The sequence below is a fragment of the Gilliamella sp. App6-5 genome, from assembly GCF_001690525.1.
Classification (GTDB): Bacteria; Pseudomonadota; Gammaproteobacteria; order Enterobacterales; family Orbaceae; genus Gilliamella; species Gilliamella apicola_H.
The window spans coordinates 1-89,030 of the sequence record NZ_LZGT01000104.1 but is presented as its reverse complement, the minus strand read 5'-3'; the positions used below and the strand labels follow the sequence as shown (position 1 = coordinate 89,030).

The window sequence follows — 89,030 nt, the reverse complement described above, 5'->3', positions numbered from 1 at the left end:
CAAATGTTTTAATCGCATCAGAAAGCTCGGCTATAAATGGAATCATAAACGGGTGTATCGGGTGTATTGTGAATTAAAGCTTAATCTCAGGGTAAAGCGTAAACAGCGCATTCCTCCACGAAACCCAGAAAGGTTATTAGTCCCCAATAAACAAGGTGAATGTTGGTCAATGGATTTTATGAGTGACAGTAGTCGTAATCAGCGTCGCTTTAGGACGTTCAATGTCATCGATGACTTTAATCGTGAGGCGCTAGGCATTGATATTGCAGTAAGCTTACCGGCAGGGAGAATTACCCGTTACTTAGATAAACTGGCTGAATATCATGGCTATCCATTAAAAATACGGGTCGATAATGGGCCAGAATTTACAGGAAAAACCTTTATAAACTGGGCTAAATCCCATGATATAGCCATTGATTATATCCAGCCCGGTAGCCCTTATCAAAATGGCTATATTGAACGATTTAATCGTACCTATCGTACTGAAGTACTCGATTTATATCTTTTTAATAATCTAGAACAAGCAAGAAAGGTAACCGAAGAATGGCTAACAGTGTATAACACCGAAAGACCGCATGAGGCATTAAATAACATGACACCGATTGAGTATAAAACATTAAAACAGGCAGCTTAATTTTCTACGTAAGTTGTGTACTAAGTTTGGGGTATTTACACCAAGTGCTGACAACTTGGGCAAGTTAGCAAGTCAAACATGAATATTTGATGTGGCTATGTTTGTCAGGAAAAAAATCAAAGTAGGTGCATAAAGACCTAACCGCATCAAAAAGCCTTTAATCAAAACATACAACTCCAAAATTACCCCACAAACAATTGATTCCATTAAAAACATCAAGTGAAAAGTTTAATAAAATCAATTTTCTATCTTGGAAATTTTACAGATAAAAATACACCTATATTTTACAACACTCAAAAGTCAATACAGTCATTAATCTGGCGTCAGAATGTGACAGCAACGGAGATAGGTTAGCACGTCAAACAGGGATGTTTGGCTTAAATGTTATCACCGATATTAATCATTCCCCAAATCTCAAAATGACCGAAACATAACACCATATTTTAATTATAAAATTAACTTACCTATAAAACCGAATCGTTTTCATCTTTATATTTCTTTACAAAAAAGCCCGCCAAAAAACTAGCCAACTCTTTTTTAAATGGTTATACTTTAACCGCTATAGAAAAAGCTTATTAAATAAGCGAACAATTATAAAAATACAAATAAAACAATATATTAATTGACAGGTGAACCATAATGCATTATCATTTTAGACACCAGACACCAGCAAACCTATGTCTTAAATTTATCAAATAACTCTATCCGACGAGTTTTTACACAAAACTTATTTATATCTTCGAAATTATCGCTCAAATCACCTAAATCACCTAAATCACCTAAATCACCTAAATCACCTAAATCACCTTTGCTAGTATTAGCACTGTTATTATTGTCATCTTCATCGAATTTACAGGCATTGAATGGTAAAATAGCTCGAGCGGATAATCGTAGTGATGCGATAATTTTACCTCCAACGGTAGTTGCAGTTATTGATTATGTAAGGCCGGCTGTATCTTTGGGTAACGACGAATATGCAGGCCCAGCTGACATATGGAATCCTAGTAAAGGATTCTTAGTTCAATCAATCAATCCTGAATCATACAACCTCAATTTCCCAACTACAGGTGCGCATAATTTATATTTTGATTTACTCATAACTGGAGATGTAGAACAATTGATATGGGAACCAGTCACGCATGAGGGAATCACTGCGACAGTGACAAATGTTGTAGTTCGTGAATGGTGGATTCCTGATGAGGATAAGAGACAAGTTGTAGCACGTGTTAGGCTAACAGGTCCAGAGGCAAGCAATCAATGGTACAATTCTAATCCTAGTCGAATAGCTAAGCCAAGGTTACCGCAGACGTTTGAGTTAGTGGGTAGAGATATATATGGCGGTGAGGTAGTAAAATATGGATTTGTATTAAGGCAGTGGTTCGTCAATCGTGGTAATCAAGCGAAAGCTTATAGTGACCAGTTAGCATGGTGTAATAGTTTGGGTTATCGAATGCCACGGGTAAGAGATTTAACCAATTCAAACTATAATGATTTAGGTGCAACACTTGTTAATCATTACAAGCGTCACATAGGCGCTGGCTTTTTCACGGAGTGGGGCAACATTTTCTACTACCCTGGTACGGGCTTCATCACCTCCTACTACTGGACGAGCGGCGCTACAGGTAGCTACCAGTTCCCTGTCGGCTCGTACAGCGGCGGCGTCCGCAGCGACAGTGCCAGCGTCTCCCGCTATGGCCTTTGCACCGCACCTTAGCTTTTAGCGTTTATTTCTTAATCCTTAGGTCGCGGGGGCACTTCTGGTGCAAATAGAAGTAATCTAACAAAGAACCCAGCCCCCGCTCAGTTGGACGCTGAGCAGGTATGACTGCGTTAATGACTGAAAGCCAAAAAAACACTCCCGACCGACTACGCATAGGCATGATTGGCATTAAAAGGGTAAGTTTTAAAGGTATTTTGTTCGGTAAGGTTTCGGATGTTGACTCTAGCGTTATTTATTTTCCCAAAGGTTAAAACGTCCGAAACTTAACCGTATCCCCATAGTCTTTACTTAAATACAAAATCCCCAAAAACGGACTATAAGCATTTAATTTCATTAAAAAACAACCAATAAAAATTTAATAAAATCAATTGAATATCTAAACTGTTTTATAGAAAAACATTCCAATTTTTCACAACACTTAAAGGTGAATATAGTCATAAATCTAGCATTAGAATGAGCCCAGAGTTGGTAAAGGGTTGTTGCAAAAATAGTTGATTAGCGTATTGATTTTGTTTGTGTTTTTATAAAAACAATTAATTTATAATTAGTTATTACCCTAAACAATTATTTATTATAATAAAACTTGACAAAGCATGAGCAACTGTTGATAATAGCGCCGTTTTTTTAACCTGAATTTTTTATTATAGCGAGGTGGCAAAATGCCTGTAGTTAACACTTTATCTTAATGCCGACTTGGTATCTTCTATCATATTGTTTTTTGCTTAGTATTATCTAAGCCCCTTCGTCACAATTCAATCTATAGATTTTTGCCTTGTCGGTTTTCCCTTATTTTTTTGGAGAAAACATTATGACAATGGAATCTTATATTCAAAATTTAGAATTAATTAAATATCCACGAACACCGCACCTAGAAAGCTCACGCCTACAGGTTGGCGATAGTGAACATGGACAATGTCCTTATAAGCAATTAGCTGGTCAATATATCGTTATTGAAGAAAAACTTGACGGTGCAAACTGTGCTATTAGTTTTTCAGCTAGTGGTGAACTGTTGCTTCAATCTCGAGGACATTACTTAATAGGTGGTTCACGAGAACGCCAATTCAACCTTTTAAAACATTGGGCTTGCGTGCATGAATATTGGTTACTTGAGCGTTTAGAAGATCGCTATATCCTTTATGGTGAATGGTTACACAAAAAACATGCTATTTTTTATGATGCTTTACCACACTATTTTTGTGAATTTGATATTTGGGATAGACAACAAAACTGTTTTTTATCTACCCTAAAGCGACATCAATTATTAGCTGGTGGTCCTGTTTTATCGGTGCCTGTGTTATTTGCAGGGATTGCACCTTCTAAATTGAGCGATTTATTGGCGTTAGTCAAACCATCTTTGGCTAAAACCGCTAATTGGCGTACTTGCTTTGAACAAATAGTGATGCGTGAAAAGCTTGATTTAAGCAAGGCTTGGCAACAATGTGATAACTCTGACTTGATGGAAGGGTTATATCTTAAAATCGAATCGGAAGAACAAACCATTGATCGCTTAAAATGGGTTCGACAGGATTTTGTTCAGGCGATTTTAGATGCAGGGCAACACCATAGTGAACAGCCTTTTATTCCAAACCAATTAGCTCAAGATGTTGAGTTATATACACCTCAATTAACGGTGAATTGGAATCATGGATGCCTAAAAGGAGATAGTAAATGATGAATTATCAAGCATTAAAACAACAGATAGCAAGTACGCTAGCGACCGATGACTTTAGCTCATGGCTAACGGGTATTCCTGAGTTGAACAGTTTAATCATCACGCCACAAGATCCGTTGCATCATGGTGAGGGTAATGTTTGGGTTCATACGCAAATGGTTGTGCGCGCATTATTAGCACAAGACGAGTTTGTCAAGGCGACAGAAGATGAGCAGTTCGTATTATTTATGACAGCTTTATTACATGATATTGCGAAGCCAGAAACCACCGTCATTGATGAATATACAGGTAAAATCACGCAACCAAGGCATTCCCAAAAAGGCGAAGTTCGTAGTCGTATATTATTATGGCGAATGGGTGTGCCATTTGATTTGCGGGAGCAAATTTGCCGAATTATTCGTGTACATCAAGTGCCTTTTTTTGCTTTAAGTGATGGGGGAAGAAATAAATCACCCGAATATTTAATTCACCGCTTATCGTGGCAACTGCCTATTTGGATGTTATGTTTGCAAGCTAAAGCCGATATGGAAGGTCGTATCTGTGCTGATAAACGCCGAGCGCTTGATGAAGTTGAACTCTTTAGACAATTGGCACTTGAAGAGGGGTGTTTATATCACCCTCGCCAATTTGTTGATGATTATACTCGGGTTCAATATTTTCGAGGTAGTAATGTATTACCGGATTATGCGTTATATCCCCAAGAAGGATCTAAGGTGATTATGCTAGCTGGCTTACCAGCATCAGGTAAAAATAGTTGGGTAAATAAACATTATCCAACATGGCCGATTGCTTCTTATGATGATGCTAGGGCTGAATTAAAGTTAAAGCATGGTGAAAATGAAGGCTTGGTCATACAGTTTGTATTAGCAAAAGTTAAACAGTGGTTAAGAACCAAGCAATCTTTTATTTGGAATGCAACACACTTATCGCAGGAGATGCGCCAAAAAGCACTCGATTTGCTTTATGCTTATCATGCGAATGTGGAAATTGTTTATCTTGAGCAACCCGAAAAGGAGTTGTATCGTCGTAATTCAGCACGCGATACAACTTTGCCAAATAAAACGATTCAGCGATTATTAAACAAATGGGAAGTTCCACTACCGACTGAAGCCCATAAGGTGAGCTATTTAATCAATCAATAATTGTTAGTCATCTTTGGTAATATTAAATTGGGGCTTGATATCAAAGCCCCTGATTTATCGAATAGTTATATTAACTATTTAATTCAGCTTATTTTTATGGCTTTTTGATATCCATAAAGGTGATTTTTTATTGGCTTATCTTATTTATTATATTGAGACAAAAACCAAGTGATCGCAATTAAATCGGCCGAACCACCAGGGCTTAAATTGCGTTTTATTAATTCGGTGTCAAGTTGATATAGATTGTGCCGACCATCGAGATGAGTAATGCCACCTTGCTTAATTAGTTTTTTCGCTTGTTCTTGCACAAAAGCCAAGCCATCAAGTCCGCCTCGTGAAACCAGATTAGTATCTTGATTAAAAGCAAGTAAATATAACATCGCCTGTAATAAGCAACTTTCTTCATCATAGCCATTGTTTTGCATTTCTTGATAGATAGGCAGTGAAATATTTCGAACTGTTGCATAACCTGATTCTGCTTCGCCACGTGCGCCAGATAAGTGATGACGTTTAAATAGCTTTTCGCCTATCGAATTAGCTTGGTTATTTTGCTGTAGTTCGCTTTGAACTATGCCTTGGCAAATAGCTGAAACTTGGTCACAGATGTTTTGTGCATAGGTGGGTAAGCCGAGTTGTTCTAATCGTCCAATTGCACCCAATAGCAATCCAAAAGCAAATATGCCGCCTTTATGGGTATTAACTTGATTGGTAGCTTGTAACATGGCTTGTTCACACTCAATACCAATCGGTCTAATCCCCATTAAAAATAGTTTGTTGTCATGTAAAGCGGATGTTTTGCCATATTGATAAAAACGTTCAAACCAGTTGCTAATGGCACTGATGCTGTGGACAAAGGTTTGAAATTCCATGTCACGGTGGGCGCCACTGTTATTCATGTCAACTAAGCCCGGCTTAGGTGATAGGCAAATTTCTTTAATTAATGCTTGGGTTGCTAATTGTGCTGGTAAGCATCGATTGGAGTCATTATTGAGTTTTAGTTCTAATAATGCTATTTGCTGATAATAATCGTTCATTATTATTTGTTACCTATTGGGGATGATAGTTATTCTGTTGTGTGCTGTATGGCGTAATAAACCAATCCATTGCTTTAAATGGCTTGGTTTATTATAAGGATTAATAATCACTATGCGTTGATACCGCAAGTACTTCCCGATTACCGTTGTGACTTGGACCGCTAATAATGCCTTCTACTTCCATTTGTTCCACAATGCGGGCAGCTCGGTTATAGCCAATTCTAAATTTGCGTTGTACGCTAGAAATTGACGCTCTTCGTGTTTCAACAACAAAAGCGACAACTTGATCAAATAATGGATCGAGCTCTTCACCTAACATATCTGCGTTACCGTTTTCACTTTCGTCGGTTGCTACAGTGACATTTTCGATATATTTTGGTGTGCCACGCGCTTTCCAATCTTGTACAACGGCGTGCACTTCTTCATCACGGACAAAAGCACCGTGAACGCGAATTGGAATGGAACTATTAGGGGCTAAATAAAGCATATCCCCCATACCAAGTAGTGATTCAGCGCCCATTTGATCTAAAATGGTACGCGAGTCAATTTTACTTGATACTGTAAAGGCAATGCGTGTTGGAATATTCGCTTTGATTAAGCCAGTAATGACATCAACCGATGGGCGCTGTGTCGCTAATACCAAGTGAATACCAGCCGCCCGTGCTTTTTGAGCAAGCCGTGCGATTAACTCTTCTACTTTTTTACCAACCGCCATAATAAGATCGGCAAACTCATCAACCATAACCACAATATATGGTAATTTTTCTAATGTCGGCATGTTAAGATCCATGCTGTCTGTTGGTTTCCAAAGCGGGTCGGGAATTGGTCTGCCCATTTGTTCTGCCAGTTTGATTTTTTCGTTATAACCGGCAATATTACGGACACCTAACGCCGACATGAGTCGATAGCGTCGTTCCATTTCGTTAACACACCAATTAAGTGCATTGGCGGCATCTTTCATATCGGTTACCACTTGGGTTAATAAATGGGGTATCCCTTCATAAATAGATAGCTCAAGCATTTTCGGGTCGATCATAATAAACCTGACATCTTCAGGTTGCGATTTATACAAAATACTTAAAATCATTGCATTAACGCCGACTGATTTACCTGAGCCCGTCGTACCAGCAACTAATAGATGTGGCATCTTTGCCAAATCAGCAACCACTGATTGCCCAGCGATATCTTTCCCTAAGACTATCGTCAGCGGTGATTGTGCATCTTTAAACTGTGGACTATCTAAGACTTCCCTAAAATAAACCGTTTGGCGATTTTTATTGGGTAATTCAATGCCAACATAAGGCTTACCTGGAATGACTTCGACCACACGAACCGATGGCATGGATAGTGAGCGAGCTAAATCACGGTCTAGCGTTGAAATTCGAGCGGCTTTAATACCCGGTGCTAGTTCAATTTCAAACCGAGTAATCACCGGCCCTGGCAAATAATCAACCACTTTAGCTTTAACTCGGTAATCTGATAGACTCTTTTCAATTAGTTCAGCCATGGCGTTTAAAGCGGCATGATCAACTTCGATTCGAGCTGTCGGTGGTGCAGTTAATAAGTTTAGCGACGGCAAAGGTGTAGTTGGTTTAGGTAATGGTTTATCATGACGTCGCAATAATGGATGAATTAAGCTTTCTTCATCGCTTTCATTGGAATAATCTTGAATATCTTCAATGCGATCTTCTTCAGGATAGATATCGTCAATGACCGGGTTTGCTTTTTTTAGCGCTTCGGTATCAATATATTCCAGTTGTTTTGCGTCTACTTTTACTTCTGCGTCAGTTTCTGTATCTGCGATGTTTGCTATGTCAGCAATATTTGATTGCTCAGCAATCACCTCTGGTTCTTGGATAAATGGCTGCTTAGATTTAATTATTTCAATTTTTTCAACGTCTATAGCTGGTTCAAAGGGTGTTTGTTCATGGGTGAGTTTAATTTCAGGCTCGTTATGTACCAAAGTAAACAGGGGTTTACTTGGGGCATCAGAAATAGTGTATTTATCTGGTTCTTCAAATGATAATTTTTCTGCTGATTTTTGCGTTTGTATTACCTGTTTTATTTGCTCCATTGATGAAGACAATGCTTGTTCTTGATCTGGTGTGGCTTTGTCTGCATTTATGTTTTGAATAATCGATTCAAGGCGAGATAAAATTTCGTCTGGATTGAGTTCATTTCTTGGAGGATTGTCAATTGTTTGCGAGGTTATGGTTGACGATGGTAATTTAGCATCTTCACGCGATGGCCCGATTAATTCAGCGGTAGTTTTGATTGAAATTTCTTCATTGTCAGTCGATACGGTAGTATTTGATGAGTGCTCTTGAGATGTTTCATTGCTTGGGATAGCGGTTGATGTTTGAATGATATGGGAATTATCATCTTTGGTATCAAAAGGTATGGTAAATTGAGGCTCTTTTGTTTCCTCATTGGACGGCGCTATTGGTTTTTCTTGCTTTGAGTCAAGTTGTTCAAGTTTATTTGTGATGCGAGGTTTAATTAACCACCTAATAGGTAACAGTAAAATCATGACAAAAGCACCTAATTTTTCAATTAGATTGAGCCATGATAATCCAGTTAATAATGTGACACAGGCTAAGCAAGTTGCAAGAAGAATCAATGATAAAGCAAAACTATTTATAATAGGTAAAAGGCTTTCGATGACTATCGCACCTAAATAACCGCCTGCTTCAAATTGTTCAGAATCAGCAATATTTAAAGTAAAAAATCCAGTCGCACTAAATATAAATGCTAAAATCCCAATAATCCGAAATGAAAGACTAAAGTAGTTAATAGGATCATTTGCATGTTTATAAAAATAAACGATTAACTGTAAACAGATAAAAACGGCAATGAGAGGTAAGCTATAAGCAATAAAACCTAAAAATTGAAAAAGAATATCGCTGGCATATGCGCCAATATAACCACCAAAATTACTAATAGGAGAGTGCCAAGCAGTACGAGACCAACCGGGATCAGACGGATCGTAACTAAACTGTGATAAAAATAAACAAACAGATAAACCGATTATTATAAGTAGAATAAATTGCTTAATAATCTGTTTTCTTGTAATTTTGGGCTTTTTCAAACAAGTACCTAAAAACTATTACTAATAAAATTGCTGGCATTTTATCATAAATTGTGCCTGCTCACAGAGGCAATACCATCGAAAACACAATTTATTGTTGGGTTATTCTGCTATGGGAAATAGGGTTGAATTAAATCTGATGCCATTTTGTACATATCGTTGCGCATTAGTAATATTGGCTGTAATTTCAGCTTTGGTTAACTTGCGAATAATTTTGGCAGGCGTACCCATAATTAAACAACCTTCTTCATAGGGTATGGTGTGTGTTACTAGTGAGTTAGCAGCAACAAGGCAATTTTTTGCAATTTTGGCATTGTTTAATAAGGTACTTCCCATACCAATTAATACATTATCTTCAATTGTGCAGCTATGTAGGATAACATTATGCCCAATAGTGACATTTTCACCGATAATGCAGGGAATATCAGTTTCAATATGAATGGTTGTGTTATCTTGTACATTGCTATTTTTCCCAATATGTATGGAGGCAATATCACCACGTAAAACAGCATTAAACCAAATAGAAACACCTTCTTGTAAAACGACATCACCAATGATATCGGCAGATTTTGCAATAAAACAATTTGGATGAATTTGTGGATGTAAATTCCCTAGTTGATAAATCATAATTGTTACCTTTTGTGGTTTTTAACACTCAAAAATAAGCTAATAGAAAGAAAATTGCATAACACCATAGAGCTAATCATGAGCCATTCGGTTGTATTGTCGACCGTTATAGTTGCCGCAGTATGTGATGATACTAATATTGATAATAATATACCCATTGTTCCTGCAATTGCGAATCGAATTGTACCAGCAAGCGAGGAAGCTGTGCCGGCAATATGTGGGTAAAAATCTAAAACGACGGCCATACTATTGCCACCAATGATTGACATACAGCCAATATAACCAGCAACACAAGCAACAAGATAGGCAAATCCCAAATTAAATAGTGTAACGAGCAGCAGTCCTATCGCCATAATAAATTGGAGTAAAAGACCCAACTGCATCATTTTAATAGCACCAACATGTTTAACAAAACGGCTATTTAATGTATTCATCAGAACCATCACTATGATATTGAACGCAAAGTAGTAACCAAAGTTAATTGATGCCACACCATGCAGATTCATATAAACGAAAGGCCCTAAGCTTAAAAATGAAAACAATCCCGCACTAGAAAACGCACCTATCATCATATAAGTTAACACTTGCCTATGGCGAAATAGGGTAATGAAATTACTTAATATACGCATTAAACTGAATTTATTACGTTTTGTTTTGGCTAGTGTTTCGGGAATAAAGGTGACGACTAGACCAAAGCAAGTCAAAGCAATTAGGCTGATAGTGTAGAAATTAGCTTGCCAATTAAACCAATATAAAATAAATCCACCAATAATCGGAGCTAGTAATGGTGCAACATTGGATATCAGCATCACAAACGACATCATTTTAGAAAACTCGTCACGATCATGATAAATATCTTTCATTAATGCATTAATGACTATTGCTGTAGCTGCCGCCGCAATACCATGAAAAAAGCGAGCTGTAATTAATTGATTAATATTGTTGGCAATACCACAGCTTAACGCCGCAACTATAAAAATAATTAGCCCAAAAATGAGAACATTACGACGCCCATAACTATCTGTGAGTGGTCCAAATAAAAGTTGTCCAACAGAAAATCCTAATAAATAGCAACTAATTGTTAACTGTACCGTGCCATCGGTTACATTAAAGTCGCGTGCAATCGTTGGCATACCGGGTAAATACATATCTATAGATAGAGGCATTAGCATAGCGAGTAATCCAAGAATAAAAATCAGTGCTTTTTTAGAAATTTTAAGATTAACTAAAGTATTTTGGGGTGGCACGTGGTACTTCCTTCAAAATTTATTCAAAATGCGCATAATAATATACGCGGCAATAAATGCCGCCAAATTATTTAAAAACATTCAACTGGTTAAAAGGAATATTTTTGTTAAAAGTTATGCAAATTCGTGTGTCAATTAAACGAGTCGATTTCATCTTGTGTAAGTGGTCGATATTCCCCTTCAGGTATATCAAGGTTTACTTTGCCTATCTGTTTACGATGCAACGCAACAACATGATTATTGACTGCAGCAAACATGCGTTTAACTTGATGATATCGCCCTTCACTAATGGTTAATTCAGCGTGAAAATCATCGATAATATGTAATTTAGCGGGTTTAGTGAGTGATTTCTCACTTTTTAATTGAATGCCATTGTTAAATATATCAATCAGTTCAATGCCTAATGGTTGTTCAACCGTGACGGCATAGACTTTTTCACAATGATGTTTAGGTGATGTAATTCGGTGTGACCATTTACCATCATCAGTCAGCAATACCAGCCCTGTCGTATCGAGATCAAGCCGGCCTGCTGCATGCAATTTTTCAGGCATCGGTTCATCAATAAAATAAAGAATAGTGGGATGATCGGGATCATCGGTTGAACAAACATAGCCTTGAGGCTTATTGAGCATAAAATAGCGTTGGTTGGTCACTTGTTCGATTTGATAACCATCATACTGAACAATCTGTTTTGGCGATAATTGATAAGCGCCTGATTTTATAATCTCACCATCAACAGTCACTTTTTTCGCTTTGAGTTCTTTGGTGACAATTGTACGACTGGCGCCTAAGTGATGAGCAAGAAATTTATCTAATCGCATAATTTAAAACGTGTTCCTGTATTACTTTAAAGGTGTATATATATCAAAACGGTGATTTTTAGTTTTTATTTCAGCCGTCGGTTTTTGATTAGCTAAAAATGGCGCATAATCTGGTCTTTTGACCACAACCCGTTTTTGGGCTAATTTTCTTGCTGGCTCTAATAAGCCATCTGCATCATTATCACTACCAACCAGTTGTTGAAAAATGCGCATCTCTTTTTTGACAAGTGCACTTTTTTGACGATGTGGAAACATGGGATCGAGATAAATCACATCAGGTTTTTCAGGGTAAGTACTTAATCCCTCAATGCTTGAATGATAAATTAAACGTAAATGCTGCTCAAGCCAACTACCAATATGGGGATCTTGATAGGCACGCTGTAAACCATCTTCTAATAATGCAGCAACGACAGGGTGCCGCTCAAACATAGTGACATGACAACCGATAGATGCTAAAACAAAGGCATCTCGACCAAGCCCAGCTGTGGTATCAACAACGGTAGGTAAATACTCACCTTTTACCCCGACTGCTTTAGCAATTGCTTCACCACGACCACCACCAAATTGACGACGGTGAGCCATTGCTCCTGAAACGAAATTAACACATATCGAACCTAATTTTGTTTCGTCAGTCTTTTGTAACTCAAGTTGATTGTTTTGGGTAGCCAGAGTGAACGGTAAATCGGCATGTGCCGATAACCACTGCTCAGCTAATAATTTTAGCTGAGCTAAGTTAGGACTAGTGGATACCATAATGACGAAGTAATGCTTCAAGTTGAGGTTCGCGGCCTCGGAAATTTTTAAATAGTGTCATTGGTTCATCACTACCGCCTTGCGACAAGATGTTATCAAGAAAGGCATTCCCCGTTTTGGCGTTGAAGATGCCTTCTTCTTCAAAACGTGAAAATGCATCAGCCGATAATACTTCTGCCCATAAATAGCTGTAATAACCTGCAGCATAACCACCAGCAAAAATATGACTAAATGCATGTGGGAATCGACCCCATTCAACAGTAGGCACAACAGCGACTTGCTTTCTTACTTCGGCTAATGTATTTAAAATATCTGGATCTTTTTGTGTATGTAATTTAAAGTCAAAAAGGCCAAATTCCAATTGGCGTAAAATAAATAGCGCGGCTTGATAGTTTTTAGCATCTAGCATCTTTTCTAACATTTCTGCTGGTAGGGGTTCGCCTGTTTGATAATGTCCTGATATAAATGCAAGCGCTTCAGGTTGCCAACACCAGTTTTCTAGGAATTGACTAGGTAATTCAACGGCATCCCAAGGTACACCATTAATACCTGCGACAGATGAAGTATCAATTTCGGTTAACATGTGGTGCAAACCATGACCAAACTCATGAAATAGGGTGGTGACTTCATCGTGCGTAAATAGCGCTGGTTTGTCGCCAACCGGGCGATTAAAGTTACAGGTTAAATAGGCAACTGGTTTTTGTACATGTCCGTCAGCAAAACGCATACGACCAATACAATCATCCATCCAAGCGCCACCACGCTTGTGCTCGCGCGCATATAAATCAAGATAGAAGCTACCTTTTAATTCGCCGTTAGCGGCAAACAGATCATAAAATTTTACTTCAGGATCCCAAACTTCAACGCCTTGTCGTTCCTTGGCTGTAATACCAAAGATGCGGTGTACTACCTCAAATAAACCACTAATTACTTTTTGCTGTGGAAAATAAGGTCGCAACTCTTCATCGTTAATGGTGTACAAGTACTGTTTTTGTTTTTCACTATAATAAGCCACATCCCATGGCTTGATATCACTAGCACCAAAAAACTCATAAGCATAACGTTTAAGTTCAGCAAGCTCTTTTTCACCTTGAGGTTTAGCTTTAGTTGCTAAATTGGTTAAAAATTCGATGACTTGCGAGGTGGATTGTGCCATTTTTGTTGCAAGTGATTTATCTGCATAGGTATTGAAGCCCAGTAATTGTGCAAGCTCATTACGTAGTGTTAAGATTTGTTTGATGATCTCTGTATTATCCCACTTACCAGCATGGGGTCCTTGATCTGATGCACGAGTAGTATAGGCTTGATAAAGTTCAAATCGTAAATCACGATTATCACAATAAGTCATAACAGGAAGATAACTTGGTATATCTAAGGTTAGTAACCAACCCTCTTTATCTTTTAATTTAGCCTGTTCTTTGGCGGCAGCAAGCGCACTTTCAGGCATCCCAGAGAGTTCTTTGATATCGGTAATTAGTTTTGACCAACCCATGGTCGCATCAAGTACATTATTGCTATATTTTGAGGATAATTCTGATAATTTTGCAACAATTTCACCGTAGCGTTTTTGTTTATCATCAGGTAAACCAATTCCGGATAATTCAAAATCACGTAATGCATTATTAATAACTTTTTTCTGTGCTTTGCTTAACGTAGCGTATTGTTCGCTTTCTTTGAGCTGTTTATAGGCTTGGTATAAGGGTTTATGTTGTCCAACCCATGTGCTGTATTCAGATAATAATGGCAGACAAGCTTCATAAGCTTCACGTAATTCTGGGCTATTTTTAACTGAATTAAGATGGCTAACTGGCGACCAAGCTCGGCCAAATTTTTCGTCCATTTCATCAATTGGTTGGATTAAGTTATCCCAAGTATATTGGCTATTTTGCTTTAATACTGTTTCAATTGTATTTCTGCAGTTTTTTAAGGTCTCTTGTATAGCAGGCAAAACATGCTCGGGCTTAATTTGTGAAAAGAGGGGTAATGGTGCATCTGTTAATAATGGGTTAGTCATGTAGCGATACCTTTATACACATGGGTTGTCTATTGATAGAACATAATATGGTGGCAAATTCAGTTAATTCAAGAGAATGTCATGCTTGGGAAGCATTATAATCCCATCAATTTGCGTTCACGCTGCCACTCTGAGGGAGTATAAGTTTTTATAGAAAGAGCATGGATACGGTTGTCATGGATGAATTCTGCCAAAGGGGCATAAATGGCTTGTTGTTTTTTTACGCGACTTAAATCGGCAAATAATTCACTGACAGCAATCACTTGAAAATGGCTACCATCGTCGGTCAAGACATGTACATCATCAAGCTCAAGCGAACTTTTTAATTTATCTATAATTTCTTGTTTATTCATTATTCATACTCATTTTTAATATAAATTATGGGTGTTATGTTTTGTTAAAAAGTTTCAGGTAACTATGCGTTTTAGTATAAAACCTAACTTTTTAAACATTGATCACTGGTTGTAGATCGTACAAGGTAATTAATGTTTGTAACTGAGGATTAATACCCTTGAGCTTTACATCATATTGATTGCAAAAATAAATTAAAGTCGCAAGCCCTACAGAATCAACTCGAGTAAGTTGCCCTACATCAATGTATTTGACACTGTTTAAAATGGTGTTTTGTGTTGACCATAAATCGTTTAAAGAGTGAACATCAAGTTCACCCTGTAAACACAATACATCTTGTTGTTTTTCTGATTTGATTCGCGACATTATCGACTAACCTTTTTGTTTAGCATTTGGATCAATATTACGGTTTGAAAGATCAGTTAATTGTTTAGTTAATGCATCAATACCGTCTTGACGTAAAATCGTTGACCACTCATTTTGTTTTGTGGTGATCATGCTTACACCTTCAGCAACTAAATCATAAGCTTTCCATTCGCCAGTGACAGAGTTTTTACGCCATTGAAAATCAATACGCAATGGTTGTTGATTTTTATCTGGTTGATTTAATAAAACACGAATAGAAATAAGTGTTTTGCCAGTTAAATCTTTAGGCGACTCAACTTGATAAGTTTGTCCATTATACATAGATAAAGCTTGAGCAAAAGCTTGTACCAGATAGTTTTCAAAAGCCGCAAAATAAGCTGTGCGTTGTGCTTCTGTTGCGCTTTTATAATAATTACCTAAAATGAGTGCGCCAGCATATTTGACTTGTACATAAGGTAATAAATCCGATTTTACAATCTCTTTGAGTTTGTTAGGGTTTGATTTTAATGCTGCGGATTGTGCATTCATAGTGCTAAAAATTTTATCAGCAGCAACTTGCATCTCTTTATAGGGATCATTTTCGGCAAATGCAGCAGCACTAAATATTAAAGCTATTACTAAAAAAACAGCCTGTTTGAATTTGATTAACATAGTAACTCCTTACTTTTCGTTTATGTCTTGCGTATCTTGTTTTTTATCTTTATCTGATGAACTGCCTACGCTATAAAGAAATTGACCAATTAAATCCTCTATAACCATGGCTGGTTTGGTATTGTTTACCACAAAACCATCTTGAAAATAAGCTGGTTTATTATCTTTTTTCTGTGCTGCATGTGTTGTATCATCAGCTTCTAATGCATCAAGCTCAAATTCAGTATTTTGATCTAATCCAAAATTAATATCTATGAATTGTTCACCTAATAATCCTGAAGTTTTAATTGAAAGCGAGCTTGAGCTTGGAATTTTATCATATTGTGCATCTATATCCATTGTTACATAAGGCTTGTACTCATCGTCATTTGACGCATTTAGTGAAATATTACTGACGCGACCAATAACTACCCCACCAATTTTGATAGGAGAACGTGCTTTTAGTCCACCGATGTTATCAAATACCGCATAAACTCGATAGGAATGATGGCTAGCAAATGATGTTGGATCGGTTACTCTAAAACATAAAAATAGCACTGAAAAAATGACCAGCACCATAAATAATCCTACTGTAATTTCGATTTTACGACTCATGTTTAATAACCTCAATGACTAAACATTAATGCGGTTAAAATAAAATCTAACCCCAAAATAACTAATGATGAATAGACAACAGTATTAGTTGTTGCCCGGCTAATTCCTTCTGATGTTGGCACACAATCATAACCATTAAAAAGTGCAATCCAAGTGCTGGCGATGGCAAAGGCAAAGCTTTTGACAAAACAGTTACCTAAATCATGCCACCAATCCACATTACTTTGAATAGATGACCAAAAAAAGCCAGCATCAATACCTTTCCAATCAACGCCAACAAGTGCACCACCTAAAATGCCAACTGTGACAAAAATTGCAGTTAAAAATGGCATACTAAAAAATCCAGCCCAAAAACGCGGAGCGATAATACGCCGTAATGGATCAATTGCCATCATTTCCATACTTGATAACTGTTCAGTTGCTTTCATTAAGCCGATTTCGGCTGTTAAAGCAGAGCCTGCACGCCCAGCAAATAGTAAACCTGCGACAACAGGCCCTAATTCGCGAAGTAGGGCTAGCGCAACCATCATTCCTAAACTTGCTTCGGCTCCAAAAGTAGTCAGAATAAAATAACCTTGCAGAGCCAGAACCATGCCTATAAAAAGACCAGAAACAATAATAATGGTCAGTGATTGTACTCCAACAAAATAAAATTGCTTAATGAGTAATGGAAATTGTTTATTAAATTGTGGTTTACCAATTAATGCTCCAAAAAGCATAACACCAGAACGACCAATCATCGCAATGAAATTGATAAACCATTGCCCCAATTTTGCTAGTAAATTCAACATTATTTTATACCTCTGCTTAGGTCTAATTTGTAATCATCAGCAGGATAATGAAAAGGTACAGGTCCATCAGCCAATCCGTCAAGGAACTGTTTAACGCGTAAATCGTCATTATCACGTAATTGCTGTGAAGTGCCGCCTGCAATAATATGCTGTTCAGCTACAATATAAGCATAATCTGCAATACTGAGTACTTCATTGACATCATGGCTGACAACAATGCAGGTTAAACCTAATGATTGGTTAATTTCAGATATCAGTTTAACAATAACACCCATCGAGATAGGATCTTGCCCAGCAAAAGGTTCATCAAACATAATTAAATCGGGATCAAGCGCAATGGCCCTAGCTAAAGCGGCTCGTCTTGCCATACCGCCAGATAGTTCGGATGGCATCATTTGAGCCGCGCCGCGTAACCCAACCGCTTGTAATTTCATTAACACTAAATTGTGTAATATAGGTTCAGGTAGGTGATGGTGTTCACGTAATGGATAGGCTACATTGTCAAATACCGTTAGATCAGTAAATAAGGCACCAGATTGAAATAACATGCTCATGCGTTTACGTACTTCATACAATCTTGAACGTGACATGCTGGGCACATCTTCACCATCAAATAAAATTTTCCCTGATTGTGGTTTCAATTGTCCACCAATTAGGCGTAATAAGGTGGTTTTACCAATGCCAGATGGTCCCATAATTGCCGTGACTTTTCCTTTTGGGACATTCAGACTCATATTTTTATAAATAGGCCTTGTTCCACGATAAAAAGACATATCATGGATTTCAACCAAATTCTGTGGTAATGCCTCTTCCACCATTATTTCCTATACTACTAAAATTATAATTGTGGCTATTTTACTTGATATTTGTGAATAAAGGAATCAATTAAACGCATTACCAATTTGTGAATAGTTTGTAAATAAATAATTTTTATACTTTAGATATTATATGAAAACACATAATCAAAATGGTTATTGGATTATGCCTTAAGAATAAATAATAAAAAATACAGCCCGTTTGATAACGGGGGCGTTTTAATATCTTGCCATTTGTTTGTCAACCGTTAGTGCCCAAGCATCAATCCCGCCCGTAAGGTTATATAGGAAGTTGGGATCAAAGCCGTTTTCTACTAAATAATAAGCAACGTTTAGGCTTCGCCTGCCATGATGACAATAAATAACTATATCGATCTCATCTGGGATTTTATCTAAATATAGCGGGATCATATTCATTGGAATATGCGTTGCGTTATTGATAACACAAATGGCTACTTCATTGGATTCTCGTACATCAAGCAGAAATAGATTTTCTTGCTGCTTTAATTTTTGTACAAGTTCGACTGGGGTGATTTCCTTTATTGTCATTATGTAAAACTCATTAGAATAATTGTCAAAAAGTTTCAGGTAGGTATGTGTTTCAGTATAAAATTTCAATTTTAAATTGATTAATATATCCTGCAATCATATTGCAGGATATATTTTTACCACTTATACCGCTAATGCCTTACTAATTTTTTCAAATAAATCTTTAGATAAATTTTCAATTTTTAGTAATGCTTCAAGTGCTTTTCGCATTTGTTGTTGACGTTTTTCGTCATAACGTTTTAATCGAATAAGCGGATCGATAAGCCTTGCTGCAACTTGCGGATTTTTTTGGTTTAACTCAGTAAGAATCTCAACTAAGAATTGATAACCACTGCCATCTTCAGCATGAAATGCCACAGGGTTATTATTGACAAAGGCGCCAATTAATGCACGAATCCGATTTGGGTTACTGAGTGTAAATGACCGGTGAGTTAATAATTTTTTCACGGTAGCAAGAACATTCTTTTCTGGGCTTGTTGCGTTCAATGCTAACCATTTGTCCATAACAAGTCCATCTTGATGCCATTTATTATCAAAGTCAGCTAATAAGTCAGTTCGACAATCCAGTTCAGCTTTTACCGCTACATTTAAGGCCGCTAAACAATCGGTCATATTATTGGCTTGATGGTATTGTTGGCCAACTAATGTATTGGCGCGCAAACTATCATCGGCATATGCTAATAAAGTTAAACAACAGTTTTTAAGTGACCGTTTAGCTATATCATTATGTTCAATTTGATATTGTGATGTTTTATTGTGGTGATAAACGGTTAATAATTCATCATAGAGTTCGTTTGCAAAATGAGTTAATAAAAATAGACGCACTTGATAAATTGCGATTGGATCAACCACAGTAAATAAATTCGCCAACTCGTTTTCAGACGGTAAGGTCAAGATTTGCGCAATAAGGAAAGGATCAGTATTTTCTGATAACAATACCGCTCTAAAACCATCTAATACTGAATCAGGTAGCATTAATTTCTGATTTTCCTGATAATTTTTTACATTTAAGCGAACATATTTTGCTAATAACATTTGAGCTGCATCGTAACGGCTAAATGTGTTAGTCGCGTGTTGCATTAAGAAAATAAGATCATTATCTTGATAATCATAAGTTAACTTAACAGGCGCTGAAAAATCACGTAATAATGAAATGATCGGTTTTTGAGTGACATTATCAAAGATAAATTGTTGTTTGTTTTGTGTTAAATTTAAAACATGGTGAATAGTTTTGCCTTGGTATTGCAGTGGAATTATTTCACCATTATGTTGATATAACTCGATATCAAGTGGGATATGCAAAGCTTGTTTTTGTGCTTGATCTTGAGTTGCTGGCGTATATTGTTCTACCGTTAAAGTATATTGTTGATTTTTTTCGTTGTAATTATCGGTAACGACAAGTTCAGGCGTACCTGATTGACTATACCATAATTTAAACTGAGTTAAATCGATACCTGAGGCATCTTGCATGGCGGCAACAAAATCATCGCACGTTGCAGCACTACCATCATGGCGTTTAAAGTAAAGTTTCATCCCTGCTTGGAATTTATCTTCACCTAACAAGGTGTGCATCATACGAATAACTTCAGCCCCTTTTTCGTATACGGTTACTGTATAAAAGTTATTCATTTCAATGACTTGTTCTGGACGAATAGGATGAGACATTGGGCTAGCATCTTCGGCAAACTGAACAGTACGCAAGAGTTTGACATCTTCAATACGTTTTACTGCACGTGCTCCCATATCGGCGCTAAATTCCTGATCTCGAAATACTGTTAATCCTTCTTTTAAACTGAGTTGGAACCAGTCACGGCAGGTAACTCTATTACCTGTCCAGTTGTGAAAATATTCATGACCAATTACACCTTCAATACCGAGATAGTCATCATCTGTTGCTGTTTGTGGTTTGGCAAGCACATATTTTGAGTTAAAGATATTCAAACCTTTATTTTCCATTGCTCCCATATTGAAAAAATCGACTGCAACGATCATAAAAATATCTAAATCATATTCAAGTCCAAAACGAGTTTCGTCCCAACGCATGGCATTTTTTAAGCTAGTCATTGCCCAGTGCGAACGATCTAAATTACCTTTATCAACATAAATTTCTAAATCAACTTTGCGTTTGGATTGCGTAATAAACTGATCTTTTAAAATATCAAAATCACCAGCAACTAAGGCAAATAAGTAAGCAGGTTTAGGGAACGGGTCTTGCCATTGTACCCAATGACGTCCATCAGCGAGTTCGCCTTGCGCTATGCGATTACCATTCGAAAGTAGGTAAGGATAACTTTGTTTATTCGCGGTAATGCGTGTTGAAAAGCGTGCAAGCACATCGGGTCTGTCAAGATAATAGGTGATATGACGAAATCCTTCTGCTTCACATTGAGTACAAAGCGCTTCGCCTGATACATATAATCCTTCAAGTGCTGTATTATCAATTGGTTTGATTTCGTTAACAATCGTTAAAGTAAATTCTGCAGGAACGCCTTGAATGATTAATCCTGTTTTCGTGATTTGATAATCATGCCATGGTTGCTCGTCGATATTAACGGAAATCAATTTAAGATCTTCACCATCTAAAATTAGATCGTTCGCTTGCTTATTTTTTTGAACGATGCGGCTACGAGCTGTTACAGTTGTTATTTCGGGTGCTAAATCAAAATCAAGATCAATGTCGGTAATGGTAAAATCAGGTGCTTTATAATCAAGACGGTTTTTTGCAATAGGTTGCGATTCAGGTGTTTTTGTATTCATGTTGTTATAACCTTTTTGGTTTGGACTCAATTTATATGTTGTGCTAGCGAATATTATAGCTGATTAAAAACAATCTTATTACATAATTAATCTATATCTTCATTATTATTCTGCTATAATCTTCGGAATTTTCTTTAAAGTAATAGCACTAAAATTACATGTTACCAGCGATAATTACATCAATATTAGATACTGATGCTTATAAGCTGCATATGCAGCAGGCCGTATTTCATCACTATCCTGAAGCAACTGTAGTTGCACAGTTTCGTTGTCGTAGTGATGATCTACTCGGGCAATATGCTGATCAAATAATGCATCAAGTGAAATTAATGGAATCATTAGCGCTGTCTGATGATGAATTTAATTATTTATCAAATATCTCCTTTTTTAAATCTGACTATTTAAATTGGCTTAAAAAATGGCGTTTCAATAGTAATTTGCTCACTATAAAAGATGAAGATGGAGTGCTTTCCATTACGATTGAAGGTAAATGGTTAGATGTCATTTTGTGGGAAGTGCCATTACTTGCTGTTATCAGTGAAATTGTTCATAAAGATCGTTCGCCAAATATCGGCGTGCCCGAAGCATTAGCAAGGCTAAAAGATAAATTAGCGATGTTTAATGAAAAAACAGCTAATATGGATATGTCAGGCTTTAATTTAATGGATTTTGGTACTCGTAGACGTTATTCGTATGCGGTACAAGAGGCCGTTGTTAATTATTTGAAAAGGCATTTTAATAACTTTCACAGTACTAGCAATTATTTACTAGCCTATCGTTTAGGGCTTACGCCTGTTGGAACTCAAGCTCACGAATGGTTTCAAGCTCATCAGCGTTTAAGCCATAATCTTCAAGATTGCCAAAAAAATGCGCTTCAGGTTTGGTTAGATGAATATCCGCATGACTTGGGGGTGGCATTGACCGATTGTATTACAATGGATGCATTTTTACGTGATTTTGATTTGCACTTTGCGTCTAACTACCAAGGGCTTCGCCATGATTCGGGTGATGCAATTGAATGGGGCGAAAAAGCGATTGCGCATTATCAGCAATTGGGCATAGATCCGCAAACCAAACTGTTAGTTTTTTCTGATAGCTTAAATTTTGATAAAGCGATTAACATCTATCAGCATTTCAATCAGCGTGTAAAATTGTCATTTGGTATTGGTGGATTTTTAGCTTGTGATATTCCATCTAAAGATGCTAATACTAGGGCATTGAATATAGTGCTTAAATTAACGGAATGCAATAACCAAGCTGTCGCTAAACTATCAGATAGCCCAGGTAAAACGATATCTCAGGATTTAGATTTTATTGATGAATTAAAACGAACTTTTAGTGTTAAATAATGATAATAATTTATATTTAACCCATTATTAATATTAAAAAATAAAATCAGTAATAAAGGTTTTATTATTCATGGATTCCATTTTTGTTATGGAATAGCCGTTAGAATATATCTGTATTACTTTATTACTGTAAATATTACTTAAACAAATTAATGTAGAGATGGATAATTAAAATGACTTCAGTTGCATCTATTGTTGATGTGTTACAAGGCAAAATTGCTGTTGGTAGCACTATTTCGGTTCAAGGTTGGGTAAGAACTCGACGTGATTCTAAAGCAGGTATCTCATTTTTAGCCGTTTATGATGGCTCTTGCTTTGATCCTATTCAAGCAGTTATTGAAAATAATTTACCTAATTATGAACAAGAGATCTTACGTTTAACGGCTGGTTGTTCGGTTAAAGCCACGGGTAAAGTGGTGGAGTCGCCAGGTCAAGGTCAAAAATATGAATTGCAAGCAACACAAGTTGAAGTATATGGCTTTGTTGACGATCCGGAAACTTATCCTATGGCAGCTAAGCGCCATTCAATTGAATATCTGCGTGAAGTAGCACACTTGCGTGCAAGAACCAATATTGTTGGTGCGATAACGCGTGTACGCCATACGCTTGCGCAAGCTATACATCAATTTTTTGATGAGCGTGGCTTTTATTGGCTATCAACCCCAATTATTACCGCATCAGATACTGAAGGGGCGGGCGAAATGTTCCGCGTTTCAACACTTGACATGCTAAATCTGCCTAAATCGGATAATGGCAAAGTTGATTTTGATAAAGATTTCTTTGGTAAAGAAGCTTTCTTAACAGTTTCTGGACAATTAAACGCTGAAACTTATGCTTGTGCACTTTCTAAAGTTTATACTTTTGGTCCAACATTTAGGGCAGAGAATTCAAACACTACTCGCCATTTAGCTGAGTTTTGGATGATGGAGCCTGAAGTGGCATTTGCCGATCTAAACGATAATGCTAAGCTTGCCGAGGATATGTTGAAATTTGTGTTTAAAGCAGTGTTAGAAAAACGTGCTGACGATATGCAATTTTTTGCGCAGCATGTCGATAAAGAAGCAATTAATCGCCTTGAGAACTTTATTAATGCTGATTTTGCTCAAGTAGATTATACCGATGCTATTACTATTTTACAAAATTGTGATGCTAAGTTTGAAAATCCAGTCAGCTGGGGAATTGATTTAGCTTCAGAACATGAGCGTTATTTAGCTGAGCAACATTTTAAAGCACCAGTGGTGGTAAAAAACTATCCGAAAGATATTAAAGCATTCTATATGCGCATGAACGATGATGGTAAAACCGTTGCGGCAATGGATGTATTAGCGCCAGGTATTGGTGAAATCATTGGTGGTTCACAGCGTGAAGAGCGTTTAGAAATGTTAGATAAGCGTATGGATGAAATGGGACTTAATAAGGAAGATTATTGGTGGTATCGTGATTTACGTCGATATGGTACTGTGCCACATTCAGGCTTTGGGCTTGGTTTTGAACGCTTAATTGTGTATGTAACTGGTGTTCAAAATGTGCGCGATGTGATTCCATTCCCAAGAACGCCGCGTAATGCGAATTTTTAAGTTGATTAAATTCCCAACCAAATTTTGGTTGGGAATGAGATTAACTAATTTTAGCACGACGCTGTATAAAAAATATCCAAACAGGCTTAATTTTAGCCTTAGACATCACATTTAATGAAAAGTTCACTTGATTTTAAAAAAAAATTATACATAATTTACGCTACTGTAAAAAGTAGATAAAAATAATAGATAAAAATATTATTTTTTGGATGAATAATTATTGTACGAAAATTGACACCAAACTAATGGAAAGTGTCTTTTTAGAAAATAACCATGAGGGTAAAAAATGAAACGTAATCTATTAGCAATCGCTATCCCTGCGCTTTTAGCCGCAGCTAGCGCAAATGCATCTATCGAAGTTTGGAACAAAGATGGTAATAAAGTTGACTTTTACGGTCGAGTAAAAGCAGCTAACAACATCACTGACCGTGGTCAAAAAGGTGAAGGTGATGATACTTCAGCTCGTTTAGGTATGTCAGGCCAAACTCAAATTACTGATAGCGTAACTGGCTATGGTCGTTGGGAATACGAAGCGAAAGCGGGTAAAAATTCTGATAACGAAGTACGTTATGCATTCGCTGGTTTAAACTTTGGTGATGCTGGTTCATTTGACTATGGTCGTAATGACGGTGTGTTAAAAGCAATTACTGCTTATACTGACGTATTACCACAATTTGGTGGTGACGCAGCAAACAACGATTGGAACGTACTTTCAAATCGTACTAAAGCAGTTGCTACTTATCGTAACAATAACTTCTTCGGTTTAACTGATGATTTAAGCTTTGCATTACAATATGCTGATAATGGTGATAACTCAAATACATTTAGAGAAGATCGTATCAGAGGGGAATCTCGCGAAGCTTATGGTGCAAACATTCAATGGAATATTTTTGACACCGGTTTAACTGCTGGTGCAGGTTATGCTCAAACTTCAAACAGTAATAATCGTCAAAGCACTTGGGCAACTGGTCTTAAATATGATAACTATAATTTATATTTAGGTGCTAACTATTTCCAATCTAAATTTAAAGATGTACTGGCATATGGACCGACGCATAGAGGTAATTATAAAACTGCTGATGGTAAAGTTAGAGGTTTTGAATTAGTCGCTCAATATGGTATTGATTTGGAAGTGGGTCGCATCACTCCATCTTTGGCTTATGTTCAACATAAAGTTAAAGCTGATGGGGTGAATTTTGTTGAAGATAATATTCGTTACCACAATAGCGGATTCAGCTCACCTGTAGTTAAATATGTATCTTTAGGTGCAACGTATGATCTAAACAAAAACTTCAGTGCAATTGTTGAATACAAATTTAACTTATTAGATCGTGATGATTATGGTGCTGAGAAAAATACTCAAAATTCGCGTGGTCACGGTACTAAACCAGGTACTAAAGATGTGTTAGGTGTTGGTTTAATTTACCAATTCTAATCTCTTAATATCTTATAAAAAGGCACTTAGGTGCCTTTTTTTTCGTCTGCTAAATGCTTTTCTTGCTAAAAACACATTTTATGCCTAAAAAAATCCTCATTAAATATTAAAATATTCGTAAATTCGCAGAAATAATCTGATTAACATTGTTAAATAGGCAATGAGTGAAATAAAATCTATTTGTTATCTAATAAAAATAGATATCACAGTAATAATATAATTGTTATTTATTGACAATTATTTATTAAAACAAGAGCAAAATAATTTGCATCTTTAATAATATAAAATACCTACGAGGGTAAAAAATGAAACGTAATCTATTAGCAATCGCTATTCCTGCGCTTTTAATTGCAGGTACAGCAAACGCTTCTATTGAAGTGTGGAATAAAGATGGTAATAAAGTGGACTTTTATGGTCGAGTTTATGCATTAAACTATATTACTGATCGCGATAATCAAACAGGTGAAGGTGACAAAACCACTGCACGTTTAGGTATGTCGGGTCAAACACAAGTGACAGACAGTGTAACTGGATATGGACGTTGGGAGTACGAAGCAAATACAGGTAAAAATGCTGATAACGAAACGCGTTATGCTTTTGCTGGTTTAAACTTTGGTGATTTTGGTTCATTTGATTATGGGCGTAATGATGGCGTGTTAAAAACATTAACGTCTTATACTGACGTTTTGCCAGAATTTGGTGGTGATGCTTCAAATAATGATCTTTATGCATTAACAGATCGTACTAAAGCCGTTGCTACTTACCGTAATTCAGATTTCTTTGGCTTAGTAAATGGTCTACGTTTTGCTGTTCAATATGCGGATAACGGTGATAATAGCTCAACTAATTATTTCAACAAACATGATGGTAATGAAAAACATGATAGTGCAGAAGCATGGGGTTCTGTTGTTGATTGGGATGTGCTTGATACAGGTTTATCGGTTGGTGCTGGGTATGCACAAACGGGTGGACATAAGGATGCTAAAGCATGGTCAGCAGGTATCAAATATGATAATGACAACCTTTATTTAGCTGCGTTATATATTCAAGGTAAACAAAAATACGGTTGGGATAATGCATCAACGAGTCACCGTGCTGATGATTTAAAAACCAAAGGCTATGAATTTGTTGCGCAATATGGTATTGATTTTGAAGTGGGTCGCTTAACTCCGTCTGTTGCTTATATCCAACATAAAGTTAAAGATGCATCTCATTATTCAAGTGATGCTGGGCTTAAAGGTAATGATTTAGCTAAATATGTTGATGTTGGTTTAACTTATGACTTTAACAAAAACTTACAAGCTATTATCGATTATAAAATAAACTTGTTAGATAAAGATGACATCGGTGCACGTCATGCTTTATATGAAGATGGTTCATTTACTAAATCACAAATCAATGGTACAACTAAAGATACAGTGGCACTTGGTTTAATCTACCAATTCTAAGCTATTTTGATATCTTATAAAAGGCACTTCGGTGCCTTTTTTATTATTTACTATTGATTAAATATCCCTTGCACTATAATTAATACTCTGTTAAAAAATCTAGAAAGATAATAATAAATTAGGATAACTATGATGCTTTATACCACACGCAAATTATCGGCTAAAAAAAATATTGCTTTAGTTGCTCACGATCACTTGAAAGATTCTTTATTAAGCTGGTGTAAAAAAAATCGTGAAGAGCTTTCTCGTCATAATTTATGTGGCACGGGCACTACTGGAACATTAATAAAGCAAGACACAGGACTCAATATCATACCAATGTTAAGTGGTCCTATGGGCGGCGATCAGCAAATTGGAGCATTAATTGCAGAAGGTAAAATCGATATCTTAATCTTTTTTTGGGATCCACTTAATGCCGTACCTCATGATCCCGATGTCAAAGCTTTGTTACGGTTATCTACGGTTTGGAATATTCCAGTTGCTACTAATCAAGCTACAGCCAATGCATTGATTCAGTCTTCTATTTTTACGCAAGAAGTTGACATTGAAATTCCTGATTATCAAAGCTATTTAGCGCAAAGAGTGAAGTAAATGCCGATTCCCAAATTCATAAAACAGGCCAGCAAATACTTCTGCTTGATAATTTGTTTATTGTATTAGTTTTTTATGTGGTGTTCCCGCTGGTTTCAACCGACTTTGTGAACTAAGGCGGTTGGAGCGCTCTATTTGTTGGTTTTGCGTTAGGATTTCGGCAATTTGTTCAACAGAGCTTTGGGATTATTGGTGGTATTCTATTGATTATGACTTCTATTTAGTATGCTGGTGTAGCGCTTTTATTTTTTCTTATGTGGGATTTAGTCGTTTAGGGCTTGCGATCGGTGGATTTATTGGTTATACCGGTGCTGGTTGGTTATATGATATTGCTATGCAAATAGGATTTCCGCACCTTCCATGGATAGTGCTTACCACAATTGGACTATTAACTTTAAGCTATTTGCAATATCAATTTAAAAATGAGCCGCCAATGCCACACATTAAAATGAGGAAGATTGGCTAATTTCACCATCTTTAAATAAAATAGCCTCGTTAGTATTAAGTTTATGCCATGTTTCATTCGAGGTTAATGGTAATGTAGAAATAATGGTAACAACATCATTTGGGGTTGTATGTTGTTGAAAGTCAATTTCGACATCTTCATCCAGCAATTTTGCTTTGCCAAATGGCGCTTTACGGGTTATCCAATGTAAATTGGTTGAGCAGTAGGCAAACACATATTGCCCATCAGACAGTAGCATATTAAATATACCAAGTTGGCTTAACTGATTGGCACATTGTTGAATAAAATTAAACAGCTCAAAATTATTGGTCGGTTTTTGCGAATACTTTTGATGTAGTTGATTTATTAAGTAACAGAAAGCATATTCGCTATCAGTTTCACCAATAGGTTGAAATAGCCCTGTATCTAAATGTTGGTAATTGGTTAATTGTCCATTGTGCGCAAAAGTCCAGTTCTTTCCCCATAGTTCACGGGTAAATGGATGGGTATTTTCTAAGGCGACACCGCCTCGATTAGCTTGGCGAATATGGGCAATTACGGCTTTAGATTTGATGGGATATTCTTTCACCATTGTAGCAATAGGTGAATAGCTGCAAGGTTCGGGATCTTTAAATGTCCGGCAGCCTTTTCCTTCATAAAAAGTAATTCCCCAACCATCTTTGTGAGGACCTTTGTCCCCACCCCGTTTAATTAAACTAGTAAAACTAAAGCAAATATCGGTTGGCACATTAGCACTCATACCCAATAATTCACACATATTATTTGGCCATTTCTTTTTCAATTAGCAAAATAAGTATATGGATCACTTTGATATGGATTTCTTGTACGCGATCGGCATAGCCAAAATGTGGAACACGGATATCAACATCGGCAAGTCCATTCATTTTACCGCCATCTTTACCAGTTAATGTAATGATTTTCATGCCTTTTTGTTTTGCTACTTCAATTGCTTTAAATACGTTGGTTGAATTTCCTGAAGTTGAAATTCCTAAAAGCACATCACCTTTTTGCCCGACACCTTCAACATAACGTGAAAAAATGGAATCAAATCCAAAATCATTACCAACACATGAAATATGACTGACATCTGATATGGCAATAGCTGGGTAAGCAGGGCGATTATCGCGAAAGCGGCCGGTTAGCTCCTCAGCAAAATGCATAGCATCGCAATGAGATCCACCATTACCACACGATAACACTTTGCCACCTTGTTTAAACGAATTAGCAATTAAGATTGCGGCTTGTTGAATTTGTTGCAGGTTTTTATCATCTGAAACAAAATTAGTTAATACGTCGATAGCTTGGTTTAATTCATTACGAATATTGTCAATGTACATTGATCTTTCTCCATCTATAAATAAATTTATAGACTATTGTAATTTTTTTAAAATAGCTTGCAAGCGATAAAATTTCCTATCTTGTCAAAAACTATCAGGAATGTATGCCGTTAAGGATAAAAATAAGCATTAAAATAAAAATAAATTAAGGTTATTTCTAATAATGACAGTTGAAATAACGACAAAATTTAAATTAATTTTAAACTTAACAAATAATACATTTGCAATAGCAAAATTCTTTGCGTTTATTTTAAATAATATCTTGGACAGAACTTGGTCGTAGCGTTATTTGCCAATAGGATAAGTTTTTCTTTCGTGATACAATTTATTAAGTCTCTTTTCACTTAAAAGAGAGTGAAATGACATTCATAATAGAATTGGTAAGGAATTAATATGCAAACAATTGAAGGTAAAGTGGCTGCGCCAAAAGCGAAAGTTGCAATTGTGGTGGCACGTTTTAATCATTTTATTAATGATAGCCTAGTAAATGGTGCAATTGACGCGTTAACACGTATTGGTCAAGTCGATGATAAAAATATCACGGTTATCTGGGTTCCTGGTGCTTATGAAATTCCACTTGCCGCAAAAGTTGCAGCACAGTCGAAAAAATATGATGCAATTGTGGCGTTAGGTACCGTCATTCGGGGAAGTACGGCGCATTTTGATTTTGTAGCAGGTGAATCAAGTTCTGGCTTATTAAGTGCAAGCCTAGATAACACCATTCCAGTTGGATTTGGTATTTTAACCACCGAAAGTATAGAACAAGCTATTGAACGTGCAGGTACTAAGGCCGGCAATAAAGGTGCTGAAGCCGCATTAACTGCGCTAGAAATGCTAAATATTATTAAAGCAATTAAGGAGTAATTTAGTGGCATTAGTTAATCCTCGTCGTCGAGCAAGAGAATGTGCAGTACAAGCCATTTACTCGTGGCAAGTTTCCAGAAACGATCTTGCTGATGTTGAGACAAGTTTTATTGCAGAAGAAGATATGAAAGGCGTTGATACTAAGTATTTTCGTGAATTATTAAACGGGGTAGCAAAAAATACCGCCGATTTAGATGATAAAATGGCGCCTTATCTCACTGAACGCTCTGTTGATGAATTAGGACAAATTGAATTAGCGGTACTTAGAATCGCATTATATGAATTAATGAAACGTCAAGATGTTCCTTATAAAGTAGTCATTAATGAAGCTATTGAGTTAACTAAAACATTTGGTGCCGCTGACAGCCATAAATTTGTTAATGGTGTATTAGATAAAATAGCCCCAACCATTCGTACGCGATAACCGATTAATTGTGAGATTGATATGAACGACAGTACCGAAAAAAGCAAACCCACTATTTTTTATGCCAAAAATAGTGAACCTAAGAAACATTCTCGCTCAGCTACAGAAAAGTCTACCGGATGGAAGGGTAAGCGTAAAGATGATTCATTTCAGTCGAAATCTAAACGCAATCGTCAAGATCGCATTGAAACCTTCAAACCTCGAAATGATAAATCTAATTTTATAAAAAATAAGTTTAGTGTTGAACTTAATCAATCTCAATCCTTCATCGTTAACGATTCGCCATGGCAAAAAAAAGTTCGCACTAATGAACAAACGCCTACATTTGGTTATGATGGATATTGTCAACGAAAAGAAGAAACTTTGGTTTATAGCGAAAATAGTTGTAAGGCTGTTTTCAAACATCGACGTGCAGCGATTGTCAAACTATTTATTACCCAAGAGATGGCTTATCAGTTTAAAGATACAATCGACTGGTTGGTTAAACAGCGGTTAGGTTATGATGTTGTCTCTAGTGAACAAATTAGCAAAATAACCCAAACTCAACACCATGGTGGCGTTTGTTTAATTGTTAAAAAGCGCGTTCCGCTCACATTATTAGATTATTTAGATGACAATAGTGATAAAGAGCATGATCGTGTTTTAGCCATTGACGATGTCAATAATCCACATAATCTAGGTGGATTAATGCGTAGTGCCGCTTTTTATGGGATAAATGGTGTGATGTTACGTCAAACAAATTTACTCGATAGTGGTGCAGCTATGCGTGTGGCTGAAGGTGGCATTGAGGCTGTTGAAGCAATTAAAGGTGATGATTTTGTTGCTTCACTTGATATGCTCAAACAACGGGGTTACCAAGTTGTCGCACTATTACCTTGTCAAGCAAAGTCCATTGCATCCAGTGAATTACATAAAATTCGTTTTAATAAAAAAGTTGCAATAGTTATATTTCAACAAATTAATATGAAACTTATCAATTGTGCTAATGTGGTTGTACATTTAAAGGGTAATGATAACATGCCTGCATTGAATATTTCAGTTGCTACGGGTATTTTATTATCTAACTTGCAAAAATAAAAAAATATTAGTTTATGTTTTTGCTATCAATTAGTTAGGTTATAAAAGTTATTTTACTAATTGATAAAATATATCCAATAGCATAATTTGATTAGAAATTGCTTTTTTTTTCTGTAAATTGTTATTAATTTTTTGAGTGTTTTGGTAATTGTCATGGCTTTTAAGCATAAAGTTGGTTTAATTTTCGGGAAGTTTTATCCTTTACATTGTGGTCATATTTATTTAATTGAAAAAGCCATGAGCCAAGTTGATGAATTACATATTCTTCTTGGTTGCGAAGCCTCACGCGATAAGCAACTTTTTAATAAAAGCCATCTACCAAAACAACCTCAAGTAAGCGACCGTTTTTCATGGTTAAAAGAGACGTTTAAAGATCGCCACAATATTCATATCCATGTACTTGATGAAGCGGGTATTGAATTTTATCCGAATGGTTGGCAAGATTGGAGCTGTCGTGTTAAGCAGATTCTTTCAGCACATAAAATTAAACCCAATGTGGTTTTTACTAGTGAGCCACAAGATGTCAAAAATCATGAATTTTATTTTGGCTGTCCGGTAGTCGTTGTCGATGCTAATCGAGAGTTTATGAATATCAGCGCGACACAAATCCGTGAAAACCCCTATAAAAACTGGTCTTTTATTGCCCAAGCAGCAAAACCTTTTTTTGTTAAAAAAGTAGCTATTATTGGTCAAGGGAGATTTTGTGACTTACCTATTCAGCTGGCTAATATTTATAATACTCAATACGTGTCTAATGGTTATATCAATTATATCGAGCGAGAAATCTCAACCCATCATAACAAGCGTTATTTAAGCGAATCTGATTATATTAAAATTGCGATGTTACATGTAGAACGTGTTTCAAAAGCTATTGAAACTGCTAATAAACTTGTTTTTACCTCAATTGATTTCGCAACACTAATGCAATATTACAATCAAATCTTCCAAAAAGATAATGATGTTTTAAAAGCCTTTAAAGACAGCTACCATTTTGATTTAGTTATTCACGAAAAAGATTTAAACTCACAATTTACACAACAGGAGTATTTTGAAATCGTCTCTAAGAAGGTTGAAGCCTTATTGATTTAGTTCATCACATTTATTGTGGCTTATGCTAAAATAAGGTAAATCTTTGTGATAGGTAAATTTCTATGTCTCAATTTTCTGATAAACAAGACAATACAAATCAAGAAAAAATTGATTTTGGTTACCAGCAAGTGCCAAAACAAGAAAAAGTAAAACGTGTTGCCGAAGTCTTTCACTCTGTTGCCGATAAATATGACGTTATGAATGATCTCATGTCATTTGGTATCCATCGAATTTGGAAAAAAATTACCATTGAATATAGCAGTGTGCGTAAAGGCCAAAAAGTTCTAGATCTTGCTGGTGGCACAGGTGATTTAACGGCAAAATTCTCGCAATTGGTCGGTGATGAAGGATTAGTTGTTTTAGCTGACATTAACGAATCAATGTTAAAGGTTGGGCGAGATAAACTGCGAGACAAAGGCTTATTTAAAAATATTGAATATGTACAAGCCAATGCAGAAGAATTGCCTTTTGCTGATAACTATTTTGATTGTATCACTATCTCATTTGGTTTACGCAATGTCACTGATAAAGAAAAGGCTTTACGCTCTATGTGGCGAGTATTGAAACCCGGTGGCCGCTTACTAATCCTTGAATTTTCTAAACCGCAATATCAGATCTTGAATAAAGCGTATGATCTGTATTCTTTTACCATGTTACCATTAATGGGCAAAATTGTGGCAAATGATTCAGAAAGTTATCGTTATTTAGCTGAATCAATTCGTATGCATCCCGATCAAAAAACATTGAAAAAAATGATGGAAGATGCAGGATTTGTCGATGTGAAATATCATAACATGACCGGTGGTATTGTCGCGTTACATACTGGCTTTAAATTTTGATGCGATGAATAATAATGACATTTTTTCGACTATTTAAAATATTAACCGTATTTCGAGCCTATCAATTAGATGAACTGTTGCCGAAACATCGTTCATCAAAGTGGCTGCGTACTCTATTATTTTGCCTGTTTTGGGTTAGACCTAAGGCAAAACATCAAGAAATTGGTGAGCGTTTACGACAAGCGCTGCAAGAATTAGGGCCGGTTTGGATAAAGTTTGGACAAATGATTTCAACTCGGCGTGATGTTTTACCAAAACATATAGCCGAAGCTTTGGCTAGATTGCAAGACCAAGTGATTTCTTTCGATGGGAAAATAGCTAGACAATTGATTGAGTCTGCATTAGAGCAACCGATAGATCATTATTTTTCCGATTTTGATGAAAAGCCATTAGCGGCGGCATCAATAGCACAGGTTCATACCGCAGTATTAAAACGTAGCCAAGCCGAAGTTGTCATCAAGGTCTTGCGTCCTAATATTTTACCGGTTATTCAAGCTGATATTGGTTTAATGTATTGGGTGGCTAAACAATTTACTAAACGTATCAAATCAGGTGAAAAATTGCGAGCGGTTGAAATAGTGTATGATTATGAAATGACGCTATTAAAAGAGTTGGATTTACAAAAAGAGGCTTACAATACTGTTAGATTGCGTGATAACTTTATTAATAGTGATACTTTATATATTCCTTATGTTTATCAAGATCTTTGTCGAAAAAATGTAATTGTTGAAGAGCGCATTAAAGGGATTCCCATTTCAGATATCGAGCAACTTAAGCAGAATAATGTCAATATGAAATTACTTGCAGAGCGAGGTGTTCAAGCTTTTTTTACCCAAGTATTTCGTGATAATTTTTTCCATGCTGATATGCATCCGGGTAATATTTTTGTCGATATTACCGATCCACAAAATCCTCGCTATATTGGTATTGATTGTGCCATTGTTGGCATATTAAGTAATGATGATCAGCGCTATCTTGCCGAGAATTTTTTGGCATTTTTTAATCGAGATTATCGAAAAATAGCCGAAACTTATATCACATCAGGTTGGGTACCAGAAACTACCGATGCTATAGCGCTTGAAATGGCAATGCGCAATGTGTGTGAGCCAGCATTTGCAAAACCCTTAGCTGAAATCTCATTTTCACAGATTTTATTGCAATTATTTCAAGTGGCGCGTCAATTTGACATGGATATTCAACCTCAATTAACCCTGCTTGAAAAAACGCTATTTTATATTGAAGGACTTGGTCGTCAGCTTTATCCTGAACTTGATTTATGGCAAACAGCAAAGCCATTTTTAGAAAAGTGGTATCAAGATAAATATAGTGCTAAAAAAATACTGCAACAAGCTTGGGAATCATTGCCTGAGTGGCGCACTTTATTGCCACAGTTACCAGAAAAATTAAATGATTTTGAACGAACCACCAAACAGATGAATGTTCAATTAAACCAAATTAATCAAGAATTACAGCATAGTAAAAAGCGTGAACGAACGCTATATGGAATGCTTGGGTTAGTTTGCGCTTTATGTATTATGATATTGATAGTGCGTTGAGCTGATTATTTGGGAATATTCTAATTTGCGTGTATAATTTGATTATGTACCCCCATTGGAGATAATTATCATGATGCCAAGCTTGCCTCAACTCCTTATATTAATTGCTGTTGTTGTATTGTTATTTGGAACGAAAAAATTACGTTCATTGGGTTCTGATCTTGGTGAATCAATTAAAGGTTTTAAAAAAGCCATGAGTGATGATGATAATAACGATAAAAAACAACAAGACAATTCAAAAAAAGTCGAGAATATTGATTCATCTGATGTTAATAATCACAACAAAAAAGAGTAAGTTGTGTTTGATATTAGCTTTGGTCAATTACTATTAGTATTAATTATTGGTCTGGTGGTATTAGGTCCAGAACGGTTACCTGTTGCGATAAAAACAGTTGCAGGCTGGATAAAGATGTTACGCCGCATGTCAGCCACTGTACAGTTAGAGTTAAATAAAGAACTTAAACTACAAGAATTACAAGATAGTTTAAAAAAGGCTGAACAAAGTGGTTTAACAACACTTACGCCAGAAATTCAAGAATCTATCGATGATTTAAAGCGCGTAACAGAATCATTAAAAAATGAAATCGACTCGGCAACACAAATCAATCCCCAAATTGACTCAGATAAAAATAAATCATGACAGAAGACGCTACTCAACCATTAATTGGTCATCTTATTGAACTCAGAACACGACTACTACGTTGCATTATCTGCATCTTGCTGGTATTAGCTTGTTTACTCTATTTTTCCAATGATATCTATTACATTGTAGCAAATCCACTTATCAGCCAATTACCTCAGGGTAGTAGCATGATAGCAACCGATATTGCAGCCCCGTTTTTTACGCCAATTAAGCTAACAACCGTTGTGGCGATATTTATCTCAATTCCGTATGTACTGTACCAAATTTGGGGATTTATTGCACCGGCACTCTACCAACATGAAAGACGTCTGGTGATGCCACTAATTGTATCAAGCACGATCCTTTTTTATATGGGGATAGCGTTTGCTTATTTTGTGGTGTTTCCACTGGCGTTTTACTTTTTTATTCATACGGCGCCAGTTGATGTAGCTATTAATACTGACATCACCAAGTACCTTGATTTTGTTATGACACTTTTTGTGGTATTTGGCTTTGCTTTTGAAGTGCCAGTCGCTATTATTTTGCTCTGCTGGACAGGAATCACTACACCTAAAAGCCTACGTAAAAAACGCCCTTATATTATTGTTGGGGTGTTTGCTGTCGCGATGTTTGTAACGCCTCCGGATGTCTTTTCACAAATATTATTGGCTGTACCTATCTGTTTCCTGTTTGAAATTGGCACCTTTTTTGCCCGTTTTTACCAACCACGTCAAAACGACAATATAGAAGATGACGACAGTCATGAATCTGATAAAGAGACCTAAACAGATAAACGATGAATTAACTGAACAAGTAAGGATAAAGAGTCATAATGAATACATCATTACCTGATTTTAATTGTGCCAATGTATTAGTTGTGGGCGATATTATGTTAGATCGCTATTGGTATGGGGGAACTAATCGAATATCGCCTGAAGCACCAGTGCCAGTTGTTAAAATCGACTCTTTAGAAGAGCGCCCAGGTGGCGCTGCCAATGTTGCCATGAATATTACTTCACTTTGTGGTAATGCACGACTTATTGGCTTAACAGGCATTGATGAACCTGCAAAAATTCTTGATGAACAACTCAGTAAACATAAAGTTCACTGTGATTTTGTATCCGTTTCAACGCACCCAACCATCACCAAATTACGTGTCCTATCACGCAATCAACAATTGATTCGTATCGATTTTGAAGAAGGATTTGGTAATATTGATGCAACGCCGATTCTTGAGCGCATTCAAACTGCATTAACAACCCATAAAGTGTTAGTTCTGTCAGATTATGCTAAGGGGGCATTATCAGCTGTTCAAGCAATGATTAAGCTTGCCAATCAAGCCAATGTACCGATTTTAGTTGATCCCAAAGGTACGGATTTTGAACGTTATCGTGGTGCAACAATCTTAACACCTAATATGTCGGAGTTTGAAGCCGTAGTTGGCCATTGTCAAAGCGAAGAAGATATCGTAGAAAAAGGTTACCAATTGATTAAACAGTACGATCTAAAAGCGCTTTTAGTAACACGAAGTGAAAAAGGTATGACATTACTACAATTGGACAAACCGATTTACCACCTGCCAACCCAAGCTAAAGAAGTATTTGATGTGACTGGTGCTGGCGATACTGTAATTGCGACATTAGCCGCTGCTTTAGCCGCTGGGCAATCTTTAGACGAAAGTTGCTTTTTAGCCAATGCAGCAGCTGGTGTGGTTGTTGGCAAACTTGGTACATCGACCGTTTCACAAGTCGAACTAGAAAATGCCATACGCGCACGTGCTGATGATGGTTTTGGTGTCATGAGCGAAGATGAGCTAAAAGAAGAGGTTCGAAAAGCGCGCATGCGTGGTGAAAAAATTGTCATGACCAATGGCTGTTTTGACATTTTACATGCGGGTCATGTTTCTTACCTTGCTAATGCGCGTAAACTAGGGGATCGTTTAATTGTTGCTGTGAACAGTGATACTTCGGTTAAACAGTTAAAGGGCGAATCCCGACCGATTAACCCGTTAATGCAACGAATGATTGTACTGGGAGCGCTTGATTCAGTTGACTGGGTTGTTCCATTTGAAGAAGAAACCCCTCAACGACTCATTGCTAACGTCTTGCCCGATGTCTTAGTCAAAGGTGGCGATTATAAACCCGAAGATATCGCTGGGGGCAAAGAAGTTATCGCTGCTGGCGGTAGCGTTAAAGTGCTTAACTTTGAAGATGGCTGTTCCACGACCAACATTATTAATGTAATAAAAAATCGCTAAATTATAGTAGATAAAATCGGCTACTTCGGTAAGTAGCTGATTGTTTTTCAAGCTTCTATAACTTCAATTAACTATTATCTTGTTTTAAACATAACTTAATATAAAAATTGGTCACCGTTTTAATCAAATCTCTTAATAATATAGAACGTTAATAATAATTAGTATGATTAATCGTTAATAACTATTATTAAATTTCAAAATTAATACTTTTTTTATTATGCACTTTATGCAAAGCTAATAACCAAATTATGAAAATGAGTGTTAAGGATATTTTATGACCAAACATTATGATTATATTGCTATTGGTGGCGGTAGTGGTGGAATAGCATCAGTTAACCGAGCTGCATCCTATGGAAAAAAATGTGCTATTATTGAGGCAAAATTATTAGGCGGAACCTGTGTGAATGTTGGTTGTGTGCCTAAAAAAGTCATGTGGTATGGTGCACAAATTGCTGAAGCCATTAATCATTATGGTCCCGATTACGGTTTTGATACCACCATTAACCAATTCAATTGGGATAAATTAATTGCGAGCAGAAGCGCTTATATTGATCGAATCCATCAATCGTATGATCGAGTTCTCAATAATAATAAAGTTGATGTGATTCATGGATATGCTAAGTTTGTTGACTCTCATACCGTTGAGGTAAATGGTGAACATTATAGTGCCGATCATATTCTGATAGCTGTCGGGGGTAAACCAACGATTCCGAATATCCCAGGCGCGCAATATGGTATTACATCTGATGGTTTCTTTGCGCTAAAAGCCTTACCTAAGCGTGTGGCCGTTGTTGGCGCTGGTTATATTGCTTGCGAAATCGCAAGTGTATTACATGCACTTGGTGCGCAAACTCATCAATTTGTTCGCAATGCAACACCATTACGCGCTTTTGATCCATTAATTGTTGAAACCTTAATGGAAGTGATAAAAACAGAAGGGCAACAACTTCATACTTTTGCGGTGCCAAAATCCGTTACTAAAAACAGTGATGAGTCATTAACTTTAACACTAGAAAATGGCGAAAGTTATACTGTCGACTGTTTAATTTGGGCAATTGGTCGTGAGCCGGCTACAAATGACATGAATTTACAGGCAGCTGGAATTGAAATTGATAATAAAGGCTTTGTGGTCGTGGATAAATATCAAAATACTAATGTACAGGGCATTTATTCAGTTGGTGATGATACTGGTGCCATGGCATTAACGCCAGTTGCGGTTGCCGCTGGTCGTCGCTTATCAGAAAGGCTTTTTAACAATAAGCCTGATGAACATTTAGATTATAGTAATATTCCAACCGTTGTCTTTACCCATCCAGCAATTGGAACAGTAGGGTTGACGGAGCCAGAAGCGATACAGCAATATGGTCAAGAAAACGTCAAAGCCTATAAATCCACCTTTACGGCCATGTATACCGCAGTTACACAACATCGTCAACCATGCCGTATGAAGTTAGTGTGCGCCGGTAAAGATGAAAAAATTGTTGGTATTCATGGTATTGGTTATGGGATGGACGAAATGTTACAAGGCTTTGCCGTAGCACTAAAAATGGGTGCAACGAAAAAGGATTTTGATAACACCGTTGCGATTCACCCAACTGCTGCTGAAGAGTTTGTTACTATGCGATAATATGGCAGCTACTGTATAGCACTAAGTTAAATAAAAAAGCAGGCGAGTTCCCTGCTTTTTATTGCAAAAAAAGAATCTTACTGTTAATGATTAGTTGAGTTACTGCTCCAGCCCTTTTTTGCTAAAGGATAGAAACCAACTCCAATTGCAATTAATGCCACAAAAGAGATATAGATACCTGCACCCAGATAACTATATTTCCCTAATAAATGTTCAGGACTTAATAGATAAATCGTTAACGTTGGCGTAATAGCACTAAATAGCGCATAAGCTAAATTATAAGAAAACGACAAACCTGAATAGCGAATTGCTGGTGGAAACGTTCTTGTTCCAATAATTGGTGTCATAGCGATAGAACCAATGAAAAGTCCAAAAATAGCCCAAATCAAATAAAGCTTGGTGATTGACATATCAGGCGATAAAGAACTATAAAAATAGAGACTCGAAACAGCAAGCCCACCCCAACAAATCATCGAGGTTTTAGTTGAACCAAGCTTATCATCTAACCAACCAGAAATAATACAACCTAATGTTAAGGTTAAAGCTGCAATACAACCACCGATCCGCCAATCAAGGTTAGCAAAGTGGTACATTCCGCCCACAATACGACCTGGGGTAATTAAAATCCCCACCATAATAGCGGTAGACAATGACCACGTTAACAATGCAACAATCAAACAGGCTGTTTTGTGTTTTTGAAGTACAGTAACAACTGGGATGTTTTTTTCAATCGCTTTACGTGCCGCTAATTCCTTGAAAATAGGTGTTTCAGATAAAAAACGGCGCAAATAAACCGAAATTACCCCAAAAATACCACCAATAATAAACGGAATACGCCATGCATAATCTAAGATATTTTGCTTAGTAAAACACAGATCAATAATAATTGTGACAATAAAACCAAGTAAAATACCGCCAGTAATTCCTGATGTTAATGTGCCAACACCAAGTCCATAACGTTGCTTTGGTACATGTTCAGCAATAAATACCCAAGCACCAGGCATTTCGCCACCGATCGCTGCACCTTGCAACATACGCATAATCAAAAGCAATAGTGGTGCAAAAATACCGATCATTTCGTAAGTGGGTAAAACCCCAATGATGAAAGTCGGTAGCGCCATCATTGCGACACTTAGGGTAAACATCTTTTTACGGCCCATTTTATCGCCAAAGTGAGCCATAATAATGCCACCAATAGGGCGCACCAAATAACCAGCAGCGAAAATCCCCCAAGCAAACAGATCTAATGTCAAAGGTGATAACGAGTGGGGTAAAAATAGCGGTTTAACGATGGTATCGATATAAAGTGCATAGATAACAAAATCATAAAACTCTAGCGTACCGCCTAAAGAAGATAACACTAACGTTTTTAGATCTTTACTATTTAATGGTCGTGCAGTGGGTTGTAACCGAGCATTGATTTCAGACTGATTCATGAACTAACCTTATTCTTATTGTTAAATTGAGATAAAAAATCAAGAAAATTTATCTTTTTTGACCAAAGCTTATAAAGAACCCCCCATTCTGCCACAAAAAGATGCCTTTTTTCCTATCATAAAAAAATTTAATGAATGAGATTAAGTTGTGTATTTAATTTATAATCTTAATATATTTATATTTTATTGGATAAAAGATATCATCATTTACCATACCATGGTGGTTAATCCAAAAGGATGATTTAATGATAGACCAAAAAGTAAAGCGTTGCAGTTGGGTGACAAACGATCCGCTGTATATTGCTTATCATGACAACGAGTGGGGCATAGCCCAATATGATAGCCTTAAGCTATTTGAAAAAATTTGTTTAGAAGGACAACAAGCTGGCTTGTCGTGGATCACGGTATTAAAAAAGCGAGACGAGTATCGACGTTGTTTTTTCAATTTTGATCCTCAAAAAATTATAAAATTATCGTCTGACGATATCGAAAAATTGCTTGAAAACAAAGGATTAATTCGTAATCGATTAAAGCTTAATAGTATTGTAAAAAATGCACAGGCTTATTTAGCTATGCAAAATAATGGCGAAGATTTTTCACAACTTATTTGGTCTTTTGTTAAGGGTAAACCGATGATTAACCACTATAAAGACAAAAGTGAAGTCCCCGTGAGCACCGAACTATCTGACCAGATGTCAAAGGCATTAAAAAAGAGGGGCTTTAGTTTTGTTGGCTCAACGATTTGTTACGCATTTATGCAATCAATGGGACTAATCAATGACCATTTTGACGATTGCTTTAAAAAAGGATATTGATTTAATGAAAATTTTAAAATTATTCAATTATGCTGTTATCGCCATTTTAGGTTATTTTATTGTTTGTAATATTATTATTTTTATCTATGCTCAACAAAAGCCCATTAATAACGCTGATACACTAGTTGTGTTGGGTTCACAAGTTGTTGGCACGCCAGCAATGGCGCCTTTAACCTTACAAATTCGCTTAGATGTAGCTGCCACTTATTTGCAAAATAATCCCAATACGAAAGCTGTTGTTTGTGGTGGACAAGGCAAAGACGAATCAGCCACTGAAGCTAGCGTGATGTTTAATTACTTAGTAAACCAAGGCATAGACGCTTCGCGAATCTATATTGAAGACAAATCAACCCGAACAGCCCAACAATTTATATATGCCAATGAGGTATTACCTTTAGGGAAAACGGTTGTTGTTACTAATGATTTTCATTTATTACGCTCGGTAATGCTAGCTAAACGTTCAGGGGTTACGGATGTATCGGGATTATCGGCGCCATTGCGTTTTTCTAATTTTGATAAATACATCGCAATGATAAGAGAGCCTTTAGCATTAGCTAATTCGTGGTTATTTGATCATCCTAAAAATTAGATTTAGACAGAACCTTTTTTGACTATTCATTTAAACCGCTTGATTTTTAAAATGACATATCTTTGCATGATTAGCTAAATAAGCAACAGCTGTTTTTGCTTCTTGTCCATGGTATTATGATGTATTGCTATTTAATTTAGAAATTGATACATATGAATTCAGATACTATTGTCGCGCAAGCAACCCCACCTGGTCGTGGTGGGGTCGGTATTTTACGTATTTCAGGACCAAAGGTTCAGGCTGTTGCTCAAGCTGTATTAGGCAAATTACCTAAGCCTCGTCATGCTGATTATTTGCCTTTTTTAGCCTCAGATGGTTCAACCTTAGATGAGGGCATTGCTTTATTCTTCCCAAATCCTCATTCATTTACTGGCGAAGATGTGCTTGAACTACAAGGACATGGTGGACCGGTTATTTTAGATTTACTCTTAAAACGTGTTCTTGAAGTGCCGCAAGTCCGTATTGCTCGCCCAGGTGAATTTTCAGAACGGGCATTTTTAAATGATAAACTAGATCTTGCTCAAGCCGAAGCGATTGCTGATTTAATTGATGCTAGTTCAGAACAGGCAGCAAAATCAGCAATATCATCCTTACAAGGTGTATTTTCTAAAAAAGTAAATGCACTGGTTGAGTCATTAATCCATTTACGCATTTTTACCGAAGCAGCAATTGATTTCCCCGAAGAAGAGATTGACTTTCTATCAGACGGTAAAATTGAAGCACAACTAAACGAAGTCATTACTCGCTTAAGCGAAGTACGGCAAGAAGCGAAACAAGGAACGCTATTACGAGAAGGCATGAAAGTCGTTATAGCAGGACGGCCTAATGCCGGTAAATCAAGCCTACTTAATGCACTGGCAGGGCGTGATGCCGCCATTGTGACCGATATCGCCGGCACAACTCGAGACGTGCTACGCGAACATATTCACATTGATGGTATGCCACTACATATTATCGATACCGCTGGTTTACGCGAAGCGAGTGACGAAGTAGAACGCATTGGCATTGAACGCGCTTGGCAAGAAATAGAGCAAGCTGATCGTGTATTATTTATGGTCGACAGCACAACGACAATAGAAACCAATCCAGAAAAACTATGGCCAGAATTTATTGAACGCTTACCAAAACAGATGCCCGTCACCGTCATCCGCAACAAAGCCGATTTAACTGGCGAAGCACTAGGATACAGTGAAGTAAACGGCTACTCACTGATTCAGCTTTCAGCACGAACAGGAGAGGGAATGGCTTTATTGCGTGATCATCTCAAACAAGTCATGGGCTTTACCAGTAGCACTGAAGGTGGATTTTTAGCACGTCGCCGCCATCTACAAGCACTAGAAAAAGCAGCAGAACATTTAAATAATGGTAAGTACCAACTCATTACTTTCCATGCTGGCGAATTGCTAGCTGAAGAGCTAAGACTAGCACAAGAAGCCCTGAGCGAAATTACAGGAGAATTTACCTCTGATGATTTATTAGGTCGTATATTCAGTTCGTTTTGTATCGGTAAATAAAACTTTAATCCTATACTAAACAAAGTCTATTAAGTAAAACATTGTTTCATTGTTGGTACATTCCGACATTAGAATGTGCCGACACCTCAGTGAGGTTAGCATGTCAAGCAGGGCTGTTTGGCGAGTTTGTGTCTTGTGGAACAAATTTGAACATCTGAACAAAGCGAAAGTAGCCTCGAAGAGGTGAGTATCAGGATGATACGTGTAATGTTGAGGATTTCGCACAAAATCCCCTAAGTTGGACGTTGTTACTGTTACTATTTATTTTATTAAAAGGTTAAAATATCCGAAACCTAACCACGCCGAAATGATTTCTATCAAAATAATATAATGAAAATTTTTCAATAATTTAAGTGTTTTACAAAAGCTTAATTAATGCTGACAGTGACATTTCTTTAAAAAATCATCCCAAAAAACTAGCCAAGCTTTTTTTTAACGGTTATACTTCAATTAATTAAAAAGTAGCTGATTTAATAATCAAATGAACGCAAAAAAAGACAAATAAAACATAAACTTAATTGACGGGTGAACCATAATGCATTATCATTTTAGACACCAGACACCAGACACCAGCGCTGGCAAACCTATGTCTTAAATTTATTAAATAGACGCGTTTTAACGCTTTGCTCGTTTATATCCTCGAAGTTATCTCTTAAATTACTATCAAAATTACCCCCGAAAATCCTGCTAACGTTGGTTTTGTTATTGCCGTATTCATTGGATTCTCAGGCAAATAGTCGAACAGTCGATAATCATAGCGATGCAATAATACTACCGCCATCAATACCGATACTCCATTTTGCAAGGCCGAATTTGCTATTTGGTAAAAATGGTGCGGAGATTAGCGGAGTCAACTTCGCCGGTCCAGCTAATATATGGAATCCCGAAGGGGGATTCCTTATTCAATCAACCAATGGCGCATCATACGACCTTAATTTTCCAACCACGGGAGCTGATGGATTATATTTTGATTTAGTTATAGAGGGCATTGATGCACGTCAATTGATATGGGAGCCAGTTACACATGGGGGAATAACTGCCATAGTGACATGGATATGGGCTGAAGATGATTGGCTTCCATCTGGAGGTGAAATTGTGACGCGCGTTACACTAAAAGGTCCAGAGGCAAACGCCCAAATAAACAATCCTCATCCTAATCGAATTGCTGTGCCAAGTTTACCGCAGATATTCGAGTTAGTGGGTAGAGATGTTAGTACTGGCAATGAGCTGGTAAAATATGGATTTGTATTACAGAAGTGGTTCGTGAATCGCGGAGATAAAGAAGATAACTATCCTAACACCGAAGCGTGGTGTAGCGATTTAGGCTATCGAGTGCCACAGGTAAGGGATCTCACCAACGCAGTCTGTTTGGGTACATGGGAAGGTGATTGGTGTAAAGGCTCTGTCGGTGCTACGCCATCATCAAGTGGGAATCATTACCAGCGTCGAATAGGGGCAGGATTTTTCACTGAATGGGGTGGTACGTACCTTTATGCTGAAGCTGGCTTCGTCTATGATTACCAATACTGGACGAGTGACACGACGGGAAATACTCAGTTTGATGTGGACTCGGATGTCGGCGACGTGTACTTCAATCAAACAAGTAATAGTCCGCGCGGTATTTGCGCCACGCCTTAGTTCTTAATTCTTGCTCCCTAGTTGGGCTTATGGCACTGATTAAGGATAATCAATCAAAGAACAAAGCCCTAGTGTAGCGCCCCCCGAGCATTTGGGGCGCTGAGCAGGCAAAGCCAGCGAGTCTTGTGCTTTAATAACTGAAAACCATAGTCTATTTTAGTGTGGCAAGGTTTCAGATGTGGTCACTATAGCTATTTTGAACATCTAAACAGCAAATGAATGAAACCACTGCACTCAATCCATTCTACCCATTAAAACAAAAGCCTGAATGTTAGGCAAAAAATTGTCAGAAAAGCAATTGATTTTATTAAAGTTTTTATTTTATTGTTTTTTATGAAAAACCAACTATTTATTAAAGTTTTTTTATAAAACTTAACCGAAGTGACACTTAACTAATTTTTACCAAAAATTCCCCCAAAAAAAACTAGCCAAGCTTTTTTTTAATGGTTATACTTTCATCAACTTAAAAAACGGATTATTTAATAAGCGAACGAACATAAAAAGGATAAATAAAACAACAATTTACTTGACAGGTGAACCGCAATGCATTATCATTTTAGACACCAGACACCAGACACCAGCGCTGGCAAACCTATGTCTTAAATTTATTAAATAGACGCGTTTTAACGCTTTGCTCGTTTATATCCTCGAAGTTATCCCTCAAATTATTATCAAAATTATCTCGAAAAACTCCGTTGGCGTTGACGGTGTTATTATTGTCATCTCCATGGGATTTACAGGCATTGAATGGTAAAATGGATCGAGCGGGTAATCGTAGTGATGCAATAATTTTACCTTCAACACCACTTCCAGAATTACCTCCGCCACCACCGCCACCACCGCCACCGCCACCACCGCCGCCACCGCCGCCACCGCCGCCACCGCCGCCACCGCCACCGCCGCCGCCAGTTATTGAATATGCAAGGCCGAGTCTAAGTTGGTATGACAGCAATTATGCACGTTATGCAGGTCCAGCTGACATATGGAATCCTTATAAGGGCTTTTTAGTTAAATCATCATATAGTCTAAATTTCCCGACTACAGGTGCGAATAAGTTATATTTTGATTTACTCATAAGAGGAATAGATGTAAGAGAATTGACATGGGCACCCGTCACGCATGAGGGAATCACTGCGACAGTGGTAAATGTTGAAGCTGGTTCTTGGATGTTGATGCATAAGAATGATATTCTTGGTATTGATGCTGTTTTTCTTCCTAGAGAGGATTGGAATAAAATTGTAGCTCGGGTTGTTCTAAATGGTCCATCTTATACAAAGAGTGAATGGAAAGATAAAAATCCTCGACGAACATTGTATAGGCCAAGGTTACCGCAAACATTTGAGTTAGTGGGTAGAAATAGAAATGGCGTTGAGGTAGTAAAATATGGATTTGTGTTGAGGCAGTGGTTCGCCAATCGAGGAGATGTTCGTGATACTGCGTTTAATCAAGCTGAATGGTGTCGTCGTGCAGGTTATCGCTTGGCGAAGGTAAGGGATTTAACCAATGCGAAGTGTGCAAGGAAGACGTTGTTCCCATGCGGTAGATTTGGCGATGATGATGGCGCCACGCCATCGTCGGGTTTTAATGGTTACCAACGGCGAATAGGCGCAGGGTTTTTTACGGAGTGGGGGCCTATCCCACCTAACCACTATGCGGACATTGTCGCTCATGCGAACGTAGTCAACGACAACTACTGGACAGATAATTATGGCCTCACTGTCTACTCGTCCTACGGCATCGTCTACAAAACCGAGCCCAGCTACAGTCATCACGCTTTTTGCGTTACACCTTAGTGTTTAGTCCTTAATTCTTAGGGTGCAGGGAACGCTTATGGTGAAAATAGAGGATAATATAGCAAAGAACAGCGCCCCTCGCAGTTGGGGCGCTGAGCAGGAAAAGCCTGCGAGTCTTGAGTTTTAATGACTGAAAGTCACAAAAACGCCTCTGACCGACGATGCCAAAAGCGTGGTTGGCGGCTTAAGCAAGCGCAATTATAAAAATCAGTCACTAGGAGTATAAAAGTAGAAATTAAGCAAAGTTTTCAATCGCTCATTATTTGCTGAATTTGCTGATTATGGCACATACTCTATTAAAGTACTTGTCACACTTTCGACTTACCTATTTATTTTAAGGCTGCCAGTGTGGTGAATTTTTAATTGATACGGTGGTGAGCACATGTTTTAAAAAATCAGAGATAGAAATGTCTCAATTCATCATCAAACGGTATAGAATCCTGAATATTTTTTACAAAAAATATGGTCTAAAAAGTGAATAGTTGTGCAAATGCCCCGTAGTAAACACGCAACTCACCTAGAACATTATGTTGTTTATATGCAATTGCGTCGTGTGATTTAATGTTTAATGAAGTCTTTCAGTGCAATAAGTGGCTGGACGAATGACCATAAAGCGGTTAGCCAAATTGGTGATGAGGATTTTTTTATGATATAACGCCATATCGCTTGTATGGGATATGGCGTTATGTCGATGCTTTACAGTTGTTTTTCAAATTATGGTAAACAACGCAAGTAATTATGACACTTAATTAGTTAAAAACAACTTGAGCGATGGATTATGTGTTTCGTTATGAAAACCATAACCTAGCTCGGTTAGGTGTTGGTTAAACTGTTTAATGGTTGTTTCGTCGATTTCAAACGCAGCAAGTACACGTCCATAATCGGTGCCATGGCTACGGTAATGGAACATTGAGATATTCCAATTGGTGCCTAATGTTTGTAGGAATTTAAGCAAAGCCCCTTGCGATTCAGGAAATTCAAAACTGTATACTTGCTCTTGTATTGGTTTGCAAGGCTTGCCGCCAATCATATAGCGTACATGCAGTTTTGCCATTTCGTCTTCGGTTAGATCCACAACCGAATAACCTGTTGCACTTAATTCTTGTATGATTTCATCTTTCTCATTACTTTGAGACATTTTAATCCCTACAAAAATACAAGCGGATTTATCATCATGATAACGATAATTAAATTCGGTTACCGAGCGCCCACCTAGAAGCTGACAAAATGTTAAAAAACTGCCTTTTTTTTCAGGGATAGTGACTGCTAGCAGGACTTCGCGTTTTTCACCGAGTTCGCAACGTTCAGACACATAACGTAAGTTATGGAAGTTTAGATTGGCGCCAGATAATATATGGGCAAGGTTTTCACAACAAATATTGTGTTGTTCAACGTATTTTTTTAAACCCGCTAATGCAACAGCACCAGAGGGTTCAGCAATGGCCCGCACATCATCAAATAAGTCTTTCACTGCGGCGCAAATTTCGTCGCTATCAACGGTAATAATATCATCAATATATTGCTGACAAAGCCTGAAAGTTTCCTCGCCAATTCGTTTAACGGCAACCCCTTCAGCAAATAGCCCAACGCGGTTTAAATCAACCGGTTTGCCTGCGTCGAGTGCCGCTTTTAAGCAAGCTGCATCAGCAGGTTCAACGGCAATGACTTTGATTGATGGCATGATTTGTTTGATTAATACCGCCACACCCGCAGCAAGCCCGCCCCCGCCGACTGGCACAAAAATACGATCGAGTTTGGCATTTTGTTGTAATAATTCCATGGCAATACTGCCTTGCCCTGCAATCACAAGCGGGTGATCAAACGGTGGAATAAAGATGCGTTTTTGTTCTTTTGCCAGTTCCATGGCTTTCGCTTTGGCTTCGTCAAAATTGGCGCCATAAAGGAGTACTTCGCCACCAAAGCTTTTGACTGCTTCAACTTTTATGTCGGCGGTGGTTAATGGCATGACGATTAATGAGTTTATGCCTAATTTTGTGGCCGAAAAAGCCACGCCTTGTGCATGGTTGCCAGCCGATGCGGCAATAACGCCACATTTACGTTCGTCTTCATTTAGACTGGCTATCATTGCTTGGGCACCACGGATTTTGAAACTGTGAACTAATTGCCGATCTTCGCGCTTTACAAAAATTTGGTTTTTTAATCGTGTCGAGATTTTTTCCATCTTTTCTAACGGGGTGACTTCGGCCACGTCGTATACGGCGCTACAGAGTGTTGCTTTTAAGTAATCGGCACCAGTGAGCTTGTTGTTATTTTGTTGTTTCACGTTAACCACCTAGTTTGCTTTTATCACGAACGGCACCTTTATCTGCACTTGTTGCTAAACTGGCGTAAGCCTTTAGTGCATAAGAGACATAGCGATCGCGATTGTGAGGGGTAAAGGCTTTGTCGCCACGGGTAAGTTCGGCTACGCGGCGGCGTTCAAGTTCGTCATCAGGGACTTTTAATACTAATTTGCGATTTGGAATATCAATATCAATAATATCTCCATCGCGCACAAGACCAATAATACCGCCATTTGCGGCTTCGGGTGAGATATGACCAATTGATAAGCCCGAAGATCCACCCGAAAATCTGCCATCGGTAATCAGTGCACAGGATTTACCCAGTCCCATTGATTTTAAGTAGCTTGTCGGATAAAGCATCTCTTGCATTCCCGGGCCACCTTTTGGACCTTCGTAAATAATAACAACTACATCACCAGCCACAACCTTGCCCCCTAAAATAGCCTCAACAGCATCTTCTTGGCTTTCAAATACTTTTGCCGGGCCTTGGAAAACTAAATTTTCAGCAGCGACCCCTGCGGTTTTAACAATTGCACCATCAAGGGCTACATTGCCATAGAGTGTGGCAAGTCCGCCATCTTGGCTATAGGCGTGGGCTTTATCGCGAATACAACCATTTACACGGTCGTCGTCAAGTGTCTCCCAATAGCAATCTTGCGAGAAAGCTTTGGTAGTGCGAATGCCTGCTGGCCCACTGCGATACATTTTTTTGACAGCTTCGTCATCTGTTTGCCTGATATCATATTTTGCAAAGGTTTGTTCTAATGAAAGACCAAGTACATTATGAACATTGCGATTGAGTAAACCTGCTTTATCCAATTCAGACATAATGGCGACAACGCCACCAGCACGGTGTACATCCTCCATATGATATAACTGAGTACTCGGTGCGACTTTACATAAATGTGGCACTTTACGTGATAGTCTGTCGATATCAGACATGGTGAAGTCGATTTCGCCTTCCTGCGCGGTGGCAAGTAAATGAAGTACCGTATTGGTTGAACCGCCCATAGCAATGTCAAGCGACATGGCATTTTCGTAAGCGGCTTTAGTGGCAATTGAGCGAGGTAGATACGAAACATCATCATGTTCGTAATAGCGTTTTGTGATTTCAACAATGCGCTTAGCGGCATTTAAAAAGAGCTGTTCACGTTGTTTGTGGGTAGCAACTAATGAGCCATTACCCGGTAGTGAAAGCCCTAGTGCTTCGGTTAAGCAATTCATGGAATTGGCGGTAAACATGCCAGAGCAAGATCCGCAAGTCGGGCAAGCAGATTCTTCAATCGCTTTGCTATCTTCGTCACTGACATTTGGGTTGGCGCTTTGAATCATAGCATCAACAAGATCTAATTTAATAATTTGATCGGAAAGTTTGGTTTTGCCCGCTTCCATTGGTCCGCCAGAGACAAACACAGTTGGAATATTTAAACGAAGCGAGGCCATTAACATGCCGGGGGTGATTTTGTCGCAGTTTGAGATGCAGATCATAGCATCAGCACAATGCGCGTTAACCATATATTCAACAGAATCAGCAATGAGTTCACGCGATGGTAATGAGTACAGCATACCCCCATGCCCCATAGCTATGCCATCATCAACGGCGATGGTGTTAAATTCTTTGGCAATACCACCCGATGCTTCAATTTGTTTGGCAACCAGTTGACCAATGTCTTTTAAATGGACATGTCCCGGTACGAATTGCGTGAATGAGTTGACCACCGCAATGATGGGTTTACCAAAGTCTTCATTTTTTACGCCAGTTGCACGCCATAATGCGCGGGCGCCAGCCATGTTTCGGCCTTCGACTGACGTTGCTGAACGATATTTAGGCATTTCTTGCTCCCAATTTTTTATGCAAGTGACCGTGTTTAACGGTCTGTAGTTCTTTAAAATCAATCATTAAGTGAAAATGTTATCCGCCAAGTGTGTTGGCGGCTTTTGATTTTTCGTTTTATTTAATCAGATCTAACCAACCATATTTATCTTCGGTTTTACCATTAAATAAGCCAAAGAATGCTTGTTGAATTTGTTTAGTGATTGGACCACAGCGACCAATGCCAACTTGAATGCGATCAACACTACGCACAGGGGTAATTTCGGCCGCAGTGCCTGTCATAAACACTTCATCGGCTAAATAAAGTGATTCACGGGATAGTGTTTGTTCACGCACTTCAATACCTATATCGCGCGCGAGTGTTAATACCGCATCACGTGTAATGCCCGGTAGAGCCGATGACGATAAAACAGGGGTATATAAAATACCGTCTTTAATGATAAATAGGTTTTCGCCAGCACCTTCAGATAGGTGACCATGCACGTCTAATGCAATACCTTCTTGGAAGCCGTTAGCACGAGCTTCAGATCCAATTAATAATGACGATAAATAGTTACCGCCCGCTTTAGCCGCCGCTGGAATGGTGTTTGATGCAACACGATTCCAAGAGGAGACCATGGCATCAATACCTTGATCTAAGGCCTCTTCGCCTAAATAGGCACCCCATGGAAATGCGGCAATCATGACATCGGTTTTGTAACCTTCAGGTGGGTTAACGCCCATACCCACATCACCAATAAAGACTAATGGGCGAATATAAGCGCTTTCTAATTTGTTTTTCTTGATCGTTTGGCGTGTGGCTTCCATGATTTCTTCAAGCGAATAAGAAACAGGAAAACGATAAATCTTGGCTGAATTTAATAATCTTTGGGCATGTTCTTTATGACGAAATATGGCTGGTCCTTTGTGCGTGTTATAACAACGGACACCTTCAAATACGGAAGTACCATAATGTAAGGCATGTGACATCACATGTACTTTGGCATCCGCCCATGGAACCATTTCGCCATTCAACCAAATATAATCTGATTTTGCTGTAGAACTCATTTTGTTTTCCTCTTTATTTTTCAATTTGCTAAGCAGGTACTTTGCTTTAGGTATTTGTACTTTAACAGTCAAGCATTATACTATGCTTGTTTATTTAACTTATTATTTAACAATAAGTTGTTTATGAAAATGATTATTCAACCGCGATGACATCTTCTAATTTTGCTACTTGGTTTTGTAATGTTGATAGCGGTCTTTCAGTGGTTAATATTAATGTCATAGTCAGTGTATTGTTTTCAATTGTTTGCATTTGCATTGATTGAATATGTCCACCTCGATGCCGGATAACTCGTAATATACGTTCAAGTGATCCCAATTTGTCATAAGCCTTTATGGCCAATTGATATTGTGCTTGTTCGTTCATTGCTTACTCCTTGCAACTTTTGTCTAGCATGTTTTCGTTTGCTGCCCCAGGGGGTACTAGTGGCCATACGTTTTCTAATTCATCTATGCAAACATGTAATAAGTAAGCGCCTGTTGAGTTAAATAAGTTATCAAGCGCTGTATCAATTTGTGATTTTTTGCTGATGCTTTGCCCCGGTATGTCAAACGCTTTGGCTAACATTAAAAAATCGGGATTGTCTGATAGATTTGTTTCGCTGTATCTTTCATTAAAAAATAACTCTTGCCATTGGCGAACCATGCCAAGACGTTGGTTATCAATTAATACGATTTTTATGGGTAGTTGTTTGCGTTTAATGGTGGTGAGTTCTTGGACATTCATCATAAAAGATCCATCACCCGATACACAAATCACACAATCATTTGGTCTTGCCATTTGCGCACCAACAGCGGCCGGTAAACCAAATCCCATTGTGCCAAGCCCACTTGATGTAATAAAGTTTTGCGGGTGGGTAAAGCGCATATGCTGGGCTGTCCACATTTGGTGTTGCCCAACATCAGTAGTAATAATCGTAGACGCTGATTTTTTTTCTGAGAGAGTTTTTAATAAAGCAGGAGCGTAGATCGCTTCGCCTGGATGATCGTAACGAGTTGGGTGCTCTGCTTTTAATTGATTAACTTTTTTATGCCACTCGTGAATCGAAACTGTTTGATTTAGTTGTGGTAAAACTTGCTTTATATCGCCTTGTAATCCTAAATGGGTTTGGCGTAATTTGTTGATTTCGGCCTGATCGATATCTATATGAAGTACTTTAGCATGTCGAGCAAATTCATTAAGGTTGCCGGTCACTCTATCATCAAATCGAACACCTAAGGCAATTAACAAATCACACTCTTGTACGGCTAAATTGGCAGCTTTGGCGCCGTGCATACCAATTAATCCTAAGTAATAAGGATTATTCAAATCGGCAACCCCAAGTCCTTTTAAGGTTGATACACTTGGAATGTGTGTTAAGGCCATAAAATCTCTTAGCTCGGATATGGCGCCAGAAAGTCCAACACCACCACCAATATAAAGTATCGGTTTTTGGGCTTGGGCGATCATTTCTTTGGCTTGTTTTATATCATCAAGCGAGATTGGATATAGTTGATTGTTATCTTGTGCGGTTTTTAATGAGGATGGCGTAAAATATTGTTGATAGTCAAGATTTGCAAGCTGTATATCTTTGGGCACATCAATTAATATTGGTCCTGGCCTACCCGAGCAGGCTAAGTTAAATGCTTGCTCTAAGGTGTTGGGCAAGTCTTTTGCATCGTCAATTAAATAACTGTGTTTGGTGCAGGCTAGTGATAATCCTAATACATCCACTTCTTGAAAGGCGTCAGTACCAATAAGTTTGGTTGGCACTTGTCCTGTAATGGCAACAATAGGTACTGAATCAATTAACGCATCGGCAAGCCCTGTAATAATATTTGTAGCACCTGGGCCTGATGTGGCAATACAAACGCCGGTTTTTCCGGTTGCACGAGCATAGCCGATTGCGGCCATTGCAGCACCTTGTTCGTGACGACAAAGTACATGCTCAATTCCACCATCATAAAGCGCATCATATAGAGGCATAATTTGTCCACCGGGATATCCAAAAACGGTGGTAACGCCTTTTTCTTTTAAGGTTTTTACTATCCACTGTGTTCCTAACATTTATTCCTCACTTGTTCTTATTTTATTCAGTTACTGTTTATAAAACATTGTTTATAAGCCGTTTGTAAAAAATATTCATAAAAAAACCCCCGCTTTTTGGGGAGCGGGGGTTTTTGATTTTATGTATGAACACATTTTTAATTCAAAAAACGCCCCCGCGTTGGAATAATGACCACGCTGACAATAATGTTGATGAGGACGATTTTGAGTGAAAATTTCATAATGCGATATAATTAACTTTTTTGTCATTTTTTAAAATTATTTCTAACAAAATACTCGTTTTAAAAAAAAGTGCAATAGTTTTTTGTCGTTTTTGTTATATGGAATAAATAAGCTGTAAAAAAGTTTCAGGAAAACTAGTGTTTTAGTATAAAAATATTAGGGGATTAAGGATTTATTTTGGTATTTTTTATAATGTTAGTTGTAGGGATTTCTCGTGTTGTTTACAGTAATTTGAGAAATGGCGGTAATGAATACACATAAAAAAAACAAACTAATACCGTATTACAGACAAGAAATATGACGCTTATATCATAAAGGAAAAATAGCTGTTACCGATTTGGCTAAATGCTTTATGGTCAGTTATCTGACTATGTATAACGTGCTAAAAAAGCCTGATTGAAGCTATTTGCCTTTCCCCTTGACCAGTAACAACGAACCTTATAAAACCATGAGATGTGGTATTAAACGTCAGGTTAAAGTTAAAAAATTTTTTGTAAAAAATATTCAGGATTCTATACCGTTTCATGATTAATTGAGTATTCGCAGTCTCTTAATTAGTTAAAACGTGTGATAAATATCGTATCAATAACTCACTCACAAAAACATCCTGACCTAAAATGAATAGAAAAGCCGAAAGAGATGGCTGCTTTAATAAAGAGGCATAGTAAAGGTAGTGATGAAATAGACATGCTTAAGAACGATTTTTTAATGGTGTTAACTATCGCTACGATATTAATAATAAGCAAACTTAAATATTTTATATAAAATCAATATATTAATTAAAATAATTTAATTTGTTATCGCTAGCTTAGTTAAATTTAATTTGATACACTAAATCAGGTGCAAGATTATGCAATACTCATGGCTTAGGCATTACTAATTTCACTGACCTCGCCAAGCCTATCATGGAAAGCCACCTTTATTAATTATTAGCCTCAGTTGTTTATTTTTAAATTTTGGGGATGATATTGAACAATACGATTAAGTTTTAAGAAAGAATATTCTAATTTATGTTGTCAGTAAATATAATTTATTGAATTAATTGGGTATTTTAAAGATTAAAATATGCTTAGCAATAGGATTTTGTGATTATTAATTGATTTCATTTAAGTTATATTGAATTTGTTTTCAAATACATGTTTAACTTAGGAGAAAATTATGAACAAACAAATCTATAATCCACTTACCAAATATCATCATGACAAGTTTCCAAAACAAAAACAGGAGGCGCCAGCTTTACAGTGCGAAATGAATCCGCTTCCTGATTGTGGGGAAAAAAGCTATCAAGGTCATAATCGTTTAGAAGGGCGCAAAGTGCTTGTGACTGGTGGCGATTCAGGTATCGGCCGAGCCGCGGCAATAGCTTATGCTAAAGAGGGGGCCGATGTGGCAATAAATTACCTTTCTGTTGAACAAAAAGATGCGGAAGAAGTCGCTAAAGTTATTCAAGCTGCTGGACGCAAAGCCGTATTAATTCCTGGTGATTTAAGTGACGAGGCTTTTTGTAAAAAATTAGTTGATGAAGCATACCATAAATTAGGTGGATTAGATAATTTGACACTAGTTGCAGGTAAGCAAACTGCAGTTGAAGATATTATGGAACTTACCACCGAGCAAATTAAGAAAACCTTTGAAATTAATGTATTTTCGCTTTTTTGGATCACCAAAGCGGCTTTGGGGTATTTAAAACCGGGTTCAACCATCATTACAACTTCGTCTGTTCAGGCTTATCAACCTAGTGGTAATTTATTAGATTATGCTGCAACTAAAACAGCTATTATCGCGTTTACTCGTGGCTTAGCTAAGCAATTAGCGCCAAAAGGCATTCGTGTAAATAGTGTCGCACCTGGGCCTGTTTGGACGCCATTACAAATTTGTGGTGGTCAACCAAGTGATGTTATTCCTGAGTTTGGCCAACAAACACCATTACAACGCGCAGGTCAACCGGTTGAACTTGCTGGTGTTTATGTGCATTTAGCATCAGAAGAATCAAGCTATACTACGGGCGAAACTTATGGCGTTACCGGCGGTATGCATATTAACTAATTGTTGTTTGTAACAGTAAAAAGATTGATTTAAATCTTTTTACTGTTAATGTTATAAGTTATTAATTTTTAAAATCAACGGACGATGATAAATTGATTTATCATCGTCACAATATAAAATAGAAAACAGAAAGGGCAATAAAATGAAACTTTTTAAAGTGATCACTTTAGCAGTGTTAGCAATTTTTTTAGTTAATTGTGATAATTCAAAATCAACTGTTGATGATACAAAACAAAAAGCCGAGCAAACAAGCTCAGACATGGGCGACAAAGTCCAGCAAATGGGTTCAGAATTGGGCGATAAAGTTAAGCAAATGAGTGCTGATGTTAGTGACAAAGCTAAGGAAATAGGCGCAGAGATTAGCGATAAAGCTAAACAAACAAGTGCAGCCATTAGTGATAAAGCGAAAGATTTGTATGAACAAACAAAATCTGAAAAAGAAGATATGCTTAATAAGGTGCAAGAAGGTAATTATAGCGTTGCTGAGAATTTGATGATTAAAGCAATTAAAACAAAATTACCAGCGGCAATTGATCAGAACACAACTTTAGTTGATGTATCGACAGATAACAAAACTATTAATTATAAATATGTGGTGAATAATAGCACTAAAGATGCATTACAGGCTGAAAGCACTCAAAAAGAGTTACGTAATAAATTGCTAGATTTTTACTGTGGTGATGATTCTAGTATGAAGACACTAAGATTAGTATTTCCACGAGGAGCTAATCATGATTACTATATCAATGATGATAAAGTTTTTTCAGTGGATGTAAAACCGAATGATTGTGATGATGACTAGATATATTTGGATTAACTTTAACAAATAGTTAGAATTTATTCATAATAAAAGGGCTACTTGAAGCCCTTTTATTTTTGCCATTCTTTTTAAGATTGTTCATTTGCTAATTTTTAACGGATAATTAAAATTTTTTATTATTATTGTGTATTTTTTAGTTTATCTTTTACAACTTTATGAGTATTTTATAAGATAGCGGGTGGTCATGAATTAGCTTGGATAGGAATAAATATGAAAGGTATTAAAGCAACAGTTGTAATGTTTATGGCAATAATATTATTTGGTTTTGATAATTCAGAAGCAAAAGTTATAGATACTAAGCAAACCGATATTCAAGAAAATATGGATATTGTAGAAAGAGGAAAAAAAATTATGGCTCAATCAACACCTGAAAAAATCAAGCAATTTAATAATCAAAAAGATAATGATTATAGTTTTGCTCAAGATTCGGTTGTTGCAGGCATAAAAGAAAAGTTACCCATTGTGGTTGATAAATTTACGATGTTCGATGATATATCAAGAAATAATAATAAACTTATCTATAAATATGTTATGAAAGGTCTGCCTAAAGAAGTGATATTGCTAAAGAAAAATCAGCAATCTGTATTAAACAGGATAGTTACTTTATATTGTGGTAATGACCCAAATGTTAAGGCGTTGAAACTCTTATTCCCAAATGGAGTAAGTTATAATTATTATCTTGCCAATGAAAAAATTATGTCGTTTGATTTGAAACCGAGTGATTGTGATTCTAAATAACTATTACTCAATTTAAAAAATAGTAGAAATCATCGGTATTAAATGAGGCTTATTAAAGCCTTTTTTATTTGTTATTTATTTTTTATTCTAAATTGCAAAGTTTTTATGTACTTTTCTCACTGATATTTTACAATTTTATCGTCCGCCTTTAAATAAGCGGTAAACATGTAATTTATAAAATTCACTTAAAGGAATAATGATGAAAAGTTTAAAAACAGTGCCAGCAATTTTGATAAGCTTGGTTCTTTGTAGCTGTGATAATTCAAAATCTAATGCTAATCAAACAAGTAGTGATTCTTCAAAAAACACTGAACTTAGTCGTTTGCAAGAAACTATTATTAATGAAGCCAAAAAAATGCTTCCGGTTAAAGTTGATGAAAAAACCAATTTGATTGATATCACTAAAGAGAATGATTTAATTAATTATAAATATGTAATTGATAGTTCAAAAGATGAGATATCAATCCCTGAAACTCAAAAAATGACGACAGAAAGTCTAAAAACAGCTTATTGTAATAATAGCGCACAAGTTAAACAACTTAGGGATGCATTTCCAAATGGTGTTAGTCATAATTATTACATCAATGATGAAAAATTGTTTAGTGTTCAATTGACGCCAGCTTCTTGTACTGCTAACTAAAGATAGTTTTATTTAGTTTTTTGATGTAATTTATATGAGATAAAAAACAGGGCAATTGCCCTGTTTTTTTCGTAATTTTATTCAAGTTCTTTGCCTTTTGTTTCAGGTATTAAAAAGACAAATGCAGCGGCCGATAATAAATAAGCGGCAGACAGTAAAGCTAATGCGTAGCTAATTGAGTAAACGGTGGCTAAATAAGCAATTAGTACTTGTGATACACCGGCAATGCCTCGACCGACATTGAAAATAATATTTTCAGCACTTGAACGGGCATCTGTTGGGTAATGTTCAGCAAGAAGCGCGCCATATCCACCCATCATGCCATTCACAAAAAAGCCAATTACTGAGCCAAAGATAATTAATATAAACATATCGGTTTGATGAAAATAGAACCAAATTGAAACGGCCGAGATGAATAAAAAGAAGATATAAGAAGGGCGACGACCAAACTTATCACATAACCAACCAAAAATTAGAATTCCTAATGACATACCTATAGTGGTTGAAATAGTCCAAAACATGGTATTTTTAAATGGCAATTTGAGTTCAGTTGCAATCATATTTGGCATCCAAACCATGAGTCCATAAAAACCGAAGTTTTGTACAGCACAAGCGATAGTTAATCCTATTGTGGTTGCTATGGTTCTTGGGTTTTTAAATAATTTGCCAACGGCTATTTTGTTTTTGTTTTGGTCTTTTAGTTTTTGCCAGATTTCTGGTTCTTTTAGACCTTTACGTGTCCATGCAACAAATAGCGCAGGCAGCACTCCCATCGCAAAAGCCCAGCGCCAACCATAAATTTCACCAATAAAGTTGACGGTTAATGCTGCTAAAATGATGCCGACTTGAAAACCTAATGCAACAATAGATGTTGCTCTTGAGCGTTTATTTTTAGGCCAACTTTCAGAAACTAAAGTCATTCCAATTCCAAATTCACCACCAAGTCCAAGTCCACTTAAAAAGCGAAATATTAAAAAGCACTCGTAATTAGGTGAAATTGCACATAATCCAGTAAAAAGAGAAAATATTAAAATAGTCCATGAAAAGACTCTTACTCGACCATATTTATCGGCAAGGATACCAAATAAAATACCACCTAATACGGCGCCAAGTAAGGTTACTGAGGTTAAAGTGCCTAAATCTGTTTTTGTTAAGTTGAAGCTGACCGAAATTAGACTAAAACAAACACCTAAAATCATCATATCCATGCCATCTAGTGCGTAACCAACGGTGGATGCAAATAGAGTTCTTTTTTGATATGGGGTTGTGCATTTGCTTTCTGCTTGCAGGGCTGCGTTTGCTTCGGTTTTCATGTATACCTCTAGTTTTTAAAATTAGATAGTTACTTAAAATTTCCATTTTATGATGTTTAATTTGTGATTAAACGGCGGGTAAATTAAAGCGGGGCAAGTATATCCTTAAAAAGTAAAAAAAGCCAAGCTTAAAGCACTAAATAGTCGTTTTATCTGCCGATTTTATTATCGGCAGAGATGTGATGTTATTCTTCGGCAAAGTACCAATAGCCTTTGTTAACAAGATCAAGCATGACTTGAAGTGTGTCTTTATCTTGTAACTGCTCGTAATAGAGTGTTTCAGTTTTACAAAGAAGATCAATGACGGGCATTGGTAGATTAATTTGTTCGCCATGGATGTAGCCGCAATCGCCCACCTTAAGGATTCGAATACTTTGTACTCGATTTAGTTCTGCTCCATTTTTTAATAGCGATTCGAATTCGTTATAATTGTATGGAGGTTCAACTGGCAGAATATTTAAATCGTGCATTGGTAGTGTAATGTATTTACCGAACCAATCGTTAAATAACTCAGGTTTTTTGATTAAATCGATGATTTGATCTTGTAGTTTTGTTAGTTCATAAGGCTGAACTTGGTATGGATCTTTAGGGCGTTTTAAATTTGGATCTTGATAATAAATACCATTTGGCAGATTATCAATGACATAATCTGCAAAGCTACTTAATAGCTCTTGGGAGGTTCGTGTCATAAAACCAACAGAATAACTGAGTGATTCACCAATGGATGTGCCATTATGCGGACAACCTAGTGGAATGTATAAGATGTCGCCAGCAGTGATTTCTTCATCAATGATGGGTTGATATTCTTCAACATGCAATAATGCTTTGTGTGCATTAAATTGTTTATAATGTTGGTTGCGATCGCCAACTTGCCAACGTCTGCTGCCCATGCCTTGAATGATAAACACATCATAATTATCGATATGGGGCCCAACGCCTGCACCTTGAGTTGCGTAAGAAATCATGAGATCATCAAATTGCCATTGTGGCATGCATTTAAAAGGCTCAAGTAGTGTGGCAGCTTGCTCGTGCCAGTGATCAACAGCTTGTACTAGTAAACTCCAATGATCTTCGCCTAAGTTATCATATTGAGTAAATGGTCCAAATCTAGCATCCCAAATACCATCTTTATTAGAAACAATCCGGCTATCGATTTCTTCTTCCATCGCTAAACCTGCGAGTTCATCCGGTGTAATGGGATCAATAAAATGTGCAAATGCTTTGCGTAGGATTACAGGTTTTTTTTGCCAATAATTTGTTAAAAAATCATCCCAATCAATGGCTAACTTATAATTCATTTAATTTTCCTTGAAGATTGAATAATTGACAAAAATTAGATGTGGTCTTTTGTGCTATCTCTTCTAAAGAGACACCTTTTAAAGCAGATAAATATTGTGCCACTTCACGAACATAAGCGGGTTGATTTTCTTTGCCTCGGTATGGAACGGGAGCAAGATAAGGTGAGTCGGTTTCGACCAAGATACGATCAAGTGGCACGTATTTGGCAACTTCGCGTAGAGCTTCGGCATTTTTAAAGGTGATTATTCCTGAAAATGAGATATAAAAACCGATATCTAATAGTTGTTTTGCTGTTTCGATATCTTCTGTAAAACAGTGCAACACGCCCGAATGAACATGTTCATCTTTTAATATTTTCAGGGTATCTTCTTTGGCATTACGTGTATGGACAATGACGGGTTTGCTTAATTTTCGGCCTAATCGAATATGTTCTTTAAAATTCTCTTGTTGTTGCTCCAAATTCTCTTGTTGGTAATAATAGTCAAGACCTGTTTCACCTAGTGCTATGACGTTATCTTCTTGGGCTAAGTTTTGAAAGCGCTCGGCATCGTATATTTCGTCATCAAGGTTAAGTGGGTGAATTCCACACGAAAAAGAGCATTGGTTTTGATAAGGTGTAAGCTTATGTTTCATGGTTTCATAGCCTGACAGTGTTGTTGCCACGCTTAGGCAATGTTTAACGTCGTTGTTGGAAGCTTCTTGTAAAACATCTTTGATAGATTTAGTACTAAGGTCTAAACTATCTAAATGGCAGTGAGAGTCAATTAAAAACATAAAAATCTCTTTTTTATTTATCTGAATGTTATTCAAAATCACGAACAGGTTTTATTGTAGACCACGAACGGCAAGCAGGGCATAACCAGTAGATTGAGTTAACCGTAAATCCACATTTTTGGCACCGATAATTGGGTACGGTTTTTATTTGTTCGCCAACCATGTTGCGTAAAAGTAAAAGGCTTTCTTTGGCTTTACCTTGTTCTGCATCAGCAACATGATAGTTCATTAATCGATAAAATCCCTTTAAGTTAGGATGTTTAAGTAATTCACGATACATAAAGTATTGTGCAGCATCTAAGCCTTTTTGTTTTTCAATAAGATCAGCAAGCATCAATTCGGCCACATTACCACTATCTTGATCGACACATAATTGTAAAAATTGTTGAAATTCATGTTGATTATTTAGTATTAAATAGCACTCTTTTAATAAAGGTAGTGCTTCGCCAATAAAGGCTTTGTCTTGTTGCAATATTTGTTGAAAAGATTGGATGGCTTGTTCTGTTTTATTTTGTACCATAAGAACTCGACCCAACATGAGCGAAGTGCGAGCACATTTAGCATCTGCCATTGCTGATTTTTGTAATAGGCTATTTGCCTTATCAAGGTCATCATTAGCAATAGCCTGTGACGCTAATTCACAATAAAATTGTGCGATATCGGTTTTGTATTTTTCATTACCAAGTTTGACCAATTTAGTTGCCATATTGATGGCATTTATCCATTCACTGGTTGATTGGTATATGACAATAAGTTGCTGTAATGCGTATTGTTGAAAGTCTTCTTCATCAATGAGTTGCAAAAACATCTCTTCGGCACGATCGTAAAGGCCAGCAACCATATAATCCCGCCCCAGTTGTTGAATAGCTAATAATCGTTGTTCAAATGTTAAAGACGAGCTTTCTAACAATGCTTGGTGGATATGTATCGCTCTGTCAAGTTCACCCCGAGAGCGAAATAGGTTGCCTAATGTTAAATGTGCTTCAAGTGTACCATCGTCTTCTTTTAACAAGTCTAAGAAAAGATCGACAGCTTTGTCTTTTTGGTTAGACAATAGAAAATTCAAACCATCTACATATTCACGCGATAGCCGATTAGATTGATTTAGATATTTTTGTTTTGCATTTCTGTCTCCCATATACCAACCGTATCCGGCGGCGATAGGAAGTAACAGAAATAACAGTTCAAACATAGTAACCTATTCTTAATTGCTTTTAGTTAAGTGTATTTGTTGATGATTAGCCATATCTTCATCATATTTTTTTTGTAATTTGCTCAGTTTACGTTTTGTTGATGAGTGTTGAAATTTAGCTTTTAAAAAGAAGATACCTGTTAATATCCAACCTACAATAAAGCCTGAACCAAATAAAATGGCTAATAACACCGATAAGCGTATTTCAGTTTTAGCCACCAAATAATTAAATGTTACGATTTGATCATTAGCTGAACCTATTGCTATTGAGATAGCAAAGATGATAATTATCAATAAAGTTGATATAACAAATTTCATAATGTTGACCTTTCTTTTTATTTTTAATTAAACGTTTTTGGTTATTATACTAGACTGTTTATACAAATTGCTTTGATTAGTTTAACAGTTATCAATGACATTAAAAAATCAAATTCGCCTCTTTTAAATGGCAGTTTTTCAAAAATAGTATTTAAAAATTATTTGTCTACTATATGCCATTTTCTAGCATAAAAATAGCTGATTAATGAAATTATCCAAGCGATTAATATGCTTGTTATTAGATCAATTGGACTGTGCATGCCTAATAATAGTCGGCTAATTTCAATTAATATCGACCAAATAATGGTAATTGATACTATCACATAATGCTGCTTCAATTTAAGTAATGTTAAAGCTAAAAATGCCCAAGTTACAGCAAATAAAGTATGTCCAGAAGGAAAAGCAAATCCAGCCTCATTTTGCCAGTGGTTAGATAACCAACTTGGAATTGTTGATGAATTTTTAAATAACTGCTGAATAAGTTCTTTTCTTTCTGATTCCGATTTCGAATAAAATTGTTGGTTACTAATATTAAATTCTTTTGCCATCCAAAGTACATAAGGTCTTGATTCGGCTGTATGCGATTTTAAAAAACTTTTAATTGTCTGCCCACTTAATATTGCACTAACAAGAAGCAACCATAATAATATAATTTTTTTTTTCGTTTTATAGGGTGATAATAGACAAAATATGAAGAATAAAATTGTCGATGTAATTATTGCCCAAGGAAAACTTGCTGTTTCCGTTATTACGAATAAATATTTAGATGTATCATTTAATGACGCTGGTTGCCAATGCCAATTTATGGCTATAATAACTAAAGGGACAACTAAGAAAATAGCCAATGTGGCTATTGTTTTTTTTATTACTAACCCCATTTATAAACTCAATTAAGTACAAATTGCTTAATATTTTAGCATAGAAGATAGATTTATTTTTATAAAATCTTAGCTATGTTTTAGTTAAAACGGAGATAATAATGCAATTAAAACGTGTTGCACAAGCGAAACTGCCAACGCCATGGGGATGTTTCACTATTGTTGGATTTGAAGAAATTGCAACAAAAAAGGATCATGCGGCATTGGTATTTGGCGATATATCTGGTGATACACCCGTTCTTACAAGAATTCATTCTGAATGCCTAACGGGTGATGCGCTTTTTAGTTTACGTTGTGATTGTGGCTTTCAGTTAGAAGCTGCCTTAAAACAAATTGCAAAAGAAGGTAAAGGGATTTTAATTTATCATCGACAAGAAGGGCGCAATATTGGTTTATTGAATAAAATTAGAGCTTATGCATTGCAAGATCAAGGTTTAGATACGGTGGAAGCTAATGAGCAATTAGGTTTTGCGGCAGATGAACGCGATTTTACTTTATGTGCAGACATACTGACTTTATTAGGGGTATCACAAATTCGCTTGTTAACCAATAATCCAGAAAAAATAAGAGTGCTTGAGCTGTCTGGCATTAAAATTACGCAACGAGAGCCATTGGAAGTCGGTGAAAATCCGAATAATGAACACTATTTAGAAACTAAAGTGAATAAAATGGGGCATTTGCTTCATCTGCATCACGGCAATTGTAAACATTAATCGCTTGGCTAAATAGTGAGTTGTTTATTTATGATGGATTTGATCTAATATAGTAAAAGATGTTGGAATAAAAAATCTCAAAATATATGTTCTATTTTGAGATTTTTTATGGAGCTTGATATACAAAAAGGAATTTTAACTTATTGATGTTATTATTTTCCCCATTATTTGACCACGTTAAACTCAATCTCTATCACTGCGCAATACGCCACCATTAGCAATCTGATCTTTAGATATTTCGTGCATGATGATTTGTACGGCTTCTGGTTTGCAATTGAGGGTTTCGACAATGGCATGAGTCACACGTTTTGCCATTTCTCTCTTTTGCTCTATAGTGCGACCTTCTAAAAAGTCAATAACGACATTTGGCATAAATACCTCCTAGCGGTGATTAATTTGGGCAAGTTGTTCATCTGTCAGCGCGATTTCATCATTATGACAGACGCCAATACCAGATTTTATCATTTGTTCAGCGATGGCTTTGGCTTCATCTAATGAGTGCATTTTATAAGTACCACATTGATATTCATTTAATTCTGGAATCTGATTTTGCGATTTAACGTCTAATACATCATGCATTGATTTGAGCCATGCATCAACAACTAATTCTTCGACGGGTTGACCAATTACGCTCATGTAAAAACCAGTGCGGCACCCCATTGGTGAAATATCGATTATTTCAACTTTATCATTGTTGAGATGATCGCGCATAAAGCCGGCAAATAAATGTTCTAATGTATGAATCCCTTTTTCTGGCAGATTGTCTTTGTTGGGAATGGTAAAGCGTAGATCAAACACCGTAATATCATCACCTTTTGGGGTTGCCATGGTTTTGGCAATTCGCACAAAAGGGGCTTTCATTTTGGTATGATCGACTTTAAAACTATCTAATAAAGGCATAATGTCCTCCTTGTTTTTTGCTTGTTATTTTAATCAATCTGCTAATAATAAGTACCAATGGATTTTATATTTACTCGGCAAGTAAATTTACCATTTCTTGCTCGTCAATAACTTTTATTCCCAGTTCTTGAGCTTTAGCAAGTTTAGAACCAGCGGCTTCTCCGGCAATCACAAGATCGGTATTTTTTGATACACTGCCTGTGACTTTTGCGCCTAACTGCTTTAATCTATTTTTCGCTTCATCGCGCGTTAAAATCGATAAAGTACCGGTTAATACAATAGTTTTACCCGAAAAGGGTGAGTTTGTATCGGTTGCTTGTATTTGCGGGTTAACATCTTGCCAGTGAATGCCAATTTTATCGCTAGTTAGCTGATCTATTACATTGCGATTATGTGGCTCTTGGAAAAAGTCTATAATGCTTTCGGCAATAACGACGCCAATATCATTTACCATTTGTAATTGTTCAAGTGAAGCGTTTTCGATTGCCGATAAATTACCCAGCTGATTAACCAAATTTTCGGCAGTAACTTCCCCCACATTTGGAATTCCAAGCGCAAATATAAAACGGCTTAATGTGGTATTTTTAGATGCCTCTAATGCATTTAATAAATTATTGGCAGATTTTTCGCCAATTTTGTCCAAACTACATAGCTTTGGTAGACTAAGTTTATAAAGATCTACTGGGGTTTTGACATAATCTTTATCCACCAATTGTTCAATGATTTTATCCCCCATACCATCGATATTCATAGCCCGCCTTGAAACAAAATGTTTTAAGGCTTCTTTACGTTGTGCTGGGCAAATTAGTCCACCGGCACAGCGCGACACAGCTTGGCCTTCATCTCGCACTATTTGTGATCCACAAATAGGACAGTGAGTTGGGAATATGATCTCCTTTGTGTCCTCAGGTCTTCTATCCAATATGACAGCGACAATTTTTGGAATAACATCACCTGCTCGGCGTACTGTTACATAGTCACCTTCCCTAATGCCTAATCGTGTGATTTCATCACTATTATGTAATGTCGCATTACTTACAATAACACCTGCGACTGAAACTGGTTCAAGTCTTGCAACTGGTGTAATTGCGCCTGTTCGTCCAACTTGAAAGTCTACCTTGTTTAATTGTGTGACTTCTTCTTGAGCTGGGAATTTAAATGCAGTTGCCCATCTTGGTGCACGCGCAACAAAGCCAAGTTCTTTTTGTTGTTCAATACTATTAACTTTGATAACCACACCATCAATATCAAAGTCTAATGACATGCGTTGCTCGCCAATTTGTTTAAAATAATCTAAAGCAGCCTGTGCACCTTGACGTTTTTGAACTTTATCACTAACTGGTAATCCCCAAGCTTTAAATTGCATTAAGCGGTCATAATGAGTTTTAGGTAACGTAGTGCCTTCGATAATACCCACACCGTAACAAAAAAATGTTAATGGTCTTTTTGCGGTGATTTTAGGATCTAATTGTCTTAATGAACCAGCAGCAGCATTACGCGGATTGGCAAATACTTTCTCGTTCCGCTTTTCGGCTTCTGTGTTGAGTTTTTCGAAGCCTTTATGCGTCATAAATACTTCACCACGAACTTCTAATCGAGAAGGAATGTTGTTGCCCCTTAGAACTAGCGGAATTGTTTTGATGGTTCTTACATTGGCTGTTATATCTTCTCCTGTTGTACCATCCCCTCGCGTTGCAGCTTGTATAAAGTGGCCATTTTCATAAAGGAGACTGACGGCAAGTCCATCAAGTTTGAGCTCACAACAATATTCAACATGCTCAGCATCGCTTAAATGAAGCCGATCTTTAACTCTTTTATTAAATGCAATAAAACTAGCATCATCAAACACATTATCGAGTGATAACATGGGCATTTCATGTTTGATAGATGCAAATTGTGTTAATGGTGAACCACCAACTCGTTGGGTCGGTGAGTCGGGCGTAATAAGAGCTGGATGCTGTTGTTCTAATGTTTGCAGCTGTTTTATTAGTTTATCATATTCAACATCGGGAATTTCTGGTGTATCAAGTACATAATAACAATACTCATGGTGCCTAATTAGGTTTCGTAGTGAGGTCAATTGTTCTGTTATATCTTTAATCGATTCAGATAAATTTGCTGAATTTTCGTTTTTATTCGATAGTGACATGATAATAGGCTCTTAATTAAAACGTAGGTTTTGGGAATATCATTACAATTACATTAATCTAACTGTAAATAATGCATAGATAAATTAAATTATTTAAGTAAATATTTTACAGCAATATCTATTTATAACCACCAACCTAAGTTGGTGGAATTTTGTTAAAGCTTTATTGAAAATATCGTGGTTAAATTTCGTTACAGGCTTTTTTAATGCGATCTTTGTAACTGTTGATTTTTTGTGGTGTCAGCATGTGATGCTCATCATCTAATACAACACCATCAACATCATCAGCTATGCGTTGTGCTGTTTGTAACATTAATTTGAAATTTTGTTGGTTGTTACCTTCAGTCGGTGCAATCATAAAAATAGATACGCCAGGTGTAGTAAATTCATGCATTGTTTCTGGATCTAAATAGCCTGGTGTGACCATATTGGCTAAACTAAATAATGTTGGACCATTACCAGCAGGATCCACATGACGGTGGAAAATCCGCATGTCACCAAATTGAAAACCTGATTGCATAATACTAGCAAGTAATACGTCTCCTTGTAGGAGCTTTCCGTTAAGGCCTGTGATGTTTAACACGATAATTTCAGTTGTAGATTGCTTGTCATCAATATTTGGCTTTTTAGATTTGTCATTAGGCTGGGGGTCGTTATTAGTATTTACTTGGTTTTCTTTTGTTGTTTGAGTTAAATTAAGTTGTTTTTCGTCTGATTTTTCATCTTCAAAAAGATCACGATTAACGTTGATAACAGGTTCTTTTTCCGTATCAGTATTAACTTCTTGTTGTTGGCTATCATTATCAACAAATAGATCTACTTGTTGAGGTACATTTTTTTGTTCTTCTATGGCATCATTATTAATTACACTATTTTTTTCAAGGCTTTCATTGTTTTTTATTGTGTTGGGCTTGAGTAAAATTACATCATCTTCTTCTATATTATTCATAGCGAAGTCTTGAGATTGTTGAGAGTTTTGTCCAAATTTTTCTTCTTTATCTGAACTAAAAAGTGAAGAGCGTTCTTTTTTATTGATCCAAAACCCATGGATGAGCAATGCAATAATGACCAAGGATGCAACAACAATTAGAACAATACGTAAATTATCCATAATAACCATCTCTGTATTAAATTAAATATAGACCTAAATTATTCAATCATATTTTGAAAAAAATGATTACGGAGTACAGCAATATAAATTTTAACTTATTTAAAAATTTAGATTAATCTTCATTAAAGCAACCGCACTTTGATCTTTAGTATAACATCTTCTTTAAGATACGTTATAGCACTAAAAATTAATTAATATATATTACTTGATTTCTGGCAATATTCATAATTATCAATATATTTTTTTAATATCATAATTTAGTTAGCAAATTTTTAGAACTCCGTGCTATTAACATGTAAAGTTACTTACAATCTATGCATATTTTTTGTAAAATCTCTGATCACGTTTGAATAAAAACTATTATTTTTAAAAAGATAACGATTAAGTTCACTGAGGTCATTTTTATGAGATTTAACAAGCTATTATTAGCCTTGCCCGTGGCGTGCGCCAGCCTACTTTTATTAACAAGTTGTGATAATGGTAAATCACAAAGCGGTAAGAATCAATTACCGAAGGTAACAGTATTTAAAGTTGAACCATTAAACTACACATTAAAAATTAGTTTACCTGGCCGTGTTGTTGCGTCTCAAATTGCTGAAATTAGACCTCAAGTTAGCGGTATTATATTAAAACGAGAGTTTGATGAAAGCTCGAATGTTAAATCTGGGCAGTCACTTTATCAAATTGATCCCGCTATTTACCAAGCTAATTATGACAGTGCTGTAGCAAGTGTAGCTAGTGCTAAAGCCAATGCAAACATTGCACAACTGACTCTTAAACGTTATGCTGGATTATTAAATACTAAATCAATTAGCCAACAAGATTACGATAAGGCAGCAGCCGATGCTAAACAGGCTGAAGCTGCTGTATTAGTTGCACAAGCGGCGGAGCATACCGCTAAAGTGAATTTAGACTATACAAAAGTATATTCGCCAATTGATGGATATATAGGTAAGTCAAGTGTTACTGAGGGAGCATTAGTTGCGGCTGGTCAATCAACACCACTAGCCCTAGTTCAACAGCTTGACCCAATTTATGTTGATATGACCGAAGCGGCTACTCGCTATAATAAATATCTTCAAGATGAAAACGTAATTTATGAACCGGTTAAAGGTAATAATGTTGAATTATACTTTAATGATGGTTCTAAATACGCTTATCCAGGCAGTGTTAAATTTTCTGATATGACGGTTAATGAAACAACGGGTACTGTAACGTTGCGCTCACAGTTCACAAACACTGAAGGCAAAATTTTACCAGGTATGTTTGTTAAGCCACAAATGACATTAGGTTATATCAAAAATGCTATACTTGTTCCACAACAAGGAATTACCAGTAATAAGTTAGGGCAATATACCGCAAAAATCTTAAGGCCTGATAATACAGTGGAATATCGACAAGATATCCAAGTATACACTGGCATAGGTGGTTATTGGGTTGTTACAAAGGGAATTAACGTTGGTGAAGAGGTTATTATTACAGGATTACTTAATTTAACTTCTGTCGAGAACGCCAAAGCAGATACACCACCTATGAAAGTAGAGAAAGTCGGACATCCTGGTAAACTTTCGCAAGAGCAATTAAATAATATCATCAAAAACAGTGTGAAATAAAACAGGGGTAGATTTAATTATGGCTAAGTTTTTTATTGATAGACCTGTTTTTGCATGGGTAATTGCTATCATGATGATGCTGGGAGGCGCGTTATGTATAAAGCTGTTAGCTGTTGAACAGTATCCTGATATTGCTCCACCAGCGGTGACTGTTAGTGCGGTTTATCCAGGTGCCGATGCACAGACTATCGAAAATACGGTTACTCAGCTGATTGAGCAGAATTTAACAGGATTAGATAATCTCATTTATATGAAATCAACCAGTAGTGCTCAAGGTGTTGTTCAAACAACATTAACTTTTGCGCCTGGTTCTAATCCCGATTTTGCACAAGTGCAAGTGTTAAATAAAGTAGAAAGTATAAAATCTCGCCTACCTGAAAGTGTACAAAAAAACGGGGTGTCAGTCGCTAAAAATAACACTAACTTTTTAAAGGTTGTCGGTTTTTATTCGACAAATCCACAAAAAACACAAGCCGATATCGCTGACTTTGTCTATTCAACTGTACAAGATCAAATTCGACGAGTGCAAGGTGTTGGTGATACGCAATTATTTGGTTCCGAATATGCTATGCGCATCTGGCTTGACCCAAATAAATTGACCTATTTTAATTTATCCATTGAAGAAATCATAGCTGCTATTCAAGCGCAAAATGCCCAGGTAACAGCAGGGCAATTGGGTGCTTTGCCATCAACAGATGGACAAGAGCTTAATGCAACAATTACTGCGCAATCGCGTTTAAAAACGCCTGAACAATTCCAAAATATTCTTGTTCGAGTCAATACTGATGGTTCTAATATTTTATTAAAAGATGTAGCAACAGTTGAAATTGGAGCTTCTGATTATAACTTTATTTCGCGTTATAATGGTAATGCATCCGCCGGTCTAGGGGTATATTTAGCAACAGGTGCTAACCAATTAGATACGTCAGATAAGGTTGATAAAAAACTGGTAGAGTTATCTAAAATCTTTCCTGAAGATATTAAATATTCTTTCCCATACGATACCACACCATTTGTTAAGCTTTCTATTAGTAATGTAATTCACACATTAGTTGAAGCTATTATTTTGGTTGTTATTGTCATGTATGTGTTTTTACAAAACCTGCGTTCGACGCTTATTCCTACTATCACCGTACCAGTTGTATTGTTAGGTACATTTGCAATTTTGTATATTTGTGGATTTACTATTAACACGTTATCAATGTTCGCGATGGTACTGGCTATCGGATTATTGGTTGATGATGCGATAGTTGTCATTGAAAACGTTGAGCGTATTATGCATGAGGAAGGTTTATCGCCTTATGATGCAACAGTTAAATCGATGGAACAAATTACATCGGCATTGGTTGGTATTGCGGTTGTATTATCGGCAGTGTTTGTGCCGATGGCTTTTTATGGTGGTGCCGCAGGTGGAATTTATCGTCAGTTCTCAATTACCATTGTAACTGCAATGGCATTATCCGTCTTAATGGCAATTGTGTTAACACCTGCACTTTGTGTTCAGATTTTAAAAGCACCATCTAAAAGTAAAGTAAGAAAGTCTTCACTAGGTGACAAATTAGAATCTATACCGCCATTTAGTTGGTGTGCTATCGGTTCCAAAAAATTCTTCCACTGGTTTAACAATTTTTATGAAAAGGGATTGCGTTCTTATGAAAAAGGCGTAATTAAGGTTATTCGTTATCCATTAATTACATTTGTTTGTTATGCCTTAATTCTTATTGGTTTAATTTTTGGTTTTAACCGTTTACCCACTGGCTTCTTACCTAATGAAGATCAGGGAGTGCTTTTGGTTATGGTTGAGTTACCACCAGGTTCGACATTAGAACAAACCATGTCGGTATTAAATAAAACTGCAAAATTTTATACCGAGCAAAAAGCTGATTCAGTTGAAGAAATATTTACTGTTGCTGGATTTAGTATGGTGGGGCGTGGACAAAACATGGGACTTGGCTTTGTTCGCTTAAAAAATTGGGATGAACGTAAACGAGCTGACCAGAAAATTGATGCTTTAGTTGCTAGTGGTTGGGGATTTGCTTCCTCTATTACCGAAGGTCGAGTTATTATCGCTAATTTACCCGCAGTACCATCTTTAGGTATGGCTAATGGCTTCTCTTATATGCTTAAAGATACGGCAGGACAAGGGCATGATGCTTTAGTTGGTGCATTCTTCCAATTATTTGGTATGGCATCTCATCATCCAGATCTACAGCAAGTTCGACCCGGCAGTATGCTAGATGTTCCACAGTACAAAATTAATGTTGATTTTGAAACTGCACAGGCTCTTGGTGTGTCAGTCAGTAGTGTTAATACTGTATTATCTACAGCATTAGGTTCTGCTTATATTGATGACTTTGTTTATAATAACCGAGTTAAAAAAGTCTATCTGCAATCTGATGCTCCTTACCGTATGCTACCTGATGATTTTAGTTATTGGCACGTCAAAAATAAAAATGGACAAATGGTACCTTATGATGCTTTTGCCACGACTTCAAAAAGTTATGGTTCACCATCATTGGTTCGTTATGATGGTGTAGCGGCAATGGGTATTAGTGGTTCTGCTGCACCAGGCATGAGTTCTGGGCAAGCAATGGCCGTGATGGAAGAGCTATCAAAAAAACTACCTAAAGGATTTACTTTTGATTGGACAGACATTTCTTATCAGGAGCGACAAACTGGCTCACAAACAACGACACTTTACATTGTTTCAATTATTGTGGTGTTCTTGTCATTAGCAGCCTTATACGAAAGTTGGACTGTGCCAATTTCGATCTTATTTGTTATTCCTCTTGGAATCTTAGGTACTGTGTTTGCAACGATGTTTAGAGGTCTTGATAACGATATTTATTTTATCGTGGGGTTATTGACAACAATGGGGCTATCTGCCAAAAATGCTATCTTGATTGTAGAATTTGCCAAAGATGCGATTGAAAAAGAAGGTAAATCATTAATTGATGCAACACTTGAAGCTTGTCGTTTACGATTGCGTCCAATTTTAATGACTTCATTTGCCTTTATTCTAGGCGTACTACCATTGGCATTAAATAGTGGAGCAGGTTCTGCAAGTCAAAATGCAGTAGGTACTGGTGTAATTGGTGGTATGTTAACAGCAACGTTTTTAGCTATATTTTATGTACCATTGTTCTTCTTATTTGTAACAAAACTATTTACAAAGCATAAAAATAAACCAGTTCTATTAAGTAGAAAAAATACGCTTAAATGATTTATATGTAAAGTAATATAAAACGCTTATACTTCTCTAGCTTTTGCTATGCATAAGGATGAACAAAAATATTTTTTACACTTAATTGAGCCAATTATTTTCTAATAGCTTTAGAATAAAATAATTGAATTTAAAATGCGCTATTTGAGATTAGCGCATTTTTTATGCAAGCAAATTCGGATTTGTTGAAGCTACGTATTTTTAAGTGGATGAGAATGGAATAGAATAATTTGCTTCATTTAAAACTGATAATGGAAAAATCCTAAGAGATACAATGGGAAGAATGGCATCTGTTGCAACTGAAAATGTTAAGAGAATTAAAGGAAAAGTAGTAAATAATCTAATCAACAAGATATTCATCAATGATTATTTTGGCATAATTATACATTATTTTCTTTTTTGTTATGTTTTCAAAATTACAAGATCTAATAAGTGATTCGTAATTAAAAAGTTCGCTAACTATGTTGGCAAAAATAATAAATAGGTACGTAAAAAACTTTAAAGAAAGTGTGTTATCAGCACTATTTTTATACTTTTTTTGAAAATATTATAAAAGCATTTTATGACTCTTTTCCATTAGTTGAAACATTAGTGTTCCCTAATAATCAGATAACATTGGAATTCTTACAATTTTACTTACGAGACTTCATCAGCTGTTGACTGGTGTGGGCATGGGTTATTGCTATAGCCAAAGCATCGGCAGCATCAGCTTGAGGACTAGCTGGTAGCTTTAATAATAATTTGACCATATGTTGCACTTGCTTTTTATCGGCAGCGCCTGTTCCTACTACGCACTGCTTAACTAAACGAGCAGCATATTCAAAAACAGGTAGATTATTATTAACAGCTGCGACAATTGCAGCGCCCCTTGCTTGGCCTAATTTCAATGCGGAGTCAGCATTACGAGCCATAAACACTTGTTCAATAGCAAACATATCTGGTTGAAATTGTAAGATAATTTCACCAACACCAGCATATACGCGTTTTAAACGGGTAGGTAAATCATCAACTGCAGTACGAATGCATCCACTACCAAGATAAGTGAGTTGACGTCCCGTTTGTTGGATTACGCCGTAACCCGTCAAACGAGAGCCAGGATCGATGCCAAGAATAATGGCCATTAGAGTGTTGCTGCTACCTCATCTGAGACTTCACCATTATGGTAAACTTCTTGAACATCATCACAATCTTCAAGCATATCAATTAAACGTAATAGTTTTGGTGCAGATTCAATATCAAGATCCACTTTTGTTGATGGAATCATAGATACTTCGGCAGCTTCGGCAACTAAACCTGCTGCATCAAGTGCATCTTTAACTTCACCAAATGATTCAGGTGTCGTAAATACATCAATTGCACCGTCATCATAAGTTACAACATCATCGGCACCTGCTTCAAGTGCTGCGTCCATGACTTTATCTTCATCTGTGCCAACAGGGTATGAAATAACCCCTTTTTTAGTGAATAAATATGAAACTGAGCCATCAGTACCTAAGTTACCACCAGATTTAGTAAAGGCGTGACGCACTTCTGATACCGTACGGTTGCGATTATCACTTAGACATTCAACCATGACAGCTGTACCTGCGGGACCATAGCCTTCATAAATAATTGTTTCCATATTGCTATCATCTTCACCGCCAACACCACGAGCAACGGCTCGATTCATGGTATCTCGAGTCATATTATTCGATAATGCTTTATCCATTGCAGCGCGTAGTCGTGGATTTGACGCTGGATCGCCACCACCAAGTTTTGCTGCGGTTACCAACTCACGAATAATTTTGGTAAAGATTTTTCCGCGTTTTGCATCTTGTGCTGCTTTGCGGTGTTTGGTATTGGCCCATTTACTATGACCTGCCATAAAATTCTCCAGATTAAATAATTTAAAAAATCGCCGTATTTTAGCAAACTTTTATGAAAAATTCATTAGCAATATCTTTATTCATTTTATGAAGGATTCATTAAAGTTTTTTATTTATCAGCAAAAAAGCGCCTTACAGGAAGGCGCTTTTTTGTCATATTAACAATAGAATAATAGTTAATTAACTCATTCCATATTGCTTTAATTTTTTGCGTAGTGTACCTCGGTTGATACCAAGCATATTTGCAGCTCTGGTTTGATTACCACGGGTATATTGCATAACCATATCAAGGAATGGATGTTCAACTTCAGCTAACACTAAATCATATAGATCTGTAGGATCTTCACCATTTAATTGCGATAAATAATTTTTTAAAGCTTGCTTTACGGAATCTCGCAACGGCTTTTGTGTTATTTGGTCCTGAGAATTTACAGTTGTAAATTTAAGTGCTGCAGCTGTAACGCGTTGTTCTGACATAGTATTCTTAACTCTTTGGGTTGTTTCTAATTTGACTAAAAAATGCTTTTAGAGTGTTTACTTGCTCACTTGTATTGCTAAGTACACTAAATAAGCGCCTGAATTGATCGCTGTCAGCATAATTCTTGGTGTACCAATTTACATGCTTTCTGGCAATCCTTAATCCTTTGTATTCTCCATAAAATTGATAAAGCTCATCAAGATGTGACAATACAACTTGTTCTACTTCATCAATAGTTTTATTATTTTGTAACTGTCCATGTGTTAAATAGAATGCAATTTCTTCAAATATCCAAGGTCGCCCCTGTGCCGCTCGGCCGATCATTATAGCATCAGCTTGCGTATATTGAAAAACATCTTTTGCCTGTTCAGGTGTACAAATATCTCCATTGGCAATTACAGGAATCGTAACGTTTTCTTTAACTGCCTTAATAGAGTCATATTCAGCCACACCATTGAATAAGCAAGCACGTGTTCGTCCATGAATAGTAATTGCCTTTATGCCACAATCCTGTGCAATCTGTGCGATTTCTATGCAATTTCTATGATCTTTATTCCATCCAGTCCGCGTTTTTAATGTTACCGGAACATCAACTGCACCGACAACTTTCTGCAAAATTTTTTTAATAAGTTCTGGATACTGCATTAAAGCAGATCCTGCCAATTTTTTATTGACCTTTTTAGCTGGACATCCCATATTGATATCAATCAATTGAGCGCCATGTTTGACGTTAAATTCTGCAGCTCTAGCCATTTCGTCGGGATCGGAACCAACAATCTGCACTGCACGAACACCAATATCCTCGCTTGCAATCATCCGCAGAGCTGATTTATTGGTATGCCAAACATCTGAATTTGCTAAAAACATTTCTGAAACTGTCATACCAGCACCAAACTGATAGCACAAATTACGAAATGGTTTATCGCTGATTCCAGCCATTGGCGCAGCAATTAAATTATTTTTTAATTTAATCTCACCAATGCTAAGCAAATTAAGGCCGGCTATATTACGCATTTTTTCTCTAACTTAAAAGGGGGTAACGTTATTTTTTTACTTTTTTTTACCAGTGATACGGCACCACTCTTCCTGTTCAATAACAGGATCTAATGCAAAATGAGATTGATAAGCCATGCAAACACTAGGCGATTGAGTTGCTAAAATACCAGATAATCCTAGTTTCCCTTGCGATTTTACTAATTTGTTTATATGCGGTTCAAGTTCTTTTAATGGTCCTGCTAAAATATTGGCAACAAGGATATCTGCTTGTAAATTATCAGGGATATCTTTTGATAAATAAAGTTCTAGTTTTTGGCTGACATCATTACGCAGCGCATTGTCACGGCTAGCTTGAATAGCTTGAGGATCGATATCAATACCAATTACGCGCTTTGCACCTAATTTAAGTGCTGCAATTGCCAAAATGCCAGACCCACAACCATAATCAATAACTAATTTATCTTTAAGATCTAAACTATCTAGCCAAGTTAAGCATAACGCAGTAGTGGGATGAGTACCGGTGCCAAATGCTAAACCAGGATCTAACATGACATTGACAGCGTTAGCATCGGGCACATCGCGCCAACTTGGGCATATCCAAAGCCGTTTACCAAATTGCATAGGATGAAAGTTATCCATCCATTCACGTTCCCAGTCTTTATCTTCTAATTGTTCAATCTTATAAGAATATTGTTCAAGATTTAATATTGCTTTTAATTCATCGATATCTGTTTGAGCATCATATAGACCAATTACATCAGTATTACCCCAGAGTTTAGTTTCTCCCGGTAATGGTTCGAAAACAGGATTATCATAAGTGTCTTGAAACGTGACTGATGCCGCGCCAGACTCTTCTAATCGTTCGCTAATTTGTTCGGCAAGATCGTTAGTTGTATTAATTCTGAGTTGTATCCAAGGCATAGTTTTTTCCTGTATTACCAAACATATTGGCGATAATAAATACTACCAATCCAATAATTAAGGATGGGATAATTGGATGAAAAGCATAAAGCTTTATATTGTAAACAGCTAATAAAATATAGCTTATTGCACCAGCAAACATAGAACATAAAGCACCTGTTGAATTGGCTTTTTTCCAATAAAGTCCAAGCACTAATGGCCATAAAAATACGGCTTCAAGTCCACCAAACGCAAGCAAATTTAACCATATAATCATATTTGGTGGATTCCTAGCCGCAAAAATAAGTAATCCGCCAAAAATAAAGGTGATGATAACAGATTTGCGCGTTAACATTTTATCACTATAGTTTTTGTTATGTTTCATACTTAAAAATAGGTCTTTAATAATCACTGATGAAACTTGTAATAACTGGGCGTTAATTGTCGACATAATAGCTGCAAGTGGTGCAGCCAAAAAGATGCCAGCGGCTAATGGTGGCATAATGTTAATTATTAAGGTAGGAACGATTTGATCTGGAACAGTTAAATCGCTAATAATAGCTCTACCTAGTGCGCCAGATAGATGCATGGTTAACATAATGATTGTGACAACAATCGTACCAATAATAATACCTTTATGTACGGCTTTACTGTCTTTGTACGCCATGCAACGAACCGCTGTATGAGGTAAACCAACTACGGCAAAACAGACAAGAACCCAAAATGAAGCCATAAATGGAAAGTCCATAAAATTGTCAGGACCTTGTGGTGTGAGTAGTGCAGGGTCAATTTCATTCAAACGGTGAATAATTGCTGTTATACCGCCACCAGCATAAATAATAGCTGTTAATAGTAAGATGGCACCAATGATCATTACTAGGCCTTGGAAGGCATCATTTAAAATACTCGCTCTAAACCCACCAAAAGCGGTATAGATAACGGTACCAATACCAAAAATTAATAATCCGATATCATAAGAAATACCAACAGATGATTCCAATAATCGTGCGCCACCGACAAACTGTACTGTCATCGCGCCAATAAAAGCAACAACTAATGCGATACTTGCAAACCAAACTATGGTTTTACTTTTATAGTGTGCATAAAGCATATCACTTAAGGTTATTGCATTATATTTGCGTGCTAAAATGGCAAATTTTTTACCTAAAATACCAAGCGAAAGTAGCACAGTTGGGACTTGGATCATCGACAATAACACCCAACCAAGACCAAATTTATAAGCAGCGCCAGGTCCACCAATGAATGAGCTAGCACTTATATAAGTTGCAGCTAGTGTCATGGCGAGTAAAAAGCCCCCCATGGTTCGATTACCAATAAAGTAATCAGTAAATTCATTTACCTTTTTGCGTTTCACATAAGCATAAATTGATAACGCAAACACAAAAATAAGATAGATGACAAGCGGTACAATAATATCTAAATGCATTGTTTAATCACTTAGTTTGTTCTAATGAGATATTTTTGAATTGAAATTTTACAACCAAGCAGCAAAGTAATATAAAACCTAAAGGTACCATGATGCAAGATAATTCAAACCACAATGGAAGTCCTAAAAATCCTAGTTTATCGTTAACACAGTAAGCACAAAAAATCCATCCGAGAAGATAAATAAAAGTTAATAATAACGAAAGTTTAGCTTCTTTATTTGCTTGCTTATATCGAGCATCCATATTGATTGATTGGTGAATTGAGAGTGGCTTAGATTAAAAGAAAGTACTGAACTTAGCAAGTATGTTGCAATTTATGCAACATTGTGTTGTTAATATATCAATTTTAGCAACATTAAAAGTACTATATAGTGGTTAATATTCGATTATGAATAACTCAACTCTTGGAGAGAATAATGTCAAACTACTTTAATACACTCAATTTACGTGAAAAATTAGAACAATTAGGCCAATGTCGTTTTATGGCTCGTGATGAGTTTGCATCAGAAGCTAACTTTTTAAAAGGTAAAAAAATTGTCATTGTTGGTTGTGGAGCTCAAGGCCTTAACCAAGGTCTTAATATGCGTGATTCAGGTTTAGATATATCTTATGCATTACGTAAAGATGCCATTGCCGAAAAACGTGCTTCTTGGAAAAAAGCAACTGAAAACGGTTTTAAAGTAGGGAGTTACGAAGAATTAATTCCAACTGCGGATCTTGTTATTAACTTAACGCCTGATAAGCAACATTCAGCCGTTGTGCAAGCCGTCCTACCATTAATGAAACAAGGCGCAGCACTAGGTTACTCTCACGGTTTTAATATTGTTGAAGTAGGCGAAAAGATTCGTTCTGATATCACTGTTGTTATGGTTGCACCTAAATGCCCAGGGACTGAAGTGCGTGAAGAGTATAAACGTGGATTTGGCGTACCGACACTGATCGCAGTTCATCCAGAAAACGATCCAAAAGGTGAAGGGTTAGCGATCGCCAAAGCATGGGCTGCGGCAACTGGTGGACATCGTGCTGGTGTTTTACAATCGTCATTTGTTGCCGAAGTTAAGTCTGATTTAATGGGTGAACAAACCATCCTTTGTGGTATGTTACAAACTGGATCATTACTTTGTTTTGATAAACTGGTTGCTGATGGTGTCGATCCTGCTTATGCTTGTAAATTACTTCAGTTCGGTTGGGAAACAATCACTGAAGCATTAAAACAAGGGGGAATTACCTTAATGATGGATCGTCTATCAAATCCAGCTAAATTAAGAGCAAATGCCTTAGCAAAAGAATTAAAGGTGATTATGACGGATCTTTACCGTAAGCATATGGATGATATTATCTCTGGCGAGTTCTCATCAACCATGATGAAAGACTGGGCAAATGATGATGTTAACCTACTTAAATGGCGCAAAGAAACGGGTGAAACCGCATTTGAAAAAGCGGCTGAATATCAAGGTAAAATTGATGAACAAGCTTATTTTGATCAAGGCGTAGTGATGATTGCAATGGTAAAAGCAGGTGTTGAACTTGCGTTCGAAACTATGCTTGAATCTGGTATTTTAGCTGAATCAGCTTATTATGAATCATTACATGAATTACCACTTATTGCTAATACCATTGCGCGTAAACGTTTATATGAAATGAATGTGGTAATTTCTGACACAGCTGAATATGGTAACTATCTATTTGCTAATGCCGCTGTACCACTATTAAGAGAAAAATTTATGCCAATGTTGCAATCAGGCGATCTGGGTAAAGCGATCCCAGAAGGTAGTGTTGATAATGCACTATTACGCGATGTGAATGAAGAAATTCGTAATCATCCAATTGAAATAATTGGTCGCAAACTACGTAGTTATATGACAGATATGAAACGTATTAATGTTGCAAGTTAATTAATGATGATTTCATAAAATAAAAAGGTGCTGAAAAGCACCTTTTATATTCAAAATCTATAGCTAAACTTTATTGTAAAAAACTTTCAGGAAATCATATGTTTTAGTATAAAAATAAATTAATCTAAAGGGATATAAATTCATTAAAATAGATATAAATATGATTTAGTTTAGTTTATTTCGATTTTTTTCTTATATCTTTAAAGTTTTTAAAAATTATATAATTAAATGATTTTTGCTTTAACTTTTTATTTATTTTTTAACTAAGTTATGTTATCTTCTTGAATTAATTTAATTCGCTTGACGAGGATAACATATCAATGAAAATGGCTTTTCGACCAACTGATTGTTGGCGTTGGTATTTTGACAGTGAATACGATAGTTTAATGCTTGAAGTTTCATCTGAAATGTTATTCCGTTCTTGTTATCCAAGTAAAATGTTAATTCCTGATGTTTTTGGAGAATTTCCATTTTCTGTTAGTGATGCAACGTCTTATTACCTATTTCGTGATAGTTGTCAGTTACTTAATTTGAGTGATTCACAAAAAATTGAACTATCCATTAATGCAATTGTGGCAGCTAATTTTTTAAAACCTCAAATGCCCAAAAGCTGGTATTTTTCTCAGCAGCCAATGCTACATACACCTAAAATAGCCGATATTGTTGAGGTAAGTTTGCAAGATGGTGGTCAAAAGGTTTGTTTGATGGTTGTTGAAGCGGGTGAAAATGCATCGCTTTGTATTATTGCGCAACCTTCGTTTATTGCTATGAATAAAACGTTTGTGTTTTCTGAAGCAATTAAAGTGATGAATGATAGATTAATGCCCGTAAAGAAAAACTTAACTGAACAAAAGCTAGTATTAGATAATTTAGGATTTAAAGCTATTTCTTAAGTAATCTAATTGTAATATCTCCTTTAGGAATACAGCTACAAGCTAAAATTTTATTATGACGTTTAATCGCAGATTGTGTTAATGCACTGACTTCACCTTGTTTTAATTCAACCAAACAACGCCCACAAACACCTGCACGACAAGAATAAGGTAAAGCTATTTTATGCTGTTCTAGCTGCTCTAAGATAGTTTGCTTATTATTAACTTTAATCGTTTTATCTTCAAAAGTGATTGTGCAAAGTTGTGCTTCACTTTTTATTTTCGGTGGAAAGGTCTTAATATAGTTTTTGGCTATTTGCCTTTCCATGATTTTTACTTTATCGTGAATCGAAATAGTTCCATGATTCCGAGCAATCATATTTACACCAAAATCGATTTGACCTTGCTCATCGGCTCTAAAATATCGTAACGTTTTAAGCGGTTCATTATTAGCTAATGGTTCTGCCGAATTGACATCAATTGTTGTTAATACACAGCGAGTGCAAGGTTTAACAATATCAAAAATCACCTCACCAACTTTGATTGTTTTCCAACCATCTTCAGCAAAAGGCAGTGCACCTTGTATAATAATATTACCGCGAAATTGCCTAATATCCAGCTTTTGTGGGCATTGATGTTGTAAATATTCAAATGAAGCCTTGTTTAATAATAAATAGGGATAACCATCAGCAAAACTAACAGGTACTTCAGGATAGCGTTTTGTTCGACGAGTTAATGGTTGACCAACCCATCGCAACTGTACATCTTTGTGCAGAATTTGACTAAAAAATTGGTTTACTCTTATAGGGGCAATATGTGAAGTAAAATAGTTTCCCCAAACTTCGGTTGGTGCATTAGATAATGAAAATTCATCAAAATTAAATTTTATCGTTTCTGTTAAAGATCGGGATACAAATACTTGATTTTTTATTACTGAAGTTTTTAGCTTTAAAAGCTCAGGATATTGCCTTGCGGTAATAAACGTGCCATCGGGTTCACTAATCATCAAAATGCGATCATACTCAAAGCCTCCATCAATGATATTTGCCTTTTTAAGGGGTACTCCTTGCATCGATTTGATTGGATAGATATAGAGCTGATCAATAGAAATCATAATATATTAAATTAATTATAAATAGGTTGGCATAATTATATACTGAATGCCAACCTATTTGTAGGCAACAGGCGTCTGAAGTTAATTTAAAAAAGAATGAGTATATATTTGTTGTTAAACATACGACTTAAGGCATCAACTCTTTATAGCTAATCTCTAGAATATAATAAAAAATTTTGCCATTTGGGGTGATAACGGTTATTTCATCATCAACTTTATGACCTATTAGTGCTCTTGCTACAGGGCTGTTAATTGAGATCCAATTTTTTTTAGGATCAAACTCATCAGCTCCCACAATGCGATAAACATATAGATTTCCATTTTCATCTTCTAATTTTACCCATGCACCAAAAAATACTTTGCCTTCTTGTCTAGGGTCTGGTTCAACAATTGTCAGTGTTTCTAATCGTTTGGTTAGAAAGCGAACTCGTCTATCGATTTCTCTTAACCTTCGTTTGCCATAGATGTATTCGGCATTTTCACTGCGATCACCAAGCGCAGCTGCATCCGATACCGTTTGGGTAACTTTAGGTCTTTCTTTTTTCCATAAATATTTTAGTTCACGATCGAGTGCTAAATAGCCCTCTCTTGTTATATAATTAGCTTTTTGCATGTTGAAGATAAATTCTGTTAATTGACAAAATATTCAGAGATACCATGATAAATAATCAAATTAGCCATATTATAGCTGGGGAACTCAGTGTAAAACCAGAACAAATTTTAGCTGCGATTCAATTATTGGACGAAGGTAGCACTGTTCCATTTATTGCTCGATATCGAAAAGAGGTAACAGGTGGGCTTGATGATACCCAATTACGTACTCTTGATAGCCGTTTAAGCTATTTACGTGAACTTGAAGATCGCAAGAAAACGATTCTAAAGTCCATAGAAGATCAAGGTAAACTCACGCCAGAATTAAGCAAAAGTATTACACAAACACTCAGTAAAACCGAACTTGAAGATCTCTACCTACCTTACAAGCCCAAACGTCGTACTCGCGGACAAATTGCCATTGAAGCAGGTCTTGAACCATTGGCAAATGACTTATGGCAAAATCCAATGCTTGCTCCGGAAATCGAAGCCGAAAAGTATATCAATTCAGACCAAGGCATTGCTGATACTAAATCAGCACTAGATGGCGCGCGTTATATTTTAATGGAAAGATTTGCTGAAGATGCGGCATTACTGGCAAAAATACGTCATTATCTTTGGAATAATGCTCATTTAGTTTCGCAAGTGGTGAGTGGTAAAGAAGAAGAAGGCGCAAAATTCCGAGACTATTTTGCGCAAAGTGAACTTATTTCTAAAGTTCCATCTCATCGTGCATTAGCGATGTTCCGAGGACGAAATGAAGGTTTTTTACAACTCTCGTTAAATGCCGATCCACAATTTGAAGAAACACCAAAAGAAAGTTATTGTGAACAAATCATCACTGAATATTTAGATGTTCATTTTAATGATCAGCCAGCAGATAAATGGCGTAAAGCCGTTATTAATTGGACATGGCGCATCAAAATTCTAATGCACATGGAAACCGAATTAATGACAACATTACGTGAACGCGCCGAAGAAGAGGCGATCAACGTATTTGCTGCCAATTTGCATGATATGTTAATGGCTGCTCCAGCTGGTATGAAAGTGACCATGGGGATGGATCCAGGATTACGTACAGGCGTCAAAATTGCTGTTGTTGATGCAACCGGTAAATTAGTTGCGACCGAAACGATTTATCCGCATACAGGTCAAGCCGATAAAGCAGCCATGATAGTGGCATCACTTTGTATTAAATACCAAGTCGAATTAGTGGCTATTGGTAATGGTACGGCATCGAGAGAAACAGAGCGTTTTTATCTCGACGTTCAAAAAAAATACCCAGAAGTTAAAGGTCAAAAAGTTATTGTCAGCGAGGCAGGGGCGTCAGTGTATTCAGCTTCTGAACTTGCAGCACAAGAGTTCCCCGATCTTGATGTATCGATCCGTGGTGCGGTATCAATTGCAAGACGATTACAAGATCCCTTGGCAGAGCTTGTTAAAATTGATCCTAAATCAATCGGTGTTGGTCAATATCAGCATGATGTAAGCCAAACTCAGTTAGCTAAAAAACTTGATGCGGTTGTTGAAGATGGTGTAAATGCCGTTGGCGTTAATTTGAATACCGCCTCAATGATGCTACTTGCACGTATTGCCGGACTTAATAAAGTGATTGCCCAAAATATTATTGATTGGCGTAATGAAAATGGACAATTTACCGATCGTAAGCAGTTATTAAAAGTTTCGCGTTTAGGTCCTAAAGCCTTTGAACAATGTGCTGGCTTTTTAAGAATTATGGATGGTAAAAATCCGCTTGATGCATCAGCCGTTCACCCCGAAGCTTATCCTGTGGTAGAGCGAATTTTAGAAAAAAATCATAAATCATTAAAAGATATTTTAGGTGATACAAATTACTTAAAATCCCTAAAAGCGATTGATTATGTTGATGATCATTTTGGCGTTCCAACTGTAACTGATATTATTAAAGAGCTCGATAAACCAGGACGAGATCCAAGGCCTGAATTTAAAACCGCTCAATTTGCTGATGATATCGAAACCATGACAGATCTAAAAGTTGGCATGGTTATGGAAGGCGCGGTAACCAATGTAACCAACTTTGGCGCTTTTGTGGATATTGGTGTTCACCAAGATGGTTTAGTGCATATTTCGGCACTGTCAGATAAGTTTGTTGATGATCCAAGAACAGTGGTAAAAGCTGGTGATATCGTTAAAGTGAAAGTGATTGAAGTTGATATTTCACGCAGACGTATCGCTTTAACTATGCGTCTTGATGATCCAACATCATCAACTAAGCAAGACAATAATCGATCCTCTAAGCTTCGAACGCAAACTAGCAAACAAAATAGTCATAGTGCAACACTTGGAAATAGCGCAATGGGCAATGCGTTTGCTGCTGCATTTAAAAAAGGCAAATAGCAATAAGTTGAATCCATTAAAATTAAAAAAGGGGGGAAACAATGTTTCCCTCAGATTGATGACAAACCTCGATATAATTCGGGGTTTATTTTTTTATTTAAACCATAAATAGGCTTTTTAATTTGGATTTTATTAAATAAATTAAAAAATAGCCTAAAAAAACGTAACAAAAATAGCTTTATCGCTATTTTCTTGATATTTTGAGCTGTTGCGGCCAATAAACACTGCATTTGAACCTGCGCTCTTCCTCTAAATCGTGCATAGCGATGTCCGTGATGTTGTTTAGCATCAGCAAAGCTGCGCTCTATCGTTTCTTTTTGCCGAGCATAGACTTTTTTACCCCACTGACTTAAACGAATCTCGTTGGCTTTCTGTTTATCTGCTTCCCAGATATGCCGTGTGATGACTTTCTGTGTATTTTTACTCTGTGTACACTGTGACAATAACGGACAGATTTTGCAGGTTGTTGCATCAGAATGATAATGACGATAACCTTCCCTGCTGGTAGTTTTATATATTAATATTTGCCCGTTTGGGCAAGTATAAGTATCGTTTTGACTGTTATAGATAAACTGCTTTTTTCTGATGGGATTCGCACCATGGGTGGGGCGGCGATAACCCAACACCGGATATATCTGCTCTGCCAGCAGTAAATGGCAAATGGGGGCCGTAAAATAACCCGCATCAAGACCAACACCAACCGGATTAAAGCCAAACCGCTCTAGCTGGCGTTTTAATCGAGCCATATAAGGCTGGGAATCATGGATATTTCCGGCAGTGACATAGGTATCGGTAATTAAATTATGTTTGCCATCAACCGTTCGGTGATCTAAGTAGAAGAACCCTTTAGGCTTGCCTTCCCGATGCATAAAGCCACTGTCCGGATCTGTTGTACTGACTTTAACCTCCTTGTATTTCTCTACCGTCGATGGCTTTAAGGCTTTTTTCCGTTTAATTCTCTTTCTGCGTTGATGGCTTGATTAAGCGCATCAATATATTGACTGGGCTCAACAATACGCTGCTCATTACGTGCTTTGCCTTTATTGGCATTTGCTTTTAGGTGAGTACTGTCCGTATATAAAACCCGACCACTTATCAACCCTTTGGCAATGGCCTGCTCAACAATATTATCAAAATCTGTTGATAGATTTCACTGTCATTAAACCGACGGCGACGATTTTGGCTAAGTGTTGAGGCGTCAATCACTTTTTCGGTTAATCCCATTCCCAGAAACCAGCGGTAAGCTAAATTGACCTGAATTTCCTGAACCAGACGACGTTCACTGGGGATACCGAAAAGATACCCCAATAGCATGATTTTAAACAGTCTGACCGGATCTTCTGCCGGAC

Annotated in this window: 77 protein-coding genes and 3 pseudogenes; 37 read left to right on the top strand and 43 right to left on the bottom strand. The window is 36.8% G+C overall.

Annotation, left to right across the window (positions count from 1 at the left end):
• The 4 genes from A9G24_RS12365 to A9G24_RS12350 all read left to right on the top strand — a co-directional run.
• On the top strand, window positions 1–634 hold a 634-nt coding region (locus A9G24_RS12365; RefSeq protein ID WP_141673163.1), incomplete at its 5' end, for an IS3 family transposase.
• Window positions 635–1,466: 832 nt separating this feature from the next.
• Window positions 1,467–2,348, top strand: coding sequence for a hypothetical protein (locus A9G24_RS12360; protein ID WP_141673162.1), 882 nt, complete (start codon window positions 1,467–1,469; stop codon window positions 2,346–2,348).
• Between the two features lie 814 nt (window positions 2,349–3,162).
• Entirely contained in the window at window positions 3,163–4,026 is an 864-nt protein-coding gene (locus A9G24_RS12355; protein ID WP_176701212.1) for an RNA ligase family protein, read from the top strand.
• Complete coding sequence (locus tag A9G24_RS12350) at window positions 4,026–5,168, top strand: AAA family ATPase (RefSeq protein ID WP_065639296.1); 1,143 nt, start codon at window positions 4,026–4,028, stop codon at window positions 5,166–5,168. The genes A9G24_RS12355 and A9G24_RS12350 overlap by 1 nt, the downstream gene beginning before the upstream one ends.
• Before the next feature lie 140 nt (window positions 5,169–5,308).
• Here the strand turns inward: A9G24_RS12350 and citG are convergent, their stop codons facing one another.
• The 15 genes and pseudogenes from citG to pepN all read right to left on the bottom strand — a co-directional run bounded on the left by citG (window position 5,309) and on the right by pepN (window position 21,626).
• Window positions 5,309–6,202, bottom strand: coding sequence for a triphosphoribosyl-dephospho-CoA synthase CitG (gene citG / locus A9G24_RS12345; RefSeq protein ID WP_081303190.1), 894 nt, complete (start codon window positions 6,200–6,202; stop codon window positions 5,309–5,311).
• A gap of 100 nt (window positions 6,203–6,302) precedes the next feature.
• A pseudogene (locus tag A9G24_RS13235) lies at window positions 6,303–9,251 on the bottom strand (DNA translocase FtsK 4TM domain-containing protein); the annotation flags it as partial.
• Window positions 9,252–9,392: 141 nt separating this feature from the next.
• Complete coding sequence (locus A9G24_RS12335; RefSeq protein WP_065639288.1) at window positions 9,393–9,917, bottom strand: gamma carbonic anhydrase family protein; 525 nt, start codon at window positions 9,915–9,917, stop codon at window positions 9,393–9,395.
• A 5-nt stretch (window positions 9,918–9,922) separates the two neighbouring features.
• Window positions 9,923–11,164 carry a Bcr/CflA family multidrug efflux MFS transporter gene (locus A9G24_RS12330; protein ID WP_065639287.1) on the bottom strand — a complete coding sequence of 414 codons (1,242 nt, stop codon included), beginning with the start codon at window positions 11,162–11,164 and terminating at the stop codon, window positions 9,923–9,925.
• Between the two features lie 131 nt (window positions 11,165–11,295).
• Complete coding sequence (gene rsuA, locus A9G24_RS12325; RefSeq protein WP_065639286.1) at window positions 11,296–11,985, bottom strand: 16S rRNA pseudouridine(516) synthase RsuA; 690 nt, start codon at window positions 11,983–11,985, stop codon at window positions 11,296–11,298.
• A gap of 21 nt (window positions 11,986–12,006) precedes the next feature.
• Entirely contained in the window at window positions 12,007–12,738 is a 732-nt protein-coding gene (locus tag A9G24_RS12320; protein ID WP_065639285.1) for a class I SAM-dependent methyltransferase, read from the bottom strand.
• The gene (gene prlC, locus A9G24_RS12315) at window positions 12,725–14,752 is read right to left on the bottom strand and encodes an oligopeptidase A (protein WP_065639284.1); all 2,028 of its coding nucleotides are present in this window, start codon (window positions 14,750–14,752) and stop codon (window positions 12,725–12,727) included. The genes A9G24_RS12320 and prlC overlap by 14 nt, the downstream gene beginning before the upstream one ends.
• A 95-nt stretch (window positions 14,753–14,847) precedes the next feature.
• Window positions 14,848–15,105, bottom strand: a complete 258-nt coding sequence (locus A9G24_RS12310; protein WP_065639283.1) for a BolA family protein — start codon at window positions 15,103–15,105, stop codon at window positions 14,848–14,850.
• Between the two features lie 91 nt (window positions 15,106–15,196).
• Window positions 15,197–15,469 (bottom strand): STAS domain-containing protein, encoded by a 273-nt coding sequence (locus A9G24_RS12305; RefSeq protein ID WP_065639282.1) that lies wholly within the window; start codon window positions 15,467–15,469, stop codon window positions 15,197–15,199.
• 6 nt (window positions 15,470–15,475) lie between these two features.
• Window positions 15,476–16,120: a phospholipid-binding protein MlaC gene (mlaC, locus tag A9G24_RS12300; RefSeq protein WP_065639281.1), complete on the bottom strand. Its 645-nt coding sequence runs from the start codon at window positions 16,118–16,120 to the stop codon at window positions 15,476–15,478.
• 9 nt (window positions 16,121–16,129) lie between these two features.
• Window positions 16,130–16,714: an outer membrane lipid asymmetry maintenance protein MlaD gene (mlaD, locus tag A9G24_RS12295; RefSeq protein ID WP_065639280.1), complete on the bottom strand. Its 585-nt coding sequence runs from the start codon at window positions 16,712–16,714 to the stop codon at window positions 16,130–16,132.
• A gap of 11 nt (window positions 16,715–16,725) precedes the next feature.
• Window positions 16,726–17,505, bottom strand: coding sequence for a lipid asymmetry maintenance ABC transporter permease subunit MlaE (gene mlaE, locus A9G24_RS12290; protein WP_141673161.1), 780 nt, complete (start codon window positions 17,503–17,505; stop codon window positions 16,726–16,728).
• The gene (mlaF, locus tag A9G24_RS12285) at window positions 17,505–18,323 is read right to left on the bottom strand and encodes a phospholipid ABC transporter ATP-binding protein MlaF (protein ID WP_065639278.1); all 819 of its coding nucleotides are present in this window, start codon (window positions 18,321–18,323) and stop codon (window positions 17,505–17,507) included. Before mlaF ends, mlaE begins: the two co-directional genes overlap by 1 nt.
• 216 nt (window positions 18,324–18,539) lie before the next feature.
• Window positions 18,540–18,869, bottom strand: a complete 330-nt coding sequence (locus tag A9G24_RS12280) for a rhodanese-like domain-containing protein (RefSeq protein ID WP_065639277.1) — start codon at window positions 18,867–18,869, stop codon at window positions 18,540–18,542.
• Window positions 18,870–18,992: 123 nt separating this feature from the next.
• Entirely contained in the window at window positions 18,993–21,626 is a 2,634-nt protein-coding gene (pepN, locus tag A9G24_RS12275) for an aminopeptidase N (protein WP_065639276.1), read from the bottom strand.
• Window positions 21,627–21,784: 158 nt separating this feature from the next.
• Here pepN and pncB point away from each other — a divergent pair, with 158 nt between their 5' ends.
• From pncB to A9G24_RS12245, 6 genes are all read left to right on the top strand, one after another.
• On the top strand, window positions 21,785–22,975 hold the full coding sequence (gene pncB, locus A9G24_RS12270; protein ID WP_065639275.1) for a nicotinate phosphoribosyltransferase: 1,191 nt from the start codon (window positions 21,785–21,787) through the stop codon (window positions 22,973–22,975).
• A 173-nt stretch (window positions 22,976–23,148) separates the two neighbouring features.
• On the top strand, window positions 23,149–24,552 hold the full coding sequence (gene asnS / locus A9G24_RS12265; RefSeq protein WP_065639274.1) for an asparagine--tRNA ligase: 1,404 nt from the start codon (window positions 23,149–23,151) through the stop codon (window positions 24,550–24,552).
• Window positions 24,553–24,838: 286 nt separating this feature from the next.
• On the top strand, window positions 24,839–25,987 hold the full coding sequence (locus A9G24_RS12260; RefSeq protein ID WP_065639273.1) for a porin: 1,149 nt from the start codon (window positions 24,839–24,841) through the stop codon (window positions 25,985–25,987).
• A gap of 305 nt (window positions 25,988–26,292) precedes the next feature.
• On the top strand, window positions 26,293–27,435 hold the full coding sequence (locus A9G24_RS12255; RefSeq protein ID WP_065639272.1) for a porin: 1,143 nt from the start codon (window positions 26,293–26,295) through the stop codon (window positions 27,433–27,435).
• Between the two features lie 132 nt (window positions 27,436–27,567).
• Entirely contained in the window at window positions 27,568–28,026 is a 459-nt protein-coding gene (locus A9G24_RS12250) for a methylglyoxal synthase (RefSeq protein WP_065639271.1), read from the top strand.
• 121 nt (window positions 28,027–28,147) lie between these two features.
• Window positions 28,148–28,492, top strand: a complete 345-nt coding sequence (locus A9G24_RS12245) for a hypothetical protein (protein WP_065639270.1) — start codon at window positions 28,148–28,150, stop codon at window positions 28,490–28,492.
• Here the strand turns inward: A9G24_RS12245 and A9G24_RS12240 are convergent.
• Both A9G24_RS12240 and lpcA read right to left on the bottom strand, forming a co-directional pair.
• Window positions 28,470–29,249 carry a class II glutamine amidotransferase gene (locus A9G24_RS12240; protein ID WP_065639269.1) on the bottom strand — a complete coding sequence of 260 codons (780 nt, stop codon included), beginning with the start codon at window positions 29,247–29,249 and terminating at the stop codon, window positions 28,470–28,472. The two genes, A9G24_RS12245 and A9G24_RS12240, sit on opposite strands and share 23 nt — an antisense overlap.
• A gap of 1 nt (window position 29,250) precedes the next feature.
• A complete protein-coding gene (gene lpcA / locus A9G24_RS12235; RefSeq protein ID WP_065586459.1) occupies window positions 29,251–29,829 on the bottom strand; it encodes a D-sedoheptulose 7-phosphate isomerase in 579 nt (192 codons plus the stop codon).
• Window positions 29,830–30,222: 393 nt separating this feature from the next.
• On the opposite strand from lpcA, the gene ribH reads away from it, so the two are divergent.
• The 11 genes and pseudogenes from ribH to gorA all read left to right on the top strand — a co-directional run bounded on the left by ribH (window position 30,223) and on the right by gorA (window position 40,184).
• Window positions 30,223–30,693, top strand: coding sequence for a 6,7-dimethyl-8-ribityllumazine synthase (ribH, locus tag A9G24_RS12230; protein ID WP_065586460.1), 471 nt, complete (start codon window positions 30,223–30,225; stop codon window positions 30,691–30,693).
• Window positions 30,694–30,697: 4 nt separating this feature from the next.
• On the top strand, window positions 30,698–31,117 hold the full coding sequence (nusB, locus tag A9G24_RS12225) for a transcription antitermination factor NusB (RefSeq protein ID WP_065586461.1): 420 nt from the start codon (window positions 30,698–30,700) through the stop codon (window positions 31,115–31,117).
• 21 nt (window positions 31,118–31,138) lie between these two features.
• On the top strand, window positions 31,139–32,194 hold the full coding sequence (locus A9G24_RS12220) for a TrmH family RNA methyltransferase (protein ID WP_065639268.1): 1,056 nt from the start codon (window positions 31,139–31,141) through the stop codon (window positions 32,192–32,194).
• A gap of 153 nt (window positions 32,195–32,347) precedes the next feature.
• Window positions 32,348–33,283 carry a multifunctional transcriptional regulator/nicotinamide-nucleotide adenylyltransferase/ribosylnicotinamide kinase NadR gene (gene nadR, locus A9G24_RS12215; RefSeq protein ID WP_065639267.1) on the top strand — a complete coding sequence of 312 codons (936 nt, stop codon included), beginning with the start codon at window positions 32,348–32,350 and terminating at the stop codon, window positions 33,281–33,283.
• A gap of 62 nt (window positions 33,284–33,345) precedes the next feature.
• A complete protein-coding gene (gene ubiE / locus A9G24_RS12210) occupies window positions 33,346–34,122 on the top strand; it encodes a bifunctional demethylmenaquinone methyltransferase/2-methoxy-6-polyprenyl-1,4-benzoquinol methylase UbiE (RefSeq protein WP_065639266.1) in 777 nt (258 codons plus the stop codon).
• 14 nt (window positions 34,123–34,136) lie between these two features.
• Complete coding sequence (ubiB, locus tag A9G24_RS12205) at window positions 34,137–35,678, top strand: ubiquinone biosynthesis regulatory protein kinase UbiB (RefSeq protein WP_065639265.1); 1,542 nt, start codon at window positions 34,137–34,139, stop codon at window positions 35,676–35,678.
• Window positions 35,679–35,748: 70 nt separating this feature from the next.
• Complete coding sequence (gene tatA, locus A9G24_RS12200) at window positions 35,749–35,973, top strand: twin-arginine translocase TatA/TatE family subunit (protein ID WP_065639264.1); 225 nt, start codon at window positions 35,749–35,751, stop codon at window positions 35,971–35,973.
• 3 nt (window positions 35,974–35,976) lie between these two features.
• A pseudogene (gene tatB / locus A9G24_RS12195) lies at window positions 35,977–36,288 on the top strand (Sec-independent protein translocase protein TatB); the annotation flags it as partial.
• A gap of 26 nt (window positions 36,289–36,314) precedes the next feature.
• Complete coding sequence (gene tatC, locus A9G24_RS12190) at window positions 36,315–37,085, top strand: twin-arginine translocase subunit TatC (protein WP_065639263.1); 771 nt, start codon at window positions 36,315–36,317, stop codon at window positions 37,083–37,085.
• Window positions 37,086–37,132: 47 nt separating this feature from the next.
• On the top strand, window positions 37,133–38,557 hold the full coding sequence (hldE, locus tag A9G24_RS12185; protein WP_065639262.1) for a bifunctional D-glycero-beta-D-manno-heptose-7-phosphate kinase/D-glycero-beta-D-manno-heptose 1-phosphate adenylyltransferase HldE: 1,425 nt from the start codon (window positions 37,133–37,135) through the stop codon (window positions 38,555–38,557).
• A 274-nt stretch (window positions 38,558–38,831) separates the two neighbouring features.
• On the top strand, window positions 38,832–40,184 hold the full coding sequence (gorA, locus tag A9G24_RS12180) for a glutathione-disulfide reductase (RefSeq protein ID WP_065639261.1): 1,353 nt from the start codon (window positions 38,832–38,834) through the stop codon (window positions 40,182–40,184).
• An 83-nt stretch (window positions 40,185–40,267) separates the two neighbouring features.
• On the opposite strand, the gene A9G24_RS12175 is transcribed toward gorA, so the two are convergent.
• Window positions 40,268–41,620, bottom strand: a complete 1,353-nt coding sequence (locus A9G24_RS12175; protein WP_065639260.1) for an MFS transporter — start codon at window positions 41,618–41,620, stop codon at window positions 40,268–40,270.
• Between the two features lie 245 nt (window positions 41,621–41,865).
• Between A9G24_RS12175 and A9G24_RS12170 the strand changes: the two genes are divergently transcribed.
• The 5 genes from A9G24_RS12170 (at window position 41,866) to A9G24_RS12970 (ending at window position 47,969) form a co-directional block, all read left to right on the top strand.
• A complete protein-coding gene (locus A9G24_RS12170; protein WP_065639259.1) occupies window positions 41,866–42,435 on the top strand; it encodes a DNA-3-methyladenine glycosylase I in 570 nt (189 codons plus the stop codon).
• Between the two features lie 4 nt (window positions 42,436–42,439).
• Window positions 42,440–43,024 (top strand): YdcF family protein, encoded by a 585-nt coding sequence (locus A9G24_RS12165; protein ID WP_065639293.1) that lies wholly within the window; start codon window positions 42,440–42,442, stop codon window positions 43,022–43,024.
• Window positions 43,025–43,176: 152 nt separating this feature from the next.
• A complete protein-coding gene (mnmE, locus tag A9G24_RS12160; protein WP_065639258.1) occupies window positions 43,177–44,538 on the top strand; it encodes a tRNA uridine-5-carboxymethylaminomethyl(34) synthesis GTPase MnmE in 1,362 nt (453 codons plus the stop codon).
• A 705-nt stretch (window positions 44,539–45,243) separates the two neighbouring features.
• Entirely contained in the window at window positions 45,244–46,176 is a 933-nt protein-coding gene (locus A9G24_RS12155) for a hypothetical protein (RefSeq protein WP_065639257.1), read from the top strand.
• Between the two features lie 716 nt (window positions 46,177–46,892).
• Window positions 46,893–47,969, top strand: coding sequence for a hypothetical protein (locus A9G24_RS12970; protein WP_176701211.1), 1,077 nt, complete (start codon window positions 46,893–46,895; stop codon window positions 47,967–47,969).
• Window positions 47,970–48,714: 745 nt separating this feature from the next.
• Here A9G24_RS12970 and ilvA read toward each other — a convergent pair.
• The 5 genes from ilvA to ilvG all read right to left on the bottom strand — a co-directional run bounded on the left by ilvA (window position 48,715) and on the right by ilvG (window position 55,197).
• Window positions 48,715–50,253: a threonine ammonia-lyase, biosynthetic gene (gene ilvA, locus A9G24_RS12140; protein ID WP_065639254.1), complete on the bottom strand. Its 1,539-nt coding sequence runs from the start codon at window positions 50,251–50,253 to the stop codon at window positions 48,715–48,717.
• Between the two features lies 1 nt (window position 50,254).
• On the bottom strand, window positions 50,255–52,105 hold the full coding sequence (gene ilvD / locus A9G24_RS12135) for a dihydroxy-acid dehydratase (protein WP_065639253.1): 1,851 nt from the start codon (window positions 52,103–52,105) through the stop codon (window positions 50,255–50,257).
• A gap of 118 nt (window positions 52,106–52,223) precedes the next feature.
• Window positions 52,224–53,153: a branched-chain amino acid transaminase gene (locus A9G24_RS12130; RefSeq protein ID WP_065586514.1), complete on the bottom strand. Its 930-nt coding sequence runs from the start codon at window positions 53,151–53,153 to the stop codon at window positions 52,224–52,226.
• A gap of 133 nt (window positions 53,154–53,286) precedes the next feature.
• Entirely contained in the window at window positions 53,287–53,517 is a 231-nt protein-coding gene (ilvM, locus tag A9G24_RS12125; protein ID WP_065586513.1) for an acetolactate synthase 2 small subunit, read from the bottom strand.
• A gap of 3 nt (window positions 53,518–53,520) precedes the next feature.
• Window positions 53,521–55,197, bottom strand: coding sequence for an acetolactate synthase 2 catalytic subunit (gene ilvG, locus A9G24_RS12120; RefSeq protein WP_065639252.1), 1,677 nt, complete (start codon window positions 55,195–55,197; stop codon window positions 53,521–53,523).
• Between the two features lie 1,377 nt (window positions 55,198–56,574).
• Between ilvG and A9G24_RS12115 the strand changes: the two genes are divergently transcribed.
• The 4 genes from A9G24_RS12115 to A9G24_RS12100 all read left to right on the top strand — a co-directional run bounded on the left by A9G24_RS12115 (window position 56,575) and on the right by A9G24_RS12100 (window position 59,663).
• Entirely contained in the window at window positions 56,575–57,465 is an 891-nt protein-coding gene (locus tag A9G24_RS12115; protein WP_442902772.1) for an SDR family oxidoreductase, read from the top strand.
• Window positions 57,466–57,607: 142 nt separating this feature from the next.
• Complete coding sequence (locus tag A9G24_RS12110) at window positions 57,608–58,267, top strand: YtxH domain-containing protein (protein ID WP_065639250.1); 660 nt, start codon at window positions 57,608–57,610, stop codon at window positions 58,265–58,267.
• A 228-nt stretch (window positions 58,268–58,495) separates the two neighbouring features.
• Complete coding sequence (locus tag A9G24_RS12105) at window positions 58,496–59,023, top strand: hypothetical protein (RefSeq protein ID WP_065639249.1); 528 nt, start codon at window positions 58,496–58,498, stop codon at window positions 59,021–59,023.
• A gap of 199 nt (window positions 59,024–59,222) precedes the next feature.
• Complete coding sequence (locus A9G24_RS12100; RefSeq protein WP_065639248.1) at window positions 59,223–59,663, top strand: hypothetical protein; 441 nt, start codon at window positions 59,223–59,225, stop codon at window positions 59,661–59,663.
• Between the two features lie 77 nt (window positions 59,664–59,740).
• Here the strand turns inward: A9G24_RS12100 and A9G24_RS12095 are convergent, their stop codons facing one another.
• The 6 genes from A9G24_RS12095 to A9G24_RS12070 all read right to left on the bottom strand — a co-directional run bounded on the left by A9G24_RS12095 (window position 59,741) and on the right by A9G24_RS12070 (window position 65,197).
• Window positions 59,741–60,976 carry an MFS transporter gene (locus A9G24_RS12095; protein ID WP_065639247.1) on the bottom strand — a complete coding sequence of 412 codons (1,236 nt, stop codon included), beginning with the start codon at window positions 60,974–60,976 and terminating at the stop codon, window positions 59,741–59,743.
• A 185-nt stretch (window positions 60,977–61,161) separates the two neighbouring features.
• Window positions 61,162–62,274, bottom strand: coding sequence for a ribosomal protein uL16 3-hydroxylase (locus tag A9G24_RS12090; protein WP_065639246.1), 1,113 nt, complete (start codon window positions 62,272–62,274; stop codon window positions 61,162–61,164).
• The gene (locus A9G24_RS12085; protein ID WP_065639245.1) at window positions 62,264–63,049 is read right to left on the bottom strand and encodes a YchF/TatD family DNA exonuclease; all 786 of its coding nucleotides are present in this window, start codon (window positions 63,047–63,049) and stop codon (window positions 62,264–62,266) included. The genes A9G24_RS12090 and A9G24_RS12085 overlap by 11 nt, the downstream gene beginning before the upstream one ends.
• A gap of 28 nt (window positions 63,050–63,077) precedes the next feature.
• Window positions 63,078–64,241: a lipopolysaccharide assembly protein LapB gene (lapB, locus tag A9G24_RS12080; RefSeq protein WP_065639244.1), complete on the bottom strand. Its 1,164-nt coding sequence runs from the start codon at window positions 64,239–64,241 to the stop codon at window positions 63,078–63,080.
• Window positions 64,242–64,253: 12 nt separating this feature from the next.
• Window positions 64,254–64,559, bottom strand: coding sequence for a LapA family protein (locus tag A9G24_RS12075; RefSeq protein WP_065639243.1), 306 nt, complete (start codon window positions 64,557–64,559; stop codon window positions 64,254–64,256).
• A gap of 158 nt (window positions 64,560–64,717) precedes the next feature.
• The gene (locus A9G24_RS12070; protein WP_335340093.1) at window positions 64,718–65,197 is read right to left on the bottom strand and encodes a phosphatase PAP2 family protein; all 480 of its coding nucleotides are present in this window, start codon (window positions 65,195–65,197) and stop codon (window positions 64,718–64,720) included.
• Between the two features lie 52 nt (window positions 65,198–65,249).
• Between A9G24_RS12070 and A9G24_RS13210 the strand changes: the two genes are divergently transcribed.
• Both A9G24_RS13210 and ribA read left to right on the top strand, forming a co-directional pair.
• Complete coding sequence (locus A9G24_RS13210) at window positions 65,250–65,453, top strand: hypothetical protein (protein ID WP_255307254.1); 204 nt, start codon at window positions 65,250–65,252, stop codon at window positions 65,451–65,453.
• An 85-nt stretch (window positions 65,454–65,538) separates the two neighbouring features.
• Window positions 65,539–66,150 carry a GTP cyclohydrolase II gene (gene ribA / locus A9G24_RS12065; RefSeq protein WP_065639241.1) on the top strand — a complete coding sequence of 204 codons (612 nt, stop codon included), beginning with the start codon at window positions 65,539–65,541 and terminating at the stop codon, window positions 66,148–66,150.
• A gap of 183 nt (window positions 66,151–66,333) precedes the next feature.
• On the opposite strand, the gene A9G24_RS12060 is transcribed toward ribA, so the two are convergent.
• From A9G24_RS12060 to zipA, 4 genes are all read right to left on the bottom strand, one after another.
• Window positions 66,334–66,522, bottom strand: coding sequence for a 2-hydroxymuconate tautomerase (locus A9G24_RS12060; RefSeq protein ID WP_065639240.1), 189 nt, complete (start codon window positions 66,520–66,522; stop codon window positions 66,334–66,336).
• A 9-nt stretch (window positions 66,523–66,531) separates the two neighbouring features.
• On the bottom strand, window positions 66,532–67,050 hold the full coding sequence (luxS, locus tag A9G24_RS12055) for an S-ribosylhomocysteine lyase (RefSeq protein WP_065639239.1): 519 nt from the start codon (window positions 67,048–67,050) through the stop codon (window positions 66,532–66,534).
• A 70-nt stretch (window positions 67,051–67,120) separates the two neighbouring features.
• Entirely contained in the window at window positions 67,121–69,151 is a 2,031-nt protein-coding gene (gene ligA, locus A9G24_RS12050) for an NAD-dependent DNA ligase LigA (protein ID WP_065639292.1), read from the bottom strand.
• A 229-nt stretch (window positions 69,152–69,380) separates the two neighbouring features.
• Window positions 69,381–70,313, bottom strand: a complete 933-nt coding sequence (gene zipA, locus A9G24_RS12045; protein WP_065639291.1) for a cell division protein ZipA — start codon at window positions 70,311–70,313, stop codon at window positions 69,381–69,383.
• Window positions 70,314–70,714: 401 nt separating this feature from the next.
• Here zipA and A9G24_RS12040 point away from each other — a divergent pair, with 401 nt between their 5' ends.
• Together A9G24_RS12040 and A9G24_RS12035 are read left to right on the top strand one after the other, a co-directional pair.
• Window positions 70,715–71,923 (top strand): efflux RND transporter periplasmic adaptor subunit, encoded by a 1,209-nt coding sequence (locus A9G24_RS12040; protein WP_065639238.1) that lies wholly within the window; start codon window positions 70,715–70,717, stop codon window positions 71,921–71,923.
• A gap of 19 nt (window positions 71,924–71,942) precedes the next feature.
• Complete coding sequence (locus tag A9G24_RS12035) at window positions 71,943–75,146, top strand: efflux RND transporter permease subunit (protein ID WP_065639237.1); 3,204 nt, start codon at window positions 71,943–71,945, stop codon at window positions 75,144–75,146.
• Window positions 75,147–75,778: 632 nt separating this feature from the next.
• Here A9G24_RS12035 and ruvC read toward each other — a convergent pair.
• The 7 genes from ruvC to A9G24_RS13415 form a co-directional block, all read right to left on the bottom strand.
• Window positions 75,779–76,267 (bottom strand): crossover junction endodeoxyribonuclease RuvC, encoded by a 489-nt coding sequence (gene ruvC, locus A9G24_RS12030; protein ID WP_065639236.1) that lies wholly within the window; start codon window positions 76,265–76,267, stop codon window positions 75,779–75,781.
• On the bottom strand, window positions 76,267–77,010 hold the full coding sequence (locus A9G24_RS12025) for a YebC/PmpR family DNA-binding transcriptional regulator (RefSeq protein WP_065639235.1): 744 nt from the start codon (window positions 77,008–77,010) through the stop codon (window positions 76,267–76,269). Before A9G24_RS12025 ends, ruvC begins: the two co-directional genes overlap by 1 nt.
• A 181-nt stretch (window positions 77,011–77,191) precedes the next feature.
• On the bottom strand, window positions 77,192–77,488 hold the full coding sequence (gene fis, locus A9G24_RS12020) for a DNA-binding transcriptional regulator Fis (protein ID WP_065639234.1): 297 nt from the start codon (window positions 77,486–77,488) through the stop codon (window positions 77,192–77,194).
• A gap of 7 nt (window positions 77,489–77,495) precedes the next feature.
• Window positions 77,496–78,503, bottom strand: a complete 1,008-nt coding sequence (dusB, locus tag A9G24_RS12015; RefSeq protein WP_065639233.1) for a tRNA dihydrouridine synthase DusB — start codon at window positions 78,501–78,503, stop codon at window positions 77,496–77,498.
• Window positions 78,504–78,539: 36 nt separating this feature from the next.
• Window positions 78,540–79,406: a 50S ribosomal protein L11 methyltransferase gene (prmA, locus tag A9G24_RS12010; protein WP_065639232.1), complete on the bottom strand. Its 867-nt coding sequence runs from the start codon at window positions 79,404–79,406 to the stop codon at window positions 78,540–78,542.
• Window positions 79,381–80,832 (bottom strand): sodium/pantothenate symporter, encoded by a 1,452-nt coding sequence (gene panF / locus A9G24_RS12005; protein ID WP_065639231.1) that lies wholly within the window; start codon window positions 80,830–80,832, stop codon window positions 79,381–79,383. The genes prmA and panF overlap by 26 nt, the downstream gene beginning before the upstream one ends.
• A 7-nt stretch (window positions 80,833–80,839) precedes the next feature.
• Window positions 80,840–81,076 carry a YhdT family protein gene (locus tag A9G24_RS13415; RefSeq protein WP_065639230.1) on the bottom strand — a complete coding sequence of 79 codons (237 nt, stop codon included), beginning with the start codon at window positions 81,074–81,076 and terminating at the stop codon, window positions 80,840–80,842.
• Between the two features lie 173 nt (window positions 81,077–81,249).
• Between A9G24_RS13415 and ilvC the strand changes: the two genes are divergently transcribed.
• Together ilvC and A9G24_RS11990 are read left to right on the top strand one after the other, a co-directional pair.
• Entirely contained in the window at window positions 81,250–82,728 is a 1,479-nt protein-coding gene (ilvC, locus tag A9G24_RS11995; RefSeq protein WP_065639229.1) for a ketol-acid reductoisomerase, read from the top strand.
• Between the two features lie 320 nt (window positions 82,729–83,048).
• Window positions 83,049–83,621 carry a cell division protein ZapC gene (locus tag A9G24_RS11990; RefSeq protein ID WP_218056306.1) on the top strand — a complete coding sequence of 191 codons (573 nt, stop codon included), beginning with the start codon at window positions 83,049–83,051 and terminating at the stop codon, window positions 83,619–83,621.
• Here A9G24_RS11990 and A9G24_RS11985 read toward each other — a convergent pair.
• Window positions 83,611–84,714 carry a YcbX family protein gene (locus tag A9G24_RS11985; protein WP_065639228.1) on the bottom strand — a complete coding sequence of 368 codons (1,104 nt, stop codon included), beginning with the start codon at window positions 84,712–84,714 and terminating at the stop codon, window positions 83,611–83,613. The two genes, A9G24_RS11990 and A9G24_RS11985, sit on opposite strands and share 11 nt — an antisense overlap.
• A 127-nt stretch (window positions 84,715–84,841) precedes the next feature.
• On the bottom strand, window positions 84,842–85,327 hold the full coding sequence (gene greB, locus A9G24_RS11980) for a transcription elongation factor GreB (RefSeq protein WP_065639227.1): 486 nt from the start codon (window positions 85,325–85,327) through the stop codon (window positions 84,842–84,844).
• A gap of 44 nt (window positions 85,328–85,371) precedes the next feature.
• Between greB and A9G24_RS11975 the strand changes: the two genes are divergently transcribed.
• On the top strand, window positions 85,372–87,681 hold the full coding sequence (locus A9G24_RS11975) for a Tex family protein (protein WP_065639226.1): 2,310 nt from the start codon (window positions 85,372–85,374) through the stop codon (window positions 87,679–87,681).
• Window positions 87,682–87,731: 50 nt separating this feature from the next.
• On the opposite strand, the pseudogene A9G24_RS12745 reads toward A9G24_RS11975, so the two are convergent.
• Window positions 87,732–89,030: pseudogene (locus A9G24_RS12745) on the bottom strand (IS1182 family transposase); the annotation flags it as partial.

Excerpts from the sequence above, each read along its gene's own strand:
- A9G24_RS12355 (WP_176701212.1), top strand. The coding sequence starts at position 3,163 with ATGACAATGGAATCTTATATTCAAAATTTAGAATTAATTAAATATCCA.
- A9G24_RS12350 (WP_065639296.1), top strand. The coding sequence starts at position 4,026 with ATGAATTATCAAGCATTAAAACAACAGATAGCAAGTACGCTAGCGACC.
- citG (WP_081303190.1), bottom strand. The coding sequence starts at position 6,202 with ATGAACGATTATTATCAGCAAATAGCATTATTAGAACTAAAACTCAAT.
- A9G24_RS12335 (WP_065639288.1), bottom strand. The coding sequence starts at position 9,917 with ATGATTTATCAACTAGGGAATTTACATCCACAAATTCATCCAAATTGT.
- rsuA (WP_065639286.1), bottom strand. The coding sequence starts at position 11,985 with ATGCGATTAGATAAATTTCTTGCTCATCACTTAGGCGCCAGTCGTACA.
- A9G24_RS12320 (WP_065639285.1), bottom strand. The coding sequence starts at position 12,738 with ATGGTATCCACTAGTCCTAACTTAGCTCAGCTAAAATTATTAGCTGAG.
- prlC (WP_065639284.1), bottom strand. The coding sequence starts at position 14,752 with ATGACTAACCCATTATTAACAGATGCACCATTACCCCTCTTTTCACAA.
- A9G24_RS12310 (WP_065639283.1), bottom strand. The coding sequence starts at position 15,105 with ATGAATAAACAAGAAATTATAGATAAATTAAAAAGTTCGCTTGAGCTT.
- A9G24_RS12305 (WP_065639282.1), bottom strand. The coding sequence starts at position 15,469 with ATGTCGCGAATCAAATCAGAAAAACAACAAGATGTATTGTGTTTACAG.
- mlaC (WP_065639281.1), bottom strand. The coding sequence starts at position 16,120 with ATGTTAATCAAATTCAAACAGGCTGTTTTTTTAGTAATAGCTTTAATA.
- mlaD (WP_065639280.1), bottom strand. The coding sequence starts at position 16,714 with ATGAGTCGTAAAATCGAAATTACAGTAGGATTATTTATGGTGCTGGTC.
- mlaE (WP_141673161.1), bottom strand. The coding sequence starts at position 17,505 with ATGTTGAATTTACTAGCAAAATTGGGGCAATGGTTTATCAATTTCATT.
- mlaF (WP_065639278.1), bottom strand. The coding sequence starts at position 18,323 with ATGGTGGAAGAGGCATTACCACAGAATTTGGTTGAAATCCATGATATG.
- A9G24_RS12280 (WP_065639277.1), bottom strand. The coding sequence starts at position 18,869 with ATGACAATAAAGGAAATCACCCCAGTCGAACTTGTACAAAAATTAAAG.
- pepN (WP_065639276.1), bottom strand. The coding sequence starts at position 21,626 with ATGAATACAAAAACACCTGAATCGCAACCTATTGCAAAAAACCGTCTT.
- pncB (WP_065639275.1), top strand. The coding sequence starts at position 21,785 with ATGTTACCAGCGATAATTACATCAATATTAGATACTGATGCTTATAAG.
- asnS (WP_065639274.1), top strand. The coding sequence starts at position 23,149 with ATGACTTCAGTTGCATCTATTGTTGATGTGTTACAAGGCAAAATTGCT.
- A9G24_RS12260 (WP_065639273.1), top strand. The coding sequence starts at position 24,839 with ATGAAACGTAATCTATTAGCAATCGCTATCCCTGCGCTTTTAGCCGCA.
- A9G24_RS12255 (WP_065639272.1), top strand. The coding sequence starts at position 26,293 with ATGAAACGTAATCTATTAGCAATCGCTATTCCTGCGCTTTTAATTGCA.
- A9G24_RS12250 (WP_065639271.1), top strand. The coding sequence starts at position 27,568 with ATGCTTTATACCACACGCAAATTATCGGCTAAAAAAAATATTGCTTTA.
- A9G24_RS12240 (WP_065639269.1), bottom strand. The coding sequence starts at position 29,249 with ATGTGTGAATTATTGGGTATGAGTGCTAATGTGCCAACCGATATTTGC.
- lpcA (WP_065586459.1), bottom strand. The coding sequence starts at position 29,829 with ATGTACATTGACAATATTCGTAATGAATTAAACCAAGCTATCGACGTA.
- ribH (WP_065586460.1), top strand. The coding sequence starts at position 30,223 with ATGCAAACAATTGAAGGTAAAGTGGCTGCGCCAAAAGCGAAAGTTGCA.
- A9G24_RS12220 (WP_065639268.1), top strand. The coding sequence starts at position 31,139 with ATGAACGACAGTACCGAAAAAAGCAAACCCACTATTTTTTATGCCAAA.
- nadR (WP_065639267.1), top strand. The coding sequence starts at position 32,348 with ATGGCTTTTAAGCATAAAGTTGGTTTAATTTTCGGGAAGTTTTATCCT.
- ubiE (WP_065639266.1), top strand. The coding sequence starts at position 33,346 with ATGTCTCAATTTTCTGATAAACAAGACAATACAAATCAAGAAAAAATT.
- ubiB (WP_065639265.1), top strand. The coding sequence starts at position 34,137 with ATGACATTTTTTCGACTATTTAAAATATTAACCGTATTTCGAGCCTAT.
- tatA (WP_065639264.1), top strand. The coding sequence starts at position 35,749 with ATGATGCCAAGCTTGCCTCAACTCCTTATATTAATTGCTGTTGTTGTA.
- tatC (WP_065639263.1), top strand. The coding sequence starts at position 36,315 with ATGACAGAAGACGCTACTCAACCATTAATTGGTCATCTTATTGAACTC.
- hldE (WP_065639262.1), top strand. The coding sequence starts at position 37,133 with ATGAATACATCATTACCTGATTTTAATTGTGCCAATGTATTAGTTGTG.
- gorA (WP_065639261.1), top strand. The coding sequence starts at position 38,832 with ATGACCAAACATTATGATTATATTGCTATTGGTGGCGGTAGTGGTGGA.
- A9G24_RS12175 (WP_065639260.1), bottom strand. The coding sequence starts at position 41,620 with ATGAATCAGTCTGAAATCAATGCTCGGTTACAACCCACTGCACGACCA.
- A9G24_RS12170 (WP_065639259.1), top strand. The coding sequence starts at position 41,866 with ATGATAGACCAAAAAGTAAAGCGTTGCAGTTGGGTGACAAACGATCCG.
- A9G24_RS12165 (WP_065639293.1), top strand. The coding sequence starts at position 42,440 with ATGAAAATTTTAAAATTATTCAATTATGCTGTTATCGCCATTTTAGGT.
- mnmE (WP_065639258.1), top strand. The coding sequence starts at position 43,177 with ATGAATTCAGATACTATTGTCGCGCAAGCAACCCCACCTGGTCGTGGT.
- ilvD (WP_065639253.1), bottom strand. The coding sequence starts at position 52,105 with ATGCCTAAATATCGTTCAGCAACGTCAGTCGAAGGCCGAAACATGGCT.
- A9G24_RS12130 (WP_065586514.1), bottom strand. The coding sequence starts at position 53,153 with ATGAGTTCTACAGCAAAATCAGATTATATTTGGTTGAATGGCGAAATG.
- ilvM (WP_065586513.1), bottom strand. The coding sequence starts at position 53,517 with ATGAACGAACAAGCACAATATCAATTGGCCATAAAGGCTTATGACAAA.
- ilvG (WP_065639252.1), bottom strand. The coding sequence starts at position 55,197 with ATGTTAGGAACACAGTGGATAGTAAAAACCTTAAAAGAAAAAGGCGTT.
- A9G24_RS12110 (WP_065639250.1), top strand. The coding sequence starts at position 57,608 with ATGAAACTTTTTAAAGTGATCACTTTAGCAGTGTTAGCAATTTTTTTA.
- A9G24_RS12105 (WP_065639249.1), top strand. The coding sequence starts at position 58,496 with ATGAAAGGTATTAAAGCAACAGTTGTAATGTTTATGGCAATAATATTA.
- A9G24_RS12100 (WP_065639248.1), top strand. The coding sequence starts at position 59,223 with ATGAAAAGTTTAAAAACAGTGCCAGCAATTTTGATAAGCTTGGTTCTT.
- A9G24_RS12095 (WP_065639247.1), bottom strand. The coding sequence starts at position 60,976 with ATGAAAACCGAAGCAAACGCAGCCCTGCAAGCAGAAAGCAAATGCACA.
- A9G24_RS12090 (WP_065639246.1), bottom strand. The coding sequence starts at position 62,274 with ATGAATTATAAGTTAGCCATTGATTGGGATGATTTTTTAACAAATTAT.
- A9G24_RS12085 (WP_065639245.1), bottom strand. The coding sequence starts at position 63,049 with ATGTTTTTAATTGACTCTCACTGCCATTTAGATAGTTTAGACCTTAGT.
- lapB (WP_065639244.1), bottom strand. The coding sequence starts at position 64,241 with ATGTTTGAACTGTTATTTCTGTTACTTCCTATCGCCGCCGGATACGGT.
- A9G24_RS12075 (WP_065639243.1), bottom strand. The coding sequence starts at position 64,559 with ATGAAATTTGTTATATCAACTTTATTGATAATTATCATCTTTGCTATC.
- A9G24_RS13210 (WP_255307254.1), top strand. The coding sequence starts at position 65,250 with ATGAAGAATAAAATTGTCGATGTAATTATTGCCCAAGGAAAACTTGCT.
- ribA (WP_065639241.1), top strand. The coding sequence starts at position 65,539 with ATGCAATTAAAACGTGTTGCACAAGCGAAACTGCCAACGCCATGGGGA.
- A9G24_RS12060 (WP_065639240.1), bottom strand. The coding sequence starts at position 66,522 with ATGCCAAATGTCGTTATTGACTTTTTAGAAGGTCGCACTATAGAGCAA.
- luxS (WP_065639239.1), bottom strand. The coding sequence starts at position 67,050 with ATGCCTTTATTAGATAGTTTTAAAGTCGATCATACCAAAATGAAAGCC.
- A9G24_RS12040 (WP_065639238.1), top strand. The coding sequence starts at position 70,715 with ATGAGATTTAACAAGCTATTATTAGCCTTGCCCGTGGCGTGCGCCAGC.
- A9G24_RS12035 (WP_065639237.1), top strand. The coding sequence starts at position 71,943 with ATGGCTAAGTTTTTTATTGATAGACCTGTTTTTGCATGGGTAATTGCT.
- ruvC (WP_065639236.1), bottom strand. The coding sequence starts at position 76,267 with ATGGCCATTATTCTTGGCATCGATCCTGGCTCTCGTTTGACGGGTTAC.
- A9G24_RS12025 (WP_065639235.1), bottom strand. The coding sequence starts at position 77,010 with ATGGCAGGTCATAGTAAATGGGCCAATACCAAACACCGCAAAGCAGCA.
- fis (WP_065639234.1), bottom strand. The coding sequence starts at position 77,488 with ATGTCAGAACAACGCGTTACAGCTGCAGCACTTAAATTTACAACTGTA.
- dusB (WP_065639233.1), bottom strand. The coding sequence starts at position 78,503 with ATGCGTAATATAGCCGGCCTTAATTTGCTTAGCATTGGTGAGATTAAA.
- prmA (WP_065639232.1), bottom strand. The coding sequence starts at position 79,406 with ATGCCTTGGATACAACTCAGAATTAATACAACTAACGATCTTGCCGAA.
- panF (WP_065639231.1), bottom strand. The coding sequence starts at position 80,832 with ATGCATTTAGATATTATTGTACCGCTTGTCATCTATCTTATTTTTGTG.
- A9G24_RS13415 (WP_065639230.1), bottom strand. The coding sequence starts at position 81,076 with ATGGATGCTCGATATAAGCAAGCAAATAAAGAAGCTAAACTTTCGTTA.
- ilvC (WP_065639229.1), top strand. The coding sequence starts at position 81,250 with ATGTCAAACTACTTTAATACACTCAATTTACGTGAAAAATTAGAACAA.
- A9G24_RS11990 (WP_218056306.1), top strand. The coding sequence starts at position 83,049 with ATGAAAATGGCTTTTCGACCAACTGATTGTTGGCGTTGGTATTTTGAC.
- A9G24_RS11985 (WP_065639228.1), bottom strand. The coding sequence starts at position 84,714 with ATGATTTCTATTGATCAGCTCTATATCTATCCAATCAAATCGATGCAA.
- greB (WP_065639227.1), bottom strand. The coding sequence starts at position 85,327 with ATGCAAAAAGCTAATTATATAACAAGAGAGGGCTATTTAGCACTCGAT.
- A9G24_RS11975 (WP_065639226.1), top strand. The coding sequence starts at position 85,372 with ATGATAAATAATCAAATTAGCCATATTATAGCTGGGGAACTCAGTGTA.